Source organism: Mesobacillus sp. MER 48 (assembly GCF_023714225.1).
Classification (GTDB): domain Bacteria; phylum Bacillota; class Bacilli; order Bacillales; family Cytobacillaceae; genus Mesobacillus; species Mesobacillus oceanisediminis_A.
Genome location: NZ_JAMAUR010000005.1, coordinates 1 through 115,343, shown reverse-complemented (window position 1 = coordinate 115,343; position 115,343 = coordinate 1). Strand labels below are relative to the sequence as shown.

Sequence of the window (115,343 nt, the reverse complement as noted above, 5' to 3'; positions counted from 1 at the left end):
TACTCTCTTATCTATATAAATCGTTAAATTTCTTTTGTGCTCTTAGACGTTTAATGAAATTTTCAAGTGCATCGTTGATATTTTTAAAATCTTTCCTAGAAACCGAATTTGCTCTCTCATCTGTTGTAAAAACTAGCCACTTCCCGTTATTTTCACTTATCACAATTTCACCTGGCTTCGTATCGTGATCATCGAACCAGTTATACCCATTCAATTTTTCTTGGTTAATAATTTGCATTGCTTGTTCTCTATTCACCATTTCCACCTACCTGATTTTTATCAACATTCCAATATCCTTTAACATTTCAACAAGTAGCCAGAAGTACCTATCACCATGGCTCGCTCCGACCAAATTTAAAGGAAGCAATATTTTGCTTCCCTTTTATAATACACAGTTATGAATTTATAACACCGAATGCTATACGAGAACCACCCTATGTATCCGCAATCAAAATCTAAAAATAGCTAAATTAGTATAAATTATAAAGATTTTATATACCTAAAACTTCTAAGATTGTACTATACAAATAATTACATGCTTCATCTTCATTGTGAAATTGCTTTAATTGAGACTTAACTCCACGTTCACTATAGTAAACTTCCCAAATATCACCTTCTTTATTTAAACAAAAAGTTTCATTAGGTAGCCCGCCATTCAAGTTGTATAAGTCCTTGGGAACATTCGCACTAATTAAGGATTGCTGCAATTCTTCTTTTTTCATTTTACCTACCTATCCTTCCAATAAAATATATGTTCCTTTTGGGTAACGTATAATATCTCCTCTGTGTAAACCTAAATGTTGATTTCCTGAATCTCTTCAAAAACTTGTACCATTTCTTTTGGAACCCATTTCCCGTAATAATATTTATCTGTTCTTTCCGCCCCTAAGTCTTTGGCTATATCTACATTTGAGGTACCAACAAAATATTCATTGCCATTTTCATTCGATATGTTAACAATATTTCCGTTTAACTTCCCCTTACTGGTTACCCTATAACATTTTGTTAATTCACTCGGGTTAACAACTTTACTATATACGCCACTATTGAAGTAATCGATAAACCCTAAACCCTTGTTTTTCTGGGGAAGTTGGATTCTCAGTTACTATAATTAAATTATCATCCATATCTTCTGAGAGTTCATATTCTTTACCATTGTAGATGCAATAGTTACCGTTTCTGATCATTTTATCCACCTTTTTAATTATGATTAATATCTACGAACTACTTGCCAGCAAATTAGCTAATAATTAGACGGAGGGAAGGTTCAACCAGTACACAACTTATATGCAAAAAGAACACAAGGAATCTCTCCCCATGCTCCTCTATTAGTCACCTAATTACTTTTTAATCCTCATAACAAAAAGTTTTCCGGACACCTGTGTAATTAGTAATTTTGAAACAGTTTATGAAGACTATCTTTAATTGTATCTAAATCTTCGTTTGCTTTAATTCTTTCCTCATAATCATCTTTCCAAATAAAATAATCGGATAATCCTACGTGGGGCTGGTTGATATTTATATAATTTCTTTCTAAATCCTTGTATAATTCGCTCAAATCCCCTCCATAAGTACCACCTTCAAATTCTCCAATAATCCTTAATCCCACTTCTAATTGATTAACAATATTCTGGGCTTCTCTATCATTCTCATTTTTTAAAATTAATTTTAATTGCAAATGTAATTCTTTTGTCTGTTGTATCATATCCATTCTTTTACCTTCTTTCAGCTTTACTTTATTGGAGTTGAAGAAATAACTTCTACTCCCTTAATCCTCCAAGGTTGTGATATGAAAATTTGATTTCCACCACCTAAATATATACACCTTGATAGCCTGCAGGTCCTTCAAAAATTAGAGCCGTACTAGAAGAATAAACACTACCCTGGATGAACGGAAAGAGATTGTGCTATCTAGCCTTGGGAATGGAACACTAAATTCTACTCCCTATACCATTTGGCAAAATTGTTCAGGCATCGGTCCTGAGCTACACTATAAAAAAAACAAACCATGAAGAGTTCAAGGTTTGTTAAGGGTATTTAGGGTTTAATACAAGTTCAGGTTAGAACTGAGTCCAAGATTTCTGATTTTTTATTTAAGCGATTTTAGATACTTTTCTACAAACTTCCGACCTGAGTTACTTTTCGGCGAAAGGCCAAGATGCCTATATTTCCAAATTGTTTTTCTTTCGTGTGAATCTGCATTTGATAAGTCATCATAATTATAGTCAATTTTAAAATTGCCTTCATTGTCCAAAAATAAAGTGAGATTCGTCCAAGGCTCTTGATCGTTTTCCTTAAACTCATTCCACAGACTTTGAATGTGGTTAACTAGCATATTCCAGTTTTCAGAGTAATCGACTTCACTCATTGTAAATAACTCTGGGATATCATGGCTGTATACTGGTTTTTCATTATTTTCTGGATAATAATAAAAGTAAGCAGTTTGAGAACCCTCAACAATTTCGCCGTACAGGTATACCTTGGACCATTTCTCTGGAATAGTTTCTACTATTACCTCTGCTATTCTTTGATAATATTTGCCTAACTTTTCTTCATTCATTTAACTTTCCTCCTCGCGCGTTATCGAATCTCCTGATTTCCCAATCATCATCGCCAATTTTGTACTTAATACTAAAACTTACTGGGCGTTGAGAATCTCCCACATAGTTAGGAGTAATTTTGACTTTTACTTCATCGCCTTCTTTAATGGCATTGGCCCATGTGTTTTCAAGCTTTTTCCATTCACCTTTATTTAAATTCCCATTCATGGGAACGAGGTTATCTAAATCACCTGACCCCTTAAAAATACTCGCAATTAGATGACCACCATCATCATCTGGTAATCTATCTTCTCGTCCTACAACTTTCTGGGCATAATAATTTCTTTTACCCTCACCTAAATTAAGAGTACCCTCTGCACTAGTTATGCGTCCTTGACTATCTGTTCTATAATTGTATCCTTCTTTACTTGTGTACTCAATATCTGGCTTTAGTACCTTTTTACGCCCTTCCCTAGTGTAATGCTCTCCATAATTAACTTTACTAGAAGATTTAGGCGTAATTATGTTATTAGTTTTCTCTTTAATGTCAAACTTGCCACCTATTTTCCCAGAAGTCTCCGGCTTTACAAGCCTAACTCCCCCAGCTTCCTCCACAACCTTAGCACCTTTAGCCATCTTAACAGCCTTGTCGACGCCTTTTGTTCCGATGATCGCTAGGGCGACTTCTCCTATGGCACGGCCAAACCACTGCGATCGACTTTTGGCATCGCCGTTTATGACGTCATTCTTCCAGGAGTCTGATATCGATTTCCAGACGCTTTTGGCGGTCTCCACAGGGTGGCTTACGGCATAAACGATGCCCTTCGCGGTCTCAATGGGATGGGTGATGGCGTTCCAAATACCTTCAAAGGTTGAAAAAACAGCATCAGCTACCCCTTTACGAAATCCTGATACAACATCATTAGCCGTTCCAAACATGTCTTTCATTTTGTCCCAGACCGACTTCTTTTCGGGTTCCTTGAATCGATCCGCTTTCTTATCGGCTTTCACATACAAATCCACGGATACATCAACGAATTGATGCATTTCTTTCAGTTTCTTTTCAGCCTCTCGAACCTTTGCGGCTGCTTCATTTAAATTCCTGCCTATGCTCCTTCGGGAGACTATCCTGCCATCCACCTGATGCCTGACGGAAGATATCTGGTTTCCAACACGATCAACCCGGGAGGATAGATGGACTAAATCCTTGTTGGCCGCCTTCACCTGATTTACTTTTATATTAATCCTTGACACTCGGTAACCTCCTAATCAAACATCGTCCGGAATTCTTCCAACGATTCACGAAAATAAAATGGCCTGGTGTCTTCCACAATGGAGCTGGCCAGCGGGATAGCATCATCTAGAATCAATACTTCAACCTGCTGTTCTGCCCGTTGATTTATAGCGTCGAAAACTTCTTGAGTCAGACCTTCTTCCAAGTCATCTACATCCAATGCCACTAGAGGGAAAGGACGTCCCACAGCCGATGGGATATATATATTGACCAGATAAGCTTTTTTTACAGATGGAAACTTCTGTAGGCAAGAACGGAACCTTTCAATCACAACTTCGGGGAGCTCCACTATTTGTTCAGTCAGAATCCTTTCCTTCTCTTCGTCACTTAACTGTTCGAAAAAATAGTGCAGAATTCTGCCGTCCTTCATCGTTTCAAGTTCTTCACAGATAATTTTCTTACTCAAACCGGTAAAAGGATTCAACACCCACGGGATTTCTGTCCCCGTCATTTCCAAAAGTAGCTCTGCCGGGATTTTCACATATGGATACTCTGAATGGATGATTGCATTGAACTTTTCCCAGCTCGTAAAAACTGGCAAAACCAGCTCCCCATCCTCTTCGATGTACTTTAAGTTCAGCGTCTCATCATCCGCAACCGACCCAATAACGACCAGTTCAAGTTCAACCAACGCTTTATAAAATTGAAAACGCCTTGAAGGCTCCTCAATAGCCCCAGACAGCAAATCATCAAAAGACTCAATCACATGATTATTCATAATCACTCCTGAAAATTAGACATAACCAATATATAATTCCACAAATATCCAATTATCCCTCTTGAAATAATATGGGTCTAAAGACTTAAAAATAAAATAAAAAAAGCTTGCTTTCTCCATTAGAGTTAGCAAGCAATGACTACTCCCACTTAAACTAGGGTCTCTCGTTAATATCTTAAAATGGTTGTAACTCCAAACTCTGTCACTAATGTCCGATGAGCAAGCTCTTCTACCCAATTCTTTTCTTTAAGCTTGAAGCTGCCGTACCCATTCTCATATGTACGACTACCAATATTTATGGATATATGTTGAGGGTTATCCATCATCTTTCGAATCGAGTCCTGATACCAATTTTGAACTGGAATATGGTATAACTCGATAACATCTCCTACCTCCATAAAATGCTCTATATATCTCCAAAAGTTTTTACTCCCCAAGCCTGTTGCCTCATAGAGATATGGCATTGTGAAGAACGGCTGCATGATTTCAATCCAATAAGGTTCAAGATCATTCACAAAAAAACTCACTCCTCGTTCAAAAAAGAATCCATTACTTTCTTCCATCTCCCTAGGTATACTAAACGGCTTTGATGAGGCTAGAAACTGAATTTCGGTCATAGAATCACTTCCTAATATGGATGTAGTTTTATTTATCTGTATTAAACAACAAAACTATCTCTAGGTCTATGTATCTTTTTTATTCAGTTGATTGGTGTGGATATGCAGCTAACCAATTCCGTAGCACAGCGTTCCGTTTCAAGAAATGACCCCAGGGTGAATCAACAAACCTGCATATCGTACAGCTCCTCAAAATATCGCTCCTGGAACTTCCTATTCAAAATCCCGGTAAAATAAGCAATTGGGTTCTTCACTCCCACCTTCGACTTCAGCCTCCGGACGAGCTGCTTGAAGGAATCCAGGGACAGTGATAACAGGAGATCTGCTTCTTGTTCATAGTTGTTGCGGTAGGCAGCGATCTTGCTCATCCTCCAGAATTCTTCGATTGATTTTGCGGCTGGGTAAAAGTATTTTACAAGATTGACGAAATCGCTCGGAACCCGGTCACTGACAAAAAGATAGTCTTCCGGTGCTTGTTCAGCAACGGGTTTTACATCCTGGATTTCGGATAATTGTTCTTCAGCAGCCATTTCTTCACGTTTATTATTCTTTTTTATGTTAGTTTCAGAAGGAATGATAGTTTTATATTGGTGGCTCAATTGGTCGCCATCAGGTAGTTCATTCATCGGGAAACGATTGAACACATACAGATTGCTAGACTGTGAGCCGTTCTTGCGTGCAGTTTCATATACAGTGAAAATACCAATTTCACTAGCTTTCAAGATCATCCTTTTAAAAGTAGAACGGGAAATCCCCATCTCCCCATACTCCTCATAAATCGCCTTCAGCACCGTCCCAATCTTGGTATTCGCCACCCCAGGAACCTTCGCAGCAAAACGAGCCAGCCGCTTCAAACCAATCAACTCACCCTTACTGAAAAAACGCTTCTTATCCGCCATCCACATCTCAAAATGATTATTAAACTCCTTCAACGAACCAAACTGTGAACACTCCACAAAACTCTCAATAACCGCCGATTTAATTGTCATGCTAATGCACCACCCTTTCACCCTTTATATATGGATGAATGGGTTGAAAGGACAGGGTGACGAGCGATTGATTGTGGTGGTTTTGTGAATATGAACAAAAGTTATTTGGGGAATGTTAGCTAGTTTTGAGCAAAAAAAATACGATAAGCAGCGTGGCTGCTTATCGTTCTCTTTGGATTTCTGACGATTTATACTTTATAAGTATACTTATTATTGACTCATAATTGCCACGACTAGTTTAACCTTGGCTTATTTTGCAACCCAACATTTTATATTGAATAACCGACTATTTGCCGTCGAATATTTGCCAGTGGAATTTGTTTTTCATAAATATCATAATAGTCGTAAAGTGTGGAAGCATATCATAACCTATAAGAAAATATTCCAAAATAATTTAGACTTATTTCCTTTAGTTAATACACCTTGTTACTTGAACTATTTTCTTTAAATACTGCTCAGTCAGCTTAACTTCTGTTAATCCTTCAAGATAGATAATGTATTTTAAGATAGAGGATTGGCCACAGTTCTCTGTTATTTTCTTATAGAAATCGATAACATCTTTTTTGTACCTTTCATGGATAAGTGCTTTTTCTGCATACATTCCTAATTGAATTAACTTAAGCGTTATGTTTTCAAAGGTTAGACTATTACAAATCTCAATTCCATCATCTAAGTATTTTAAGCCTAACTTTTGTTTTCCTCGCCTTGCAGAATATGAGCCCATAAACCAAAATATAAACTGGATTGGATGAGGAGACTCTTGACTTTTTTGAAGGCTCTCAACTGTAACGTGGGCATTGTTTAATGCCTGAAACATATTATCTGCTAATTTCTCCTGCCCATCTTCCTTTGAAAATGCCATTATCTTTATATAGTAAAGATATTTAAAAATCACCTTCGTAATATCCTGTGCCTTCAAATAATCAAATAACTCGCCGAAATTCTCCCCATTAAACTCTAAATGACATGACTTAAATAAGCACTGTAAAGCATTCGCAAACTGTTTCCCTTCACAATATGCCATCGTTTTATAAGTGTACTGCCTATCAATATCTTTATCTAGAGTAAAGTGAGATAATGCTCGGTCAAAGTCTTTAATCGCTAGTGCTAAGTAGTCTGGATCCTCGTGAATAAGCATTGTATACCCCTGTCCTCGAGTTCCATAGTTCTTTCCTAAATATTCATACTTAGCCTCCGCCAATGCTTCATCCTCATCTAACAAACTAATCATTTCCATAGTTTCCTCTAGAACATCAATACCCTTTGTTAGGCTGTCAATGGATCCAAAGACGTTAAGCATATTCTTTTCATGTATTCCTCTGCGAATTTTATACATATTAAAGTATTTTAGCTTAACCATTATGTCTTTAATATGCTGCAGCTGCTCTTGAGCTAGTTTGTCCTGAATGTCACCATCCACACTACCCTCATGGGTATAAATCGTATATAGATATAAAATTATATCTAACTTAAATTCAGAACTACTAATACAATACTTATCTAGTAACAGAAATAATTCATCTTGCATCATTTTTAATACAGGTTTCACATATTCATATTTTCTATCAATTTTAATTAACGTATCAAATTTAGTAGAAATACCTGATAATTGAATTCCCCGACTATGATCATCTAGCTGTTCAAGTCGCTTTAAGACAACATCCAAGTAATATTCTCTATTTTGTAATTCTTTATTATTGTAAATTTCATAGAGTGCATCTGTAATATTTCCTTCTCCAAGCAATTTGTGCAATTCCTTTTCCACCGAGTTTTCAAAAAAGGAAAATATATATTCTTGCTTATACATACTTTTTATTACTTCCCGATCACTATCGGTGAATTTGGAAGACGTTCTCGTTAAATACGTATTGCACACTCCATCTGCTAGCATAAGTCTTGAGCTTGTACGAGCATCATCAAACTTAATTGTATACTTCCATTTACTAGTGAGGGATTTTCTAGCCAATGCAACAATTACTCGTTCACGAAGTCTTTTTTCATATTGTTCAGGAGAAATAATGCCATATCCACTATTTGTATTTTTTCTCGTAGCAACCATAATCGAAAGCTCAAAGCGACGATAAACAGCTGCGAGCTGTAAAAGAAGCTGAATTATCCCTTCTGCTAGAACGTTTAAGTACGTCGTATCACTATCAATTATTTGGACTCTCTCTTGATTTTGAAAAACTACAAAGCTACCATTTTTCTCTTGAATACCTTTTAATATATTTAATGTATAATCGGCAGGTTCATCAGTAAAATGTACATACGGTTTCCCCAGCATTTTTCTAGCAATCCCTTCATCAATAATCCCCACAGGAATTAACACTCCACCAACAAGGGAGGGGTTTAATCTTGTGTTGACATCGCTAACAAAGTCACCACTCTCATCCAGCCATAGTTCTAAGCGCAAATGTTATACCTCCCTTAAAACATAAATGGATCTGCCTCTTCTTCATCATAATGAACATTGTTACAGACAGGACATTTCACATACCAAGGATACTCATCATGTTCTTCCTTATGGTAATTAACAATGTGCTTTACTAACTTATGTCCACTTTCCTTACAGTGATTACGAACCCAGAATTCGCTACAGTCGTTACAAGTAATGTAGTATTTATAATTGTTTGGAGAAATTTCTCTTCGTTCTATAAACGTATTCGTGCTACCACAGTCCCAACAAATCGATGGCGTCATATGCTCTATAAAATGATACTCTAACAGCATTTTGACAAAGGTTTTTAAGTTTTCGGTCTCTCCAGGAATACAGGAAAATCCTCCATACATATGTCTTGGATTTCGATTAAAATGTGTATGGATTGGTGCTGGTTGATAAAACGCAAATTGATCATCACTAAACGGATTCGAATAAGGATCGAACACATCATGAAGACTTGAATCTGCGATATCATCATGAAAGCCCCCGAAAAAATCATACTTATAGTTTGTATCTGTATGAATCAAAAACGCTGCACTTGATGGTTGCCCTTTTCTTCGATATTGATTTAAATACTTTCCAATTGCAACATCGTTAATATCATAGTAGAAGCTATCTAGTTGATTCTGTTCTTCATAATTTCTATATTTCGCATCGAGGTAAAACCACTTAGAATAAACCTTTGTTTCTTGATCCTCTTTAGAGTGTTTCGCATACAGTTTCACTTCAAAAGCATAATCTGGCTTTAACCCACTTATCTTTCGGTTATAATGAACATCCATCACTATTTTCTCAATGTGTATTGGAGCACTATGCTGCTCTGCAATATCATTGCTCAACCTAAAGTGATTCCCATTATGCTGAAGCGAAAAAGTGCAACCTTCAAGACTCCAAGATGCATTGTCCTTGACTAGAATATCAATAGCTTCCTTAATTGAATATCCACCTGTAAAAGTCCAGCCAGTATTTTTCAGATGCAACAATAGATGAATAAGTATCCAATATTCATAAAGCTCATCTGTCTTTTTCACCACAATATCCTCTTCATTAAAGTCAGATGTAAATTCGTATCTTTTATCTAAGCTTCGTAAGTTTTCCCATATTCTTGAGTAGTAACGATCATTAATATATACCTGTGTTAGCCGCCAAGAAAGCTTTCTTGGAGTGACACCCTTTAAAAACGGCAGTTTTCTAAAATATTTAATCTTATTACTAATTCGTGTAATTTGTTCTTGTAGTTGATTATCTTCTTGTATTACGGATTGATGGTTGTTCTTTTTTTTCCTTAATGTATCTATTTGTTTTAGAGTTTCTGACGTTAAACCTAAAGACCCATTATAAGAAAATAGAGAAACCAATTCCTCTAGCTTTCCTTTAAAGTCAGCGGATGTCATATCATTAATCCGCTTAAGCTCTACTATTTTCAAGGGATAATCATAAGTATTGTTAAATCTTCCTCCTTCTGTCGGCCTTTCTTTTAAAGGATCACTATCAGTACTATTATTCTTCTCCACAACAGCATGTATCTCTAATAAGCCTAACGTTGTATTTTCACTAAGAAAATGGTGAAGAAGTAGATGTTGCCGATAATCACCCGAGGTTAAATGTATCTCTGCTCTGCGCCCCTTTATCGCGATTCGATTATTGGGATTATCCACGAAATAGTAATGTCCTCTATTATAATCTAAGCCCCAGAATCTATGGTCCCTGTCAAAAAATTCGGTCTTATAAGAGGCAACTAATTTGTCATGAAAAAAAGTCATACTCTTATCAATTTGAAAGCTCTTTTTATCAACGTAGATGGTTATCTCTACTGTATTTTGCTTTGAAACAGAGCTATGTTCATATGCTGTATTCAGGATATCACGGCAAAAGCCCTCTTTGTTGTATTGAAAATATCGAATAAACTCCTCAAGTTCATCTAGGTCCTTTTTCTTATATTGTTTGAGAAGCTTTGTTATTTGTTTATCAATCTCTCTTTTTCTACTAGTTAATTTATTCTTAAAATGAACATCAGACTCTTCCACATATTTGTTCAACTTCGTAAGTGTATACAGAATCATTTGATTTTCATAAATATCAGTGCTCTCTGTCGCATGAGAGGTTACATATTTATTAGCCCCTTTATTTAACAGAAGATTCATCACCGTTCTGCCATTAAACTTCTTAATGTTTCTGAGTGGTTTTTTGACATACGAATCTTCTAACTTTACTTTTGGCTGAGCATTGATTTCCTTCATTGGCTTCGTAATGTTGTCTAAAGCTTCTTCAATCTCGTTTAAGGCATGATGCCATGTTGTTTGAATTGATTGCTTTGCTGTATTTTGTGCCATGATAAGTTCTCTACGAATTGCTAATATGTCATCGACCATTTCTTTGAAATTCTCTAGAGATAACGATGATGGTAACACACTAATTTTATAAGGTGAATCATTTATTGGATTAGAAAGACCTTCTCTATATACATTCAGATAAAAATTCCCTGTGCTGACAGAGCCAAAAACTGCATCCTTTAATTTATTACTATACTTCCATCTGCCTTTATCCTTTTTTAAATTGGGCTCATCGAAAAAGATATTATAAGTCGGATCATATTTGAGGGTTTTTTCTCTTTCATCCTTTTTAGGATAATACTGAATTCGGAAATCTGTTGGCTTCTCGTCTTCGCCCATATCCACGACGGAAAAAACAAGAACATAAAACCCTTTGTTGTCATTCCCTCGAAAATGACTTTCTGTCACAAAGGTTTTATGACGGTTCTCTAAACCAACGATTAAGGAAGAAAAATCTTCTGGATTAGGAAGAAACTGTACCTCACTATAAGAAAACCTACCTCTTTGCCTCTCAATCTCTTCTTGGTCAAGAACGAATCTTGCCATTTTTGCTACAAGCTTCATAGACTACCTCCAATAAGTTAAGGTAGTGGTAGTTTCGTCACTTATTTTCATCTTTTCTAGTATGTGCTTAGAGATATCTGAATCGTCACTCGTATTCTTTGACAGCTCTTCCAGTAGCTTGATCACATCCACCTCATAGGAATCGACATTCACCTTAGGTAGAATTAGACACGCATTCATAATATCAAATAATTGGATGGGGGAAACTAACTCTAAACCTAGTATCTGGCTCACTGTTCTTTCAAAACGATTCGTAAGCTCTATTCCATAGTTTGATAGATTATTTTTCGTGCGCTGAATACGAACCTTCTCTCTATCTTCCCACTTACCAGATACAGGCTTTATATCATAAGGAGAAAGAGAAATAAAAGTATTGTACTCACTTTTATTCTTTTGCAATTTAGACTGTGCTGCATCCATTTTCTCCGAGTCAAACGAATTCACTTTAATGAAAAAGCTTCGGTCTACCACCTTTGGGCTCAAATCCTTCGTCGTTTCATCCTTGTTAATCGTTCCAATAAAACGAATATTGTTTGGTATCTCTATGATGTCTGGATAGCTTTCAAGTAGCCTAAACTGTCTTTTCATCGTAAAATAATTTTTTAATGAAGGGTCACTCGCCTTTGCAAAATATTCATCAAACTCTATATCCTTTACTTCTTTTTGGAAATACCCATATCTTGCCTGTAGCTCTTCTTCTATTTCACTTTTAATATTCGAGCTATAGAGCTGAATTTTGCGATCTGTTTGCAGCTTACTTAAAAACTCCGCAAAATAATATTCAATATGTGCAATATTCATTTCATCTAAGCAAATAAAGAACAGCTTACCCTCATTCTTTTTAGCTTCTAAAATCGCATCTAAAAAAGGAGTAGATACGTATGTCTTTTCAATCGGATTGTAAAAGCCAAGCAGATCACTCTTATCTACCCAATTCGGTTGAACAGGGATAAGTCGAAGCTCTGCATTAGTTGCCTTTGCAAATCCTTCTACTAAACTAGTTTTTCCTGTACCAGGGCTTCCTGCCAGAACAACAAGTTGTTCCGTACAAATGCCAATATAAAACTGAAGCAGAGTATTTAAATCATAATAAAGAGGTTTTTCTTTATCCGAAAGCAAAAACTTCTGCATATACGTAAGTAGTTCATATCTATCCGAAAAGGCCTTGCCTACCTGCTGCTGTAGAGCTTCCTGTTCACCAGGTTCTTTCGATAAAAATTGATAGAAGTTAAGCTGCTCTTTCAACTTCTCCAACTTTTTAATCTCACTTTCAATATATTGTGTTTTTTCCGTTTTATAATCCTCAAGCTCTATTTCCAGTTTCTTTTTTCCCCTTGTGTACTGTGATTTTAAGGCCTTTAAATTCTTTTTCTCCTCCTCTATTTCATCAAGTTTTAGCTTCTTTGATTGCTCCAACTCTATTTCCAGGTCCTTTTGATTCTTTTTATGTAACACCATTAATTGCCTTAGCTTCTTCTCTTCCTCTGCTGTCTCTTTCTTTTTTCTGTTCAATTCTTCGGCTATTTCTTCAAACCTTTTCTCAATATCCTTACTCATATAGTGGATATTTTTTTCTCTATCATAGGAAAAATCGGTAAATAAAAATGAATCCTCCGCAGGAATATCTAATGCGGCATAGTATTGCTCAACCTCTTTCGCCTTTGTAATAGAACCTCTTTTTATCACAATTGGGTCTTTTCCATCTGCAATAGGTCCCGAAACAACCTGAAGACTAAAAAACACCACATCGTTTTGTTTTATATTCTTCCTATGTAACTCCCTAGCTACTGGAGCAGTACCAATTACCTTCGATAAGAATTGTTTATACTCAAATGGATTCTCCATTCTCTTTAGTTCATTATTTTCATCCAAGCTAACAGGGGAATTAATGATACAAAAGCCTTCGTTCAGAAGACCGACCTTCCCCTGTAAACGTAGTTCGTCATTTCCTACAAGTGTTTTCCAAAACTGATCTCTTTCTGGAAGGGACTCAAATTTTGTTAAATAATCTGAAAAAAGTATATACTCCATATGGACACTCCCCTACTATGTAATCTTCTGTACATAAGAACCAAAAAAATGGCTAATTTTGTATACCTTTTATTTTACAGGTCCATTGACTGAATCTCTTTAAAAAGTTAAATCTTTTATTATTAATATAAAGCTATTTTTCAACTGAAATTAAACAGAAGCGAAACCACTTCAGAATCGCCTCCTTGGGTTTTATTTAAACAAATCTAGTAAGTTCTTTAAATTACCTTTTTCATAAATTTGAATGAGTAAGCTACCAACCGCTGACTCACTATTATCTTTTTCCTGAATAACCCAACATTAATTGAGAAACAAAGGGACGGTTCCGGCGTTTCATAACAATTTACTAAAACAGAAGAACCGTCCCACGTTTCTTTGTTTGTCCATTCCAGCAGGAACCAGAACAGAATCACCGATCTCAATCCTATCTTTAACACCGAGGTATTAATAACTTTTGAATCCTGCATCAAAGATACCTATTACTGAGTTTTCGATAGTTGATTTATCGCTCTATGGAAACAAGTCCACCATCTTGAGGAACATCATCTTTAGTAATTATCATCAACGATTCTTTTGCAATGTGGCCTTTCAACTTCGACAGCCGCTTCGACTGATTCAGAGTTATATCATCAAACAGATTCCGAACAAGGCGACCATTTGAAAAGTCATCATTTTTTTCGTTTAATTTCGTTTGCAACCAATTGCGAACCTTTTCAATTGCTTGCTCATCGGCAATATAGTCATTTTGATTGCAAGTGTAAAGGAATATTCGGACTAGCTCATCTAGTGAATAATCATTAAATGAAATAAAAGTATTGAATCTCGATTTTAATCCTGGGTTGGAATCAAAAAACTGCTCCATCAAATTTGGATATCCAGCTACAATTACAACGAGATCATTTCGATAATCTTCTAAAGCTTTTGTTAACTCAGTAAGACTTTCTCTCCCATAACTATCGCTATGATCATTCTCAGTTAGACTATACGCTTCATCAATAAATAGGACTCCACCTTTCGCACGACTAATTAACCTTTTTACCTTGATGGCCGTTTGTCCTTGGTACTCAGCAATTAAATCAGTCCTACTTGCTTCAATAAAGTGTCCTTTACTTAGTAAACCAATCGCTTTATACATCCTCCCAACAATACGAGCCACCGTCGTTTTAGCTGTTCCAGGATTACCCAGAAATGCCATATGTATCGTTTTGTTAGACTTCTTCAATCCATTTTTCACTCGTAATTGTTGGATTTGATTAAAGTCGATCAAGTCACGGACTTGTTGCTTTACATTTTCCAGACCAACCAGTTCGTCTAGTTGGTTGAGTAGTGCATCTAGCGACACATTTGAAGACTCTTTTAAGTCTTGGATAAGACCTTCAACCTTTGAGGCTCCTAGATATTTATATAATGTTTCAATAACTTTTTCTTGCTTTTGTTCCATACTGGGTAAAGATTGGTTCTTCGTTAGGATACCTAGGTTTTTAATGAACTCTAAAGCAGCTTTATCTATTTGTTCATCCGTTATTTCTTGAGCTAATTTTTCCAATTCAGATGCTTGTCCTGAAGCAACGTCTAACTGCTTCGATTCTTTCATCAGCTGGCGTTTGTAATGCTCTGAAATCATCATAGCACCCCGCTTAGTATTAAAAGCACTAAAACACATGTTAACGTAATACTAGCAAATGAAAAAACTCTAGTAGTTTTCAACCCTTTTGATAAGTTTACTGTCAACTGATTAAGCTCTGTAATTTCATCTTTTGCCTTTGACAATTCAGCTTCAAAATACGAAGACATTCTTTCTGCTTGTTGCTCATTTCCAACGTTGAGTTCCTTTATAGCATTTTCAAGATCTGTCTTATTTTTACTGACTTCGTTAGTTGTTAAATCGAGTTTTGCATCAATCTCTGAATGGTTTCGAAGGATTTTTTCAGATAAAGTCTGGATATCGTCATGTAATAATTGTTTTAAATCACCGAATTGCTCTCCCTGTTTAGCAACTTCTTTATTTAGAGTGTCAATATCAGTCTTGTTTTCTGTATTAATTGTTTCGATTTTAGATATATTATTATTTTGATGTGATATCAGTTGATTTACTGTTTGAAATTGCTTAAGTTGGTTTTCGTTTAGTTGATTCAGATGGTTTTGAAAATCTAACTGCGAAGATAACAATGATTTTGTTTCAACAGTCAAATCAGCTACTGTCTGATCTTGTGCTTCAATCTTTGCTTCAATTGCAGTAACATTCTCTTGCATGGTTGAATAGATAGAAAAAATTGTATCCATTCTTTCTGCTTGTTGCTCAATTCCAACGTTGAGTTCCTTTATAGCATTTTCAAGATTTGTCTTGTTTTTACTGATTTCGTTAGTTGTTAAATCGAGTTTTGCATCAATCTCTGAATGGTTTCGAACGATTTTTTCAGATAGAGTCTGAATATCGTCCTGTAATAATTGTTTTAAATCAGTGAATTCCCCTCCCTGTTTAGCAACTTCTTTATTTAGAGTTTCGATATCAGTCTTATTTTCTGTATTAATTGTTTCGATTTTAGATATATTATTATTTTGATGTGATACCAGTTGATTTACTGTTTGAAATTGCTTAAGCTGGTTTTCGTTTAGTTGATTCAGATGATCTTGAAAATCTGACTGCGAAGATAACAATGATTTTGTTTCAACAGTCAAATCAGCTACTGTCTGATTTTGGGCTTCAATCTTTGCTTCAATTGCGGTAACATTCTCTTGCATGGTTGAATAGATAGCAAAAATTGTATCCACGTCTGTTAAGTGTTCTATTCTCTCAATCTTTTCTTTAAAGCTTTGCAGTACCTGAATTACCTTTTTCTGTTGATTGATCATTTGTTCGATTTCGTTTTGATTAACCTCAACGCCTTCTATTCCCTTTAATGCTTTTGCATTAGCTTCTTCAGCTGCTTTCAATGAGACTAAGATTCCCTGAATGTACTCTTTATCTAATGCAGAAAACGTATCGTAAATGGTATTAAACTCTTGAATGGTTTTAACCAGAACTTTATTTTGCTCAATCATTTTATCTTGAATACTTTCAGTAAGCCTGTTTAAGTCACTACCCGTCACATCATAATTAAACCATCCAAATAAGCCTCCCGTAACTGGTACACTAGGTAATTCTGCTTCTTTAGGCAGTTTCTCACTGAATGCTTTTAACTCATTTTTCTTTCTATTGAAATCCTCACCTCTGGTAGACACTATGATTGTCTGGTCATTAGTTAAGGATTCCTCTTTCGTCATTATCTCTGTCATTTTTCATCACCTCTAAAGTAAGCCTTCTAAATCTTTTTGCATTTGAAGTAATTCACTCTGATTTTTAGTAATAGTGTTCTTGTTTTTAGAACCACTAGCATGATTATCATCAAATATCTTATTAAGAGATTGTTGCATTATGTCCTTCGCCAAGGCATGATTCTCTGAGATTTCGTTCATAACATTTTCTTTCAATGCTACTACACGTTTTTCAGCTGCAAAACGTTGTACTTGTTGAAGATTCATAATCCCATTTTTCTTATCGATAATTTGTTGGTCTTTTTCTTCTTTTATCTTTTTGGCGATAAACTTATCGATAAGGTTTAACACGATGGCACCAACTAATCCAGATACTAAACTTGATAAAAATAAGCCAATCAAATTAGCAAGACTTCCTATTAGAGGGATTTCAATTTTCATTCCAGGAACGGTTAGTAAAAATTTCTCGAAAACTTCACCTAAAAAGAGCGCACTACCTCCCACTAATCCCACAGTTATGATTTTTCCGACTTGCGCTACCTTTATTGAGAACGGTTTGTCCTTATTCTTCTTGTCACGAAGATAATTAACTGCATCAATAAGAGAAGATATCCCTTGTTTAATGACACTTGCCAGTTTCTTAAATACACTTACAATAGGTCCGAAGATTTCAGATATAATGGTACCAATTAATGTTGATGCTCCCGTTTTAACAAAGCTGAGAATTTTGGAGAAAAACGATTTAATCGATTCACGCATCTCAGATAAGAATCCATTAAATGACTTAGATCCAGCCTTAAAGAAACGGATTAAGCCGTTCATAATTTCTTTCAACAACGTAAAGAGTGCTGAAACAGCCATTGCTTTTAAGGCATCTTTTCCTGCTTTTTTGCCTACTTCTTTTGTTGCATTCACTGCAATATCTTTATTAATTGCTTTTCTTGCTTCTTTATCAGTTTGCAACATACGATCTTCATCAGCAGCAAGCTTATCGTTCATTCGTTTATTATTTCTTTCTTTTTGTAATCGTTTATCAACATCTGACATGTTTGATTCGTCAATTTTTTTATTTGCTCTTTCGTTTTGTTTTCTAAGGTCCATTTCTCTAGCTGCGCGTTTTTCTTTATCTACATAATCCTTGTTGCTTTTTGCACCTTTGCTTTTATTTAAAGATTCGTTAGTCGCCTTTAGATTTTCTTCTTTGTTTGCAAGGTCTGCTACACCTAAGTTTGCTTGCTTTCTTCTCTGATTTTCATATAACTCTTTTCTTGATACTACATGGTCTAAATTAGCTTTTTCATTACGCTTTAAGTTTTTCCCTGTGTATTCATCTTTTAAAGTCCCGGCTTTTTGTTGTTCCGTCATTGTGCTATGGGCATCTTGGTATTGTTTATCTTTCAGTACCGAACCAGCAATATCCTTATATTGCTCAGGATGCTCTCGATCATATTTTTGAATTAATGTCTCATTCGTCATGTCGAGTCCAATTTGATTCCCAAATTGTTTCCATACTTCATCCAAGACTACTTTTCCTAAAGAATCAGGATCAGAAATGCTTGCTCTATCTTTTTCCAGTAGTTCTAAATCAGAAAAGCTTTCTTCCAACTGTTTTGATAAGAGACCTTCCATTTCTTCAAAATCAAAATCAGTTTCAATATTATCAATTTCAATATATTGATTTGCATTCTTATTAGCCATAGGGTAAACAGTCCTTCCAAATAAGTTCAGTAAAAATTTCGGTAATAATACCTCAGTATCTTTCTGCCTAGCATGTTTCTTTGGGTGCACTATGGAGCACGGGGACGTATCTTATGCTTCTAAAAATCCACAAGAAGGAGCATATCACGTCCCCATGTTCCTTCATGCTATTCGTTTTACAAATCAAAGCATAAATGAATCGGAGGTCATTTCCTTTAAGTGAGAATAAACTATGACTAAATACTTGACCGTCCCAAAAGAACACTCCTTGAAAATTTATAGATAACTCGTAAGTTATTGGTTCTTCAATTAAGCACTTATTATTTTGTGGATTAATAGAAAAGATTTTGTTCGTCATGAGTAAAGACCTTTTTTTAACTAAATTCCAAACGTAGAATCCTTCAGTATTATATATCGGCATTAATTGGTAAAAAATTAGGACGGATTGATAGTCACACATGGTTGGTTAAGTTGTTTGATTTCCCAAACGCTAGCTTGCACATCCTCCTTTTCCACTGGAAAGTATTCTTACCGATCAATTTCTGTAAAGTACACTAACAAATCGTTTAAGATATCACGTTTAATTAAAAAAGCATGCCGACTAATCGACATGCAAATAACTTGCTTCAATTTCCATATTTCAAGAATGACCTATTACAATCTCATTTTTAACCGCTCTTTCCTGAACCACTTTGGAATGCCTCATCCTTTATTATTTTAAACTCGGATCCCAGTGTAAACACCCATCTTCTATTCTGTCAATTATACCAACCATCACCATCCCCTATATAATTCGAATATCCAGGATAGACTTACTATCACTCTTGTTTCTTCCTCAACTCATCCAAACCAATCCAGAAAACCCATCCGTTTTGCGAGAGACCCGAACAAAGTTCAGCAGGTGTACTTGGACTGTTGAATTCTACATCATCAATTAATTTAGCAGTCGTTTCATCAATCTTAACAGCTTTTCCTGCCTCGATAAGTTGTGTATATCTCTTCATGGAACGAGTATAGAAATTCCCTCCATCAGACCAATCCTTTGTACGCTCAAGGGGGGCCTTGATTTCAGAATTCGCTAGAAGAATAAACTTTCCATCTGTTAATGAAATACTCGCTTTAAATGGAGATTTAGCATGGAATACATCCCTATTCAATTGCATATTCGGTTTTTCAGGCACTGATGGTTTAAATGAGATACCCATAGCTTCTAATAAAAATTGTATCTGAACAGCAAAAGAATTCAGTGTTGATTGGTTGAAAACATTAACATTAGGTGCGACTGTTCTCATATCACGGTTTTCCAAGTTATACTGTGTCTTCGCAAATGCCTGGATAAAAAAATACTCTAGATAGTCAATGCTTAATTTATCAAAGCTGTTGTTGTCAGTTACAAACAAGATGCCATATTGCCAGAAATCCTTTTCTCTTAAATGCGACTTAATACGGGTAATACCATTAACCGACTGACCAATATAAACACTTGACTCTTCAGATTCTGAGAAAAGAAAATAAACCGCGTGGTTGTTTGCATACTCAAGTGTTTCAACCTTATTTAACTGGCTCTTCGTAAAATAGAACCCACGAATCTGACTAGTTGGATCTTGAAATATCTTTAACGAAGCAGCACTATCTGTATCCGGAAAATATAACATCAATGTTCTGTCGTTCATAAAATCCACTCCATAGAATTTTAATCATACTCACCTGTATAAAACCAGACTTGAAGACAGGGTCTCACTATATTTAAATTCTAACATTCTTTTTGTTTTGAGAATATCGTTAACGACTCTACAAAAGGAGATAAGGGATTTGAAGAATATTGAGTTATAACTTGGACAAACCTACCTGGAATTCAGGTTTAGACAATGGAGGAGATTTCCCCCTTTTCAACCAACCTTCAGATCAAAAAGCTCCTCAAAATAACGCTCCTGAAACTTCTTATTCAAAATCCCGGTAAAGTAAGCAATCGGATTCTTCACTTTCACCTTCGACTTCAGCTTCCGGACGAGCTGCTTGAAGGAGTCAAGGGAAACAGACAACAGGAGATCTGCATCTTGTTCATAGTTATTCCGGTAGGCAGCGACCTTACTCATCCGCCAGAATTCTTCGATTGACTTTGCGGCTGGGAAAAAGTATTTTACAAAATTGACGAAATCACTTGGAACTCGGTCACTGACAAAAAGATGCTCTTCAGGTGCTTGTTCAGCAACGGGTTCTAACTCACTGATTTCGTATGATTGTTCTTCAGCAGCCTTTTCTGCACGTTTATTATTCTCTTTAATGTTAGTTTTAAAAGGAATGATAGTTTTATATTGGTGGCTCAATTGATCGCCATCCGGTAGTTCATTCATCGGGAAACGATTGAAGACATACAGGTTGCTAGACTGTGAGCCGTTCTTGCGCGCCGTTTCATATACAGTGAAAATACCAATCTCACTAGCCTTCAGGATCATCCTTTTAAAAGTAGAACGGGAAATCCCCATCTCCCCATACTCCTCATAAATCGCCTTAAGAACCGTGCCAATCTTAGCATTCGCCACCCCAGGAACCTTCGCAGCAAAACGAGCCAGCCGCTTCAACCCAATCAACTCACCCTTACTGAAAAAACGCTTCTTATCCGCCATCCACATTTCAAAATGATTGTTAAACTCCTTCAACGAACCAAACTGTGAATACTCCGCAAAACTCTCAATAACCGCCGATTTAATTGTCATGCTAATGCACCACCCTTTCACCCTTTATATATTGATGAATGGGTGGAAAGGACAGGGTGGTGAGCGGAGGATTGTGGCGGTTTTGTGAACAGTTAGATAGAAGACTTTAGAGCAAAAAAAATACGATAAGCAGCTTAAACTGCGTATCGTTGTCTTTGGGTTTCAACCATTTAAGCTTATAGGCTTGTAGGAATTTCCGGGACATGAGAAACGTTCTTTTTCCTTCATATTGTATATATCAATTTTTATTATTTGAGACCCAACGCATGTCCCGTATTTCCCTCTCAATCAGAAAGACAGCATCTCCAAATAAAATTAAAACAGCATCAATTCCCTAACCGCAAAATTTCTTTTAAAAACAAACAAAATGGTACTTAACAGCGTACCACTTCATGCATCTAAAGATGATAGCTTTGCCTTATAGTTAATAGGAATGGGTGTAAGCTATGGCAGAGAAACAGGTGAATATCAATATAAAAAAACTGCTAAATGAGTATGGCATCTCATTACGAGAGTTATCCCGATTAGCAGACATTCGTCATGCTACACTAAGCGAACTGGCTAACAATAAAAGGAAAAGCATTCACTTTGATCACATCAAACGAATAAGCGAAGCACTTAACATCACAGACATCCGCAAAATCATAGAGATTGAAACCATAGAGGATGAGAAGGAATAAAAGGTGATGATATGAAAATAGACTACTACCTCTCCTGGGATGTGACCCAATTTAAAAATGAATACGGCGATGAAATAGAAATGGAAATAATCCAATATCCAAACGAATATCTAGTCACCGTAAATATTTGCGACGAACAACCACCATACAGAGACATCACCTCCACAGGCACGCACCCAAGAAGCAAAAAGCATGCAGCCAAAAAGGCAATGATCCTACTTTACAAACAAGCATACCCTGAACTATTTAACCGCTAAAAGAACTAAGCAGACAAAATAACATCCTTATCTTAAAATACTCAAATTCCAGAATGTGATATGAAAACCTTCTTAATGTCCCCTAAGAACACACAGACACGGTTCCGGCGGTTCATAAATTGTTAAAATATGCAGTTTACTGAAACTGAAGAACCGTCCCCACGTTACATTCGCTTCAACTCAATCAACTCACCCTTACTGAAAAACGCTTCTTTTCCACCATCCACATTTCAAAAAGATTGTTAAACTCCTTCAGCGAACCAAACTGTGAATACTCCGCAAAACTCTCAACAACCGCCGATGTAATTGTCATACTAATGCACCACCCTTTCGCCCTTTATATATGGATGGGAGGGCGGAAAGGACAGGGTGCCATGGGAAGGTTTATGGAGGCTTTGTGAACGGTTAGATGGGAGATTTTTTGAGGAGAATTTATTGGATTGGACAAAAAAATACGATAAACAGTGTGAACTGCTTATCGTTTTATTGTTCTTAGATTCATTTTATTTACTTTCCTTCATCAACAACTTCGCCTCTTTTAAGTCAATTTTCGCTCTATGTCCGTGTTTTTGAAGTAAATGCAATAGATTATTACCATTCAGCAACGTTAAAGGCTTATCTTTAGCAAAGCTATATGCATCAGGTCCATAATCAGCCGTAGATACCAGTATTCCTTTAGTTGCGCCTTCGTTCATAACTGTTCCATATAAATCACGCACTGCTGAGACACCTACTACATTTGTATATCTTTTCGCCTGGATGACAATTTTTCCACCTCTTATAGGATCCGGGTCAAATGCCACTGCATCTACTCCACCATCTTTGCTTGCTCTAGTGATTTTTACTTCCCCACCAGAGTTATTAAATTCTTTCTCAAATAATTCCCTTATAAGGTGCTCAAAATCTTGCCAATCCATTGCAGCCAGATTTGTTTCTTCATCTACATCTCCTGTTACACTATAGGAGTTTACAAAACGACCATCTTCTCGATTTATCTTTAATATAGGAGCAATTGGTGTAAGACTGAATAACTTGCTACTACCAATACCTTTCAGGTTTTTAAAACAAGATTTTGAATCTACTGCAGCCAGGTTGATTTCCTCAAATTCTTCTTTATTTGTTTGAATTGATAAAATACATATATCTTCGTTTTTACCTGTTGCCTTGTTAATTGTATTTACCCATCCATTAAATACTATTGAGTCAATCGCATCAATTACATCTGCTTCGAACAACTCATGTATACTCCTTAAAGTAATATCATATAGCAGCTTATCATACATTTTCCTAGCAGCAGCGTCGGTTATAAAAGATTCTTTGAAGACATCTTTTGTCGCGACATACTTAACCTCCTTCAAAGTTGGTAAGTCTGTAATATCAGGAAGGTTATATTCTACGATTAGTGTTCGATTAACCGGATTGTAGTCTACATCAAACTCTTGTGGGAAGTAATCTGGATAAATTGAATTTGACAGTACCATATCACAGTAATCGATCACCGCTTCACTTTCTCCTGTCATATACTGCTTTTTTTTCTTTTCGATTTCATCGTTTCTTTCTTTTTGTTCTCGTTCGAACGTTTCCTTTCTCTCTTCCCATTTCTTTAGTTTTTCTTCAAAATCGCTTACTCCCTTTTCATACTGCTCAGTTAATTCATCTGTTTTCTTTCTCCATTCGCTCAAAGCTTCTTCATATAACTTATTACTTTCATTAATTTTCTTCTGTTTACTAGAAGATAAGATACGATCCATTAAACCAAACTTAGGCTCATAACGCTTTTTATCCGGTTCTGAAGGGTACGAAGGTTTCTTGGGACTTTTAGGCTTTGAATCCATAAACTCAGAATTATCCTTTAAGGAATCCCAATCGATTTTATCATCCACTCCTAATGTAGACAGTAATATATTGTCGATTAACTCCAGCTGGCTAAGGGCTTCTAATGTTTGTTGTTCTGCAAGTGCAATCTTTTGTGCCTTCTCGTATGCCATTTTTTCACGTTCTAACTTTTTCTTCTCAGCTTCTTGTTTCTTTTTCCACATTTCATCCCATGTTTTTTTCTGTAACTGCGCTTTCTGTTCGACAACATATAAATTATTACCCTTGATAACTCGATACTTATGTAAACCCTTATGTCTTATCTCTACAGAATACAAAAGAATCCCTCCTGTTAAATAATAATTATTTTATGAGTCATTATCCTTATGTATTAGTATATAATATTCCAATTGCAATTTTCGACATTTTTTGGGTATTTCTGTAACTGATTTTCCATCCTATTACACTATATCCGCCAATTGACCAAAGTGTATTTTAATATTTCCAAGTAATAATTAATTGTAATATTATCTTCACTGTCGCTCTTGTGTCCTATTCTTCATCATACCTACACCTAAAAGCTTGTTGTAACTTTATTCCAGAGGGGGTATAATTAATGGAAGATATTTCAATTTATTGATAAGATGGAGTTGATAGTATGGATTTTATTTCGATAGATTTTGAGATTGCGAATAATAGTTTGAACAGTGCCTGTTCGATGGGTCTCATCTTTGTTCAAGGCAATAAGATAATTGATGAAAAGTATTATCTATTACATCCACCTACAATGGACTTTGATCCTGAGATGAGTGCTGTGCATGGGATTGAGCCTAAACATGTCTTTTCAGCACCAAAATTCAATACTATTTGGGAGGAATTCAACCATCATTTCAAGGATACTTTTCTCGTCGCACATAATGCGCAATTTGATATGAGCGTCCTATACGCATGCCTAAAAGAATATTCATTAGAAGTCCCCAATTTCAGCTATGTTTGCAGTATCCCTGTAAGTACTAAGGCAACTCCCGGTCTAAAAATTGGGAATTCATTAAAAGACAGAGCAGGGCATTTTGGCATACAACTTCCTGAGCACCATAATGCATTGGCAGATGCTCGTGCTTGTGCTGAACTTGTCATCAAAAGTGTCGAGAGTAAGAACTACACATCTTTAAAATCATATTTAACAAAGCACAAAAGCATTCCAGTGAGAGAATTCTCTGAACTCAAACCACAAACACATCTCTTCAAAAGAAAATCCTTCATTAGAGTTAAGCCATCCGAGATACCATCTACCGTAGACCACTTCAACGAGGAACATCCTTTTTACAATAAAAACTTTGTCTTTACTGGTGACCTCCAGGCTATTGACAGAAAATCCGCCATGCAAAGGGTTGTGAACCTAGGCGGGATAATAAAATTCGGGGTTTCAAGTAAAACTGATTACGTTATTGCTGGGCAGCAAGACAAATCTTTGGTTGGTGAAAAAGGATTAAGTACAAAAGAAGTAAAGGCTTATAGCCTTATAGAGCAAGGAATAGAGATAAAAGTACTTAATGAAAACGAATTTACAAATTTACTTAATGTACGAACTGAGGTGTAATCATGAGAGAAGCACTCCATGTTATAGACAAAGAAGTCATCACACTCCCACATTCAACAGATGAAGATAGGGTTAACAACTTAAAGAAACTAGCCCAGAAAAACCTTTTTGTATGTCCCTATTGTCAGGCTAAGTTAATTGTGAAGGCTGGGGATGAGCGAGGGCTTTATTTTTCACACCTTCATTCTGAAGCATGTGAGCCATCTAAAAAAGTCGATCAAGCGGAGAGAAAATACAAAAGACAAATTGAGAGAGAAACCAAAAACCATACTGTAATAGTCAACATACTACATGATGAATTATCTACGCAGGCCAAAATAAGATCAAACATAAGTGTCGAATATGGATACAAAGCAAATTTTGACTTAAAAGAGTTTCCGGATATTTGGGTTAAAATTGGAGCTAAAGAATTTGCTTTCTCTGTTATTACAAATGTCTCCTCTTCTTCTGATAGTAAACTTTCTAATCAAATCATAAAAAGACACCAATATTTTAAGGAACAAGGAATGGAACCAATCTGGTTCATAGAAAAGAAAGAGCAATCAGTTGAATTGGAGAAGAACGCCATTGTTCTTTGGGATGCAGAATTAGCAATCTCTTCAAAAACTGAAGAAGATCACCTGTGGGATAAGTTACTAGTGCAAGTCATTAAGGAACGAGAATTTTTTACCTATTTCAATTACCCTTTTTACAATGATAGTGTAGAAATTGATGTAAGAAGTTTGTATTATATCTATTCCAATGATGACAAGATCGTTGTTAAAGTTCAGCGATTTTTAAAAGACCGGACCGATAAGCCATATCGAGCATTTCTTCTAAATAGCGGATATGAGATTCCTTTTTCGGAAGCACTGATTATTAAAGACGGATTCCTATTAAGCAACTCCATTTCAGAGGATGAACATCGTAAAAACTTCCTTAATAAATACCAAATATTAAAGGAATCATTTTTGGCCGAACAAAGGCGACAGGAAGAAGAGAGGCAACAAGAGAAAGAAAAGAAAAGACAATTACTGCAACAGTTATTAGACCAAAAACAGCACATATCTTCAAACAAGATTGAAGAAAATTTATCATATGCTGATCTTAAATCCCTATTGCGTGAGAGAATTCACTTAAAGCAACGAGAACAGATGGAGCTTTGGAATTATTTTATGCCCAAAATAGGCTTAAACAACTCAGCATTTGTATGGAAGTTAGTCGTAGAACATGGGTGTACAACATTTGATGAATTAAGAATTGTACTTAAAAACCATTTGCGTCAAAGTTAAAAGGAAGGCTCATTTCAAGAGCCTTCCTAATTTTTGTATTCTCCATTATCCTCCGCAACCCTTGGCATCTCCCTAAAAAACTCATTCTCCTCATAACTCTGCTGAATATCCCTAACTCTCTCCATCAAATAACCCTCTAACTCCTTATCTGTACAATAAACAAAGCATCCCTTCTGTCCACGAGTCATCAAAGTACGATAAGTATTTCGGATAATTTCATCAGCAAGCTGCTTAGCTTCTTTAGGTTTCTCCTTGAGCATTTTCTTTAAGCCTTTCAAGGAGTTATCAGTTTTAGCGCGTTTAGTATAATCGGTGATTACTTCTCCATCCCTATATACCAGATCGTCTCCAATAACGACACCAACATAATCAAACTCAAGTCCCTGGCAGGTGTGTATACAGCCGATTTCGTTTACTGAGCTTTCGTCAATTGCCCATGTTGCGGAGTTATCGAGATTCCAGCTCATGCTAAATTTGTGTTCTGGCAGCTCAATATCATGAAAATTTGTGTTGGACTTACCTTCCTTGATCCAGTTCCAACAGTAGCCAGCCACCATACGGGACTTGTTATTCTTCTTATTCAGCTTTTCGATTTCCTGGTGCATTTCGTTCGGGTCCTTATAGATACGGAAATCATAATTTGTTCCGATGTAATTCGAGTTAGCTGTCTCCCGAATCTGCAGCACATCGTCAATCCAGCTCAGATAACCATCCGATCCATTGCAGCGAAACTGCGATTCCAGCTTTACCGTTGACACCTCTGCTCCGAGTTCACCAGCAAACTTCTTAATCATACCTATACTTCCGATATCCTTCAGAGTCACCCGTTGTCGCTCATCGATAAAAAAGACTGCCAGTTTTGACGCATTGATAAGTTCCTTGACCTGATTTTCACCTAGGTTGCTGAAAAGACCGGACTTCTCATTCAGGCGATGGGCTTCGTCAACAACTAGTACATCGAATTCATTAGCCGGCACATTGATATAGCTGCCTGATCCAACAAATAAGTTATCGATATGGCCTTTACGGAAATTCTTCTTCAGCTTTGTCGCATAGATGTTTCTCGGCGCCGCATTTTTAGTGACATATTGAGCAACTAAACTTCGATTCGTGGCTTCTACCAATAAGTTGATCGCCAATACAGACTTCCCAGTACCCGGGCCACCTTCAACCACTAATACCTGCTTAGTGTTTGTCCGTACTGCTTCACTTGCCAGTTGCAACGCCGTCTCATAAACTACTTTCTGGTCATCAATCATAACAAACTCCCTATTACCCTGGAGCATGCTATTCAGAGAATCCTGCAACGATTTGGATGGCCGGATTCTGCCTTTATCGATCGTATATAAAATCTCTTTATTATCACCGTGCTTGATATACCTTTTTATAAAATCGCGAAGCTTACCAGAATCCCCTTTTACAAAAACCGGAGCTTCTTCGATATAGTAATCATATACTGGATCAGTCAGCGGATCCTGCTCACCCTGATTTATGTAATTATGAAGGTATGCACACGGATAAAGTTGAATTTCCTCTTTTTGCGCATTCTCATTATAATCCTTGATTAATGCTGCATATGACCAAGCCTGGTAAGAGGGATGAGTAGTCTCACGCACTCCCCTGTTGATGACCGTTTTAACAATCGCCTCTTTGCCCTCAATCTTTTCAACCGTTTCCCACTGCTTCAACTCAACAATTACAATCGATTGCTTGGCATCCTGATCCGAGCCGGAGATCAGGAAATCCACACGCTTCGAGGTATGAGGAATCTTAAACTCAATCGCAACTCCAGCATCCTTAGGAATCTCGCTATCACTCAACACCCTATACATATACTGCATCGAGTTGTCCCAAGTCCGAACCTCCCGCTCATTAATCCGGCCAATCTTACTGTTATAATTGCTGACAATATTATTCACCAGCTCATCATCAAAAACATCCTTCAAAAACTCATCCTTCGTTGCCTCATATACGATCAATTACCCTCACCCCTTCTGCACGGGATACTTAAGCGCATTCTTCTTCATCTTCTCCAAAACTTCCTCTTCCAGATCAATATCCAACTTATCCGCCAACTGAACAAGATAAATCAAAATATCAGCCATTTCCTCTTTAATATTCTGTTTCGAATCCTTGACTGCTTCTTCACTGGTTTTCCATTGGAAGTTTTCTAGGAGTTCGCTTGCTTCAAGGGATATGGATATTGCAAGGTCTTTCTCATTGTGGTATGGCTTCCAGTTGCGTTCGTCGCGGAAGTTTAGGATTGTTTGGCGGATTTTATACAATTATTCTCACTCCAGTGATTTACATATTTTATCCATATATCTACTTTAAGTCTAGCATATCTTAAATAGTAGAATTTATTTTGTGACTTTGACTGAAAAATCCATGTAAACATTTGAGATAATTTAGTAGAGTTTCTGTATTTTTTATCCAAATCAATTTAATATTGTATATTAAGATGGTAAAATTTTATTATCAGATATTATTGTTTTACGGGGTGAAAAAATGCCGAATACACAACAATCAAATAAAGTAATTAATACAAATGCATCTTCATCCGCATTTGGTTGGGATTTCCAAACTAATGCAGCGATATTTTTCGCACTTAAAAATATAAAGGAGTTATTATCATTTAAAGTTGAAGGCGATATAGAGGATATCGAACTCTATCTAAAAGGAAACAAAAACATTTACATTCAAGCAAAATCTCAAGAAAACCCAATACCGGGTACTAATACTCTCAATAAATTAACAGACGGCTTAAAGACATTAATTAATGCTTCAAATCAGGGGCATTATAATCAATTAATTTATATATCAAATATTCAAAATCCTCTAAAAGATAAAAGTTTAGATTATTATTGGAGAAGTGATTATTCAATATACAATTATGAAGAATTACCAATCAAGGCACAGGGTATTATAAATAAATATATTGAAACAGCTGCCAATAAATATAATCTTAATTTGTCAAATTTAAATCTATCATCTCTAAGAATAGGAACTTTTTTTTTCTTCGGGGAAAATTTAGACACTCGATATAAAGTTATCAATAGTGCTGTTAAAGAGTTTGTTGCGAGCGCACAAGCTCCAGAAGGTAAAGCAAATGATTTATTAGATTATTGGCAGAAGATTATTTTTCAAAATTCAACAAACAAATATGTGAAGTTAAGCAAAGAAGATTTTATATGGCCTTTGGTAGTCCTTGAATCCTCTGTTTCTTTTGATGGGGCGTTTTTCGATGATTATGATTTGGGTCAGGTTGATGAAATAAAACGAAAGTATAGTCTATTTATCGAAAAAAAATCTGAGCAGTTTGAATTCGTAACAAGAGTCATTAGCCATTACAACGATTTTGTTAAAAATAATCATCAATTAAAAAGAAAAGAGTCGATTCAAAGATTTATAGATAGTCAATGGGTTTCCTATTCTTCAGATATAATTAATGATTTAATTGATGACGAAATTAAAGAAGGGCTAATCCGGTTGATAATTTTCCAAATCCTTACGAAAAGATTCAGTATTGATAATGTAAAAAGGGCGGCAGGTTTATGAGGATAAATTTTTTAATCGTTGATTACGAAGGGGTTTCCAAAAAGTATAATTTCGAATCTAACTTCAATCTTATTTATAGTAAGAAAAACAGTGTAGGAAAATCAACTTTACTTCGTTTCCTCTTCTATTCGTTAGGATATAATATCCCTAGCACTAGAAAAATGAAATTTAATAACAGTGTTGTCACGTGTAATTTTGAAAACCATATAGGAACATTACAAATATGTAGATCTGATAATATTGTAAACCTAGATATCAACGCTAAAGATCGTTATACTTTTATCTTACCTAATGAGGAAATTCAATTACAAAGTCTTATTTGGGGTACCACCAACACTTCAATTCTAAAAAATATCCTTGGAGCAATTTATTTAGATCAAGACAAAGGCTGGACCTTACTAAACCGAGGAACAGTTATTGGAGGCATTCGCTTTAGTATAGAAGAGCTAATAGAAGGCTTATCTGATAGAGATGTATCAACACTACGGGAAAAACAACAAGCGATAGAATTTGAATTAAAAAGATACCGCCAACTACAAAGTACAATAGAATATAAAGAACACTTACTATCGAAAGTCAACAATATAGCATTCCCGGATTTAACCTCACAGATAGAGAATCAGATTCAGTTACTCACTTTTGAGAAGAATGAATTAGAAGCAAACTTAAAGTCGATTAGCCAAATAAAAAAAGACAATAATACTTTTATTGATTTTATTGAGAAAATGAAAATTTCAGTAACAAACCCTGAAACAGGAATTTCCATTCCTGTTACAAAGGAAACAATTATACATTTTAACGATAACGAATTATATATCGATACCCGTTATAATATGTTGAAGATACAACTTGCAAATATAAACCAGGATATAGCGAAACTTAACCACCAACTTACAGAAATAGAACATCTTGTTGATGTACAATCTGAAATTGAAAAATTTGATAGCCATATCGCAAACCTACACATTGATAAAGAGCGTATTACAAGGATTGTGGATAAACTAGTCAATGAAAATAAAGAGATTAAGAAAGATATTAACAACCAAATCACTTTTAATAATATTGTTGTTAATAATTTGCATAGCTCTATTATGAAATATGCTAAAAGATTAGGAGTAGAAAATGTTATTAACCCAAAGGAAAATTATATTTTTACTTCGGATCTTAAATCTTTAAGTGGTGCAGTTTTACACAAAATAGTTTTTGCTTTTAAAATGGCATACATTTTAGAGATTCAAAAAGTACTTGGAATTTATTTACCAATTGTATTGGATTCACCTAGTGGTCGCGAATTAGATCAAAAAAATATCCAAGAAACAATGAATATTTTAAAGGAAGACTTTGCTTCAAACCAAATTATACTTGCTTCAATATATAAATATAAAAATTTAAACCCCTTAAAGACTATAAAGATTACTGATTATTTACTTGAAGAGAATAAATAAAAAAAATACTCTTTAATGAGTATTTTTTTATTTTCATATTCATCCTTCAAAGGAATGAATTTTTCAATTTAAAACTTATGACCAAAAGTTATTGATAAACAAAATAACCTTTCAAAGGGCTAATTAAGACTTTCTAATCTCTTAATTATTTTATTAATTTTGTCCAGTAACTTTGTCGACTCTCTATACCAATTATCTTCTTTATTTTCAGGTAACCATAAAATTAAAAATGATCTATATCCTGCTAAATAATGTATTATATCAGTTTTAGTTTCAAAAGGTTTAATTCTAGATGAAAAAATCTCCCCATTTAATTTACTTAATAATTCAGTTGCTGTTTTGGGGATTCCTCCCTTTTCGTAATTATAAATAAACCTATTAATTTCTTTCCTTTTTGATCTAGAAATTCTAACATTGTTTCCTACAACAAATCCATTTAAAGATATGAAATTAATACCTCTTTTAATTTTTTTTCTATTTAAAACAAAACCCGAACCTTTTAGTATATTGATCAACATCTTGATAAAGGATCCTTTATGTAGATTTTCACGGTTTGCAGAAAATAACATATCATCTGCATATCTAGTATAAATTATTCCCAATTTATCACAGTAGTTCCTGATCCTTAAGTCAATTCTTCTAAAAACTAAGTTTGAGATAACTGGAGATGTCACTCCACCTTGAGGTAAACAACCGTTAAAAGTAACTAATCCTACTATTGCACTTATGATACTATTTTTTTCTTCTTCATTATTAATCGTAATATATTCATCGATAGTCTTACGGACTTTTTCTTCAGAAATAGAATTAAAAAAATCCGCAATATCAAGTCTAAGATAATATCGAGTTTTATTACGATCTTTTATATTATGAGGGAGTAAAAAATCCTTATATGAATTGTTTTTTACGAAACCGCAAACATTATTTGGAAGAGGGATGTTATTTAAAAAGTTCTCAGCTAAGCGTTTCTGTAGAAGATATAAATCGCTGTTTTTTTTTAATGATTTTATTTCCCTTTGCTTTCCTTTACGATAAATCATCATTTCAGTATAAGCTTGAGATTTTGTATCTAAAGTAGACTCTATAATTCCTAGATTATCAATTCCCAAAACTACCTTTTCAAAGAACTTTTTCTTATAGATATATATATTAAATCACACCTTACAATCAATAGAGTGAGTACCTTCTGAAAGCCTCGCGTCGCGAACCTTTAAACCTATATAGGCGGATAAACATTAGATTGCTTAAGCATTAGTATCATTTAATCCTTGGCTTTTGGGTGGAAAATTACTTTGTCAGAGTAAATTTCACCAAATATCAACAAGGAACCAGTTTATTGACTGATATTACTACTCACTCTATTAATATTTTTTCCAATGATTCAATTATATCGTATATTTCTGGAAAATGAAAAGCGAAATTTTCTCTAACCTCAGGAGAGTAAATGTCACTAAAAGATAACTCTAAATGTTTTAAAAAGTAATGATTTATTAGCTCGGTAACCCAACCATCTGTTTTCCCGGTTTTATTTGATTTTATTACCTCATATATCTCTTTTACCTCGTGATCTTCTATTTCTGTGACTAAATCCTGTTTAATCTCTTCCAAAGTGTCAAATTTACCATTAAATAACAACCTTAATACGGTTGCTCTATACATTGGTAATTCTTTAAATAAATAGAGCTTATCCAGTCCATCAATGTTTTTATAAGTTTTTAGCCATTCATAAATTATATTGCTATTATTTATGTTAATTACCGCTCCTTCAATAGTTGTTGCACATGGGTAGACATTGTATTCTAAGCAATACTGCTTTATTAAGTTAACAAAATCATGAAATAAATTATCATTAATGAAATTCCAGTTCTCATCAGGAATAAACTTACATTTTTTCGAAATACCGTTAATTCTTTTTCGAACTTGTAATGTTTTTATTCTTTTTCTACCATAAAATAAAACCTCTCGTTCTTTTATTTCTTCATTTTTCAAAGGATTAAAATTATCCCCACTAAAGGTAAAGTGATTATTGTTATATTTAACAATCTTATCTAAATCTAACGCCAATAGGTATGGGATTGCAGTATTCCTTCTTTTGGGATGTACAATGTTTAATCCGACATTATTTGAATTAAATGCAAATACTTCCACTTCCCTTAACACTGGAAATACTTCTAGTAATAATGGGTGGGTAAAAAGTTCTAATTCAGTCGGACCTTCGACGAAAAATATTCCTCTTGAAAAATAAAAACTAGCTTCTTTTTCGGTTACAATATTTGTTTCTCTTTTATCTGTAAATGATCTCATTTTTCGTACATTTGTATATCCATTACTAAGAGAAATATGAAATAATGAGCCCGTGTTATTATTTATAATTTTTTTTACCATTCTAGAGGAATGTGTAGCTATAATCGTTCTTACAACCCCCGACTTATTAATAATTGTAGTTATTAAATCATCTACTAACCTAGGGTGAAGCCCTATTTCTGGTTCATCAACAATTATAATTGGTTCTTTTAGTTTTGTATTTGATAGTTTTTCAATCAAATTAAATAGGATTTTTAAATAGTTATTTGAATTCATACCATCAGAGAAATAATCTAAGTTTTTATCTTTATAACTAAATTGTTTCCCGCTCATTTGTAATTGATAAATATGGGAAAAGCGGCTTGTCATATTAAATTTATTTACTTTTATATCACTATCTTTCAATTCCTTAGATAGGTAATCTAAATTTTTCTTATACCGGTTCCCATATATTTTTTCAAAAAGTTCACTCAATAAATCATTACTTAATATATCATCCTTCTCTTTTAATTTACCCATGTCACCAATAATTTCCCAAAGATGCTCCCAATCTACTAAATTTATCTGGCGGGCTTGTACTACATAAATAGGATATATATTTTTTAGTATTTCTCTAAAATCATAAGAATGGCTCCAAACTATTCGGTTTTTTTTATTTTGTTTCAATGTAATAGTAACTTTATTGCTTATATCCAAATATTTTTTTACATCAAAAAGTAATTTTTTAAAGAAATTATTTACTGCCTCACTCCTTAAATACCCATTCTCTGCAATTCTCATTAACTTTGATAAGTTATAGGTAATTGATATCTCAAGAAAATTATTATAGGGATTGTTTTTATCAAATAAATTTTCATCAAGATTACTATCAGTTAAATTGGAATAAAAATAGTCTAAACATTTAATAATGTTAGTCTTGCCAGTCCCATTCTCTCCTATTAGACAATTTATTTCTGTCAGTTCAAGTGATACATTTTTTAACGACTTACAGTTTCTAATTACAATCTTTTCAATAGCCAACTGTACACCCACTTTATAATTTTAGAATAATCATTAAAGTAATATTAACATATTTTCCCTTATCGGAATCGATATGCGTGTACCTAATTAATTAATATCAAGTGATATTCATTTATACAACTCTCCACTGGAGATACAGGGATACTTATAGTGTCCCATTCAGAAAACTAAATAATAGGTTCCTAGAGGCTTTACGGTTTCTTTTAAAGGGGTATTAGTTGACTGGCATTTACAATCTATTGAATATAGGATGTGACACGCGCTTGCCCTATGTCCCACCAACCCTACAAAAAAATCTCCTCCCCTTCATTCATTTCCTCCGCCATCCTAAAAACCCCCTTCGCCACAGCCAAATCAAAATGAGCAGCTCCAACCGATTTAAAAATAGTAATATCCTCAACTCCACGCTCCACCGGATTCACATGAAGTTCAGCCAACGTCCCAGAAAGCTTCTCAAATGACCATTTCCCAAGCTTCACTGCATCAATGAATTCTCCGGCTTCTGTTTTAAATCCGTCATAATCATCTGCATAAATCAATGCTGCTTTTTCAATCACACCTAACGGGATTTCACGCATTTCAGGTAAGTAGCTGCCTACACCGATGATATGCGTTCCTGCTTTTACATAACCTGCATCAAATACTTCTCCTGTTGACCGGGTCGCGCAGCAAATGACGTCGGACTGGGCGACGGCTTCGTTCCGGTCAACACCGGTATGTATCTTAGCGGTAATACCCGCCTCTTTGAGCTTTTCGCTGAATGTGTATGTCTTATCGATGGAACGATTGATTAAATAGATGTCTTGGATTGGCAGCACGTTCACGATTCCTAGTACTTGCTCGAACGCCATTCCTCCTGTACCGATGACGGTCAGCACTTGGCTGTCGGGCCTGGCAAGATGGCGGGCTGAAATGGCACTTAATGCGCCGGTTCTCAATCGTGTCAGATAGGAAGCGGACAGTAGGCTGATATGTCTTCCTGTTTCAAGTTCTGTGAGTAATATGGCTCCTTGTGTGGTCGGAAGATTAGCTGAGCTGTTTTCCGGAAAAATCGAGACAATTTTGGTTGCTGCCATTGATGTTCCATCTGAACTTGGCATATAGAGAACGGATCCGTTGCGTTCCGGGACATTCAGTACCGTCCGATGAGGATTTTCAACACGTCCTTCATGAATGGCCACTAACATGGCTTCGACATCTCGAATGGCATCTTCGATTTTATATATGGATTGGATTAGTTGTTCGTTCAGTATAAGCATATAGAATCTCTCCTTTTATCAGAAAAGCGTAAGCGCCTTGGTCAGCCCCGACAAGCGCTGGAGGGCCGACCGGTGAAGTCGTTCTTTGACTTCATTGGGCGGACCGAAGCGACTCGAGGGGCTAGGCGCTGGAGCTGGACATTTCTCGAAGTGAAATTTATACTTTCTTATCTCTTGAAAAAACTCGGCCAAATTATTTGGCCGAGCTAATTTTACCAGTAAGCACAGTTGGTTCGACGCGGCTTTTCACTGCCCAGATGGCAATCAGTGATACCAGAGCAGTAAACATGATGTAGAGTGCAACTGGGACGTAGGAATTATCGAATGATGCGAGCAGCGCTGTGGCAACGAGCGGCGCTGTACCGCCAGCGACTGCGGCCCCGATTTGATAACCTAGTGAGACCCCGGTATAGCGAACCTTGGCATCAAAGATTTCCGAGAACATGGTTCCAAGTACTGCCGTAATCGGAGCCCAAATGATCCCCAGGCCGATAATCGTCGCCAAAACCAGCATGAGTACACTGCCTTGATGAATCATCCAGAAATACGGGAAAGCAAAAGCCATCATCGCCAATGTACCGGCGATATACATTTTCTTACGGCCAACGCGGTCTGACAGACTACCCATGATTGGAATAAGGATCGTCGTAATGACGGTTGAAATCATGACCGAACCTAACACAGCGGAACGGCTGAATCCTAGAGTGCTTGTCGCATAGGAAACAATGAACGTACTGAAAATATAGAATGGAGCTGTCTCCACCACTTTCGCACCGATTGTGATCAGTACTTCTTTCCAGTAATAGCGAAGTGTATCGACGATTGGCAGCTTTGGAATCTCGCCTTTTTGCTGAACTTCCTTGAATTCTGGTGTCTCATCGATTCCTTTTCGGATCCATAAACCAAAGACCACGAGCAATGCACTGAAGATGAATGGCACGCGCCAGCCCCATGACATGAATTGCTGCTCGGGCAATAAGCTCATGAGCCAAAGAGCGAGTGTCCCCATCACCATTCCGATCGTCACACCCATTTGCGGAATCGAACCGAAGAATCCTCTGCGTTCTGCAGGAGCATACTCAGTTGCAAGCAACAGCGCTCCTCCCCATTCCCCGCCGATTCCAAGCCCCTGGATCAGACGAAGTGTAATCAAAATGATAGGTGCAGCTACACCAATTGCTTGATATGTTGGCAAAATACCCATTGCGAATGTCGCAGCGCCCATCAAGCTCAGTGTTAAAACGAGTGTCTTTTTCCGGCCGATACGATCCCCAATATGACTAAAAATGATTCCTCCAAATGGCCGGATGAAAAACGAAAGTGCGAACGATGCATACGCTAAAAGCAAGCCTACTGTTGGATCCTCGTTGACAAAGAATAATTGGTTAAATACAAGTGCGGCCATTGTTCCATATAGAAAATAATCAAACCACTCAATGGAACTGCCAACAAGGCTGGCAATCAATACACGATAAGTCGTCTTCTTATCCAATTGCATTTTCCCTTCCCCCTTTTTTAAAATTGAAGTGGTACTTCAATTAGATTTTAGATAATGGTTAATTTTCTGTCAACTTTGTTCAGATTGACACAATCCATATATAAGGGAAAAATAGGAATTAGGAAGGTGAGATTTTATGATCGGTGTACGACTGAAAGAAATCCGGAAAGAGAAAAAGATGACTTTGAAGGAACTTGCCGAAGGGGCAGGTGTATCTATAAGCTTTTTATCACAAGTTGAACGCGGAAAGTCCAGCGTCACACTGGAGTCCCTTCGTAAAATATCCGAAGTGCTTGGCGTCAATCCAAGTACCTTTTTTCCAAGTAACAATGAGCAGGAGAGTGAACCCTCATTTCATTATCAGGACCTGACACAGCAAGTCCCAAACCCTGACTTTCATCCTATACTCGTCACACTCCCAGCAAACCAGAGTGACGGACAACCATTCGCACACAGCGGACATGAATTTGTTTATGTAATAGAAGGTACTTTGACTTTGCAGATAGGTACAAAGATGATCGAACTCCAACAAGGAGAATCCTGGTTCTTTTCAGCGAGTGAAACGCATTACTGGTATAACCATACCGATCAGACGATTCGGTTTTTAGTTGTCTCTTCCAAGTAAGATTTGGTGGTCCTCCCGCCCTATGTGGAAAGCATATAAAAACTTTTGGGACATGGACCGACCTCCCATGTCCCCGAGTTCCAATTATACCGTTGCCTCAGACTCGCTCTCACTCATATTGATCACTTGCTCAAGCAGCACGATGTCCTCCATGATGTACTCCTTAAGCAGTTCGTCCTCACATTTTTGATAATCCTCTTTCAGCCGCTGAAGTTCCTTTTTTAATAATGCCATTTCGATGTGGTTCATCTGTAAAATCCCTTTCGTAGTAAGGTAGATGTCGTATGTGCTGCAACAAAGGAGCTTCGGTATGCTTTTACTGTGTTAAAAAGGCTGATTCCGCATTGATTGTATAAAAAATTCCCATGCGCATTTGGGATGTCTTCAAGGCTCTTTTCTTGATGCTCTCTACACTCCTATTTGTGGAAACAGCAAAGTTTACGAAAAGAGCTTTTAAAAGAGAAAAAGCCGAAAAAAACAGGGTCTTACCTGCTCTTTTCGGCTTAAGTCTGGCACAATGTGTCCAGTACATCACTGCCTATGCTTTATTTGGTTTTAGAATTAAAGTAATGACACTTTTATCAAGTTCAAAATCCCAGTCAACAAAGACATCCTGGATTTTCGAATCAAGTATTTCAGAAAACTGGGTGCTGCCAGTCAGCATTCCGCCTTCAAGCTGTCTTTTCGCAACGCTTAATGTCTCATCGAATCCAAGGGAAACCAACTGTTTTTCAATTGGCACTAATATTCCCTCCCGGATGACAATCAATGACCGGGGGCTGAGCATGTAAGAGTATACACGATCAGGCGCTTTTTCTGCTTGCTCGCTTATAAGGATGATTTCCTTGTGGATCTCATCTCTTCCTTTATAATCAGCTCTATCATCTTCACCCTCATCCGGATTGTCCGGACTGATGGCCACAAAAACTCCTGAAAGATTTTGGAGGTTCCAACCATAATAGATATGCTGTACTTCCATATCCGTTAATGCTTTAATTTGTCCGCGTATTTCGGGGTCCAGTGATTTCATAAGATATTCTCTTGTGGTCAGGACGGTAAGTTCTTGTCCCTGTTCCAGAAGTGCCTGTTCCATTGGAGAAATAAAGCCGCTTATATATACCAATACATACGGCTGGGATATGGTAACATGGATGACTTCTGGCCCTTTGCCAAATTTATCACGCAGCAGCTTGCCAAAATTATTCGCCAATTTTGTTTGCTGTGCTTTTTTATCCATTTCATAACTCATCCTTTTAAGAAAGAAGCATCATATCCTCTTTCCTGATTTGATTTTATCATCATTCTAAATAAGAAGAAATAGTCCAGTATGCTTTTTCCCAGTTTTCCCCCAATTTAAAAATCAAAACATGAATTAAATCAAAGGGATTCAACACATTGATGTAGAAAGAATAGGTAAGGAAAAATAAATGACACTGTATGTTATAATATAATGAAGGATTTCTTGTCTTATACTATTCTTACATTTCGTCAAAACAATAAATGAATTCAGGATACTAGGCTTGAATTTGAAAAGGATGACGAGAATGGATTTGAAGAAGGAAGAAAAAGCGCTGGGGAGTTACATAGGAAGAATTTTAAGAGAACATTTTGGCAAAGGGCCTGGTTCTGTATTCGCTACTATCTCCCATCCCTATATCACTGTGTATATAAAAGACTTTTTGTCTCCGATGGAACATAAATTAATGCTAAATGGACAAAGCAAATATGTCGAGAATATCAGGGACATGGTAATGGAAACACTCTCTGAAAAAATTAAAGCCTTTATGAGGAACGACCTGGGCTTGGATTTAAGTGAGTTCCATTATGATTGGAATCTTGACAGCCACTCAGGTATGTTCATTGGAGTCACAGTAAATGAACCCGAAGACACTGACTGCTCCTATAAAAACCAGGAAGATGTCCATGATGAAGTCATAAAGGTGAGTATAAAAGCAGAGAAGGCTCCAGGTGAAGTCTACTCATGCATGCTGAATCCACGAACAATAGTCATTGTCCGAAAAAAAATCTTGGTCGCTATTGAAAAAGAAATGATCAACATAGGCTTTTCCGAGGCTCTCACCCTTGCTAAACGAAACCTTGAGAAAAGACTTCTCTATGAGCATACAGACTCGCTCCAGAGCTACCTCGACGCAAAATTGGAAAACGCTTTCGTATCATGGAATTTTGATTTGGATAAAAGCTTGATGGTTTTTATTATAAAGCCGAATAAATGAAGGCCGTAATTATCTGGGCGATAGAACCAGACATAAGCCAAAAGAAGGTGAACCCACCTTCTTTTGGCTTTTTTCTTTTTTAGGGGATCTATTTTACAACATCTGAAGGGTGGGGAAAAGAATGATAGGGGAATTCCAGGATATGCCTCAAAAAGCATTGGTTCAGATCCAATGTGAAAGCGACATCATCACAGCTCGAAAAACCGGAAGAATTTTTTCAAATCACCTTCATTTTAATTCTATTAATCAAGCAAGAATCATTACCACAGTATCAGAACTTGCAAGAAACATATATAGATATGCCGGCACAGGACAAATGAGCTTTGAGCCGATTGAAGAAGCAATTAAAACAGGGTTAAAAATCACAGCCATTGACCAGGGACCTGGTATCATAGACATAAGCAATGCCCTGAAACACGGATATTCTTCATCAGGCGGTCTTGGAGCTGGCCTGCCTGGCGTAAAAAACATGATGGATGATTTTTATATTGAATCTTCACCAGGCAATGGGACGAGGGTGACTGTCGTTAAGTGGCAATAAAAATCATAAATTGGGACATGAGAACTCTGCCCATGTCCCTGATGAGAACGGTTCTAATGAGACGCCAGAACCGTCCCCATGTCTCATACAGGGAAAAAGGCACGGTGAGCAACTATTGCCCCCCTGCCTTTTCATGTGTCATTCTGTTCGTTTGGGTAAATAGCGATCTTGACCTCTCGCAGTTTCAGAATCCCTCGAATTTCACAATCTCCCTATGCTGTGATTATTGGCCAGATTCTTCTTCAGTTTCAGTTTCTTCTTGTTGGTTTTCTTCAGTTTCCGGATCCTCTGAATCTTCATTGCTGCAGCCTGTAGCTACTAAAGCTACCATCATTGCCGCCATTAAGGTCATAAGCCATTTTTTAAAATTCATCATTTTAATTTGCCTCCTTAAAAGATAGATTAGATCCTGCATTCCTATCATACTGCTTTTTATTTTTAAAAATGGCTATTTAACTGAATATTAACAACACTTAACTGATTCTTCACCATTACTATATATTCTTAACTATTAACAAAAACTTTGACCTTATCCCATTCAGAAACTCTTTATGGACATACCTTGAATGAGTAGGTCCTCTGGGCGTTTTTACGGGACAAGAGCACCCCCCATCCCTGAAGGAAAAAAGGAAGCGCAAAGCTCACTATTCGAAACCTTACGATAATGGTAAGATGATGCTACACTGAACTATTTTTATGAAATGAGGTATAGCCTTGCTTGTATTCGAGACAGAACGTTTGAACATCCGCTGGCTAGAAGTCAGTGATCAAGAGTTTATTTTTAAATTACTGAATGAACCAGGATGGCTAAAATATATTATTGGAGATAAAGGCATTCGGTCGCTTGAGGATGCAAAGAGTTATATTTTGACGGGGCCAAGAAAGATGTACGAACAATTTGGGTTCGGGCTTTTTATGGTTGAACTGAAAGAGAGCAAGCTGCCGATTGGTTTATGCGGCCTGATTAAACGGGATGGACTGGAGGATGTCGATATTGGATATGCCTTTCTTGCCGAACAACAATCAAAAGGTTATGCTTTTGAATCCGCAAAAAGAACATTGGAATATGCACGGAAACTAGGCTTGGATCGGATCGTTGCCATTACAACCAAAGACAATGCTTCCTCCTCAAAACTCCTTGAAAAGCTTGGTATGAGTTTTGAAGGTTACGTGACTCTGCCTCAAAGTGATGAAGAGTTAAAACTCTATGCTATGAATACAGCAAAATAATAGATTTAGGGTAAATGCATTGAGCTATTTACCAAACAGAAGAGCTATTTTTGGAGAATAGTCATTTAAAAAGTTAAACGCCTGGTCTTATCAACCAGGCATTTTTTTCAGATGATCATTTTATTTGTTTATATGAACGAACTTCCCCTCCAAAGCCTCAATATACCTCTTAGCGGAATCTTGAACTGACTGATGGGCATCTTCCTTAATGACACGATGAAATGCATTATATAGTCTGTCAAAATTGAGAACGCTGACTTTAGCTGCCATATCTTGGACCTTGTTAGCTGGCAATGGTATAAGGTTTGGATAACTATACATGAAACTTACCCATTGTCGATCGGCCACTATTTGAATAATATCACCAGTAAGAAGGACCCCTTGCTTGTTCATGTCATTTTCCCAGTGTAAAACACTTCCCCCATGAAAATGACCACCCAAACGATGCAATGTTACACCCGTATCAAGCTCAAGGGAATCACCAGACCAGAATATGATTCTGTCACTCGGCCTAGTGACCCACTGGCGATCAGCTTCGTGGATATAAATGCTTGCTCCGAATCGTTCAGCCCATTCAACCTGTGTCGAATAATAATGAGGATGGGATAATGCGATTGCATCGATCCCCCCTAGAGAATGTAATTCTTTTTCTGTTTTTTCGTCCAGGTAGGTGATGCAATCCCATAACAAGTTGAACCCTTCATTGCGAACTAAATAGGCTGTCTGCCCAATCGCAAACGAAGGAGTAGTGGTAACGCTGTACAGTCCTTCCTCTTCTTGGACAATGGTATTTTCATATTTCCCTGAATCCACAAGCTGTTGAAGCGTCGTCCATGACTGTCCATCCGGATGGATGTACTGTCTTTCGTCCGTGCAGATCAAGCAGGTTTCAGGAGCATGAGCAGAATTGGCATATTGGACACCGCACGTATTACATATATATTGGTTCATTTTGAACACCATCCTATGAGTTTTCTTATCTTTATTATAAGAAAAGCATTAAGCGAACACTTCGTATGAATGGTGTAAGCTAACTACAACTTTTGGATGAGGTTTTTATTTTTCTATATCGAAGAAGCATAGGGACGTACCTTTTCCCCCACAACTGATCTAGGTATGTCTCCTTGCACCCCATTAGGTCCCCCTTTCCATCCTTGTGGCCCAATCATAAAAGGTTTTTACAGGTATTTAGCGAATTCTTAATCTAATGGAAAGGAGATGGAAAAAGTTATGGTTAAAGACAGTAAAGCTACAGAAGTGAAGCGCTATACAATACAGCAGTTTTATGGATCAGAATCGATTACGGGTAATTCGATTTCATCTGATGGTGGGAAGGTTTTGTTTTCAGGAGACAAAACTGGGATTTATAACGCGTATTGTGTGTCGGTTGAAGACTGTGTGAGGACACAGCTGACGCATTCTGAGGATAATGCAGTTCTTGTCGCGGGTTACTTTCCTGATGATGACCGCTTTTTGTTTTTAAGCGATAAAGGCGGAAATGAAATCTTACATATTTATGTGAAAAATGAGAATGGAGAAGAATTTGACCTCACTCCAGGGGAGCAAGAGCGTGCGGAATTTTACGGCTGGAGTCAGGACGGAACAAGCTTTTTCTATGGGTCCAATAAGCGGAATCCTAGTTACATGGACGTCTATGAAATGGATATTGCCACTTTTGAACCTACTTGTATTTTTATGAATGATGAAGGATATGAATTTGGGTCCATCTCTCTGAATAAGCGATTTATTTCCTTAGGAAAAGTGAACAATGCCAATGATTCCAATGTTTATATTTTTGACCGGCAAACGGAGAAGCTTATGCATGCCACACCGCATGAAGGGGATATCCAGAACATCCCTCAAGCATTCTGCAGGAATTCCGAAAACCTTTATTTCCTTGCTGATGAAAATGAAGAATTCCTATATCTGAAAAAGTATCATATTACTACAGGTGTAACAGAGGATGTTGTGAAGGAAAATTGGGATATCATGTTCACGCGCTTCTCCAAACAGAATACCTATATGGTTTATGGGGTTAATCAGGATGCCAGCACTGTCGTGAAGGTCCTCCATATGGGCACTGGAGATTATCTGGACCTGCCACAACTTCCGGAAGGGCAAATTTCGGACTTGAAATTCTCGGCGGATGAAAGTCTGATAACCTTCTTGTTTAATGGCCCGAATTCACCTACTAACTTATATAGCTACGAGCTTGGAACATCTCAATTAAAACAGCTCACCGCTACCCTTAACCCGGAGATCAGCCAGGCAGACTTGGCGGACGCGGAAGTGATTCGCTACCCTTCTTTTGATGGATTGGAGATTCCGGCCATTTATTACCGGCCAAACGTGAAAGCAGGCGAAAAGGCTCCGGCACTTGTCTTTGTCCATGGCGGTCCCGGCGGGCAGTCAAGAACGGATTACAATCCGCTTTTCCAATACCTGGCCAATAACGGCTATGCTGTTTTGGCAGTAAATAACCGCGGCAGTTCGGGGTACGGCAAAACCTTCTTTAGCGGTGCTGACCTGAAGCACGGGGAAATTGACCTTGAGGATTGCATCCAGGCCAAGAAGTTTTTGCAGGGGCAGGCTGATATTGATGGAGAAAAGATCGGCATCATTGGCGGAAGCTATGGCGGCTATATGGTTCTTGCCGCCCTGGCATTCAGACCTGATGAGTTCAATGTCGGAGTGGATATCTTTGGAGTCTCGAACTGGGAACGTACGCTGAAAAGCATTCCTGCCTGGTGGGAAAGCTTCCGGGATGCCCTTTACAAAAAAATCGGAAACCCGTATACGCAGACAGAATACATCCGGAGCATCTCTCCATTGTTCCATGCTGACAAAATCAACAAGCCGATGATTGTTTTACAGGGAGCAAATGACCCGCGTGTCCTGAAGGTCGAGTCCGACGAAATCGTGGCCGCATTAGAAAAGAACAATGTACCGGTGGACTATATCGTCTTCCCTGATGAGGGACACGGGTTTCTGAAAAAAGAAAACAGGATAAAAGGATACCAGGCCGTACTGGATTTCTTGGAACAATATTTAAAACGATAATACTAAAAAGAATCGTCTGGAGTTTCTTCCAGGCGATTTTTATCTTTTGCTCCCTGAAAAAAAGCACGGGGTACGTCCCCGTGCTTCGTGCATCCACTATACTTTTATTCTCCTCCATTTGAAGAAGCTGCGACTGCTGCACCTGAAATCGCTGCGATCGAAGCTGCTTGCTGAGCCTGGATCAATGTCTCTATTGTCGTAGAAAGATTGGTCTGAAGCAAGGATGAATGGTCAATTTTGTCGCTGATGACGAAATTAACGGCCATCATAAAATTGATGTCTTTCTTCCACTTGAATAGCTTCTCATCGTTCAGTTGCTCCCATATTGCTTTTATCTCCAAAAGATTATCGTTCCCTTTTTCAATTAAGGTGAGCAGTGCAATCTGCGGGTAGAACATGGATTTGGGTTTGATTCCTTCTTTTTTCATTCTGTCATAGATTTCAGTGGACAGCGCAACTATGTCATCTGCATGGCTATTTTCATTCAGAGATAGTATATGGCTCATGCTTTGCAGATCATTTCCTTTTCGGAAACCGTTTTGCGAAAGCTTGCTGTACAAGTCTTCAATATGGAAAATCAACTCATCCGTCTGGCGGTCGTTTAGAGCCAGCATGACAGCAAGCGGATAATCGCTGTGTCCAGTCAAAAACAAATGCTCTTCCCTCATTTTCTTGTAGACCACTCTTGCGCGTTCAGAGAGAGACTTAAGGTCTTCAGCATTTGCTGTGACCAGCAGCATGGCGGCAATGTAGGTGAAATTATTTTTGCTGAATCCGGCTGAAACCAATGCATTGTACGCAGCAATTAAGGCAGGGTAATGATTTTTGGGACTGTCAAACTTTGTGTCAAGCATGGCAGCAAAGGTAAAACGAGACTCAGAACGCAAAGGCGAAAACAACCCCGATTCTCTTTTTATATAATCTGCAAGCTCCGTAAATCGATCAATATCAAAGGACCGGTTGTTGGAAATATACAATGAAGCAACCATCATCAAAACCGATTGATCATTAACCTTCCAGCGGTATCTTTCTCTAAGCTGGGAATAAATTTGGATATAATCCTGAATACTCCTGTTTGCTTTTTCCATAATAACCTCCATTGATCAGTCATACCTTACATACGATTTAAAATGGAAAAAGTTTTCTATTTTTATAGCTAAGTGACTCCATTTTACAGAATCCAACTTATAATCACCCTCCAAGACAGAGAAGAAACTGGGTAAAAAACACTATGCCATCAGTTCTTCTATAGGATTTCTGTAATCCTAAACTTCCTAAAAATTACAAACATTGTCTAATCCTATGATAAAATATATTGGAAAATATTAACTCATGGGGAGAGTTGGACAATGTACAATGCAGGCATACTAGGAATCGGAGCAAACATTCCGGAAACAGTCATAACAAATGAAGTAATTGCCAAACGCTTTGGTATTACGGAAGAAGAGATTTACAGAAAGACAGGTATTTTGGAAAGACGCTATGAATCTACCGATGCTTCGCTTACGGACATGTGTGAAGTTGCGGGCATACAGGCTATCAAAGATGCTGGACTTGATCCAATGGACATCGACATGGTCATTATTGGAACGAACACTCATGACACCCATATCACGGCTGCATTGGTGCAAGACAGAATTGGAGCTGTACAATGTGCCGGCCTCGACCTGCACTCTGGATGTTCCAGCTTTATTACCGCTTTGGCAACAGGGGCCCAGTTTGTCCAGACCGGTTTATACAAAAACGTGCTGGTCATTGCCGTGGATAAATGCTCTTCCCTCTTGAATCCCATGGACAAGAAAACTGCGCTTCTGTTTTCCGACGGTGCTGCGGCTGTTGTTGTAGGGCAAGTTGGAGAAAACAAAGGGATCCTGGGAATCAATATGCAGATGGACGGAAGCGGAGGAAAGTACCTTCACCTCGACGAGAACAAGAATATCAAGATGGACGGAAGGGCCGTTTTCGAATTCGCTGTCAACAAGTTCCCGGAGGCAGTTCATAAAGTATTGGATGTTTCGGGGCTGAATCTGGCGGATGTCGATTTCATCGTTCCGCACCAATCAAACCTGCGTATTATCGAAAAAGGAATCGAGACACTCGGATATCCAATGGAAAAGGTCCATACCAAAACCATCCAATATTACGGGAATTCTTCAGCACCAACAGTAGCCATCGGCCTTTACGAGGAAGTGAAGCAAGGGAAAATCAAGGATGGAGATTTAGTTGTTCTAGTCGGGTATGGCGCAGGCCTCGGCTGGGGAGCCATCACCCTTCGCTGGGGGAAGTGATTGCTTAAACTAAAGTCTTCGGATGACAGGGACTGGGGAGTCAGCGGGCATCCTCTGATTTTAATCAAACGTTTGATTAAAAGAAGTATAAAGCTAAACAGAGACAGTACCCCTGTCCCAGAGATTATTCAATTAACAGTAAAAACCTCCATGAATATCCAATTGACTCTGGAAGTGATGCATGAAAATTAAAAAAATGGTAGCATTGTTACAAATACCCAATTTGAAAGGTGACCATATATTATCAAACTATAAAGATATAATCTCAACACAGGAAGAATTTGAAGAGTTTCGTTCTTCGATCGGAAATCCAAGCCTGAGGGCAGCAAATAAAGTGATTTCTATTATTGACGATCATTGTAAGAACTTCATTTCAAAGTCTCCCTTTTTATCTATGTCCACTTCTAACGCCGACGGCCATTGTGATGTTTCACCACGCGGAGATTTTCCCGGATTTGTAGCAGTTCTTGATGAAAAGCATCTTTTTATCCCCGAACGTCCTGGAAATCGCAGACTGGATTCAGCTCATAACATTATTACGAATCCTCATATCGGGCTGCTCTTTCTCATACCTGGACTGGGTGAAACTTTAAGAATCAATGGGAAAGCCTATATCTCCCGTGATTCTGACCTTCTCGAAAAAACAGCCGTCAATGGAAAGACTCCTTTGTTTGGTATTTTAGTAGAAGTCGAAGAATGTTACGCTCATTGTGCTAAAGCATTTATAAGATCAAACTTATGGCAGCCGGAATCATGGTTACAGACAGATGCCCTTCCATCTGTCCCAAACATGCTAGTTGCGCACTCAAAGCTGCCAAACACAACCGCTGAACAAGTTGCAAAGGAATTAAATGAAGGATATACAACCAGGCTTTATTGATCATAGAGACTAGTAGACGTCTCACTCAAAACCGAAATAGTTATGAAAACCCCTGAGCTAACAGATTAAAGAGGATAGCATAATGTCTATCCTCCTTCTTCGGCACAATTCATTTCATTTCCTTATTACCATCATCATTTTCCAGGGGCGAATTGGAAAAGGAAGATTCACTTTACCAGAGCGCATGGCAACCCCCTGTTTTCTCCAGTTCATGTGTCCCATTCTTGTACATATCTCTATGACCGTCTGGCTCTGTTGTTCCCTCCATAACATCTACTCATATCCAATTTGTGGTATCCTGAAAACAGTGCAAAGGGGGAGTTACGATTAAAAGAATCACTTTAATAATAAGTCTATTACTATTTCTTTTCGCTTTATTTTTCCTCTTCGATCATTCCGTGAAAATTGTTCCAGTTACCGAATTTACTAGTGACCCTAATCTCCATCTTGAAATAACAAAAATGCGCGAACAAAAAGAGGATGGCCGAAATTTGATTGATGTATATAAAGAGCTTCCTTTGATTGATGTACATAGTCACGACGTCCATTTAGTTGATCGCAATGAGAAAAGAATACAGGATTACGGTTCATACATGAATGTTTGGGAAACTTATGGAATTGACCAGACCGTATTATTCGGTGATATATCGGAACCATCTGCTGTCCAATCTGATCGTTTGACCTGGAAGTATTATAAAAAATACACCGATTATATCATTCCTTCTTTTGCGGGAATCCCTCTAAAAAAAGATGAAAACGGGGTTGAACTTGTAAAGGAAAAATTAGAGCAGGGTTACTTGAACATAGGGGAAATTATGGCCTCTTCTACTTATTCGCCATTTGCAAATGTAAAATGGAAGGCTAAACACCCATACGATGGTGCCTTGCCGGAAATTTATCATCTTGCCGGAGAATATAAAGTACCTATTTTACTGCATATCGATCCTCCAAATGGTGTACCCATCAATTCCCTTAAAACAGCGTTAAAGAACCACCCAAAAACAATCTTTATCTTCGCACACGGGAATGTATATAATTCTCCTGGAAATTTAGATTCACTTTTAAAACAATATGATAATCTTTATATTGATTTTTACGCAGGGTTTTCACGTTATCATAAAGGCAGCGAACAAGACCTAGAAGATTTTGTACCTTTGATTGAAAAATACCCCGATCGCTTCTTATTGGGCTCAGATTCCGGGTACGATATTGGATTAGAAAATTCTTATCTAGCGATGTATGAATTAATTGATCTGTTATCTCCAGAAACAGCGACAATGGTTGCATCAGAAAACTACAGGAAATTAATAGAAGAACAGCCGCCAACAGATTATCAGATTAAAGAAATTAAAGATCTAACCAAGAATCTGAACATTAAAGATAAAAGTTATTTTCTAAATAAGCGGCAGGCAAATGAACTCATTTTTTCCTTAGAAAAGAACAAGTAGCAACAATGCGACACTGGGACGGAAATATTCAAAAAAAACTAATTAATTTTGGCCGTGTCCATATTGTGCAAGACGAAAAAAGAAGCAAGGGGCACGTCCCCTCGCTTCTCGGGTGGTAATCCTGTTTTTTTAACCTACTTCAAAATAGCTAAAATCGTCTCCTTAAAACTGTCATAAACATCTGACCAAAGAGCTGATTCCTCTGTATACCTTTTTCTTAAAGAACCAAAGGCTTCTTTTTGTTTCTCCGCAAAGGAGGGATTATCTTTTGGCGGTAGTGCCGCACGAACTTCATCAACGATTTGCTGAGCTTTTGGTGCACGAGGTCCCCACTTTCCAAGCAATTGTCCTTGATTGTCAAAGATTAAAATCATTGGAATTGCCCGTCCGCCGTTTGTTAAGTGACGATCAATCAAATCTGTATCTGCATCACGCAATGCGACGCGCATTTCAATATCTGCAGCTTCAGCTAATTTGCGGATAACGGGATTAATCATCATCGCATCTCCACACCAATCCTCGGTAATCGTAAGGAAATGGAGTTGATGTTTTTTTAACTCTTCAGCCAATCCATCTGCTGGGAGTTGAAATTGTTCATAAACAGCAAAGCTTTCCTCTTTTAACATGCTCATTTCATCCATATAAGTTTGAATCGATTTTCCCTCTTCGAAATACTGTTGTTCTGTTTTCATTTAAATTCCTCCATTATTTTTATGTAAAAATCGTCTGGTAATATACCTCAGGCATACTGATGGCAATCCTTGCTTCGACGTGATCAATGATGTTACTTTTCTCTAGTCAAAGCATTAGCCCTATTTTTATAACGTTTTTCTAAATGAATAGCACCATTTGTCATAATGTAATTTCTCTTCGTAAAAACGGTGGGCTTTGTCTCGCTGAATTCCTGACTCTAATGCTACATATTCAGCTCCATTTTCCTTTGCCCAGTTATGTATATAACTTAATAATTTCTCTCCAAATCCGAATGAGCGGTAAGCAGGATCCGTTACCAGATCATAGATAAAAACATGGCGTTTATTATAGAAGTTAACTCTCCAGCTCAAACCAGCTAAGGATACAATCTGATTATCTTTATATAAAGCATACAAAGAATACCCATCTTTCCTCATTTCTTCGAGTAACTCCAGGTATGTCTTTTGAGTCAGCTCAGTACGTAACTGATTCATAATTGGAAAAGCTTCTATCCATTGATCTTTATTCGTTAATTCTTGTATTGTTTCTCCCGAATTCACATTTACACCCCTAAAAAGATTTAATTGAATTTCATTTAAACTCATGAATCCTTCCTGGATCCACGATCCTCGGAAGTCGAACTTAAAAATAAAACCCTCAAGGTTCGATGGACTCGTATGATTCAAATAAAGTCCTAAATAACTATCTTACTACTGTTAAAACTGTATGTTCAATCTTACTGCTGTCCTCCAACTTTTGTAACTGAGGAACAACAAATTCGGGTACTATTTTGTACTTATGGAGTTCATCAATCTCAATCCATCTATGAACATATCCTTCTTCCATTCCTTTGAACTCATTTTCATAGTAAACTAATTTATGATCTTCCGGAATTTTCACAAGATAATGCATACCTAACTCCTGAATCTTTTTATTCTCTGCCTCTAAAAAATATTCCACTACCCAACAGAGTTTAATATGGCCTACTTTTAAGTTTAACTCTCCCATTAACTCTCTCTTTAGTGTCTCTTCAGTTGATTCAAAATGCTCAACTCTTCCTCCTGGTAAGAACCAATTATCACTGTTAACCGGCCTTTGAAATAAGACCTTTCCATTTTGTTTGATAATGGCAGCAGATCTTAAGTGAAAGCTTCTATCATTATCTATTGAGAATTTGATCATCATTTTGGTTCCACCCTCACTTTTAACAATAAAACGACCCTTAAAATTATTATTCGCCACCCGAAATGATTACCCCTTCTTTCTGTTCCTACAAAGCAAAAATGTCACCAATGATTGGCGACACTTTGTTCTATGACATTCTCTCTTAAGGGATATAAATCAACTCTGCAATTTCCTTCAGAATTCCTGTCAAGCCTTATTCATTATTCATGAAGTTTTGTCTCTCCAGATACTTCAGCACAGTTTGTGAAAATTCTTGATGCGATTCCTTCGTATACTTGGCTATCGTATAAATCTGTGCTAGGTTCTTTAATCCCAATTCTTCTGTCATTTCTTTAAGTCTTGGAACGGCCATGTAGCGGTTCCATCCTTTTTCGTTACGATCTTTATAGATTTCTTGAATATCCTCATCCGAATAATCGCGATACTGATCGTAGTGAACAAGTCCATGCATTGGCAGGCGATCACGCGGAGCAGGGTTTTCTGCTGGATACCCTAATGAATAGCCCACGACGGGGACGACATTTGGCGGTAAGTTCAGCAGTTCACCAATTTGATCACAATTCGCAAGCGTAGAGCCCATATAGCAAATGCCCAATCCCTCATTTTCAGCTGCTAAAGCACAGTTCTGTGCTGCCAAAGCTGCATCAATGGCCCCAATCATAAAGCTCATGTAGTTATCAAAATGTACAGGTGCGTCGTTAAGTCCAAGCCATTTCCTCATCCTATTAAAATCAGCACAAAATGTTAAAAGGATCGGCGCATCAACTACCATCGATTGCTCCATATGCGCATGGTATAGCTTTTTCTTGAGTTCCTTGTCCTTCGTGACGATGATTGAGTACGTTTGCATATTACCGCTTGATGAGGCACGAATACCCGCCTCTAAAATTCGGTCTAACACCTCTTGGCTGATTTCCCGATCTTCATACTCTCGAATCGACCGGTGCCCGTGGATTACCTCATTCAATTCCAAAACACATCACTCCTTTCGTTGCTATTTTTCTAGTTCCACTAAATATTCCTTCAATCGCCCTTTTGTTTCAGAGGAAAGCGGCGTCGATTTTCTAGTGTCGTCATCCATTTGCACAATGACGGTTTCTGCCACGGCAGCAAGCTTTCCATTTTGATAGATTCCTTGGAATAAAGAAAATGAACTGTTGCCAACTCTTGTAATGGCACTTCCGATTTCCACCGTTCCAGGCCACCGTATTTCTGAAAGTAAATCCAGCTTCTGGCTCGCTATGACAAACGAGGCCTTTTCAGCATGCAGCGGCTCCTTTGCATAGAGAAGCTCCGTTCTTCCCGTTTCCAGGAAGGTTGAAAACAATGCGTTATTTACATGTCCCTGTCGATCCGTATCTGCATACCTGATCTTGTCAAATGCCTTTAGTGGGAAATCTTCATATTTGGGTCTCGTCTGCAATACCATCATTCCTCCTGCCACTAGCTTTTAGAGTCATATACTAGATAAACTCTTCAACACCTTTAGCAATAAATCCTTCTTCATCATACCTTTACTACATTTCTTGCCCCAAAACACTGAGGGACACAGGGCAGGTTCTCGCATCTCACGCGGGAACCGAAGTATTTTTGTTTAAGGCCATATAGCCAAGAAAAAAAGAAGTAGCTCATTTCAGACTGTACGCGAGACAATATTGCTAGATTCCTAGATTCTTAGATTCTTAGAATTTACAGGACACTAGAACCGTCCCCCTTGCCGTCTCACTTAGCCACTGTAAATTTTATTTTTCAATGAACCTATATTTAAGTTTCAACAAACCATTTTTTAGGTAAAAGTATCTAAAACTTTAATCACAGGAGGAGTCTTATTTGGCGAAAGAGGAAATAGTCATTTATCAAGGAAAAGAATATACTATTGTGCATCAGTATGAATCTGGCTATGTGGAAATCAGAAAGCTAAAAAGCAGAAGTATTGAACTGGTACACGAGTCGGAATTACAATCGCGCAACTAATTCGGATTTCTAGAAAAATGGTGATTTCACAAAAATAAGACGCAGAAACCGCCCCATGTCTCCTTTTGTAGGTAAAAGATACCCTTATGAGGCCTCGAACACTTGCCAAAGGGTATCTTTATAGGTGAAAGGGGACCTTATGAAGCCTCAACACCGTGCATAAGGGTATCTTTATGAGCGAAAGGTGCCCTTATGAAGCCGCAACACCATGCATAAGGGTCTCTTTATGGCTGAAAGATGACCTTATGAAGCCTCAACACTGTGCATAAGGTCATCTTTATGGGTGAAAGGGGACCTTATGCAGCCGTAACACCGTGCATAAGGGTATCTTTATGGGCGAAAGATGACCTTATGTGACCTCGAGACCGTGCATAAGGGTATCTTTATGGGTGAAAGGTACCCTTATGAAGCCTCAACACCGTGCATAAGGGTCTCTTTATGAGCGAAAGGTGCCCTTATGAAGCCTCAACACCATGCATAAGGGTCTCTTTATGGCTGAAAGATGACCTTATGAAGCCTCAAAACTGTGCATAAGGGTATCTCTATGGGCAAATGATGCCCTTATGAAGCCGCAACACCGTACATAAGGGTATCTTTTACGCGAAAGGCGCCCTTATGAGACTTTGAATCCCCGGAACCGTTCTCTTATCACATAGTTAATCAACAAAAAAACCAGCAGAATCCCCCGCTGGTTTCAACTAATCATTTTGTTTTATAAAACCTGTCCCTTACCCTTTTTAAACGGGCATGATACCTCAGGATATCAAGCCTGGCTTTTTCAGCCTCCGGTGCAATCGGCCGCAATTTCTCAATTTCCCAGTAGTCTACAATCACATCAAGTACCTGATCAAAATACTCCAGCGGACCGTAATTGGCTTCCTTGGCAATGATGGACATCCGGTCTTCAAAGTCAGGCATGACGGCACCTGGCATTTTGAAATTCATGATGACATTCCCCAGGTAGTAGCAGTAATTAGGCTCCAATTGCAGATGATATTTTATGACATCACGGTAAAAGGCGTAATGCAAGGTCTCGTCCTTTGCCAGGCGCCGCAGCAGGCTGGACAAATCCCGATCGTGCGGCCCCGCTACCTTTGCCACATTATTATAAAAGACCATGGTGGCCAGCTCCTGCAGAGAGGTATAAACCATCGTCTCAAATGGCGTATGGAAGTCAGGGTTCCAGCCATTTTCAACGGTTTGCTTGTGCAACTGGTGAAGCCTGTCCGGATTGACATTCCGCGTGATTAATAGATAGGTTTCCAGCAGGTTTGAATGCTGATCCTCTTCAGCTGTCCAGGTATGGACGAAATCCTTGATGACCGTTAATGATCCTTTGAAGGTCTGGTCCAGATAAGAGGTGAACCATGGCAGATTCACTTCCGTTAAGAGTGCTGTTTCAACGGCCGTAATTACGGATGCAGGCAGGGTCACCTGGCTTTCGTCCCAAGGAACACGCCTGAAATCCTGAGCCTTATCCCATGGCAGGAATTCGTGATAGCCCCAGTCTATCTTCTCCGCCCTCTTCTTATGTTCTTCATATAATTCTCTGACCTTTGGTTCAAGTCTGAAATCTAAATGGTTAGTTAGCAAAGTACACCCTCCATGACGAATAAAGTTTGTTTAATAAACCGAAATCCAATCCTGAAAACTTTTTACAACTAACTTATAGGACCTGTTACTAATTTAACTATACCATATTAACACTATAGAAAACTAAGATTTGTATTCTTCTATATAACTTCGGGACTTTTATCCTCTGTTGCTAATGGAGGTTTCAGGTCCGCTACCGAAAAGAGATTAAACGACTGCATTGTGTTATGTGGGATTTGCCATTTATGATGTATATATGGAACTCATCACATATGAAGTCATTTCAATTTCTGTATTCTTCTTGGTCGTAACCAGGATAGAAACATTAAGGGGAGAAAAAATATGATTAATTATAACAATCGTACTTTTGTATCAATTGATAATACTGCTAACGGGGAAGTGTCTTCAAAAACAACCTTTAGATATAAGCAAGAAGGGAATATTATCTCAGCAACGTACAGTGGAGGAGAAATTGTCAAAGGCTTACTAATTGGTATTGTTAAAGAAGATGGATGTTTAGCGTTCAGGTATAACCACATTAATAGAAGTAATGAAATTAGAGGAGGAGAATGTGTATCAACTCCTGAAATCCTGTCTAACGGTCGAATCAGGCTGTTTGAGAAATGGAAATGGCTAGATGCAGAACAAACTGAGGGAAATTCAATTATTGAGGAAGTTGTAATTTAAATTCATTAAATAGCGAGAGGTCATTTTCAGTCTTTCGGATTTTAGTTACCCAACAAAAAAACCCCTTGATATCGTTAAAATCAAAGGGCTTACCCACCTTAATTATGTGCCTTTTCTAGAGCCAGTTTTATCCCAAAACCTATCAGTATTGCACCTGTGATTCTTTCAATAATATTTTGTGTTTTAGGTTTTTTCATAAAAGCGCTAATTTGATTGATTAAGAAGACATAAAGCACAAACCAAACCGCAGTCAATACAGTATAAGTGATGCCCATCATAAGGAACGGAATAAAGGTATTACTTCCAGGTTCCACGAACTGAGGCAAAAAGGTTAAGAAAAAGACAGCCACTTTGGGATTTAGAATATTGGTAAGGAAACCTTGTTTAAAACAGGATGCGTTTTCAGGGTGGGTTTTAGTGATCACTTCAGCGGTGGCTGCCTCCTCTTTTTTTCTCAAAGACCATAAGGTTCTGACACCAAGATAAATTAAGTAAACTGCACCTGCGAATTTGAAGATAGAAAATAATAACGCTGATTTTACAATGATTGCCGAAAGGCCTAATACAGCAGCAGAAGTGTGGATCATAAGGGCGCAACAAGTGCCTAAAACTGTTTTAAATCCTCCGATTCTCCCAATGGCAACTGTATTTTTTGTCGCAATGGCAGTATCGGGACCAGGTAAAATAATGAGAAAAATACACATGAGGACAAACAGATAAAAGTTTTCCATATAACTCCCCCCTTTTGGTTAACGATAATATGTAATTCTTACACTGTATTATATATAAACCGTATTATTAAATGAATATAAATCTTTTGAAAGTTCAGATGGTTTTACCCGGGAAGGATCAGCATCTTATGTATCGACATCCTTCAGGCCTGGTTTGTTGAAGGAGAATTCCTTTTTTAAGCGAATTAGAATTTCAAATAGTCCTAACACGCATACTGGGTTTAAAAATATCAGGAATAGAAGAGGTGTAAGATATGAAGATAAAAAGAATCGATCATGTAAGTATAAATGTGAATAATCTTTCAGAGGCTAAAGCGTTTTTTATTGATTTAGGACTTGAAGTGCAGGCGGAATGGGAAATGGCCGGAGAACAGTTGGACAGAATAGTTGGGCTAAATGATGTTAAAACGACATGTGTAGGACTTGGGATGCCAGATGGTCAGGCATGGATAGAGTTAGTCAAATTTCATACACCATCCGATGAAAAAGGGATTCAGCAACCTTCTGCTAATACGCTAGGTATCCAACATATTTGCTTCTCTGTTGAAGATATTGAAGCCATTGTTGCCAAATTGAAAAATAGGGGCACTGAAATCTTTAGTGAGATCCAGCAATATGAAGAAAGTTATAAGCTATGCTACGTTCGGGGTCCAGAGGGAATTATTTTAGAATTAGCGGAGAAAATTGGATAAATCTTTTAAAAAGTTTCTCCTCAACTAGCGGGTTTACCAAACCCTTTAGATTCTATGCAATATAACAGCCGGCAAAAAAACAGCATGCTAAATCCTATGCGATTTAACATGCTATTCCGGTTGTTATTTCTTTTATCATAATCCCTAATAAGGACTAGCAGCTGTAAAAGTAAACGGTACATTTGCTCCCGAATATAATCCGACATACACATAGCGTGTGCCGCCCGGGATGACCCCTGTTTCGTCAGCTCCAGATGTGGCCACACTTCCAATTAGCTCAAAGTTTTTATTATAGAAATAGACATCATAGTCATATGACCCGTCATTGCTTCCTTTTAGTGTGAAGTTATGGATGCCATCCCCATATTGCTCTGGAAGGGTCACAACATATCCATCTGCCCCCTGGGATGCCGGCTCTGGGTTTTGCGTTGTCACGAACTCATTCTCTGTAACGGCGAGAGTCGCTGGTACACCTGCCAGACTTCCGATTCCTGTTCCTGCATTCCCTGCCTGAACCGTGCCTTCGGCTGCAAACGGTGCTTCTGGTTCTAGTTTAAGCGGTTCAATCTTTGATTTCTGCTCAGAGAAGGCTTGCACTTCAGCCACTTGAACGAAGCCTTTTGCATTGTCCTGCGCATCATGTGCGACAAATTTAAGGTATTTTGCCTCTACTGGCTGAGGGAGATCGATTCCCTGGTAGTGAAGGTCCGCTACCGTTGGTCTTGGCTTCCCGGCTTCAAACTTACCTTTCCAGACGGTTGTGAAGTTTTCACCGTCAATTGACGTCTGCAGGCTGAAGTTTTTCAATGTGGCAAATCGTGAACCTGAGATATCCTTCATGGCACTCACTTGAACATGAGAAATTTCCACTGGCTCATCTCCCGCAAGGTCAACGATGAAGTCCGCGCCCAGGAACCCATTTTCTTGCGTATTTGAGGCAAACACACTGGCTTCCGTGTCGTCAATCGCAAACTTAACCGGGTTGCTGTCCGATGATCCGGATACATTGGAAATCGATGCCCCGTTAAAGGATGAGGCGACGTTTGGCCCAATTGTGAACGTTAATCGGTTCTTTTCCCCTGCCTTGATGGCTACATCACGGATGGTCCTGGATCCGAAGCCTTGTGCCTGAATCGTAATATCGTAGGTTCCTTCTGTTATATATGCCCCAAAGTCACCCTTTTGCCCGGATACCGCAATTGGGCTTGTTCTTGCCTCGAATTCACCGATGATGATTCGTGCATCCTTGATCGGTTTATTCGTAGCAGCGTTAACGACCTTACCAATTAACTGTCCATTTCGCTGTCCATCTGGATGGTTGAAGCCAGGAACTGGATCCGTATCATCACCGCCCTTGGATAATGCATTGGCCCCTAAGCCCCGTTGTGCGAATGCGGTCCATAGAGCTTCATAGTGCTTTCCATCATAGCGTTCAAAATCTGCTGCGATGATGGCGGTTCTCATGTCTTCCATTGATGGGTCAGGAACGGAGATTGGCATCGCATCCATGACAAGATGCTCGATGACTGATTCTGCTTCTGTTTTCCCTAGTCTATCAATCAATGTATCTCTTACATGCCATAAAATAGATGCCCAAATATCGCCGTCTGAGTGAACCTCTGGTCCGCCGACATCATAGCCAACATCCCCATAATTGTATGGAGCCTCATCAAGTGCATAACTGCGGATGCCTCGTTCTGCATTCCCTGTCACATATGCTCCAACAATTGGCTTTTCCTGCAATCCTTTTTTCACTAGATAGTGCATTCCAAAGAAGTCGCCCCAGCCTTCGCCCATCGAACCTGACTGATGGCTGCCGAGTGCTTCCCCGCCGGCAACGAAACGATTCGTCAACGCATGGGCATATTCATGATAAATGATTCCGGCATCAAAATCGCCATCTGCATATTGTCCTTCGAATGAACCTGGTATCGGTTCCCAAAGGAACATTCCGCTCCATGCCGGAATTCCATCCGGCAGCGTCAGCATGTAGGCATTATCCCGGCCCGTATATGTTGGCTCCCCGCCTGACAGCGCTCCTGCCTGAACAAGGCCCAAGACTGCATCGCCATCTACTCCGCCTTTTCCGTAGTTGGAAAGCTGCAGGTTGCCAGCTGCTTCTGTCCATCCCAGGTTGTAGAAATAGTCGTGGAACAGATTATGATGGTAAAACAAGTTCGTCGCTGCACTGTTTAAGTCCTCGGCATAGGATGGAGGTGTCGTTTGCCCGTTTGTCTTTTGCCAGGCGTTTTTAAATATGAAGCTAAAATCGCCGTCTAATGCAAGTGGACGGACAGCTTGATCTGCCGGAACTAAAAAGTTGCTCCAATTCGCATACGAGTTGGCGTTGTTTCCGAATGTCGTCAATCCCAGGCTTGTGCCCGGAATCAGCCATCCTTTTGGGGACGCCTTTGGATCTCCTTTAAATGACTTTGCAACCTGTGTTCCGCCAGCTGTTGCACCAGGATAGTTCTCAAAAATCAGCCCCTCTGTTTCTAGTAGATAATCAACGAGGGAACGCTGATATAAAAGTTTGCCGTTCGCGGCATCGATCACCATCTCAAAGCCTTCATTCAGCTCCTTGATGAAAAGCACCCGAAACGCTGGCCGGACACCATCCTCCGTTATAAAGGTTGCCTTCTTCACACGCTGCTCAGCCGGCAGTACCTCTCCTCCATCAAAAACGGCCCAGCCGTTTTCCGTACGCAACAGCTTTGAAACAAAACTTACGCCTGGCAACTTCAAATCCACAGCTTTCTTTAACGCATCTGCTTCTGAAAGCTGGAAGTCTGCAATCAGGCCTGTTTTACGGCTTAGATTCCCTGCTGCGGAAAGGATTTGACCATCTTTATTGACGGCGATGATCACACGTCCTCCGTACATTGACTCAATGCCATCAAATGTTTGCTGGAGGGTTACGGGACGCAGCCCAGTTCCTGGCATTTCGAAATTTTTGCTTACCACAAAGGAGTCAATGTCCGAGGGCTGAAGACCATATAGCGCCGCATTTTCCTTTAACCAGTTGCGTGCAATCGTCTCAGCGCTCTCATTAGAAGGAGCTGTTAAATATCCCTTTTCTTTAATAACGGTTGATGGAGTGCCAAACAGGTTGTTCCACTTAATCTTCGTTCCGGAACCGATTGATTGAATCAGTTTGTTAGCCGCATCAAGCTGATCCTGGTTCGGCAGAACGCTGTTTACCACATTTCGGACATCATACAGATGGGACTCATGATCCTCTTGGATTCCCTCTGCGGTCACAGGGCCTTTTACCTCATCAGCATGGATACCGCTTGTTAACAAAACCTGGCCAGCCAGCAGTGTCGAACATACAGCCGTCACGAGCTTCCGTTTTTTCATCTATACATAACCCTCCTCGAAAAATCTTGTTTCAAGGAAAGAATACGTGAGTCTCCTCTGTTTTACCTCTCATGCAAGGGCAAAATACATACTATAGGTCATGAAAATACTACTAAGAAACTATGGAGGATAGGACTTGTGGATAGGTCACAGAGACGGTTTCCGCCGGGACACCCGGACGGTTCTCAGTCCCCTATGTCTCACACGCTTCCCAAGCATCTTAATTAGCTGGTAAACTATTCGTAAATCTTTTACGAACGGAAGGAGCAGCACTTTGAAAAAGCACGGGATTATATCACTAGGCGAAGTAATCGTTGATTTGATCGCAACGGATAACTCTAATACAACGTTTCAGCGATTATTAGGGGGAGCCACTGTTAATGTGGCTGTCGGGGTTAGCAGACATGGCATTCCATCGTATTATTTATGCAAATTGGGAAGGGATGAAAGCAGTAAATTTGTTGAGGGCGAATTAACGAAGGAAAAGGTCGATTTTTCTTTTTGTTCTTATGATTCGATTAAAGAAATCTGCTCAGTTTATATCTACTTAAACGAACTGGGGGAACGTTATTTCCACTCGTATGTAAACGAAACGCCTGATGAGTGGATCACTGCAGGGGAGATTGATAACGCCCCTTTTCAAAAAAGTAAGCTATTTTACTTTGGATCTGGCACTCTTTTTCACCCTATTGCCAGAAAAACAACGGAACAGGCTATCCGCTATGCCAGAGAAGAGAATTTGAAAATAGCATTCGATACCAATATCCGGCTGAAGCGATGGGAAAGTGAGAGCCAGTGCAGAGAAACGATTCTTTCCTTTGTTCAAAAAGCCGATATCGTAAAAATGACGGAAGATGAATTGCAATTTTTAACTGAAACAGACACTCTTGAAATTGGGTTAGAACACATTGCAAAATTGGAGATCCCTTTCCTATTTGTCACGAAAGGAAAGGACGGCGCATACGCCATACATAAAGATAGAATCGTACATGTCCCTGGAATTCCGGTAAAAGCGATTGACACAACAGGTGCCGGTGACGCGTTCATGGCTGCCCTTCTATCCCGATTCCATGACAATGGTATCCCTAAAAACGAAGCTGAATTACGGGAATATACTGAGTTTGCCAATAAAGCCGGTGCACTTTCTGCCACTAAGTTGGGGGCTTTATAAAGAGTCTGTTCTCCACTTTACGGTTGGTCTCTGTCTTCTCTATTACAATTTACAAAACAACCAGTACATGCGGAATTATGAGAAGCCGGATGCGTGCCCATTACCGAAAGATATCCTTATGTAAACTCTAAGCCTCATCAAAGGGTATCTTTATTGCCGAAAGGTACCCTTATGTGACCACGAACCCCTCCCAAAGGGTATCTTTACCCCCGAATGATACCCTTATGTGGCCACAAACTCACCTCAAAGGGTACCTTTACCCCCGAATGATACCCTTATGTGATCTCATACCGCTTCCAAAGGGTATCTTTATCCCTGAAAGGTACCCTTATGTGACCTCAAATCCCTCCCAAAGGGTATCTCTATCCCTGAAAGATACCCTTATGTGACCACGAACCCTTCCCAAAGGGTATCTTTACCCCCTAAATACACCCTAATGTGGCCTCAAATCCCCAAAACAAAAGCCCTCCTAATCATTAATGATCAAGGAGAGCCTATTTTTAAACTTAAGCAATCTTTACTTTCAATAACCTCTCCATAGCCATATGCAAGTCCGAGGTTACCGGGATGTCCGAAACATTAACGCCTAAATTAACCATGGTTTGCGCGATCTCTGGGCGAATACCAGAGAGTATTGTATTTATCCCTAACAGTGACAATGCTCTTACTACTTTGAAGATCCTGTCAGCAACCATGGTATCAATAATCGGCACACCCGAGAGGTCAATGATTAAATGTTCCAATGAATATTCACTGCTTTTCATCAGAGCTTTGTTCATCAATTCTTGAGCTCTCTGGGTATCTATATCCCCTATTATAGGGAGTACGCCAATCTTATCTGAAATTTTAATGACTGGAATGGACAATTCCAGCGCAGAGGCTTCTGCTACATTGATTCGAGTGTAGAACATTCGTGTGTAGGATATGCTTAACCAATGTACAGCGCGGTCAACTACGGCATCAAAGTCAGATAATAATTCATAAAAGTCGGCTATTGGCAAATTAAGCTCAATCGCTTCATCCTTGATTATGTGTCCTATAAGGTTTCTATAGTCTCTGACTTCATCGAGAGCAATCTCCAGCGGAAGGTTGTAGTTCACTAACGTATCTACTGCTTCCCGCCCCCATTCCTTTAATACTTCGAATGTAGTTTCTAAATCACTCGCAACAGAAAGTGCATATATGTCAACGATATTCTCACGCCACTCTTGTAGCTGGGAGTCAATTCTGGTTGATGTTTGGTGGGAATTCAGCTGAGTTTTGTGTTTAATGAGCCGTTGTTTCTCTAAAAGAATCTTATCAGATATTTTTTGAAGAAAATCAACTTGTGTTTGTTCGCTCATGGTTTCTCACTCCCTAAAAAGGTATTGTCTATTTAAGGGTAACATATAAGCTGATTAGGATAAATATTTGGTTATTTGTACCAATTGCTTTTTTGCCTCCATTCCATAAAAAAGAAGCACAAAATCGTCCTTGTGCTTCTACAACCCTCTATAAAATTGGCAATGTGATTGTCACGGTTGTACCTTCGTTGAGTTTGCTTTGAATGGTCAGCTGTCCTTTGTGGACTTCGATTAATTTCTTGCAAATCATCCATCCAAGCCCGATTCCTTTTTCATGATTGGCAAAGTGGGGTTCGCCGAGTGTTTTCAGTCTTTCGGGACTGATTCCTTTTCCGTTATCTTTGATATGTATCTTGACGCAGTCACTTTCGGTGACTGCTTCCACTGCTACTTTGGCGAAAGGAAGGTTTTCGATTGAATCCATTGCGTTTTCAATCAAGTTATTCAATATATCGATCATCTGCTGTTCGTTGCCAAGCAGCTTCGTCTCTCGTGTCAATCCCGTTGCATTGAGGCTTAGCCGGGATTCTGTATCCCGATTTTTATAGACAGCTTCCTCCAGCAAATCAACTATTACGACTGGATTAAGCTGTGAATTCCCATTCTTCCCTAGCTGCAAAATTTGCTCAATAAACTTTTCAATATTAAGAATCTCTAATTCCATCAATTGATAATAGTGATCAGGGATCCGATCATTCATCAATTGCAGGAACCCTTTAATACTTGTAAGCGGGTTCCGCACCTCATGGGCGATACCGGCTGCAAGATTTTGCAGCATCAACAGCTTTTTTTGCTTTTGCAATAGCTCTTCTCTTTCTTTTAAATATGTGATGTCCTCTGCAACGCCAGCAATCCTTGTCATGTGGCTGTCAGTATTCCTGACATAAAAGACTCTTTCCTTAATCCAGCGGCGCTCTCCATTTGGAAGTTTAATATTATAAGAGACCATCTTCCCGTTTTCATCGGCACTATCAATATTATCTTGTTCGATTTTATAAGACTCCAAGGGTGACAAATCATGATGTGAGATAGTTTGTGGGGAGATCCCGATTAATTTCTCAAAACCAGGACTGATGTAGGTAAAACACTCTGATGTAATGTCTTTGATCCAGAAAATATCGCTTATATTTTCTGCGAGCTGCCTGAACTTTTCCTCACTTTGAACGAACGATTGGATTGCTTCCCTTCTTAATGAAACATCTCTTGCAAATACTAGTGAGCCTGTTTGATTATTCATAGAGATTTGTGTCGCATGAACCTCCAAAAATAGGATCGTACCATCAAGGCAAATGAACTTTTCTTCCAAAACGCCAATATTTCTATTTACATGAAGCTGAGCAATCCGCTGTTTGACTATTCCATGATATTCATGGTGAATGAAGTCATAAATAGATTTGCCAATAAAATCATAGGCTGAATCTCCTTTCAGCAATTTCACGCCTGCGGGATTCATGTATTCCACTTTTTCATTCTGCTGGACAAAAATCATTTCAGGAGAGTGCTCAATCAGCTTCTGATAAAGATCCTGGCTTGCCTTCAGATCCTTTTTAAGGGTGTTCTCGGCCGTGATATCCCTTGCAACCCCAAGAATGGAGAGAATGGTACCGTCATCATTTCTAATAGGAGAAACAGAAACGTGAAAGTCGACTGACTTGCCATTGATCTCCATCTCGCATTCATAAATATAGGAAGAACCATTAAAAGCAGCATCCATGGCAGCTTTGTGCTTGGAGTCAGGTGTAAATCTCACTACATCTTCTACTCGTTTCCCGATAATTCTATTTCCTTCCGGATGATGACGATCCATCCACTTCCCATACAAACCAGTATAGATATGATCTGTATTGACTGTGAAAATCAGCTCATCCATGGCTTGAATCAATGTATCGAATCGGTGTTCAGCCTCTCTATAATGAGGTTCGTCCATTAAAGTGGCCGTCATATCTGAAATGGTGATGATTGAATATTTCCAATCTCCCTGAGTATCACAAACGACACTCTTGCTTAATTCAAACAACCTGATGGTCTCTTCATTGTGGATCCTGCATTGAAACAAATGAGTTTCACAAAGCTCCTGATCAAATAAAAATTGATCCATCATACCGTCTTCATCTTCTGAAAGAATCTGTAAAAATGGACTTAATGTGTTTTTTCCGATTAGCATACTTGGCTTTATATGAAGCTTTTCACTTAAACTCTTATTTAGAAACATAATTTCCTGTTGGGAATTAATAATCAAAATCCCTGTCGAAACACCATCCAAAAGAGAATAGTCCGTCAGTTCCATTACTGTTTTTACATCATTCATCGTATATCACTCCCTCTGCTTTTCTATTAAAAAGCGCTCCTGCCCAAATCGTAGCAACGGGAGTTAGATTATTTGTGATGACTCATCGTAAAATTTTATGTAAATGTTTAGGGGATGAAACTGAATGTAATTATAATGGTTGTCTATTATACCAACCATTGCCCCTATCATAACACACTAAGTATAGAACGAAAGCTTAATCACAATAATTATTGGAATCTTGCGAAAAACTTACGAAAACTCATCATTTCTACTTTCCATCGCCTAAAAACCACTGGATTTGTCCTCATAATGCCATAAATTCATTAAGAATTATTCCCTTCCAAAAATAGAAAAATTAACCTTACAAAACCTTAACATTCAATTTACAATCTGTCGGTATACTAAATTTAATAGGTCGATAGTATCATAATTGGAGGTAATGATTTTGAAGTTTACCACAAGGCTTTCATCTTTCACCCTGGGCACGCGTCTTCTATTCTTATTCCTCTCCCTGCTGATGGTTTCGGTCATCACCGTGGGTGTCAGTTCCTATGTGAAAGCAAGGGATATGGCTATTGAGACGGTCGAGCACCGCCTTGGAAGAGAAGCGCAATTAATCGGCTACATAGCCGAGAATTTGAAGTTTGTGTATGTAAGTGACGAAGAATATTTCAAGCAACAGCTTGAGGCCAATGTCCGCTTACAGCAGAAAACTCTTAAGGATGATGGAATGGTTTCAGATTTCTTTTATATTCGAGAAGGAAAAGCTGCTCCTTTCAACGCGAGCAAAAAGTCAGCATTTACCTTTTCTGATAACCAGATTCAATCCATCCAAAAATCCAGGAACGGAGTGATCCACTCTGAATTCAATGGAGACGACTACACGATTGCTTTTAATGAAATGAAAGAAATCAACGGAATTTATGTGATCGTGATTCCGACCAGTACATATATGGGGCCCGTTAACGAAATGGCCTATTTTACGATCATCGTCATCATAACAAGTCTATTAGCAGCGACAATCATGATCAGTCTGTTTGTCAAAAAACTGACGAAGCCTTTGAACGAACTTCGGAATACGATGAAAAAAGTCCGTGATGGCCATCTGCAAAGCGCTCCCGTCATACGGACCTCAATCCCGGAAATCAACTCTTTGCAAAAAAGCTACAACAGCATGATTGAGCAGATGATGAAAATGGTTACGGAACTGTCTGCAACGACAAAAGAGTTAAGCAATACCGGCAATTCGCTGATGGATTCTTCCCAAAGCTCGCTGGCAAGCAGTCAGCAGCTCGTCGCAGCCATCCATCTTGTCAAAACGGGAGCAGAACAAACCGCAGCCAGCTCAGAGACAAGCGTTCGAAGCTTTACGGATATGAAGGATATGATTGAAGCAATGGTAACGAATATGGACAGTGTGTTGAGCAGTTCGGCCACAATGAATGCTTCCGCGGCCAGCGGCGAAAAAAACTTGAGGGAGTTAATCACAATGATTCACTCTTTTGAAACAGACTTCAAACAATTAGCCAGCACAGTCCGCCAGGTAAAAGAATACTCGCATTCGATCACGAAACTTGTTGGGATGGTAAAGGCGATTGCTGATCAGACAAGACTGCTCGCGCTCAATGCCTCGATTGAAGCAGCCCGGGCTGGGGAAGCTGGAAAAGGCTTTGCTGTTGTTGCCAATGAAGTCGGCAGTCTTGCCGAACAATCCGCAAAAACGGCTGAGGAAATTACCCAGGCCATCGGAAAAATGGAGAAGATTACGGTAGGTGCCACCACAGAATTTGATGAGATTCACACGAAAATCAATACAAATTTATCGATGGCAAGCAGCTCACAAACTTCCTTCGACGAACTGATGAACGGGATATCCGCCGTGAGCAGCAGGATTCATTCTATGCAAAATGATCTAAAAGACCTTGAGAACACCCTTCCGCAACTAGCTGAAGGAGCCGACCGCTTCCTTTCCGTCTCTCAGGAAACCCTGGCAAGCGTAGAAGAAATGCTAGTAGCAAGCGAGGGCCAGGTCGACCAGATGGAAGCGACTGATCAAATCGGCATGAAGCTGAATAGCCTGGCCAAGTCATTATCTGAAATCACCAATCAGTTCAGCCTTGAAGGCAAAGCCTGATCCATTGAGATCGGGTTTTTCTTTTAATAAATAACTGAATCTTCTTAAAAAATTCTTAATAATTCACCTGCATCTTCTTAATATCCTTCCTATACTCTATTGGTAATCGTTCCTATTAATCTAAAGGAGGATTCACCAATGAAAAGCAATCTTTCTGCAGAAGAACAAGAGAAATTAACAGACTTAAAGTTACAATTAATGAATGCCCTCGACCAAGATGAACGGCACTCCATTTTGAAAGAAATTGAACAATTGCTCAACAAAGCGAAATATCGGCATAGATTCGTGAAGACCCTTGAGAGAAACTGGGATCATTCCCAGGTCTCATTCGGAAACCAAAATCGTTAAGAGCCCGCGACAAATTTTAGAGGATAGCGAAATGGCTATCCTCCTTCTTCTATATGTTTTATGAAAGAGACTTTTCAAGTTCTCTAAGTTTTCGTTATGTCAGCCTTAACCATCCAATCTTTACGGATATTGAATGTCTAGAGCGGCCTCATCAGCCTTTGTCTCTTTTCGAACGTTGCGATTTCTGTGACACCTTTTCCCATCAGCATGCTTTTGATTTGATCCGAGTAAATGCCAAGATCGTTCGGAAAATGTGAATCGGATGACATCGTGAACTTTACGTCTTCTGTGACCAATACATCCAAAAACCGGGGGCTAGGGCACATTTCCTTGACCGGGTATCGATAATACAAGCCAGGGTTGATTTCAGTCGCAACATCATTTTCAACCAAGACCCTCGCCACTTCTTTATACATTCCCAATAAGGATTCTTCGTCTGGACGATGATTGAATACTTTCATATTGTCAAGATGGGCAATAAAGTCGAACATCTTGCTTTGTGCTGCCTTTTTCACCGTTTCAAAATGTTCCTTATATAGCTGAACTAGATCATATTCCTGGAATGTATCCTGAAGCTCGGGGTTATCAAATCCCCACCCTTGATGAAAGTGAACAGATCCAATAATATAGTCAAAATCATACCCGCTTAAAAGTGACTGCAGCTCTGCTTCTCCGCCGACAAAATAGTCTGCTTCGATTCCGAGTTTCAGTTGTACTCCCTTTGCTGCCCATGCTTCTTTCTGGGAATTGATGAAACTGACAAACTCATCGAGGCTTCTGACCATCACCTGGTCAAGCCATTTGGCCTGTTTGCTGCCTGCTTCACTTGATGATACATCCATGAACTTTCTGAAGTAGGCTTCTGTTTCCTTGAATCGGTACAAATGATCCACAATCCCTACTTCTTTTATTCCTTTATTTAAAGCTTCCTGCAGGTAAAGGTCCAGCCACCATTGGGAGTATTCCCCTTCAGCTAACCGTCTGCTTATTCTCACCATACTTTCATTCAGCCATTGTTTTGAATGCCACATTTCTCCATTTGGTTCAAAATGCTCCATTGCCTTTAAAGTCTTGTCCACAAAAGAAAGGGAGTACGGACCTTCTTCAAGATGGATATGATAGTCTACTTTCATGATTCCCATCCTTTCTCCATGATGGATCCACGTTGATCCATTCATATCGATTCTGATGCCAGTCATCCGGCTTTTCTTGATCGCAAATAATTTTGGTCAGGTTGGTAATCGGTCCTATTTCAAACAGGGATTTTTTATTCAGTTTTGAGGAATCTGTCAGGAGGATGGCTTCGCGGCTGCACTTCATCATTACCTCTGATACGAGTGATTCCTCGATATCAAAGTCATATACAGCCTCCTTAGTCAGTCCGCCGCAGGATATGAAGCTTTTATTCAAATTAAATCTTCTTAAAAATTCAACTGTGTACGTTCCTTTGACGGATAGCTGGTAAGGATTCGTGACACCCGGAAGCATGATGACCTCCGCAGTGATCCTTCCTTCCTCAATCGCCAGATTAAATCGATTGGCTGCACTCAAAGAGTTCGTCACAATTGTCAGTCCATGCACATCTTCCAGCATATCTGCTATATGCACAGTAGTCGTGCCTACATCCACACCAATTGTATCGCCATCTTGAATCAACCCTGCTGCATATCTGGCAATTTGCTTCTTTTCTTCAAGGTGAAGGGACAGCTTTTTGGCATAGACCATCTCTTTTTCCACTGAACTAAAAGCTACGGCCCCGCCGTGTACCCGGCTGACCTTTTCATTCATTTCCAGTTCGGCTAAATCCCTGCGGATCGTTTCCGGCGTCACTTCAAGGCAACTCGCTAATTCTGTCACCCACACTTTTTCCTGCTTTTGCAATTGTTCTAAAATGAAGTAATGGCGCTGATTTTTATTCATTTCACTGCCCTCTATCAATCTATATTTCTGCTATCCCTCAATCGCGACAATGTGATCCTGATGGATATACAATTCTGTCTCCTGATCCAGTTCTCTCTTATCCAGGTCACGATTCAGCAGATCAACTGTCAGCTTCACTGAACCAGTATTGTAATAGCATCGAATGGTACTTCCCAATGTAATCGCATGTTCCAGCTTCCCTTGAAAACGGATGGCCTTTTCGCCCATCATCGGTTCGAGACTGATCGTTTCACTGCGGATCGCATATTTGTTGTTTCCAAGTTTCGGAGAAAAAGTGGAATCCAATTGTTTCAACTCGCCAGCTGATAAAATATTGTAATTTCCGATGAAGGTTGCGACAAAGTTAGTTTTCGGCTTGGCATACAGTTCCGAAGGGCTTTCCTGCTGAACGATCTTCCCTTCACTCATGACGAAAATCCTGTCTGATAAAATCATCGCTTCTTCCTGGTCATGTGTCACAAAAATCATCGTGATTCCGAGTTTCTTCTGCAGCGCTCGAATATCCATCTGCAGCTGCTTCCTGATTTTTGCATCCAGGGCACTTAAAGGCTCATCTAATAATAACACTTTTGGTTCGGTCACAAGGGAACGGGCTAACGAAATCCGCTGCTGCTGTCCGCCTGATAGCTGCTCAGGATAATAATCGGCCTTATCCTCCAAATTCACTAATTGCAAGGCAGCCAATACTTTTTCCTTAATGACTGACTTCGCCAGCTTTTTAACCGATAGGCCAAACGCGATATTCTCATAGACTGTCATATTAGGGAAAAGCGCATACGATTGAAACACCATCCCTACATTCCGATCCTTTGGCGCCCGATCACTGATTTCTTCTCCGTCCAGATATACTTCTCCTTCCTGGAACGTTTCCAAACCAGCTATAACACGAAGCAGGGTGGACTTTCCGCATCCACTTGGACCAAGTAATGTAATCAATTCACCTTTTTCAATCGTAAGAGAGATATCTTTCAAGACTTTGTTTTCACCATAGCTAAGAGATAAATGATCGATTGCGATAAAGTTCATATTCTCTGCCTCTTTTCTTTTTTGACTCCGATTTTTAAAATGGACACAGATTTTAATGGTTCTGCAAGCGATATTCTGTCGGCTCTTTTGCCAGGAACTTGTTTGCGGTTTGAATTCTTCCGGCCTCTTCTATCCGGAGAGGTTAAATACGTAATCACCAGGCTGATCAGGATCAACAGGATAAAATAAGCGACCATCACGGAACTTGCCAGGTGGCCATTCTCATTCATCCTTCTAAGCATATAAATCCGGATTGTTTCATAACGGCCGCCAATCAATAGATTCGTAAGGACAAACTCTCCAAAAAAGCTTGAGAAGATCAATAAAGTTGTAATCAGCAAGCCCAGCCGGATATTTGGCAGGATGATCCTGATAAAGGATGTAAATCGATTGGCTCCCAGAATTTCGGCGGCTTCGATTAATTTTTTCGTTTGGATGCTCTCAAGACTATTGCGGACACCCTGGTACATGAAGGGCAAGGAGCCAATAAACAAAGCGCCTACCAGAACCAAATACATCGGGATCACGGAACCGGAATACATCCTGAGCAGCCCCGTAGCTAAAATGACCCCAGGTATGGCATATGGCATCAGGACCAGGCCTTTCATGAATTGATCCACCTTTGGGAAGTACGTATACACCAGGAATACGGTCGGCACCATCACAACTAGTACCACTGCCAATGTCGTGAACGTTAAGGTAAAGGACCGTACGACAGCTGAAATGAAATTTGGATCCTCGATCAGCTGGATAAACCATTTAAAGGTGAAATCATTCGGCAGCATCGTGTTGGACCACTTTGTCGATGTTGCATAAAAGAAAGTAGAGACAAACGGAAAAAGCATATACAATCCAAAAAGGGCGAGGATCAGGTAACTGGTGTAATGTGTTTTCTTTGTCTTCATGCCAGATCCCTCCTGACTTTCTTCAGAAGTATTTGTGACAGGGCCAGAATCGCCATCATGATGACGGCAAACAGTACAGCCAGCGTACTGCCAATCACAGGCCGCGCATAAATATCACCTGATACAAGTGCAGCAATCCGGATGGTGACCAGGTTGATATTGCTGCCGGTCAAGGCATAAGCCGTTTCATACGTGCCCATCCCATTGGCAAACATAATGACGAAGGTTCCCGCAATACTTGGCATAATACTAGGCAGTCCAACCTTTCGCCAGTAAGTCCCGCTTGAAGCTCCCAGCATGAAAGCAGCTTCCTTCCACTCTCTTTTGATTTTTTTCAGTGAAGGATAAATAAAGAGAATCCCGAGAGGAATTTGGAAATACAGGTACGTGAGCGCCAACCCCTGCCATGAATAGAGCTTGAATCCGTTGATCAGCGGGAGGTTCGCATCTTTAAGAAATAGAGTGAACACCCCTGAATTTCCAAGAAGGATGATAAAGGCGAATGCCAGTGGAACACCGGCAAAATTTGCTGCTACATTGATATACACAGTCAGTTTATCCTGGACCTTTTCCGGCAGATTCGTCATCGCATAAGAGACAATAATCGCCAATACAAGCCCGGCAACAGCAGAGAACAGAGAAATCAATCCGCTGTTCAAAAAGGACTGTGAATAAAAGGAATTGGTCAAGACTTCTATATAATTGTCTAGCGTAAAGCCTCCTGTGGATTCGCTCGTAAAACTTGATGTAATCATGAGCGCCATGGGAATCACTAAAAACATCACAGTCATGAGAAAGAACGGGACCAATAGCAGTATCGTTTTACGCGATTGTTTCCTTTTCAACTGAATCCTCCTCGCTTTCCAATACACCCCAGTCTAGTTCCTGCATCTTATGCCCTTTTTCAATCCCAAGCATGTTGCAGACAAGCGGAGCTAATTGAAGCTGTTCGACCACTTTTGAACCAATATGCGGTCTGATACAATCCGAAAATAGGAATAACGGAACCTCACGATGTTCAGGCATAGTGCCGCCGTGATTTCCGAAGTCATCCATTCCGTGATCAGAAGTGACCAGGATTTGATAACCCATTTCCATCCAGATTGGCAGATAGACTCCTAATATCGTATCGATTCGATTGACCGCCTGACGGTATTGAATGGAATTCCCAGTATGCTTGTGTCCTTCATCATCAATATTCATCGAATGCACATACATGAAATCAGGCTCGCAGGTGGAAATGATATGATGAGCATCCTGAAAAAGGTGTGAATCTGGATACGTATCATCCGAATAAAAGATCCCATGCTGGATATTCCGGCTTTCGTCATGCTGGATCCGGTCCTCGAGCATCGAGTACGGCGCCCGATTGTACAGCTCACTTACCCAGTGGTAAGCAGCCGCGCCAGTCTTCATCCCCGCCTCTCTTGCCAGGGAAAAAATGCTTTGCTCTTTCGACCTTTGGACAGAATAATTGGTAGAAATCCCATTTTCATGTGTGGGAACACCTGTCAGCAATACTTCATATAATGGCCTCGAATTACTGGGCGTTTCAGATTGCACCTTAAAACGGCTGGCCAGTTTCTTTTCAACGAAATGATTTAAAAATCCTAATTGCTGGATGGCAGTGTCGTAACGACAGCCATCCAACGTAATCATGATTACTTTATTATTTGGCATTGACTAACACCTCTTGTTGCCATAACTGAGGTAATTCCATGGCAGTTTGATCCCATGCACTGTAGTCTTTTACTGGCTCGGCATTCTCATATGCCTTATCCGGCAGAAGCTTTGCCTGAACTTCTTCCGGCAGCTCCACATCACGGATCGGACGAGCATACCCTTTTGCCAGGTTGGTTTGGCCTTCATCCGATAAAATGTATTCTCTCGCTAACTTCGCTGCATTCGGATGCGGAGCATTTTTGTTAATCACTGTTGTATACCCGCTCACTACTGAACCATCTGTTGGAATCGTCACTTCAAAACGCTCCGGATCGATTTGGTCTCGATAGTTCAATCCATTAAAGTCCCATACGATCGCAACATCGATTTCGCCTTTTTCTAAATTTGCCACACTGACATCAGCGGAGGTCAAGCGGCCCTCTTTTGCAATTCCCTTAAAATAATCAACGCCCGGTTTGATGTTTGTTTCATCCCCGCCATTCGCAAGTGCTGCAGCCAATACCCCAAATTGCGCCTGGGTTGCTTTTGTCACGTCCCCAGTGGAAATGCTATAGTCTCCATTCGCAAGTTCTTTCCACGAAGTTGGTGCTTTATCAACATTTTGCTTATCCGTAATGAAAGCAATCGTCCCTGTATAACTTAACATCCAGTCGCCGTTATCATCCTTCGCCCATTCAGGGACATCATCCCAATAGGAAGTTTTGTACGGCATTGTTAGTCCTTTCTTTTCTGCCAGCGGTCCAAAGTTAATGCCTACATCCCCAATATCTGCTGTGCCATTCTTTCCCTCTGATTCGAATTTCGCCAACTCTTCCGCACTTGACATGTCCGTATCAGATTGAGTAATTCCGTATTCAGCTTCAATTTGGTCCCAAGTGTCAATCCAGTTCGCCCAAGTATCCGGCATCCCGACACTTGCGATCTCCCCTTCTGTTTTCGCTTTTTCAATGATCGTATCAACAGAATCTTTTTCATTCACATTCGACGCAGCACTTTTATCATCACTATTTCCACAACCTGCTAACGCTAAAGAAATCATTCCTATTCCAACTGCTGCCTTAAATTTTGTCAATTTCATGATAACCTCTCCCTGTCTTTGTTTTTTTCATTCAATCGATCTTCGACACCAAACAACTCCGGCGCCCCTATGTTTGAAAATCTTCGGACATTCATAACGCACCTTAGTGGAAACGAATACTGATTGCCCCCTTACGTCAGAAGTTGAAAATGAAATTCTTTTCTCGTAATCAAACATGTTTTTTTGCTTTTTGTTTGTTTCATGTCTGTTTACACCTATAAATCTATCAACCAAATATAAAGCAGACATTTATCGTTCATTAACATTATGTAAAAGATTATTAAGGTTGATTAACAATCTTTCCTATCAGCCCTGGATGCGATGCACTGCTCCATCCACCTTTTTCAAGAAATATGACATGTTGTCACATTGACATATGACACTGTGTCATATATTATTTAACTATAATATGACACAGTGTCACATCCCTAAACTGAGGTGATTACCATCCCTAAGCAAACGTTTTTTAATTTGCCAGAGCCTAAAAGGAAAAAGCTTATTGAATCAGCAGAAACCGAGTTCACCAGGGCTCCCCTTTTCGAAGCGTCCATCGCGAATATTGTGAAAGAAGCGGGAATATCGAGGGGCAGCTTTTATCAATATTTCGAGGATAAAGACGATTTATATTTCTATTTATTAGAGGATAAATTGAAAATGGCCAAAATCTATTTCAGCGCATTATTGGAAAAACATCAGGGTGACTTAATCGAGGCACTGATTGAACTCCAGAATTACTTCTTGCTTGCCTTATCAGATGAAGAAGAGAAGCAATTTTTAAAAAATGCCCTGCTCTACACCACAAATAGAGTCGAAAGCTCTTTTACAAGTATCTGGGATGCTTATCTGGAAAAAGAGGAATATAAGAAGATCGGGAAACTGATTGATCGAAAACTTTTGAATATCCATGCAGAAAAAGAGCTGCTGCATATCTTCAAAGTCGTCTCTGCGTTGGCCTTTAACAACTTAATTGAAAAAACGGTAAAGGGCTTATCGGATGAAGAGGCAATTGAATCGTTCAAACTTAGCATGAGTTTGCTGAAACACGGAATCTACCATTCGGAGGTGCACGATAAATGACTGTAACGATTTATGGATTAGGATGCAGATCAACGAAGAAAGCAAGAAAGTGGATGATCAATAACAAAATCCCTTTCGTCGAAAGGAATATGATGGAGGAGCCTTTAACGGTTCGTGAACTTCAGGAACTGCTGCGGATGACAACGGATGGCACGGATGACATTATCTCTAAGAGATCCCTTCCATACAAGACCCTTAATATCGATTTTGACAAACTTTCCTTAATTGAGTTACTGGAGATTGTCCATCAACATCCACGGTTATTAAAAAGCCCGCTGATCGTGGATAACAAGAAGCTTCAAGTTGGGTATAACGAGGAGGAAATCCGCCAGTTCCTTCCGAGGAAGGTTCGTAAATTCCAGTGGCTGCAATGGAAAATGGAACATTTATACCCTCTCGAGGGATAGCAGGAAACTGAATTTCAAACTTCAAGGAGCAGTGTACAAATGGAGGAATTGACTCAGCAGTATACCATCAATCCTAAAAAATTGCGGAACGACCTAAAAAGGTTTTCGTTACTCTATAAATTCGCATTGGATGAAATCAATACCAAAATCAATATTTTAAAAGAAGAATTCATCCACATTCATGATTACAATCCAATCGAACATTGCAATTCAAGAATTAAATCACCCGAGAGCATCATGAAAAAACTGCAAAGGAAGAACCTTGAGTTTTCAATTGGATCGATCAGGGAGAATATCAAAGACATAGCCGGAATCCGGATCATCTGTCCCTTCATTACGGATGTTTATAAAATAAGCCAGATGATTGAAAAACAACAGGACATAGAGCTGGTTGAACGAAAGGATTATATCAAAAATCCAAAACCAAACGGTTATCAGAGTCTCCATCTCATTATTAAAATTCCGGTTTTCATGTCTGACCGAGTCGAAATGGTCTTTGTCGAATTGCAGATCCGTACCATCGCCATGGATTTCTGGGCCAGTCTCGAGCATAAAATTTACTATAAGTATGATAAGGAGATTCCGGAAAGGATTAAAAAGGATCTTAAGGACGCAGCCCTTTCTGCTGCTGAACTGGATTTGAAAATGGAGAGGATCAATAATGAAGTCGCCCATTTAAAAGGGCAGGATGATGCAACTGAAGACCTTCTTCTTTTACAAAAGAACAATGTCCGATCCTTCCTTAATGGGTTTTTGGTGGAGGTACCTAAAGACTTAAAAAGGTAGGTCGTCTCAACTCTCGCGAAGCAATGGATAATCCTTTGCTTCTTTTTGCCCTTCAGTCCGTGGGACGCACCGTCAGCTATCCCTCCCTAAAAACAGAAGCATAAGTTTCATCCCTTTGCTTTAAGATATAAGAGAATTAGCTTTTCTGTTGGGATCCTTAAATTCCCAGGGTTCATCATTTGACTTCACGGTTATTTCATACTATATTAGTTGACGTATCAATAATTGAGCTATCAATTAATCAAAGGCGGCGGTTGCAGATGGAGAACGGCAGCATGGAAAATGAACTCATCATCCAAAGGTTGTCCGAGATAAACAAAAAAGCCATGGCGAAGTTTGAGCGCTGTGCTGGCATCAGTCCATCACGGCTTGAGATTCTCCGGGTAATTTATGAATCGGAGGTAATCACTCAGAGGGCACTTCAGAAAAAAGTCAATATTGATCATGCGGCGGTGACCAGGCATCTGAAACAGCTTGAAGATGACGGGATGGTAATCCGCAGGAAAAATTCTGAAGATCAGCGGTTTACCTATGTCCAGCTGTCTGAAGAGGGAAAACGGAGAGTGAGCGCGTACTGCGAAGAAAAGAGACGGTTCATTTCCAGCTTCCTGAAAGGTTTTACAAACGAAGAAACTGAAACTCTTCTCCAAATGCTTACACGCCTCCAAAAGAATATAGAAGAGATTTAACCTTACACCAAGACGAACAGAAGGAGAGTACAACATGACCACACTTACACAGAACGACTTCAAAGAAATCATCACAGGACGCCGCTCCATCAGGAACTATGATCCTGACGTGAAAATCAGCAAGGAAGAAATGGCGCAAATCCTTGAGGAAGCAACTCTGGCTCCATCCTCCGTGAACCTGCAGCCATGGCGTTTCGTCGTGATTGATTCGAAGGAAGGAAAAGAAACCCTTGCACCTTTAGCAAAATTCAACCAGAGACAAGTCGAAACATCAGCGGCCATGATCGCAGTGTTTGTAGACATGAACAGTGAAGAATACCTGGAAACGATCTATAATACTGCAGTGGAAAAAGGGTTCATGCCAGCTGAAGTCAGAGACCAACAGGTTCCCGCAATCGCAGGACTTGTGGAAACCATGACAACCGAGCAAAAGAAAGAAATGTTCCTCATCGATGCTGGACTCGTTTCCATGCAATTGATGCTCGCAGCTCGCGCACACGGCTATGATACAAACCCAATTGGCGGATACGAAAAAGACCAAATCGCAGAAGCCTTTGACCTGGACAAGGATCGTTTTTACCCTGTCATGCTCATCTCCATCGGGAAAGCCGCTGACCAGGGGTACCAATCAGTCCGCTTGCCTGTAGATGTCATCGCACAGTGGAAATAATAGAAAAAGGAGAAATGAACAATGATTATCATTCATGCCGGTTTTCAAGTAAAAGCAGACGTAGAACAGGAATTTCTAAAAGAAATAAAGCCATTAATCGAAGCATCAAGAGCCGAGCAAGGCAATGTTTCCTATGACCTTTTAAAAGACACCGAAGAAGCCGGTGCCTACACAATGGTTGAATTATGGAAAGACATGGAGGCCGTCAAGCATCATAACCAGGCAGAGCATTTTACCACCTTCATGGCCAAAGCACCACAATTCATGGCCGCTCCAACAGAAGTAAAGCTATTTAATGCCGAGCCGATTTCAAAATAGAAAGCAAAGGGACATTTCCTTCCAGCCAAGTAATGGGTTTTCTTTTGAAGTGCAAATTTGAAAAAAGCATTATGAAATAGCAGGCCAAACCGCTTAATAAAAAAGGAGCTAGATCTAAAAAATCTTAGCTCCTTTCATTTGTATTCTTTGTTCAAGTAAAGCATCCTATAGTATAGGTGCATTATTTTTGATTTAATTGATTTTTAAAACTTAACTTAATAAGTTTTATAACAAATTAAAATAGCCCAATTTCTTAGTAAGAAATTGGGCTTTTACTGTTAATATGAAAAATTTCTATTCTATATTTTCTATTTACCTATATGAATCATGAATTGGATTGAACAAGTCTTCTATTGCATTTCTAACAACTGAAAAGTGTTCCACATTGTAATGACCATGAAGAATTTTATTATGATGATTAATAATTTGTTCTGCACTTAAATCACCACTAGCCGTGGTTGAATGTCCATCACCTACTAATGTAACATCCATCCCGCTAATCGTGGCTGTTCTGACTGCACTGTCTATACAGTGCTCAGTTTTACACCCCATTATAACGACATGCTCAATCTTTTGAGATTTTAGGTAATTCAGTAGTCCTGTTCCATGAAAAGAATTCGTTGCAGCTTTATCAAAAATCCTTGTATTCGCAGGAATATTAATTTCTTCATGAACCTGAAATCCTTTATCTTTCCCTTGAGCAACATCTAAATCTCTTACAAAGACAACTGGAACACCGAATGTTTTTGCTTTTTCAATTACTGAATTGATATTACTTATAAGTTGTTCTTTATTAAATACAGCACTTTCTTTCTGATTTCCATCAATTAACTCTTGTTGGGCATCAATAATTAATAATGTTTGATTCAAGTGATTTTCCCCTTTCAATTATAGGGAAACGCATTATTAAATTTATTTAGACGTATTCCCCTTAGTATTATTTATCCCAATATATTTTTTCTTTGGCATAATATCTACCTCCTAAATGAAAATTTTCGACTGAATTTTCAGACATTAAAATTTTAACACAAAAATAATAATTTATATAGTACCGTTAGTGAAAAAGAAGAAACAAGTTTCAACTAATAATTAGCTTGAGTTCTTGCTTAAAAGATCCTTGGTTACCTCTCGTGCCTAAAATACTTGTCGTAATTCAATCTGACCTTCCCCTTGTCCTTGCGGGTCGGGCATCCGCATGGCCCACTCGATGGCTTCTTCCCTCGTATTCACATCAATCAAAATGAACCCGGCAATCAATTCCTTTGTTTCCGGAAATGGGCCGTCCGTAACCACCGGATTTCCACCTGTTTTCGGGAAATAAATGCGAATCCCATTTGTACTTGGATGAAGCCCTTTAGCCATAACCCGCACACCTGCCTTATCTAATTCCTCATTGTACTTATCCATGGCTTCCATGAGCTCTGGGCTCGGGAGATTTCCGCCTTCTGAATTCTTCGAGGCTTTGACAATCAACATAAACAGCATAAAAAATTCCTCCTTAAGGTTGAATTTGAGTCGTGTCTAACTCATATCTTACTGAGGAGCCCTATTTTTATCAAAGCTCAAAAACAACAATCTACAGGAATGCTAAACTGCCTGTTTAGCTTATTTAATGTTTTATTTTGCTGGCGGAACCCTTTTCAATATAAATTTGTGATAAAGTTATTTAAAGGCTCATATGTCTATTTCAATGGGGTGCACATGTGGAAAGTACGCATTTAATGGAAGTTAATGAAATTCAAAACCTTACTAAGGGCCATGTTTTATATTTCTATGAGAATCAGGATCAGTATATTTTAAATGCGGCCGAATTTATCACTTCCGGTTTGGAACTGAATGAATATTGTATCATTGTAGAAAATGATCGAAATACATTGTTGATTAAAAAAAGACTCACGTTATTAGTGAATGAATGCCAATTAGAAAAAGTGGTGTTTGTCAATAATTATGACTTCTATTATGCCACGGGAGACTTTAGAGTTAATTCTGTTTTCGATTATCTTCCCGACTTAACTGGAGGTAATTCAGAACTTGATTTAGTCGCCCGAAGCTGGGCCCATGTAGAATGGCGGGATGAGCGGGAAGTAAGTAAAAAATTATTGGATTCTGAAAATGAAGCTGATAAAATTGTGACCGAAACAAATCTTCTTTCTGTTTGTGCCTACGATTCAAAAAGGGTTAGTAAGGAATTTAAGGAAGGGCTTCTACCTTGCCACAACTTTCTTGTAAAAGAGAAGGTATGAAGCAACAGGATAACATATTATTACAGATTTATTTTTTCCGAATATGTCCTGTATACGAAATCAAGCTCACTTTGAATAAAATGGTTGGTATTATAGCATATAAAATAACAGTGTGATGATGACCATTCTCATGCTGCTAATCAGTGTGCTAAATACAGTGTTAATTCTTATGAAAAAACGTCATAAACCTTGATATATCAATTAAAAGGCATGCAAAATCATATGGATTCAGCATGCCTTTTGTTTTGATTTTTTACGTTTTGCACTCCAATAGAGAACCCATTATCCTGCAAAGTAACATTATCTCTTTTGAAATGCAAAATAGGAAAAAGCATAGCAAATAACAACAAGTTTCATATATGAATTAGCAAACCAAAGCGCATCCTATTTAGCAATAAAGAAGGAACTAGATATGAAAAATTCTAGTTCTTTTCTTTTACTTCTTTATTAAAGTAAAGCACCCTTTAGTTTAAGTACATTTGTTCACAAACTTAGTTTTTTTAATCACTAACTCCAGTGACATTAGAGGGTATATTGATATCTTTTTTGTGATAAAATCCATATATAGGAAGGGGTGGGATTTTGAAGAAGATAATGTTTCTAATTTCATTTGTTTTCTTATTAGTTGGTTGTAGCGATAAGGAAACGAGCATTGAAAAAAATGCAAAACCAACAAACAGTTCCGTAAGTGTTTCAAATGATCAGGAGAAGGAAGAGCTTGAAAAATTGTTAGAACAAAGACCAAACGTAACCTCTGACCAACTAAGAACCACTATAAATCAGACATTAAAAATATTTGATAGAATGCTTAAAAAAGATTATGAATATCTTGAATCTGTTGCTGATGACTCTGTTACCATAGACAAAGAAAATGACTCTTTTAAATTTAATGAGATTGAGCAGAAATTTATTCATAATCTAGATTATGGCCTTCTTGAATTTCGTGGAATACATTTAGAGGATGATTTAATCACAGTTAATTTCGCTCAGAACAGCATTGAGTATGAATTTTATTACGTATTGAAAAACGATGAAATATTCCTGAATTCGTTTTTAACTAATTAATACCTTGGCAAATAAAGTACTTAAAAATTTCTTAGAGCAATAAGCTCTGAGTTTTTTTATGGTTAGCTATGTTAAAGGATAATGTTGATTTTTTATATAAAGAAAGGGAACTCCATAATTGTAATGGAGTCCCCTGTTTTAACTAGAGTCATCTATTATGGAATTTAAAATTATTAAAATTCAATATAAAAAGGTCGTGTGTCTTCATTCAAACAGTATTCAATTCTTTGTCTAAAGTTCATAAAAGTTACCATTTCTAAAGCTTGCTCAATAGGATAGAACCCAACTTCCAAACTTTCTGGTGTAGTAGTTAATTTGCCTCCAACTGGCTTAGCTAAAAACAACGTATTGCATATTGAACGGTTTACATTTTGAAATATTCCACAAAATTTTAGTATCTCAACATCAATACCTGTTTCCTCTTTAGTTTCCCTTATTGCCGCATTTTTTAAAGATTCACCTTCTTCTACTTGTCCACCTGGCATTTCCCAACCTCTTCTAGGTCCCTTAATTAACAGTATTTCTTTATGTTCATTGATTACAATAGTCGCTGCTGAAACTATATGTTTTGGCGGTGAGTAAATGTTTTGTGTGCTTTGTACCAATTGACTTCCCCATTTCCTTTAAAATTTAATCATTTGGAAAATTTTGATAATCCAAGTTTATCATAGGTCGCATTTGTTGGGAACAGGCAGCTTTCAATAATCATTTTGCTAACCGTTGTATCGTCATTACGGTGTCTGATTTGGTCTAAAAATTGAAACCAGCTCAAATAATGGTCGAGGTACTTTGTTGCCACCCCATTCTATGATAACTATTCAGGTTTTGTATATGATAAACTCCTCGTACCCGTTCTTTACCATATGATTTAAATCTGTAATGCTCAAGTCGTTTTTCTTTTGCATAGGGCATAAATACCCGCCAAGCATCATAACTGCTTCGTTTGTTCAATTAGGAATTCAGCAAAAAGGTGAGTTAATCCTCCCGGATCAACTCACCCAATTGTTTAATAGCCGTTATGCTTTCTCTCTTTTGAAAAGCTAAATAATGCTATTACCAAGCAAATCATACTAAACGCCCAAATAACCCCAGAAATACCTATCTGGAGTGAAATCTCTTCTGAAGCCATCGGATGATTATAGTCGAAGGCAATACCCTTTAATACAAAATATGCTGCAACAGAAATTAATAGCAAATGGAATAATGTCCAGATATATCCAGTACGTTGATTTTTATTTTCCATCCAAAGGAACACAGTGGCTAAAATTGCAATCCCCATCACAATAGACACCCCACCAATTAACAAACCCATTACTTCCTGTTCTAATGGCATACAATTACACCTCCATATTAAATTTCTTCTTCAACAATCCTGCATCGTTAGCACAAAAGAAAAACTGACTACTACAATGACAGTTGGCATTCAACTTTTGTACCGTTCTTTTAATAAGAAATCTAAAATAAACGTTTGTTCAATTGCCCCATACCCCCCCAATAAACTTCCATATCTGATACCTCTAAGTTACTTATTTCATCTTCACCACCTAAGAACAAAGGCAGCTTGTACCCAACACAATTGCTACGATCTAAGGACATGCTATTCTCCTTTTTCCAATCATTAAAGAAATCAATAGCTAAAGCTGCATCTGGATATTCAACCAATTCCTCTTCGTGAAAAGTTAGAAAAGTTGAAGGAATTTCAAGTGCTTCCCCAGTACCAGGCTCAAGCATCAATATCATCGGTTCGCCTTCACTCATTCTTGTAAAATCTAATGCAAAGTGTCTCCCTAGCCAATCATAAGAAAAGCAGAAAATCTTATTTGTATAGACTGGAAATGCTTCATATATAATGTGATTCCATTTATCTAGTTCACTTGCTTTATGTACTCTATACAAACCATCTTTAAAGGTTTGACCCTGAAACTCCTTCATAAATGTCACTGCACCAGACGACTGTTCCAATATAGCTAGGTGGTTACCGTGTAGCTCTGTTTCATAATCTTTGTATTTCACATCAAATGTTTTGCAAAATCTATCGAACATTTAAAGCCTCCAAAAGAGATATAATTCCTTTTATTGTATTATTTCTTGTTCTGCTAAAATGCCACATTAACTTTAGTAACAACTAATTATCATTTTATGAAAAATAAGAGTTAATCGTTCTGTGTGTCGCTTCTAGAACGATAGTATTTATTAATCATACTATTAGCGATAGATACAGCATCATCCTTAGATAATTGATTTTTTGCTTTAGTTAATGAACCCTTTTCAAACGTTACCAATCCTACACGGTATAATAGCTTACTATCCTTATCAGGATCTCTCCAAGTAATAGCTATTTCCTCTATATTGTTGAGGTAAAAAGCCTTGATACCATGATCCAACAATAACTCTTTACCAGGAATAGAAGTACCATCATGATACCAAACCGTACTTGTAACCCTTTTATTATTTCCAGTGTATAGAATCATTATTGCAGGAATCATTCCTGTTGGGTCATTATCGTAATCTAACTTTACATCCTCTACTTTAAAAGGGATTTCTTCTAGCGATGGAGCAACAATCTTATCATGAAGTTTTGTAGGTATTCTATTATATGTGGATTCCAATTGCGGATAATCATCTAGCAGTTTCTCAAACGACGATGCATATAGATTTATGTCTTCCTTATCCTCTGACTCATTTGTTGAATTTGAACAACTGACTAAGAAAATTATCAATACAAGATTGCAAATGAAAAGTTTAAATAGTCTGTTCATAATTCCCTCCAAAACTATACCTGATAAGACAGCTAACTGGATGCTTTTTTAAACACAAATTTGGGATACCTTCTTCCATATAATGCTTCGTTTGTTTCAATAAGGAATTCAACAAAAAAGTGCGGTAATCCTTCCTGGATCATCGCACCCTATAGTTTAAGTAAAAATCTTCACAAAATAAATTTTTGATGTGTATTCTTTTAGGTCTGATTAGCTACTTTTTCTAATTTTGAAATTGCTTTCAATACTGCATCTCTATTTTTTGTAGATTTTATCCAAAAAGGTAGTCTGCTTTCAACACTTAAATAATAAGTTCCATTTTCTCTTATTTCAGCTTCAACGTAATTTTTTATATACTCTAGATGTTCCAGGTTATATGCCCATAAAGTATGACCACAACAGGCTATTTGTAAATATAAAGGATAGCCAAAATACCAATCATATGCCCCTCCAATATTTATATAGCCCTCATTCCATTTACTACCGTAAGAAATTATGGATTGGTTAAAGCAGTTATTTTTTGGTGCAAATTCTTTAGTCATTCCACAGTGTAAACAAAGAAACCTTTTTGTAATTCCCGTTCTATAAGGGGAATGTTCTCCCAACGAGATAACCTTTGCTTTACTTTTACAATTGGGACAAGATACAAGAAATTCATAACCGAAACTTTCTAACAATCGGTGCTGATTTTTAAATTGCTTTTTCATTTAATATGACCACACCTTAGCTAAGATAAATAAATTATTCTTTAAAATTAACGTCAATTCCTTCTTTCATTAACCTGCAACTTTAGTTGAAGAACCTTAATATACCAGTAATGTAACTAAATTATCATTCACTTTAGCTCCACAAGGAAAGTTTCCCGATTCATATACTATTAATAGCTCTTTAAAAAAGTTGACTTCATTCTCCCTTATGCTAAATGAACTTTCCATAATTGCATTTACAATATCCCATTTTACACAATCAATAAAAACTTGATCTAGGTTGTTCTGTTCCTTTATGATCCCTATTTTTGGAACTATCTCTTTTTCGATAAATCCCTTTGCTTCTTTAACCATACTATTCCAATTAATGTATTGCGGACGATATTTTCTATGTAATAAGCTGGTTAGTTCATTTTGATATTCAAGTGTAATCCTTTCCCATTCAGGCTTTAGATAGGACTCTCTGGCTTCCTCCCAAGACTCAACGTATTTGACAGGGAAATTAATATTAGTTTTAACTTCAAACCCACTATTGGAGAACCAATCTATATTAGAAATTCGTAATAAAAAATCTTTATTAAGATTCATAGAACACCCTTTTACTTCTAATTTTTTGTTTAATTCATGAGGTTTCTTATTTAACTATCCTGCATCGTTTGTTTAATAAGGAATTCGACAAAAAAGGGCGAAAATCCTTTTGGATCATCGCACCCGTTAGTTCAATAGTGCACCATTTCGGAGACTAATATTGTATAAATGAATCTAATCCCTACTGTTTTAAATCAACTTGTGTATCTTCTACATAGGGAGAGTGGAAAATTACTTTCTCGTCGTCTATCCATTCAGCCTCATCTACTCCCAGCACTTCTAAGTCGTCAGCGGTAATTCGCCTCGTCTGAATACTATGTTCTTTCACCTTTTTCATCAGACCAGGAATTGATGTATAAAGATAAAAGTTATAAAAGTGATTGGTTTCTCCTAAGGTGGCATTTCTATGTCCTATCATTACCTTTACGTTACCTGTTGGGGAGTCAATGGTATGATAGGAGTTGTTAGTTACCGAAAACAATCCTAAAAATAGGAATGCTGTAATCGTGACGATAATAGTTAATACTCGGTCTATCTTGTGAGCAAAAGCAAAAACATAAAATGCAACTAAAGTAAGCAGGATGGGCAACTTATTATTAGTGGATTTTACAAAGGAAAAATAAAAATTATTGATAGACATTATAATAACAATCAAATCAAAAACTAAAACGGAAATTAAGAATACCATCGTGCCATCTAAATTGGGTAATCTCTTGGTTTTATTCGTTGTCATTCACCTCTTTTTCTTCCCCTATATCAATTACTCCAGATGAAATTTTTTCCTTTTATTAACATTTAATGTTAATATACTAATACATAGAAAAAGTAGATATAAGTTTAGTTTTTTGCAACAATCATTCTTCAACAAACCTGCCCCTTTACTTTAATAAGAAGTTTCAAAAAATACGCGTTAATCCAGGATCAACGCTCCCATTAACACAACAGTATTTAGACAAGTTTGTACATTAAGATATCATCTACATATTCATTGGTATCCATCTTGAATTCTTTAATCTTTCTTCCTTCCTCGACAAACCCCATACCCTTATATAAAGCTATTGCTCTTTCATTTGTTGAGAATACACCTAAAGAAACTTTTTCAATAAATGGATTTTGTTCCGCCCAATCCAACATATCTTTCATCAATAACTTACCAATCCCCATGCTTCGATAATCTTTCTTTATCATCATTCCAATTGAACCAGTATGAGAAAGCCTTATTCTGTTTGGTGACATAAGCACTATCCAGCCTACTATCTCATTTGAAATTTCTGCAACCAACATGGTTTCTTTGTCGTTTTGCAAAATCATCCCTATCCATTCTCTTTGTTGTTCTAAGGTCTTATTAAATTCCTCAGAAAGAGTTATTAAATAATCGCCTTCCGATACTACTTCTTTTTGTATATATAAAATCGCTAAAGCATCTTCTAACTTCGCTCTTCGGATAACAATGTCTTCTTTCTTAGCCAACTTCTCCACTCCTTAACTGTCGCTTAATATAGAAAAGTTCTACTTTTTAATATTAAATCCTTCTTCAACATTACTGCGCCGTTTGTTTAATAATAACTCTATAACATTACACAATACAGTGCTTGAATACCTTCTAGCAAAACTACATCGTTATAATTCGTTAATATAATTTCTAATAAACTTCAACAAAAAGTCCCGCAAGAACATATATTCGTGTATTATTTATTTATGACTATCAAGGGAGGGTCTCTTTTTGAATTCAATTGACCTAATTATTTTAAACTTCAATGAAGTTAGAAGAAGAAGCATTAAGGTGTGGTCATCAATACCTGAAGAAAAACTAAAATGGAAGCCTGATGATGAAGCCATGAATTGCATAGAAATGATCAGGCATGTTTTGGAAAGCGAACATTATTATCACCTAGCTATCATTAATAGAGGGAGCCTTTCAGAGTTTACTTCTCCTTTCGAAAACAGGCCTTTCACTACAGTAAGCGCGGAATTGGAGTTTGCAAAACCATATCGTAATAAGTTCTTCGACACAATCAAGTCATTTTCTGAGGAAGATTTAACAAATATAAAGATAGACCGCTCTGATTCAGGATACATAAGAGACTTGGGGGATATGCTCCTCCGTATTGCCTACCACGAATCAATTCACACTGGTCAGCTATTGGATTATTTAAGAACTGCAGGGGTTCCAAGGATACGAGTTTGGGATTAAATTATAATACAGGTGCTTTCACTATAGTGAAGTACCTTTTATTTTGTGTTAGTTCTTCAGAGACTAAAAAGTGAGATAGTATTCAAGAGCTCTTCTTCAACTCCCTGCATCGTTTGTATTTAAAGTAGGGTTCATCATTTTCGACTGCATATTGGGGGGATTTTGCCCCAAATTGTTTCTTTGAGTTTATCTATAATTTGAACTTGGTTTTCATTATCAGAATAAAATGTGCCTTTGAATCAGGGAACTTGTTTATACACCATTTTTTTCTCCACATATATTGATATTGCAAGTAATTCAATAAATGAAAGGAGGATAATGATAATGTGTGAATACTGTGATTCTAATGAGGGTCATCAAAAGAGGACAAGTTCAAGCCGCAGCAGATGTGATAAATGTGCTTGTAATATACTAAACAGGTTAGAGCGAGGAACAGAAGTAGATGTATTTTTATCAGGTGGTAAAGTATTAGAAGATGTAATCTTCTTGAGAATTAATAATAGAACTTGCTGTGCAACGTTTAAAGACGAAGAAAAAGAGCCAGGTACCACTCTTTTTGTCGACTGCCGTGACATAGTTGCTCTTCGTATAGAGTAACTTTAGCCGAAATTAAAGCCTGTTTGGGATATCCAAATAGGCTTTAAAATTAAAATAATATTTTTTATAGTCGGATCCTCCCTAATAATAAAGATTTTAATAATAATATCTTCATTCTTATTGAACAATCCTGCTCCGTTCCATAAGGAATTCATAAAAAAGACGTTAATCCTTCCTGGATCAACGCACGAGTTAGGTGAAGAAGGTCATTTCAATAGGTTCTACCGGAAACACCTTTTTCCGTTACTTATGTTCGTAATCTAATACTTCCACCTTAAAGCCGTGACTACATCCAATTTTAGGACTATCACAAGATGGCGATACTCTTACTTTAACCAAGTCTTCTGTATACTCAAATGGTTTATTGTTACTTTCAGGAACTTGAATTCTTAAGGAAATATCATAAGAATGATTATTGTTATAAACAATATTAACAATCCTCTGTTGCTGCCACCCAAAACCAGAAGCCTCTTTTCCTCCATACTCTTTAACTACCCTTTTATCAATGGCTGGAAATATAATATCTCGAATGATATCTTCCGGTGTAACATACCAATCTTCTGCATACGGTTTAATTTCCTTTGGCTCTGGGGGTTTAGCATTAACCAAGTTATTTGTGATAAACATTAATAAAATTGTAAAGAGAACAATTATTTTCTTCACGATGCTCACTCCCATAAATTTTTACAGTTAGATTTCGCATCTTCAATTAATATTATCCACAACAACCAACCCGCATCTTCAAGCCTAACTGTTTAACTAATCTCCCTCAATAAAAGAAGTTAAAACGCCCGATTTCTCTGGTTTTCACAGTATTCCACTAGTAGCCATTTCAGGCTGCAATGTCGTCATTATGGTTGGATTTATCTTACGAGGATAAATTTGGACTTCGAAAGCAAAAAGACTTTTTTGATTTCCGAAATCCATTTAAGAAAATGCTCAATTCCCTCTTTAGTATTTTCAAATTGACATGGGGATCCAAACTCTATTCCCCTGAAATCCTGGGCACGTGCCACATGCTTGAATTTTGCAATATCGACTCCTATAATAAGAGTCTGAGAAGTTATTTGAGCAATCTTCTTATTCTGGTTATAATTCATTTTAAAGCCTCCTGGTATTTGAGATATTTGTCCTTTTTGCTGGCCAGCGTCAGGACTCTCTCATTCTACCAAGAGGTTTTTTTGTTCAAACTCCATTTTCTTTCATTACAGGAATGCTTCACCGTTAGATCAAATATGAATTTATAATGTGGAGGACTAGAAAGATAAATCGATAAATTCTAGTTCCATTTCTGCTTCTGCTTTCGAAGGATAAACGGTAATTTTATCATAGGGTTTCAAGTTGTCTTGCCATGATTCTATATAACTTAGAAAATCCTCACCGTTTTCAGAAATGATCAAGCACTCTAAATGCCTGTTGATGTAACAAATTGGTGCGTCACTTTCCAAATCACATTGTTGACCAACAGTTCCGATAAATCCACCTTTACTATCTTTTGCCATAATATCTATATATGGAACCGTATAAAATTCCAAATGTGGAACATCATCGTCAAAGATAAATTGAATATCATAATCGTTAGCCAATTTTTGATACTCGTCGTTTTTATGATAAACACTCATAGGATAAATTGTTGTGCCTGCTGGTATAACCTCAGTATCTTTTAAATTTACATTTATGGCTCCAGTTAATTCTGATCTATCTAAATAAACCTTTCGCATCTCAACCTCCGTTTAATCTTATTTATAATAAATGCTCATTACTTTTTGAATCCAACAAAAAAGGGTGTGAATCCTGCTCGATTAACCCCCTGGTTGCTTGTTGGTAATATTTTTATCGTTCCACATAATACAGTGTGGAACGACATCAGGATACATCATTTAAATTGTTAGGAGCTTTATAAAATAAACAAAGGGAATCCTTCTAGGAACCCCTTTGTTAACAATCTGTACAATTTGTAAATAATAAAAAGCTCGGCCTAATAGCCACACCTACCAAAAATTAATTGTGATTCAGGTAAAACTTCTTTATTCTTTTCTTGCACAACCCTTTAAGTTGGTTTGGTTAAAAAAGCTGATGCAAAATTACGGGCAGCTTTAAGTTGTAAGTTTATATCCTCTTGAGTGGGCGGAGCCTCGAAAAAGGGATACCATACAACTTCTTTAAATGGATTAGTAAAATGCACATACACCTTTAGTAAATTCATGTTCGTTAGGAGGGAGACTGATGGAAATAATTCAACCAAATATATCGCTGTTGGTCAGGAAGTAAATGTATAGTCACTGCATTTAAATTCTTAGGAATTGAATTCCAAAGTGCTCGTGATGCGTAAGTTAATATATCGTTTTCATTTAATGAGCGCATAAATATCCTCTTTCAGAAATTCAAGGTAAAAGGCGGCTAGTTCATCTGGACCAACAATACTCTTTACTTTAATAAGAGCTATATGAAAAGTAGATGTTCACAACTATTAATCCCATTACCGATAAACTATACAAAGACCAAGCAATTCTTCTGTTGCCTCTAGGAACTTCTTTGTTTTTTAAGACCCGCAATAACTTATAAGTCAAATATACAAACACTAAAATTGAGACTAAAAGCAGTTCATTCATTCTCTTCACTCCTATTTAACAATCCTGTTTCGATCATCCAAAAGAAATTCACTCAAATATGATATCTTTTTTAATCAAACCACCTACTAGAAAGAAATTCAGCTAAGTTTACTTATGCTTCACCCATTCCACTGAGCAAAAGAAGGTATCCTATTGTAATCAGTGCAATAATATTAAGTATTGTTAATAACCATTTACCAATACCCTTTTTACCTTTCATCCCAAGAATGGCTCCTAATAATGGAAATAAGAGCATTGAGTTTATTGCTATTTTACCTGATGAACCGAAAGATACTCCATTTATCATCAAAGAAAATAAAATAATGAATACTCCTTAACAGATAGTTGAAAGAACATTGTATTTTTTCAATTTAACCCCTCCTTATTTTTTTGATATTAAAACAAGCGTTTTATATACCTTTTGCACTTTCTTCTTTATCAATGAACCTGCTATTGCAGCAAAAATATCCCTAATTAAAGACAGCAGTGCAGCCATTATAATTCCTCCAAACAAGCCAGTTATTTCTTACATATTTCTACGGATTTTATCACTTGAATATTTCACCTTTCTTAAGCTATCCTGCTTCGTTAGTCGAATAAGAAATCGCTGAAGGCTTCCATTCAGGCTTCTTGTGTTATGAAAATTTATTTTTCTCCATCTGTTCACTATCGCATCCAGTAGCAATACGTTACTCGGATCCTAAGTTAAGTGAAATAGGTACATTCAGTAGACTAAAATCCAAAAAGGAATCACTTGCAATTCAACTTCAATATTCTTAAACATAATGTATGATTGTTTGTTAATAAACAGATATACAAATAAAATGTTTATTATTAATTGACTGCATTTAAACTTTAATATAAAATGTTTACAAATACACAAACGAAATTATCATATGTTTGTTTTTATCAGGAAAAAGATAGGAAGTGTTTCTAACAATGGAAATATCAAATGTTTTTTGGAGTGCCTCTTTGGAAGAATTGAAAAGTGGATATATTCAAGACAGTGGTTTTATTACTTGTCTTTTATGTGGAGAGAGAGTAGAAAAAGGGATTGTTTATCCTTACGAAAATCGACTTTACGAAGCCGAAAGGTATATGCGTATTCATATTGAGAGTACCCACCTTTCCGTATTTGATTATTTACTTGCCATGGACAAGAAGCTCACGGGCCTTACTGAACATCAAAAGAAACTATTATCTCTTTTTTATCAGGGGAAAAATGATAAAGAAATTCAAAAAGAACTTGGCATTGGAAGCGCCTCTACTATTCGTCATCATCGTTTTGCATTAAAAGAAAAGGAACGTCAGGCAAAGACTTTTTTAGCAATGATGGAATTACTGAAAGAAAAAGATGAACATGCACCAGCTTTCGTACCCGTGCATAAAACAGCCACAATGGTAGATGAAAGATATAACATTACTCAAGAGGAACAGGAGCTATTGATTCATAAATACTTCTCTAAAGGAGTATTGACTAAGTTTCCCAATAAAGAAAAACAAAGACTCGTGGTCCTGAGGGAAATTTCGAAACATTTAAAAACGGATTACCATTATGATGAAAAAGAATTAAATCAGATTTTAAAAGAGTTATATGAGGATTATGTTTTAGTAAGAAGATATTTAGTGGATTACGGATTTTTACAACGCACATCTGACGGGAGCAGTTATTGGTTAAAAAAATAAATGGATAACAGTAGGTGAAAAAACATGGATCGCAAAAAAGAGTTGAAACAACAATACAAGGAAACATCTGTTGAAGCAGGCGTTTATCAGATAAAAAATACGATTAACAATAAAATACTGGTTGGAAGCACCAAAAACTTTAAAACTCTAAACGGAATAAAGTTCATGCTCGAAACGAATGGATATACAACTAACAAAGAACTGCAAAAGGAATGGAACCAGTACGGAAAAGTCGCTTTCAGGATTGACATACTCGAAAAAATGGAAAAGAAGGATGACCCATATTTTAACGAAAAAGAGGCACTACTCGCCCTTGAAGAAAAATGGCTAGAAAAGTTACAACCATTTGGAGAACGTGGTTATAACTAAAAATAGTCTAAAGAAGGAGACAGAACTGTGGAACAAAGAAGACATTCAGTAACACCTCAAGATAGAATGAATTATATATTAGGTCTTTATTCTGCAGATCAACAAATTAATGCAGTTCTTTATTTTCCTTTAGGTATATCAAAGGAAAACCTCGAACAATCAGTAAGGATAACGCTACAATTGCAGCCAGTTTTGAACAGCTGTTTTGTCGAAAATGATACTCCTTACTGGAAGGAACATTCACCTGATACCAATTCTCCTATTTGCCTTTATGCAGAAGGAAATGATCAAGAAATTGAAATGATGGCAATCGATTATATTCAGGAATCTGGAAATCGAATTCAGGGGCCCATGGTTCAAACGAAATTATTACGAGGCACTACAATAGAAATCTTAGTTGTGAAATTGTCCCATCTATGTTCAGATGGTGCAGGAGTCAAAGAATATATCAATTTGCTGGGAACTATTTATACCCAACTTTCCTCGGGCCAATCTAAAGAACAAATTATCAAGGAATATAGTGAGGGGAAAGAGAGTTTTCGTGATCAATCACTTATATTCAAGTATACTGGCATAACAGACATAAAAAGTGCTTATCGCCCTAGCCAAGAACAACAGGCATCATTATGGTCCTTTCCATCACAGCCGAACAAAAATGCGTACCCACAAATGTCCATACGGCGGATAAGCCATGAGCAAACTCTGCGTCTAATCCAATGGACAAAAGCACAACAGGCTACCTTGAATGATGTAATCATGGCTGCTTATTTCCGAGCTTTATCACGTTTCGCTATGTATGCAGAACCTCGCACTGCAGAAAAAATGATCGGAATAACAATCGATTTACGTCGATATCTTCCTAATCATACAACTGGGGCTATTTGCAACCTATCCGGTATGGAAATGCCCATGATTAATATGGAAGATGAGGAAACATTTAATCAGACTCTCATTCGAGTCAAACAATCCATGGATAAAATAAAGACTCAAAATCCAGGTCTTTCTTCAGCTGCAGGAATGGAACTTCTGGCAGGAATGAATCTATCTGCCGTGAAGGAAATGTACAAGCAGCAATACGAACAGGCAATACAAATGGAGATGGCATTGCCGTTACTAACAAATTTCGGTGTGATCGCAGAGGAACCTATCCGGTTTGGTGAAATTCAAGCAGAAGATGGGTATATGACATCACCCATTATGTATGCACCATTCTTCACAATGGGGGCTAGTGCGTATAACGGAAGACTCACATTGACGATTGGTTATCATACACCTGGTACTTCAAAAGAACAAGTAGAGTATTTTCTAAATCATGTGGTTAATGAACTCCTATAATTGTTCACAGAACAGCTATCTTAACAGCTGTTTAGTCGATTCCTTAATATAAGGTATCGACTTTTTGTATTTAAAGCACGTTAAGCGTGACCGTAAAAGTCTTTGTTTGACAAACCTGCTCTTTAACACAATAGGAGCTGCCGCATCGACAACTCCTTGTTCCACAAACGCATCCCGGTTGTTTAACAATTTAGCTTCACTTACTTTCATTAATATTGGAGATATTTATAGAAAACTCCTCAAAACTCAATTGCCCTAAAGCAAGTTTCGTGCTTTGGACAAATATACGTTCATTTTTAGTTAGTTCACGTTTTGCTGCCTTTTCAATCCACTCATGCTCTATGTCTAAAACATCTAAAACATGCTTTTGTTTTGAAAAAGCTTCATAGTATCTTAATCCAAATTTCCTCTGGGACATAGCATCAATATGTATGCCATCTGGATTTGCAGTTAAGCCTTTTGATGTTGCAAAATAGCAATCTTTTTCAGTGTGAGCAACTTTAGATAAAATCTTGTTTATTTGTTTATATTCTACAGCGCTTTTTCCAAATCCAACTTCTCCAAGGTAATGTCCCAACTCACCGATAATAATCGGGATATCTGGTGCATTCAATTCTTTTCTCAAGTGTTTCATTAATGAAAGCAATTTATCTTCATACATCTTATAACGTTCTCCGTAACTGTCACTTTCTCCTTGATGCCACAGAATTCCTATTAGTTCACTTGATTCCATCGCAAATTTCGCTTCAGAAATCGCATGTCTTGTTAATAGTCCATCAATTGCCCAATCATCAATAGAGCTTCCTCCCTCGGCACATGGTATGACCCCAATGGACTCACCCGGATGATCCTCTGTCCAAGCCTGAGCAAAAGATGCTGCCGGTCCAACACCAGATATGTGACGATCAAAATTAAGCGGCTCCGCCATCATTTGCCATCTGCCGTTTCGCAACATATATATGTGCTCATTATAAATCGGAGATACCTCCTCAATAAATCCTCTGCCTGCCATATTTGATTGTCCAATTAATAATATAGATTTCATAAAAAAACCTTCTTTCTTTTTTTACTAAGGGCCAATTAGATTGAAACAGTTAGAATCCAACAAAAAGGCATCCTCCCTGAATCATCTCACCTTTTAGTTGAGATGCTTTCTTTGTGTTAGTTTCATTCATATCATTTAAACTTTTTTGAATATATAAATTCTGTAATCGGAACTGTAACAAAAGTAAGACCTACCACTATAACCAGTGGATAATTGTCAATTTCATTGAAACTGCCTGTTCCTTCAGAAATAAATAGTATTAAACCAGATAAAACCATAAGAACATAATAACCTATTTTGGCACTTTGGGTTTCAATATGTCTATCTAATTCATCCTTCTCGCCACCACCTTCATGATCACCCCAATTCAGCCAATTAAGAAAATAGCTTAAAGCTAAAAAACTAAAGAATATACCAGCTGAATCCGCAGTTCCAAAACTAACCCATTTGTATAAAGTCGTTCCTCCAATTGTTAGAAAAACAACAAAGACTAAGATAGCAATAATACCTTTGGTTTTATTCATGACTTCCCCCCCCATTCTTAGAGATAAATAAATCTTCCATTGCAACTCCTAAAGTCCTTGCGATATCAAATGCTAACTGCAAACTCGGATCATATTTGTCATTCTCGATAGCGTTAATCGTTTGCCTACTTACATTACATAACTCCGCTAATTTCCCCTGTGAAAGACTATTTTTTTCTCTGTACTCCTTAATTCTATTTTCCAATTCATCTGCCTCCACATTTATTAGGTGTAAAAAACCTTTTACACCCATATAATAAAATAAGGCAATGGGTGTGTCAAATATGTTTGACACACCCATTGCCTTGAACATCTATATTCTACGTCTTTCTTGTACTCTTCTGGATCGTTAGTTCACTAAGGGGTTCAATAAAAAAGTGAATAATCCTTCCAGGGTCACCGCACAGATTAGTTAAAGAAAAGCGAATAGATTTTCTCTTAGATTACTAAGAAACAGTAAGTAACTACTCCCATTACTCCCAATGACATTAGTCCAACACTTTTCTTAACACTTTTTTCCCAAAATGCAATACATCCAGAAAACCAACCGAAAAACACCATAAATGCACCAATATGTTCAAGTGATTTAATTGTTGCAATATTACCAGAATGGAATAATAGCACACCTATACAACTAAAACCTCCAATAAGGAGAAAAGAAGGACTTTTCATTTCATTTTTAAATTCCTGCTGTTCTTCTTTATCAGTCTTTATATAGGTATTTATAATATAGAAAATGGGAATAGCCCATATTAAAATAATAAATAAAACCTTAATCATACCCATATGCCCACCTCTTATTACCTTAACCTGCTTCAATAGCTTAAAAAAAGACACTAATCCTTCCTAATCAACTCAATATTTACTCTTCGCAAAGTTTTAGTTTCCCCTTTTGAAAACCTTATTTCGTTCTATAACTGTACATCCGTTATTCTGGAATGTTTTAAGCATTGGAAGGTTGTTGTGACCAGTGCGGCCAATATAATGGGTGGCCATAAAGTCATTTTTTAATATTTCTAATGCTTGTTGATGAAGAAGTTTGCTTTTCCCCTTCCCTCTTTCGCTTGGAATGATTCCAAAATAAAATAGCCTACCTTCTTCTGAAGTCCCGGGTTCTATATGGGGCATTATTACTCCGATTGGATTTCCATTATCATAAGCAACAATACAAGATTTCTTATAGTTCGGGCCTAATTCCAACTCTACACTTCGCATCTGTTCGTCAACATTTAGCGAAGAAGGTGAATTTAATGATCCTTTCATAGATTCCTCCCAAACCCTTTTAAACTCTGCTAACGAAAGTACGTTTAAATCCTTTAGTAAGAACCCGTTTTCAACCTTAGATGAATCATCTAACAACTTGTGAACAGTAACATTTTCATCATGTAACTTAAATCCATTTTCTATTAAAGTAAAGTCTACTTCTGTGTTAAATTTACTATTAACGAGTATATTCACATTTTTACAGTTCTTTATAAATGACTGTCCCATCAGATATGTTATAAGTTCAATTAGCTCTTGATTCGCCAGACTTTTTGTATCTTCAATAGTTACAAAGTTTTCTCCTTTTACAATTTTTATTCTTTCCAATAAATTAGAATTACTTTGTGATTTCTTTACCTCCATCATTTCAGCCCCTTAAAGCACAAATTATAAAGGCATGGGACCACAGATGATCCGCAGTCCCACTCTATCATTCATTATTCAAATTCGATTATATTCCTAACAAACAAGTGCTTACTTTTAAAAACAATTAAACTGACCACTGCAAGCAATATTCCTGAGATCATAAACACGATTCTTATTCCCAGTAAATCTGCTAACAGTCCCATAACAAGAGAACCAATGCCAAAGATACCAGTACCGATAGCTCCAAACGATGTATAAACCGTTGATAAATGTTCTTTTGTAACGCTGGTTTGTATCACTGTTTGTTGAGGTATGCCTTTAATTTGACCAAAAAGCCCTACAAAGAGCGATAAAAGGAGTGCAGCAATTGGTATGCTGTTTATACTAAATAGTAATGTTACTAAGGAGCTTAGGATTGAACCTATAAATATAAATGTCCCCAATTTCTTTTCAATGATTGAAGAATAGTTAATACAATAAACACTTCCTAAGATCAATCCCAAAAAGTAGGCGCCATTGATAAATCCCCACCACTGTCCACCAACCTCTAAAGCATCGTTAACGAACACAAGGAGTATGGCTGCTATCCAAACCGTTCCTGCGATTGTCTCAAAGAAGTCTAGCCAAGCAATCTTTCTTAATACTGGAGTGTTAGATAAAGTTACCCATCCCTCTGTAATCTGTTCAAATTTCCCTTTAGCCTCTATTCTATTATCAGCTGCACTTTCTAAAAGACTGAGCAAGATGCTTGCTACTATAAACAAACCTCCTGCTAACCAGACCAGCTGCTGTGAGCTCATAATAATTAAGAATAAACTCCCTATGAACCACATCACTGCTTGTATGAACTGTGTAACAGTTTCTGCAAGTCCATTGGCTTTAATTAATTGACTAGGATTAACATAGTATGGAATTAATGTCTGTCGTATTGGATTTGCACATCCATCTAGTAAAGCAATCAATCCTATGATTAAGAAAATCAAATAATAATTTGATGCTGTAACTCCAACTAACATAAACCCCAGAATAAAAAGCAGAATAGTCTTACCGATTTGCGATCCAGCCATTAACCATTTAAGATTTACTTTCCCCACCAAAAGAGGTGTTAACAGACTAGATATAAACATAGAAGAAGTAATTGTAAATGGTACAAATGAAGATGCGGTTGCCGAGCCTGTTAATACAAAAATCGTACTAATAATACTGACCATATATAATACATCGCCAATATTAGCGAGCGATTGACCCAACAGTAAAAAAGAAAAGTTTTTATTTAATTTCATTTTATGTCCCCCAATTTCTGAAATGAATATTGTCTTAAATAGGGGAATTTTAAATTGGATTGTTCATTATTATTTACACCTTTCATATATCTGATAAATCTGGGGGACTAGATTTATCACAAGATTTGTTTGTATCATCATAAAATGTTTATATGAACTTCAGGCATAATTTAAGACTCTTCACACCCATAATGAATTAACCTGTTCGTTCAACAATAGCGCTTCCTGTTTTTGTTGTGCGCTCTATATAGGAACTATTCATTTAATATCGAACTCCGAAGCCTGGACCTGAAATTATAAATCCTATGTACAATAAGAGGAGTGTAATAATTGTTAGCCTGTTAATCTGTACTTTTCCATATCCATTTCCACACCACAAATAAATTGGGTTTGTTAATTTCTTTACAGCAAGTCTAAATTTCTATAAAACTGGCAAGAATACCTTCTAGCATCCTAATAATGGGTGGAATTTGTTTGTTACTATCATCTGCATGGAAATCCCATGAATTCTTTAGTTACTCATTTCAACCAAGCCTGCTGAACCTTCCCTATGTCCATTAAAAAGAGGATAGACTTAATGTCTATCCCCCATTCTTTAAAAATCCAAGGCGGCAACCTTCTTACGCCTTACGGATTTTCACTTTATCTTCATTGTCTTTGCGGATTTTTTCCACTAGCTGGGTGATCTTTTCATCTTTCTTTTGAGCTAGAACTTGCTGCTCAAGCTGTGGTTTGATTTTATCAAGTTCTTCCGGCTTTTGCTTTTGGCCTTCAGCTTGCTGCTTGTATTGATCATACATTGCCTGGATTTCTTCATCGGAGGCTTCTACCTTGCCGATCTTGCTGTCCAGATATTGTGTGACAGTCATTTGCTTTTTCAGTTGGGCCTTAAGTTCTTTCTCGCTCAATTTGTTCTTTTTCAATGCTTCTTCATACTGTTTTTCATCTTCGAAGTTGGTTTTGATCTTTTCCAATTCTGCATCGATTTCTTTCTGTTCAACGGAGACGCCGTCCTTCTCAGCTGTCTGGAGAAGCAGCTCAGCATTGATCATTTGATCCAGAACAGACTTTTCCAGTTGTTCCTTCATCTTGCTATCCATCTGGTCTGCCGGCATGCCTTGCTGTTCATAAGTTGCCTTCATGGCATCCAGTTCTTTCTTATATTCTTTTTTTGAAATATCTTTTCCATCTACTGTTGCAACTATATCTTCTTTATTTTCTTTTTCAGCATTCCCTTTCGAGCTATCTTTGCTGCATGCGCCAAGCACAAGGACGGCGATGCTCAACAAAAGAACGCCTGAAAAAATTCGCTTCATCATAAACAAACTCCCCTTTCACCCAACATGTCCGTCATACTATCATATTTCTCAAATGAATAGGGGGTTTTAAGAGAATTGTTATCGGATTGTAATATATTAAACTGTCAAAAAGTACCGAAGATCCCCCTATAATAGTTCCTCTACATTTAAGTAAATCCGCTCATCAGGGCTTGTTGCATAGTCATTCAATCTGCTCTTTTGGCGCACAACGATTCTTTCCAACTTGCGATAATCGCCATCCAACTTTATCTATTTATGGTAACATTGGACCAAACGGTTAAATAAAACTGGAGGATGAAATGAAGAATTTAAATCAGATTCTATCAGGTGTGCAAACAGAGATTGATTTTTCAGGAACGGTTTTGGTTGGAACTGGGAATGAGCTCGCATCAGCAAGCTTTGGCTTTTCCAACCGCTCTGATCAGCTTAATAACAACACTGACACGCGTTTTGGCATCGCTTCTGGCTGCAAACTGTACACGGCAATTGCCATCTGCCAGCTTGTCGAGGATGGAAAACTTACCTTCGATACGAGATTGAGAGAGTGTCTTGACGAGGAGTTTCCTGGATTTAGTGAAGAGATTACGATTCACCATTTGCTGACGCATACATCTGGAATCCCTGACTACTTTGATGAGGACATCATGGATGTTTTCGAGGAACTCTGGGTGTCGAGACCAATGTACCACATCAGGCACCTCAGCGATTTTTTACCGATGTTCCAAAATGAACAAATGAAAGCAGCTCCCGGCGAAGCTTTTCACTACAATAATGCTGGCTATATATTACTAGGGCTGATTGTTGAGCAGGCTTCCAGGATGATATTCACGGATTATGTCGAGGAACATATTTTCAAAAGAGCTGGCATGAATGATTCGGGTTATTTTTCATTTGATCAATTGCCCGCCAATACGGCGACCGGCTATATCGATCTTCCTGACGGAACATGGAAAACCAATATCTATTCCCTGCCGGTAAAAGGCGGCTCAGACGGAGGAGCCTATATCACCGTAAACGACATGGCCGAGCTGTGGAAAGCGTTATTTGGGCAGCTTTTACTCACAAAGGAGACCTTGGAACGACTGCTCACCCCCCACGCGCAAGCCAACGAAACCGGCTATTACGGGTACGGCATCTGGATCAAGAATGAATCCGGGCAAGTAGCTAAATACCATGTGATGGGCTATGACCCAGGAGTCAGCTTCCACTCCGCCTACTACCCGGCCACCCAGGCCATCGCCGTGGTCTGCTCCAATAAATCCGAGGGTGCCTATGACATCATGGAGGCTGTGGAACAGGGGCTCTTAAGCGGTATTTGAATTAGCTAGTTACATAAGTACGTGATTTTAATATATGGTGGTGTTGCAAAATCATTTCAAAATGGAAAATCTATCAAGGCATTATGATCATCATTTTGGTCATTCTCGCTTTCATAGCTGACTTGTTCAAGGACAATTTTTCTACCCATACCGTTCAATACCCGTATTTGCAATTTCTCTTATCAACTTTGTTCCTTGCCGCTGTTTTAGGCATAATTAGCTTAATTTTGTACTTTCAAACGAAGACGAGCCAAACATTCTTAATCCACCCGGCCTGGGATTTAATGAATATCGTGGTATTGGTTATCTTTTTTCTATCAGTCGTCATTTTCATAACCCTGGTCTTGTTTACTCCATTGGCATCCGCAGTAGAACATAGCCGCTGGGTCTTGTATATCATTCTTTACTACTTTCTTTTTTTAGCCAATGTTTTAACCTTATCAATTGTTCATAAAAGTAATAAAAGTTTAGGAAATCACCACAAAATCAGATCATCATTTGTTTGGACATTATTGATCCTCCTGCTGGTAATTTTCTTCCTACCCGGATTGTAAGCGAAATATAAAGAGGATAGCTTAGTGGGCTATCCTCTTTTCTATACTCATATTGTCAGAGCCTTCGCTTGTTCAGAGGCATTCCCTATCAAAAGACTTAAGCAAAGATTTTCTCTACATCAACGTTGAATTCTTTCAAGAACGCCGACCTTATGATGCCTTGATTTTTAGCAACGTCATGCAGTTTGAATGTATCCTTTTCATCCAACACATACACCTGAATGGTGTCAAGGAGCGGATGCACGATCCAATATTCCTTTACACCAAACTGCATGTAAAGGTTCAGTTTGAAAACCAGGTCATGCGATTGATTCGAAGGACTAATAATCTCAATGATCAGTGAAGGAACTCCTACATAGCTATTTTCCCGGAATCCTTTTTTGTCACAAATAATAGAAAGGTCAGGGAAGACAATCCTGGTCCCTTCCATATGATCACTCTTTAGCTCTACATCAAAGGGCGCTTGGAACACCTCACATTCTGAGCCATCAAGCAGCTGGAACAACTGAGCATGTAAACGTCCTGAAATTCTTTGATTTCACCAAGGAACACAATGAGACATAGTGACGGTTCTGTAGTCCCATAAGTTTTATTCCCTCCCCTAGAGGCTAAAAGTGGTTATGCACCTAATCGTAGTGGAATAGTATGAACAAAATACTAAAAATGAAAGCTGGGATGAGGATGGGACGGTTTTTCTTGAATCTGATTGCCACGTTACTCGTGGTCGCGGTCAATGCGCTTGCGAATATCCTGCCACTCAATGGGCAGACGACCGGGGAAATATCAAATAGACTGGATGTGTTGTTTACTCCGGCCGGATATGTTTTTGGTATCTGGGGATTGATTTATGTTTTATTGTTTATTTGGACAATCAGGCAGTTTCCTGCTTCACGAAGGAATTTGCCAGTCTACCAAAAATCTACTCCGCTTTATGTGCTAAGCTCCATTCTCAATATCGCCTGGATACTATTATGGCATTACGAGTTTTTTCTTCTGACAGTATTTGTGATGATTGGTTTGCTGCTGACTCTTATCAAGCTTTATCAACTTATAAAAAATGAAGAACATTCTTTTTGGGATCTGCTCCCTTTTTCTGTCTATCTTGGCTGGATCAGCGTCGCTACCATCGCGAATATCAGCTATTATTTGAAATATATTGACTGGAATGGCTTTGGTCTATCCGATGTTGCCTGGACACTGATCATGGTCGTGATCGCCACACTACTGGCTGTTTATTTTCAATATAAAAATAAGGATCGTATCTATCCCCTGGTATTCATCTGGGCCTTTATTGGAATCCGTGTTAAAAATGCGGCAGCACATCCGACAGTAAGCACCGCTTCTTATGTCTTATCCGCAGTCATCCTAGTAACCATTTTATTCGGACTGTTTAGGAAGCATTGACTTTAATAGAAAGACTAAGATCTTTTCAGCAGTTTTACGGTTGTGAAAACAAAGGGGGAATTACAAATGATCTCATTAAAAGATGTGAAGGAAGCGCGGGAACGAATTAGCGACATCGTTCATGTAACACCTATCCTAAAATCAGACCAACTATCGATGGCATGCGGCAACCAGATTTTTTTCAAATCAGAGCACTTGCAAAAGACTGGCTCATTCAAGATCCGCGGCGCGAGCAATAAAGTGAAACAAGCTGTCGAGAATGGCGCAAAGTATGTAACCGCAGCCTCCTCGGGCAATCACGGCCAGGCAGTTTCCTATGTGGCGAATAAATATGGAGTGCCTGCTACCATTGTCGTTCCTGAGGATATCAGCCAATGTAAAATGAACGCCATCCAAACCTACAATGGCAAAATTGAAATGTGCGGCACCACATCTGCGGAGAGGCTGCCAAGGGCAAAGGAAATCGCTGATCAAGAAAATGGCGTATTCATCCCTCCATATGACGATCCGTATATTATGGCTGGTCAGGGAACGGTTGGATTGGAGGTTCTCGAACAGATACAAGATGTCGATGCAGTGATTGTTCCGATCGGCGGTGGCGGTCTTCTTTCGGGGATACTTACTGCCATAAAAGAGACCAACCCAAAGATCAAAGTGATTGGTGTAGAACCTGAGATTGCGAATGATACTTATCTTTCACTTAAAAACAAGGAAATCACCGCGATCCCAGCTACCTCAACGATCGCTGATGGCTTGAGGAGCAGCCAGCCTGGAGACCTGACCTTCCCTGTCCTGATGAAATACCTCGATGACCTTGTCCTGGTCAGTGAAGAAGAAATCCGCCATGCATTTAGCTTCGTTTTGGAACGAATGAAACAGCTGATCGAACCTTCAAGCGCAACAACAGTCGCAGCTGCCATGCATAACAAACTGCCTTTTAAGGATAAAAAAGTGGTGACCGTCATTTCAGGCGGGAATGTGGATTTGGGGAAGATCTCTGGATTGATCAGCTAAAGAAAAGGAAATGGGGACGGTTCTCCCGTCCCCAAGGTTATATTTTATTCTTCTGTCGGGACACCAGAACCGTCCCCGTGTCCCATCCTTTTCTACTCTTACCTCTCGTGTCCCAGGTACCACTGCGCCGCAGCTTCGACTTCCTCACGGGTCAACTGATGGCCTCTATTCTCCCAATGGAGTTTCACATCAGCACCAGCTTTCTCAAGCAGGGATTTAAGTTGTTCAGATTCCATCGGTGAGCAGATTGGATCATTCGTTCCTGCCGCAATGAATACCGGAGTTCCTGTCAGGTCAGGCAGTTCAATGCCTCTCCTCGGCACCATTGGATGGTGGAGGATGGCCCCCTTCAAGGCATTTTGATAGTGGAACAGCAGGCTTGCCGCGATATTCGCTCCGTTTGAATAGCCGACTGCAATCACATTGTTACGGTCAAAGCCGTATTTTTCAGCCGCTTCATCAAGGAATTCATTCAATTCCTTCGTCCGGAAAATGAGATCCTCTTCGTCAAACACGCCTTCTGCCAGTCTCTTGAAAAACCTTGGCATTCCATTTTCCAATACGTTCCCGCGGACACTTAAGACAGAAGCTTCCTCATCAATCATTCCAGCTAGAGGCAGCAGGTCCAATTCATTGCCTCCTGTGCCGTGAAGCATTAATAATGTTGGTTTTGTTGATACCTTACCCTTGTTGAATATATGTTTCATTGTTTATCTCCCTCCAAAACACGTGCCTCCACCTGCGGAAGCTTGTGCTCTAATTCTTCCCTCTTTGACTCGAGCCATGACGGCAGCATCAGTTTTTTTCCGAGTGCGTTCGCTGGCTCATCTACCCCAAAGCCCGGTGCATCCGTTGCGATTTCAAAAAGAATGCCCCCGCCCTCGTGAAAATACAGGGCTTTAAAATAGTTACGGTCGAGAATTTCTGTTGGATAAAATCCCTTCTCCACTAGAAGTTCTCTCCACCTTTGATGGTCTTCTTCATCTCTCGCTCTCCAGGCAATATGATGGACCGTTCCTGCTCCCATCAATCCGCGTACCGAAGGAGTGAGCTTGATGTCAATCGTGTTGCCAATCTCCGTTTTAAACCTGAGGAAGCTTTCTTCCTGGCCAACTGGCTCTAGTCCGAGAATATCTTCAAGTACCTCTGCCGTTTTATGAGGCTGGGCTGAAATCAATGTCGCTCCGCCAAACCCTTTGATCGCAACATCAGATGTAACTCCTCCATAGCTCCAGGGATTAATGGCTCCCTCATTCCTTTCAACCAGTTCGATTTCAAGACCGTCAGGATCCTGGAATTGCAAATAGGTTTCGCCATAACGGACATTCTGAATGAACCTGACTCCAAATCGTTTCAACCGATCCTTCCAAAAAGACAGGGATCCGGCGGGTATGACATAGCTGGTCACTCCAACCTGTCCAGTGCCAATTCGCCCTTTCATCTGGTTTTCCCATGGAAAGAAGGTGATGACTGTTCCAGGATCCCCGGCTTCGTTGCCAAAATAAAGATGATACACTTCAGGCCTGTCAAAGTTGATCGTCTTTTTCACAAGCCTAAGCCCTAATACACCTGCGTAAAAATCAATATTCCGCTGCGCATCGTTGACCATGGCCGTAATATGGTGGATACCTGTTGTCTTTTGCATTTCCTTTTCACCCTTTCTCCGATCGGATACTACTTGGGCCTTTCGATTTCAAAAATTTCTCCGACTTTCGCGTAATTATTCCCTGCCAGCCTGCTCACAGCCGCCAGCCCCTCCGGATTGATCCTTCCATGATTGTAGATGCTATCCTCTATATGGAACTGTACTACTTTCCCGATGATGAAATCGCAGCCCGACACATTTCCGCCCCCTAATTCCAACGCCTGCTCCAGCACGCATTCCATCCTGACTTTTGCTTCCTTCACCCCTGGCACTGAAACTTTCACACTTTTAACCGGAGTTAACTGAGCCAGCTCGACTTCACTTTCGTCAGGAGCAAGGCTGGCGGCTGTTTGGTTTATTTTTTCAACATTCTGTTCATCAACGATATGAACGACAAATTCCCCGGATTCAAGAATGTTCCTCGCCGTATCCTTCTGCTTTCCTCCTGACCGCTGGATGGATAGCGAAATCATCGGCGGATTGGACGATACGATATTGAAGTAGCTGAACGGCGCACCGTTCAAGACTCCATCCTCGGAAGCTGTTGTGACGAAGGCGATTGGCCTGGGAATGATGCTGCCAATCAGAAACTTGTAATTCTCTCTCTCGGAAAGCTGGTCTGGGTCAACCGGAAGCATCGCCATCAATCCAGCTCTCTCACTTCGATCGGAATGAGCCTTCTCTCCAGCTGCCCGCGATACTGTTCATATTGTTCTGGCAGCATTAATTTCTCACCCATCGTTTCCTGTGATTCATCGTGAGCAAATCCTGGTGGATCCGTCGCAATTTCAAACAGGATTTCACCATGCTCTCTAAAATAAATCGCATTGAAGTAGTTTCTGTCCCTTACAGGTGTTACACCATAGCCATTGTCTGCCACGTATTGCTGCCAATCCAGCTGGTCTGCGTCATCGACAGCCCTCCAGGCAATATGATGCACGGTTCCTACACCCATCTCCCCGCGGCCAATCGGTGTCAATTTAAGGTCGATGACATTCCCGATGTCTGCAGAAGATCGGAAGCGAATGAAGTCTCCTTCTTTTCCGACAACCTCGAGTCCCATCACTTTTTCCAGCAGATCTGCTGTTTTTTCCGGCTGGGTCGATAACAGTGTCGCTCCGCCAAATCCTTTGATGGCGACATCAGGCGTTACCTCACCGAAGCTCCACTCATTGATTTCCCCTTCTTCTCGTTCCACAATCTCCAGGTGGAGACCATGAGGGTCATCAAATTCTAAATATTGTTCGCCGAACCGCTCCATGATTGTATATGGTACATTAAATTTTTCAAGGCGGTTTTTCCAAAAATCGATAGATCCTTTCGGAACCACATAGGAAGTCACTCCTACCTGTCCGTCGCCAATGACTCCCTGGCGAGCGCCTGCCCATGGAAAGAAGGTGATGATGGTTCCCGGCTTGCCGCCTTCATTTCCAAAATAAAGATGATATGTCTCTGGATCGTCGAAATTGACGGTTTTCTTTACCATTCGCAGTCCTAATACACCACTGTAAAAATCAACGTTTTCCTGCGGATGGCCGACTATTGCGGTAATATGGTGAATGCCCATTGTTTTTTTGGTCATTATTAACACTCCCATTAATAATCTAATATAATTTAGAATAAAATAGCATCTACAGCGTATCGGCCAGGGCCAATCAGTGCTAATCCAATCGTTACAGCAATCAATGTCAAGTTATACTCATAGCCATTTGAAGTGGACCACAAACCATTTGCGCCATGCACTTTTAAAATAGCCATCAGCATGGTACCAGCTATCAGCAAAGCTGCGAGTGGTGTCAAAAGCCCTGCTGCCAATAATATTCCCCCGACAAGCTCAGCTAACCCTGCGAAAAGTGCCATCGTCACACCAGGCTTCATACCGATTGATTCAAACCAGCCGCCCGTTCCTTTTAATCCATAGCCCCCAAACCAGCCAAACAGCTTTTGCGCACCATGTCCAATAAATAAAATGCCAATTACCAATCGTATGATTAACAAACCTAAATCCATCATTTATATAATCCTCCTGAATTTTTATCTCGAATCCGAGATATATAGTGATAAAAATGTATTTAAAGGCCTTTTGCCCGATAACCGATTCGTTTTAATAAACTGATTGTCTGATTGACTTCCTCGGCATCCAAATCTGCAAAAATCCTGCTCATTTCCATTTCATGCTGAGGAAAAATAGTATCCATCAGCTCTTTTCCTTCATTCGTTAAAACCCCATAAGTGACGCGGCGATCTTCGGGACAGGCCCGCCGTCTCACATAATTTTTCTCCACAAGCTTATCAATGACATAAGTTATGCTGCCGCTAGAAATCAGAACCTTTTTTCCAATGATTTGAATGGGCTGCTCCCCCCTGTGATAAAGCAGCTCCATCACAGAAAATTCCGTAGGGTTCAATCCATACTGTGCTGCGTCTTTTCGAATCACATCGTGAATAGCCTGCGCGGCACGAATAATCACTGTTACAGCTTTTAACTCTTCTCTTGGCTTTTCCATTTTTCCAACTCCTTTACATTATGCTGGATTCACATGTAATCCAGCATAATGGCCAAAGGTTTTAAGCTGCAGGGTTTACTTCTAATTCAACTTTGATTTTGATGTCTTTTCCCACCAAGACGCCGCCTGTCTCAAGTGCTGCATTCCATGTCAGACCAAATTCTTCACGGTTGATTTTTGTTTCTGCTTCAAAGCCGTACACTTCAACGCCCCATGGGTTTGTGCCTTTGCCGCCAAATTCCACATCGAATGTGACTGGTTTCGTTACATCCTTGATTGTCAAGTCACCCGTTACTTTGTAGTCATCGCCGTCTCTTGTAATGCTTGTAGATTTGAAATCAATGGTTGGATACTTCTCAACATCAAAGAAGTCAGCTGACTTCAAGTGATTTTCGCGGTCTTCATTACGAGTGTCAATGCTAGCTACATCAATTTTGAATGCAATTGAAGCAGTTGTTAAATCTGTAAGATCCGCTGCCTCAACATCTGCAATATAAGAATCGAAATGACCCTTCACCTTTGATACCATCATGTGTTTCACTTCAAATCCAATTGCTGAGTGTGCCTGATCGACTGTCCATTTTGCCATATTAAAATTCCTCCTAATATTGTTTTTATCTCGAATTCGAGATATTGTTTTAAAAAAAATACCTTGAATTAATTTATTTTTAATTCGAGATAAATTTATCATATATTCCACAAGGATGTCAATAGATAATTTTCATTCTTTTTCTCCTAAATCAAAACGGAACTCAAACGAGGATTCGAGTTCCGTTTCTTGTTTTATTTTTCAAAGTGAACTTCTTAAATTAAAGAGTCTTTAAAAAGCAGATGTCCAGCCGCCATCGACGGTAATCACGGTTCCATTAACAAAGCTGGAGTCATCAGATGCAAGGAACAGTGCTGCCTGCGCAATTTCTTCTGGCTTCCCGGCGCGTGGCGATAATGAGTGGGTCAAGCCTGCACGTGACATGCCAAACTCATTAATGCCCTTCATGCTTGATCCGATGTTGGTTTCGACCGCTCCCGGTGCAATCGCATTGCAGCGGATCCCTTTTTGCGCATACATGAAGCCAGTGTTCTTTGTCAGCCCGATCACGGCATGCTTGGATGCACCATAAGCTGCACCAGCATGGGCACCGCTAAATCCGCCGGTGGAGGCTATATTAATGATGATACCTTTTTCTTTTTCAAGGAAAAGCGGTATCGCCTTACGCATCGCGCGCATCACGCCCTTTGTATTCACATCAAAAATCTGGTCCCATCTCTCGTCCGTGATATCACCAACAGGCTCAAAGCCATCCATAATCCCCGCGTTATTCACCAAAATATCCAGTGTTCCATACTCACTTACAGCAGTATCGATCATATTCTCAACATCCGCAAGATCCGCCACGTTCACTTTTAGCGCTTTTGCAGTCCCGCCGTTCGCAGCAATCCCTTTCGCAACATCCTCAGCACCATCAAAATTATAGTCAGCCAGTAAAACCTTCGCACCCTCCTGGGCATATAATTCCGCAATCTCCTTTCCCATCCCCGACGCAGCACCCGTCACTACAGCCACTTTGCCTTCTAATTTCATCACGATTCCCTCCAGTCTATTATTTTCCTTCAACTCTATTTTAAGCTTCTGTTTGGTACTTCTGCTAATTTTATGTGAATAATTAGTTAATTTGGTTTGGACAAAGCGAGCAGCTTTGGCCTCGGTTATCTCTTAACCTGCCCTTACTTCAAATAAGTATTATTTTGACTGGTTTTCATCAACTAACCCTAAACCTGTCAAAAAACCGGCAACAATCCTGACTCTTCCTCTCTATAGGAATTAGCACACGATAGTTTCAATTTTCTGTAAGTTTGTTCTTATTCTGATAAACTTGGTTAAAAGAGGGGGATGATTAAAATGGAATTACAAGTCTGGCAGCCGGTCACATGCCTGGTGAAGGGCAACATTATTGGGGCAACCTTTCAATATTTTGATACAGAAGATCGGGGCGGTCTTAAAATTGTCCTGACGGATATCAAAGGAACTATGGTGGAAGTGATTTATGATAAGCATTCACCAATTGTGGGCGACTGTGTCTGGACGTTTCGTTACGCAAATGAGATAGCAAGGTCTGACCTGAACAAGTTCATTGACCGCGCCGATCACTCCAAACTTACTGACCCGGCCGCGCATCATTTTTATAAAGCCTTACAATCAGACTATATCGCATGGTATGATCAGCTGGGCTGGCTCGGCAGTGATGAGGCACCACACGTTGAGCATCATATTTATATGTATAATGATGGAGTTTTCGAAGTCATCAGCGATTATGAGCCGAGGTTTATCGTAAAAAAACAGGGTGACGGTTCCTGAAAAATAGGAACCGTCACCCTGTCTGATTTATCTCACCAATCCATCCCCGACCATGACGTACTTTCTCGTCGTCAAAGCGGACAGTCCCATTGGTCCTCTTGCATGGAGCTTCTGTGTGGAAATTCCGATTTCTGCTCCAAACCCCAATGCTCCCCCGTCGGTAAAACGGGTGGAAGCATTATGATACAGTGCTGCAGCATCAACAAGCTGCAGGAACTTCCTGGCGTTGTCTTCGTTTTCGGTAATGATTGCTTCTGAGTGCTTCGTACCGTACTGATCGATATGCACGATGGCTTCATCGATGTTATCGACGACTTTAACGGCCATATCGAGGCTCAAATATTCATCGGTCCAGTCGGTTTCCGTTGCCGGGATTACGTTCGGCAGTGCGGCTGCTGCTTTTTCATCTCCATGCACAGTGATTCCGTTATCCTGGAATGCTGCAGCAAGCTTCTCCTTGTTATTCTCAAGCCATCCCTGATGGACGATAAGTGTTTCCGCAGCGTTGCATACAGCCGGCCTATCTGTTTTGGCATTGATCATGATGTTCAGCGCTTTTTCAGTGTCCGCTTCTTCGTCCACATACAGGTGACAGTTGCCAACTCCTGTTTCGAGCACAGGCACAGTCGCGTTTTCGACGACTGCCTTGATCAGTGCTCCGCCTCCGCGCGGGATCAATACGTCGATATGCTCTTTCATCGTGAACAGCTGCTGGGTTGCTTCGCGGTCTGCTGTTCCGATGAACTGGATGGCGTCTTTTGGCACCTTTGTGTTTTCCAGAGCCTTGTGCAGGATGTCGACTATGGCTTTGTTCGATGACAATGCAGAAGATCCGCCTTTTAAAATGATTGCGTTGCCTGATTTGAGTGCCAGACCTGCTGCATCGACAGTCACGTTCGGTCGTGCTTCATAAATCATCCCGATGACACCTAGCGGTACGCTGATTTCTTTTACATTGAGCCCGTTTTCGAGCGTCCAGTCTGATAGGACGTCCCCGACTGGATCATCATGCTCCGCTACCTGGCGCAGCCCTTCCGCAAAGTCCACGACCCGCTCGCGAGTAAGTTCGAGCCGATCCATGAATGCATCCGCAAAGCCTTTTTCCCTTCCGTTCTGCAGATCCTTTTCGTTCTCTGCTAAAATGGCTTCATAATTTTTCTCCAGTGCAGCAGCGAGGACCAGCAGTGCTTCATTTTTTTCCTCAGTGGAAAGGATGCTCAGCTGTTTCGCTGCCTTTTTCGCTGCAATGGCCTGATCTTCTACTGTCATAGTTTTGGTCATGGTCAATGTCATCAAAACGCCTCCTGTAAAGTTTTAGACTGATACCGGTAATGCAAAATCAAGTGAACAGACAAAGGTGCCCTGTTCGATCGCTTCTTTTCGCTCACATTCTTCTTCAATCAGTGTTTCTTCCAATTTCACGCTGGAATAATTGATTCGTCCAAGGCCGATCTCTTCTCCGTCTACATCCATTACTCTGACGACGGCCCCCTCACCGAACTTCCCTTTTACCTGAAGGATGTCGGATGGGAGGATATTTTTCCGGTCTTCAATGATCGCCGCACTTGATTCTGGGCGGATGATTACTTCCCCCTCAGGCCCGGAATGGAAAGCGATCCATTGCTGATTGTTATCGAGGTTGAAGCCCTCCGGATCCTGGTTGAAATATGTCCCCTTTGCACTTCCAGTCACCGCCTTCATCAAAATGTTTTCGCTGTCGGCCTTTCCTAAAAATGAATCAATTCCCGATGCCATCGCAATTTTTACAGCGGAGATTTTCGATTTCATTCCCCCAGTACCAACAGCGCTTCCAGAACCGCCTGCTGCCGCTTCGATTTCGGGAGTGATTCCGCGCACCTTATCAAGCAGCTTAGCCTCTGGGTTCGAATTCGGATTCGCATCATACAACCCATCGATGTCGGAAAGGATGACCAACTGATCTGCCTCTATCAGCGCCGCGACCTTCGCCGATAATGTGTCATTGTCGCCGAAACGAAGACGGTCAACCGTAACCGTATCATTTTCGTTGATAATCGGGATGATCCCTCTCTCCAACAGCACGTTCAACGTATTTTTCATATTGTTGTATCGATTCTCATTCGCGAAGTCGCTTCTCGTGATCAAAATCTGGGAAGCCACATACCCATGAGATAAAAAGAGTTCTGAGTAAGATTCCATCAACAAGCCCTGGCCAATCGAAGCTGCTGCCTGTTTTTCCGGCAATGAAGTCGGCCGCTCGATGCATCCAAGCTTGCGGTAGCCTGCTGCCACAGCGCCTGATGAAACCACCGCCGTTTCATACCCCGCATCCTTCAAGGCAACAATCTGGTTCGCCAGGTTTTCCAGCTTCCTGCGGCTGATTTCCCCGTGCATACTCGTTAGTGAACTGCTGCCAATCTTAATTACAACTCTTTTTATCTTCCTGTCTTGCTCTAACATCCAATACCTCCTTGTAAATCTGCCTGAGCACCTCATTCAAAAAGTGTTCGTAAACCGTTCTTTTTTTACCAACGTTATCTATGGTAACATCCTCAGAATGACATTCAAGGGATGTGGAGCCATTCGCAAGCATAAGGCCGAGATAGTGAATGGAAGCGGTAACATCCCAAAGAAATACTGGGTTAAATCTGGATGAGCCAGACTCACGACTGCTGAGGGAAGAATATGAAGAAATATCGGAAGTTTCGTAGGCTTACAAAATGATATCCTTTTAAAACCACTTGAATTAACAATGAAGAACGCCTACTTTTGTAAAATGCTTTCCTAAGAGCAACAGGGTCTATTTCGACTTAGTAAATCATATTGTGATTTAACTGAATATCCTGTGGGTCATCAAATTACGGTACATTTTTACCGAGAAAATCAAAAATCACTTAACGTTGACGTTAAGCGACTTTCATCATTGAGCATGTTTAGCTAAAGAACCCTTTACTTTAAGTACATTGTTTCACAAAGTTAGGACAAATAATGTTATTTAATACACTTTATCATTGAACTACTAATTAAACTTCTTGTATGAATTTTATTTACAATAAAAAATTTTTCCACTCTAATAAATGTCCAAACCTTTCTATTTTAATCGCATTTAATAATAACAAGAAAGGTGGTGGACAAGATGAACAGTAAGGATAATTTTATAAATGGAGCACATAAACTAGTAGGTGAAGATGTTGAAGTTATTACAACAGAAGGCACCTATAGAGGTACCCTTTTATCTGTTGGAAGTGATTCTCTTGTTTTAGAAACACGCATTAGAGGTCGTTTAGTACGATTACTTATTCGATTAGCTCTAATTGTTGCTCTTTTTAGGTTATTTTTCTAAAATAACCTTCTAAACTAGGATTCGCAACTAAAAGTTATAAGAATAGGTACCACCCTTTGCCAGGAGAAATTCTGGCTTTTTCATTTTGCAATAACGGCCTAGAAACGCATTACACAAATGACAATTTTCTTATTCCACATTACTGCCCCTTTCGTATTATAAGGTCATCCAGAAAAGAAAATATTTCTGGTTGACCTTTTTCTATATGGTCTTATTATAACGGTAGCCGGGGTAAAACGTAACTGCTCGTGGGACCTAGATCCCGTCAGCTAAACAG

General features: G+C 38.7%; 116 protein-coding genes and 2 pseudogenes. 39 read left to right on the top strand and 79 right to left on the bottom strand.

From position 1 onward, the window contains the following. Window positions 1-7: 7 nt before the first annotated feature. The 16 genes from M3593_RS17255 to M3593_RS17180 form a co-directional block, all read right to left on the bottom strand. The gene (locus tag M3593_RS17255; protein WP_251543530.1) at window positions 8-259 is read right to left on the bottom strand and encodes an Imm59 family immunity protein; all 252 of its coding nucleotides are present in this window, start codon (window positions 257-259) and stop codon (window positions 8-10) included. Window positions 260-491: 232 nt separating this feature from the next. Continuing rightward, on the bottom strand, window positions 492-722 hold the full coding sequence (locus tag M3593_RS17250) for a hypothetical protein (RefSeq protein WP_251543532.1): 231 nt from the start codon (window positions 720-722) through the stop codon (window positions 492-494). A gap of 665 nt (window positions 723-1,387) precedes the next feature. After that, on the bottom strand, window positions 1,388-1,711 hold the full coding sequence (locus M3593_RS17245; protein WP_251543534.1) for a hypothetical protein: 324 nt from the start codon (window positions 1,709-1,711) through the stop codon (window positions 1,388-1,390). Window positions 1,712-2,089: 378 nt separating this feature from the next. After that, on the bottom strand, window positions 2,090-2,560 hold the full coding sequence (locus M3593_RS17240) for an antitoxin YezG family protein (protein ID WP_251543536.1): 471 nt from the start codon (window positions 2,558-2,560) through the stop codon (window positions 2,090-2,092). After that, complete coding sequence (locus M3593_RS24295; protein ID WP_251543538.1) at window positions 2,553-3,794, bottom strand: DNA/RNA non-specific endonuclease; 1,242 nt, start codon at window positions 3,792-3,794, stop codon at window positions 2,553-2,555. Before M3593_RS24295 ends, M3593_RS17240 begins: the two co-directional genes overlap by 8 nt. Before the next feature lie 11 nt (window positions 3,795-3,805). Next, window positions 3,806-4,552: an enhanced serine sensitivity protein SseB C-terminal domain-containing protein gene (locus tag M3593_RS17230; RefSeq protein ID WP_251543540.1), complete on the bottom strand. Its 747-nt coding sequence runs from the start codon at window positions 4,550-4,552 to the stop codon at window positions 3,806-3,808. Window positions 4,553-4,719: 167 nt separating this feature from the next. Further along, complete coding sequence (locus M3593_RS17225) at window positions 4,720-5,169, bottom strand: hypothetical protein (protein ID WP_251543542.1); 450 nt, start codon at window positions 5,167-5,169, stop codon at window positions 4,720-4,722. Window positions 5,170-5,330: 161 nt separating this feature from the next. Then, the gene (locus tag M3593_RS17220; RefSeq protein WP_251543544.1) at window positions 5,331-6,158 is read right to left on the bottom strand and encodes a histone-like transcription factor family protein; all 828 of its coding nucleotides are present in this window, start codon (window positions 6,156-6,158) and stop codon (window positions 5,331-5,333) included. Between the two features lie 409 nt (window positions 6,159-6,567). Continuing rightward, the gene (locus M3593_RS17215) at window positions 6,568-8,571 is read right to left on the bottom strand and encodes a hypothetical protein (protein WP_251543546.1); all 2,004 of its coding nucleotides are present in this window, start codon (window positions 8,569-8,571) and stop codon (window positions 6,568-6,570) included. A 14-nt stretch (window positions 8,572-8,585) separates the two neighbouring features. After that, window positions 8,586-11,495, bottom strand: coding sequence for a hypothetical protein (locus M3593_RS17210; RefSeq protein ID WP_251543548.1), 2,910 nt, complete (start codon window positions 11,493-11,495; stop codon window positions 8,586-8,588). A 3-nt stretch (window positions 11,496-11,498) separates the two neighbouring features. Further along, a complete protein-coding gene (locus M3593_RS17205; RefSeq protein WP_251543550.1) occupies window positions 11,499-13,526 on the bottom strand; it encodes an AAA family ATPase in 2,028 nt (675 codons plus the stop codon). Window positions 13,527-14,028: 502 nt separating this feature from the next. Further along, window positions 14,029-15,153 (bottom strand): AAA family ATPase, encoded by a 1,125-nt coding sequence (locus M3593_RS17200; protein ID WP_251543552.1) that lies wholly within the window; start codon window positions 15,151-15,153, stop codon window positions 14,029-14,031. Continuing rightward, window positions 15,150-16,802, bottom strand: a complete 1,653-nt coding sequence (locus M3593_RS17195; RefSeq protein ID WP_251543554.1) for a hypothetical protein — start codon at window positions 16,800-16,802, stop codon at window positions 15,150-15,152. Before M3593_RS17195 ends, M3593_RS17200 begins: the two co-directional genes overlap by 4 nt. Before the next feature lie 12 nt (window positions 16,803-16,814). Beyond that, a complete protein-coding gene (locus M3593_RS17190; protein ID WP_251543556.1) occupies window positions 16,815-18,479 on the bottom strand; it encodes an AI-2E family transporter in 1,665 nt (554 codons plus the stop codon). An 818-nt stretch (window positions 18,480-19,297) separates the two neighbouring features. Continuing rightward, window positions 19,298-20,152: a GIY-YIG nuclease family protein gene (locus M3593_RS17185; RefSeq protein ID WP_251543558.1), complete on the bottom strand. Its 855-nt coding sequence runs from the start codon at window positions 20,150-20,152 to the stop codon at window positions 19,298-19,300. A gap of 216 nt (window positions 20,153-20,368) precedes the next feature. Next, window positions 20,369-21,196, bottom strand: coding sequence for a hypothetical protein (locus M3593_RS17180; protein WP_251543560.1), 828 nt, complete (start codon window positions 21,194-21,196; stop codon window positions 20,369-20,371). Window positions 21,197-21,642: 446 nt separating this feature from the next. Here M3593_RS17180 and M3593_RS17175 point away from each other — a divergent pair, with 446 nt between their 5' ends. Together M3593_RS17175 and M3593_RS17170 are read left to right on the top strand one after the other, a co-directional pair. Further along, a complete protein-coding gene (locus M3593_RS17175) occupies window positions 21,643-21,876 on the top strand; it encodes a helix-turn-helix domain-containing protein (protein WP_251543562.1) in 234 nt (77 codons plus the stop codon). Between the two features lie 11 nt (window positions 21,877-21,887). Further along, window positions 21,888-22,133, top strand: coding sequence for a hypothetical protein (locus M3593_RS17170; protein ID WP_251543563.1), 246 nt, complete (start codon window positions 21,888-21,890; stop codon window positions 22,131-22,133). Window positions 22,134-22,317: 184 nt separating this feature from the next. On the opposite strand, the gene M3593_RS24080 is transcribed toward M3593_RS17170, so the two are convergent. Both M3593_RS24080 and M3593_RS17165 read right to left on the bottom strand, forming a co-directional pair. Then, window positions 22,318-22,446, bottom strand: coding sequence for a hypothetical protein (locus M3593_RS24080; RefSeq protein WP_285848065.1), 129 nt, complete (start codon window positions 22,444-22,446; stop codon window positions 22,318-22,320). 190 nt (window positions 22,447-22,636) lie between these two features. Then, window positions 22,637-24,286, bottom strand: a complete 1,650-nt coding sequence (locus tag M3593_RS17165) for a restriction endonuclease (RefSeq protein ID WP_251543565.1) — start codon at window positions 24,284-24,286, stop codon at window positions 22,637-22,639. Window positions 24,287-24,606: 320 nt separating this feature from the next. On the opposite strand from M3593_RS17165, the gene M3593_RS17160 reads away from it, so the two are divergent. Together M3593_RS17160 and M3593_RS17155 are read left to right on the top strand one after the other, a co-directional pair. Further along, entirely contained in the window at window positions 24,607-25,548 is a 942-nt protein-coding gene (locus tag M3593_RS17160; RefSeq protein ID WP_251543567.1) for an exonuclease domain-containing protein, read from the top strand. A gap of 2 nt (window positions 25,549-25,550) precedes the next feature. Next, on the top strand, window positions 25,551-26,819 hold the full coding sequence (locus tag M3593_RS17155) for a competence protein CoiA family protein (RefSeq protein WP_251543569.1): 1,269 nt from the start codon (window positions 25,551-25,553) through the stop codon (window positions 26,817-26,819). Window positions 26,820-26,845: 26 nt separating this feature from the next. On the opposite strand, the gene M3593_RS17150 is transcribed toward M3593_RS17155, so the two are convergent. Both M3593_RS17150 and M3593_RS17145 read right to left on the bottom strand, forming a co-directional pair. Continuing rightward, the gene (locus M3593_RS17150; RefSeq protein WP_251543571.1) at window positions 26,846-28,798 is read right to left on the bottom strand and encodes a DUF2075 domain-containing protein; all 1,953 of its coding nucleotides are present in this window, start codon (window positions 28,796-28,798) and stop codon (window positions 26,846-26,848) included. A gap of 6 nt (window positions 28,799-28,804) precedes the next feature. Further along, window positions 28,805-29,104 carry a nucleotide pyrophosphohydrolase gene (locus tag M3593_RS17145; protein WP_251543573.1) on the bottom strand — a complete coding sequence of 100 codons (300 nt, stop codon included), beginning with the start codon at window positions 29,102-29,104 and terminating at the stop codon, window positions 28,805-28,807. Window positions 29,105-29,327: 223 nt separating this feature from the next. Here M3593_RS17145 and M3593_RS17140 point away from each other — a divergent pair, with 223 nt between their 5' ends. After that, window positions 29,328-30,377 carry a hypothetical protein gene (locus M3593_RS17140; protein WP_251543575.1) on the top strand — a complete coding sequence of 350 codons (1,050 nt, stop codon included), beginning with the start codon at window positions 29,328-29,330 and terminating at the stop codon, window positions 30,375-30,377. Further along, complete coding sequence (locus tag M3593_RS17135; RefSeq protein ID WP_251543577.1) at window positions 30,374-31,822, top strand: hypothetical protein; 1,449 nt, start codon at window positions 30,374-30,376, stop codon at window positions 31,820-31,822. The genes M3593_RS17140 and M3593_RS17135 overlap by 4 nt, the downstream gene beginning before the upstream one ends. 119 nt (window positions 31,823-31,941) lie before the next feature. Here M3593_RS17135 and M3593_RS17130 read toward each other — a convergent pair whose 3' ends face one another. From M3593_RS17130 to M3593_RS17115, 4 genes are all read right to left on the bottom strand, one after another. Next, window positions 31,942-32,931 carry a reverse transcriptase family protein gene (locus tag M3593_RS17130; RefSeq protein WP_251543579.1) on the bottom strand — a complete coding sequence of 330 codons (990 nt, stop codon included), beginning with the start codon at window positions 32,929-32,931 and terminating at the stop codon, window positions 31,942-31,944. Window positions 32,932-33,175: 244 nt separating this feature from the next. After that, window positions 33,176-35,146 (bottom strand): retron Eco8 family effector endonuclease, encoded by a 1,971-nt coding sequence (locus M3593_RS17125; protein ID WP_251543581.1) that lies wholly within the window; start codon window positions 35,144-35,146, stop codon window positions 33,176-33,178. A 284-nt stretch (window positions 35,147-35,430) separates the two neighbouring features. Continuing rightward, window positions 35,431-36,405: an ornithine cyclodeaminase family protein gene (locus tag M3593_RS17120; RefSeq protein ID WP_251543582.1), complete on the bottom strand. Its 975-nt coding sequence runs from the start codon at window positions 36,403-36,405 to the stop codon at window positions 35,431-35,433. A 193-nt stretch (window positions 36,406-36,598) separates the two neighbouring features. Then, window positions 36,599-37,897 carry an MFS transporter gene (locus tag M3593_RS17115; protein ID WP_251543738.1) on the bottom strand — a complete coding sequence of 433 codons (1,299 nt, stop codon included), beginning with the start codon at window positions 37,895-37,897 and terminating at the stop codon, window positions 36,599-36,601. A gap of 142 nt (window positions 37,898-38,039) precedes the next feature. On the opposite strand from M3593_RS17115, the gene M3593_RS17110 reads away from it, so the two are divergent. Continuing rightward, complete coding sequence (locus tag M3593_RS17110) at window positions 38,040-38,528, top strand: helix-turn-helix domain-containing protein (protein ID WP_251543584.1); 489 nt, start codon at window positions 38,040-38,042, stop codon at window positions 38,526-38,528. A gap of 84 nt (window positions 38,529-38,612) precedes the next feature. On the opposite strand, the gene M3593_RS17105 is transcribed toward M3593_RS17110, so the two are convergent. Both M3593_RS17105 and M3593_RS17100 read right to left on the bottom strand, forming a co-directional pair. Further along, window positions 38,613-38,777: a hypothetical protein gene (locus M3593_RS17105; protein WP_251543586.1), complete on the bottom strand. Its 165-nt coding sequence runs from the start codon at window positions 38,775-38,777 to the stop codon at window positions 38,613-38,615. A gap of 289 nt (window positions 38,778-39,066) precedes the next feature. After that, window positions 39,067-39,765, bottom strand: a complete 699-nt coding sequence (locus M3593_RS17100) for a Na-translocating system protein MpsC family protein (protein ID WP_251543588.1) — start codon at window positions 39,763-39,765, stop codon at window positions 39,067-39,069. A 307-nt stretch (window positions 39,766-40,072) separates the two neighbouring features. Here M3593_RS17100 and M3593_RS17095 point away from each other — a divergent pair, with 307 nt between their 5' ends. Together M3593_RS17095 and M3593_RS17090 are read left to right on the top strand one after the other, a co-directional pair. Beyond that, window positions 40,073-40,762, top strand: a complete 690-nt coding sequence (locus tag M3593_RS17095) for a Na-translocating system protein MpsC family protein (protein ID WP_251543589.1) — start codon at window positions 40,073-40,075, stop codon at window positions 40,760-40,762. A 121-nt stretch (window positions 40,763-40,883) separates the two neighbouring features. Then, on the top strand, window positions 40,884-41,303 hold the full coding sequence (locus M3593_RS17090; RefSeq protein WP_285848066.1) for an anti-sigma regulatory factor: 420 nt from the start codon (window positions 40,884-40,886) through the stop codon (window positions 41,301-41,303). Between the two features lie 223 nt (window positions 41,304-41,526). On the opposite strand, the gene M3593_RS17085 is transcribed toward M3593_RS17090, so the two are convergent. Then, complete coding sequence (locus M3593_RS17085) at window positions 41,527-41,679, bottom strand: hypothetical protein (protein WP_251543591.1); 153 nt, start codon at window positions 41,677-41,679, stop codon at window positions 41,527-41,529. A 338-nt stretch (window positions 41,680-42,017) separates the two neighbouring features. Here M3593_RS17085 and M3593_RS17080 point away from each other — a divergent pair, with 338 nt between their 5' ends. Continuing rightward, complete coding sequence (locus M3593_RS17080) at window positions 42,018-42,533, top strand: GNAT family N-acetyltransferase (protein ID WP_251543592.1); 516 nt, start codon at window positions 42,018-42,020, stop codon at window positions 42,531-42,533. A gap of 120 nt (window positions 42,534-42,653) precedes the next feature. On the opposite strand, the gene M3593_RS17075 is transcribed toward M3593_RS17080, so the two are convergent. Beyond that, on the bottom strand, window positions 42,654-43,484 hold the full coding sequence (locus M3593_RS17075) for an MBL fold metallo-hydrolase (protein ID WP_251543594.1): 831 nt from the start codon (window positions 43,482-43,484) through the stop codon (window positions 42,654-42,656). 279 nt (window positions 43,485-43,763) lie between these two features. On the opposite strand from M3593_RS17075, the gene M3593_RS17070 reads away from it, so the two are divergent. Beyond that, a complete protein-coding gene (locus M3593_RS17070; protein WP_251543595.1) occupies window positions 43,764-45,593 on the top strand; it encodes a S9 family peptidase in 1,830 nt (609 codons plus the stop codon). Window positions 45,594-45,697: 104 nt separating this feature from the next. Here the strand turns inward: M3593_RS17070 and M3593_RS17065 are convergent, their stop codons facing one another. After that, window positions 45,698-46,681 carry a DUF4003 family protein gene (locus M3593_RS17065; RefSeq protein ID WP_251543597.1) on the bottom strand — a complete coding sequence of 328 codons (984 nt, stop codon included), beginning with the start codon at window positions 46,679-46,681 and terminating at the stop codon, window positions 45,698-45,700. A 261-nt stretch (window positions 46,682-46,942) separates the two neighbouring features. Between M3593_RS17065 and M3593_RS17060 the strand changes: the two genes are divergently transcribed. The 4 genes from M3593_RS17060 to M3593_RS17045 all read left to right on the top strand — a co-directional run bounded on the left by M3593_RS17060 (window position 46,943) and on the right by M3593_RS17045 (window position 50,209). After that, window positions 46,943-47,881, top strand: a complete 939-nt coding sequence (locus tag M3593_RS17060) for a 3-oxoacyl-ACP synthase III family protein (RefSeq protein WP_251543599.1) — start codon at window positions 46,943-46,945, stop codon at window positions 47,879-47,881. Continuing rightward, window positions 47,882-48,073, top strand: coding sequence for a hypothetical protein (locus M3593_RS17055; protein WP_251543601.1), 192 nt, complete (start codon window positions 47,882-47,884; stop codon window positions 48,071-48,073). Window positions 48,074-48,077: 4 nt separating this feature from the next. Next, window positions 48,078-48,761 (top strand): pyridoxamine 5'-phosphate oxidase family protein, encoded by a 684-nt coding sequence (locus M3593_RS17050; RefSeq protein WP_251543741.1) that lies wholly within the window; start codon window positions 48,078-48,080, stop codon window positions 48,759-48,761. Between the two features lie 491 nt (window positions 48,762-49,252). Further along, window positions 49,253-50,209 carry an amidohydrolase family protein gene (locus M3593_RS17045; protein WP_251543603.1) on the top strand — a complete coding sequence of 319 codons (957 nt, stop codon included), beginning with the start codon at window positions 49,253-49,255 and terminating at the stop codon, window positions 50,207-50,209. A gap of 134 nt (window positions 50,210-50,343) precedes the next feature. Here M3593_RS17045 and M3593_RS17040 read toward each other — a convergent pair whose 3' ends face one another. The 5 genes from M3593_RS17040 to M3593_RS17020 all read right to left on the bottom strand — a co-directional run bounded on the left by M3593_RS17040 (window position 50,344) and on the right by M3593_RS17020 (window position 53,519). Then, window positions 50,344-50,901 carry a thioredoxin family protein gene (locus M3593_RS17040; RefSeq protein WP_251543605.1) on the bottom strand — a complete coding sequence of 186 codons (558 nt, stop codon included), beginning with the start codon at window positions 50,899-50,901 and terminating at the stop codon, window positions 50,344-50,346. A gap of 126 nt (window positions 50,902-51,027) precedes the next feature. Further along, a complete protein-coding gene (locus tag M3593_RS17035; protein WP_251543606.1) occupies window positions 51,028-51,507 on the bottom strand; it encodes a GNAT family N-acetyltransferase in 480 nt (159 codons plus the stop codon). Between the two features lie 97 nt (window positions 51,508-51,604). Next, window positions 51,605-52,087, bottom strand: coding sequence for an NUDIX hydrolase (locus M3593_RS17030; protein WP_251543607.1), 483 nt, complete (start codon window positions 52,085-52,087; stop codon window positions 51,605-51,607). Between the two features lie 193 nt (window positions 52,088-52,280). Then, on the bottom strand, window positions 52,281-53,054 hold the full coding sequence (locus M3593_RS17025; protein WP_251543608.1) for a nitroreductase family protein: 774 nt from the start codon (window positions 53,052-53,054) through the stop codon (window positions 52,281-52,283). Between the two features lie 27 nt (window positions 53,055-53,081). After that, complete coding sequence (locus M3593_RS17020; RefSeq protein WP_251543610.1) at window positions 53,082-53,519, bottom strand: acyl-CoA thioesterase; 438 nt, start codon at window positions 53,517-53,519, stop codon at window positions 53,082-53,084. Window positions 53,520-53,917: 398 nt separating this feature from the next. Here M3593_RS17020 and M3593_RS17015 point away from each other — a divergent pair, with 398 nt between their 5' ends. Next, window positions 53,918-54,061, top strand: coding sequence for a hypothetical protein (locus M3593_RS17015; RefSeq protein ID WP_251543611.1), 144 nt, complete (start codon window positions 53,918-53,920; stop codon window positions 54,059-54,061). Window positions 54,062-54,763: 702 nt separating this feature from the next. On the opposite strand, the gene M3593_RS17010 is transcribed toward M3593_RS17015, so the two are convergent. Further along, window positions 54,764-55,654 carry an acyl-ACP desaturase gene (locus tag M3593_RS17010; protein WP_144475495.1) on the bottom strand — a complete coding sequence of 297 codons (891 nt, stop codon included), beginning with the start codon at window positions 55,652-55,654 and terminating at the stop codon, window positions 54,764-54,766. A 342-nt stretch (window positions 55,655-55,996) separates the two neighbouring features. Between M3593_RS17010 and M3593_RS17005 the strand changes: the two genes are divergently transcribed. Further along, window positions 55,997-56,341, top strand: a complete 345-nt coding sequence (locus M3593_RS17005) for an avidin-fold protein (RefSeq protein WP_251543612.1) — start codon at window positions 55,997-55,999, stop codon at window positions 56,339-56,341. A gap of 98 nt (window positions 56,342-56,439) precedes the next feature. Here M3593_RS17005 and M3593_RS17000 read toward each other — a convergent pair whose 3' ends face one another. Next, entirely contained in the window at window positions 56,440-57,072 is a 633-nt protein-coding gene (locus M3593_RS17000) for a LysE family translocator (protein ID WP_251543613.1), read from the bottom strand. Between the two features lie 254 nt (window positions 57,073-57,326). Here M3593_RS17000 and M3593_RS16995 point away from each other — a divergent pair, with 254 nt between their 5' ends. Further along, window positions 57,327-57,764, top strand: a complete 438-nt coding sequence (locus M3593_RS16995; RefSeq protein WP_251543614.1) for a VOC family protein — start codon at window positions 57,327-57,329, stop codon at window positions 57,762-57,764. Between the two features lie 144 nt (window positions 57,765-57,908). Here the strand turns inward: M3593_RS16995 and M3593_RS16990 are convergent, their stop codons facing one another. Continuing rightward, window positions 57,909-61,124 (bottom strand): M36 family metallopeptidase, encoded by a 3,216-nt coding sequence (locus M3593_RS16990; RefSeq protein ID WP_251543616.1) that lies wholly within the window; start codon window positions 61,122-61,124, stop codon window positions 57,909-57,911. 274 nt (window positions 61,125-61,398) lie between these two features. Here M3593_RS16990 and M3593_RS16985 point away from each other — a divergent pair, with 274 nt between their 5' ends. Continuing rightward, complete coding sequence (locus tag M3593_RS16985) at window positions 61,399-62,295, top strand: carbohydrate kinase family protein (protein ID WP_251543618.1); 897 nt, start codon at window positions 61,399-61,401, stop codon at window positions 62,293-62,295. Window positions 62,296-62,801: 506 nt separating this feature from the next. Here the strand turns inward: M3593_RS16985 and M3593_RS16980 are convergent. Both M3593_RS16980 and M3593_RS16975 read right to left on the bottom strand, forming a co-directional pair. Further along, window positions 62,802-63,638 (bottom strand): STAS domain-containing protein, encoded by an 837-nt coding sequence (locus M3593_RS16980; RefSeq protein WP_144475500.1) that lies wholly within the window; start codon window positions 63,636-63,638, stop codon window positions 62,802-62,804. Between the two features lie 148 nt (window positions 63,639-63,786). Continuing rightward, on the bottom strand, window positions 63,787-65,946 hold the full coding sequence (locus M3593_RS16975; protein ID WP_251543620.1) for a PAS domain-containing sensor histidine kinase: 2,160 nt from the start codon (window positions 65,944-65,946) through the stop codon (window positions 63,787-63,789). A gap of 421 nt (window positions 65,947-66,367) precedes the next feature. Here M3593_RS16975 and M3593_RS16970 point away from each other — a divergent pair, with 421 nt between their 5' ends. Both M3593_RS16970 and M3593_RS16965 read left to right on the top strand, forming a co-directional pair. Next, window positions 66,368-68,062, top strand: a complete 1,695-nt coding sequence (locus M3593_RS16970; RefSeq protein ID WP_483308924.1) for a methyl-accepting chemotaxis protein — start codon at window positions 66,368-66,370, stop codon at window positions 68,060-68,062. A gap of 138 nt (window positions 68,063-68,200) precedes the next feature. Then, window positions 68,201-68,410: a hypothetical protein gene (locus M3593_RS16965; protein ID WP_144475503.1), complete on the top strand. Its 210-nt coding sequence runs from the start codon at window positions 68,201-68,203 to the stop codon at window positions 68,408-68,410. 137 nt (window positions 68,411-68,547) lie between these two features. Here M3593_RS16965 and M3593_RS16960 read toward each other — a convergent pair whose 3' ends face one another. From M3593_RS16960 to M3593_RS16930, 7 genes are read right to left on the bottom strand one after another with little or no spacing between them, the layout of a single operon-like run. Then, the gene (locus tag M3593_RS16960) at window positions 68,548-69,543 is read right to left on the bottom strand and encodes a histidinol phosphate phosphatase domain-containing protein (protein WP_251543624.1); all 996 of its coding nucleotides are present in this window, start codon (window positions 69,541-69,543) and stop codon (window positions 68,548-68,550) included. Continuing rightward, window positions 69,515-70,330 (bottom strand): DeoR/GlpR family DNA-binding transcription regulator, encoded by an 816-nt coding sequence (locus M3593_RS16955; RefSeq protein ID WP_251543625.1) that lies wholly within the window; start codon window positions 70,328-70,330, stop codon window positions 69,515-69,517. The genes M3593_RS16960 and M3593_RS16955 overlap by 29 nt, the downstream gene beginning before the upstream one ends. Before the next feature lie 30 nt (window positions 70,331-70,360). Further along, window positions 70,361-71,377: an ABC transporter ATP-binding protein gene (locus M3593_RS16950; protein ID WP_353056106.1), complete on the bottom strand. Its 1,017-nt coding sequence runs from the start codon at window positions 71,375-71,377 to the stop codon at window positions 70,361-70,363. After that, window positions 71,374-72,282, bottom strand: coding sequence for an ABC transporter permease (locus M3593_RS16945; RefSeq protein ID WP_251543627.1), 909 nt, complete (start codon window positions 72,280-72,282; stop codon window positions 71,374-71,376). The genes M3593_RS16950 and M3593_RS16945 overlap by 4 nt, the downstream gene beginning before the upstream one ends. Then, complete coding sequence (locus M3593_RS16940; protein ID WP_251543629.1) at window positions 72,279-73,127, bottom strand: ABC transporter permease; 849 nt, start codon at window positions 73,125-73,127, stop codon at window positions 72,279-72,281. Before M3593_RS16940 ends, M3593_RS16945 begins: the two co-directional genes overlap by 4 nt. Next, complete coding sequence (locus M3593_RS16935; RefSeq protein ID WP_144475508.1) at window positions 73,105-73,962, bottom strand: alkaline phosphatase family protein; 858 nt, start codon at window positions 73,960-73,962, stop codon at window positions 73,105-73,107. The genes M3593_RS16940 and M3593_RS16935 overlap by 23 nt, the downstream gene beginning before the upstream one ends. Further along, on the bottom strand, window positions 73,952-75,043 hold the full coding sequence (locus M3593_RS16930; RefSeq protein ID WP_251543631.1) for an ABC transporter substrate-binding protein: 1,092 nt from the start codon (window positions 75,041-75,043) through the stop codon (window positions 73,952-73,954). The genes M3593_RS16935 and M3593_RS16930 overlap by 11 nt, the downstream gene beginning before the upstream one ends. Before the next feature lie 471 nt (window positions 75,044-75,514). Here M3593_RS16930 and M3593_RS16925 point away from each other — a divergent pair, with 471 nt between their 5' ends. The 6 genes from M3593_RS16925 (at window position 75,515) to M3593_RS16900 (ending at window position 78,990) form a co-directional block, all read left to right on the top strand. Further along, complete coding sequence (locus M3593_RS16925; RefSeq protein ID WP_251543632.1) at window positions 75,515-76,120, top strand: TetR/AcrR family transcriptional regulator; 606 nt, start codon at window positions 75,515-75,517, stop codon at window positions 76,118-76,120. Beyond that, the gene (spx, locus tag M3593_RS16920; protein ID WP_144475510.1) at window positions 76,117-76,527 is read left to right on the top strand and encodes a transcriptional regulator Spx; all 411 of its coding nucleotides are present in this window, start codon (window positions 76,117-76,119) and stop codon (window positions 76,525-76,527) included. Before M3593_RS16925 ends, spx begins: the two co-directional genes overlap by 4 nt. Window positions 76,528-76,566: 39 nt before the next feature. Then, window positions 76,567-77,313, top strand: coding sequence for a GTP pyrophosphokinase (locus tag M3593_RS16915; protein WP_251543635.1), 747 nt, complete (start codon window positions 76,567-76,569; stop codon window positions 77,311-77,313). Window positions 77,314-77,573: 260 nt separating this feature from the next. Beyond that, complete coding sequence (locus M3593_RS16910; RefSeq protein ID WP_251543637.1) at window positions 77,574-78,002, top strand: MarR family winged helix-turn-helix transcriptional regulator; 429 nt, start codon at window positions 77,574-77,576, stop codon at window positions 78,000-78,002. Window positions 78,003-78,036: 34 nt separating this feature from the next. Next, on the top strand, window positions 78,037-78,672 hold the full coding sequence (locus M3593_RS16905) for a nitroreductase family protein (RefSeq protein WP_251543638.1): 636 nt from the start codon (window positions 78,037-78,039) through the stop codon (window positions 78,670-78,672). 21 nt (window positions 78,673-78,693) lie between these two features. After that, window positions 78,694-78,990 carry a putative quinol monooxygenase gene (locus M3593_RS16900; protein ID WP_251543641.1) on the top strand — a complete coding sequence of 99 codons (297 nt, stop codon included), beginning with the start codon at window positions 78,694-78,696 and terminating at the stop codon, window positions 78,988-78,990. Between the two features lie 312 nt (window positions 78,991-79,302). Here the strand turns inward: M3593_RS16900 and M3593_RS16895 are convergent, their stop codons facing one another. Together M3593_RS16895 and M3593_RS16890 are read right to left on the bottom strand one after the other, a co-directional pair. Next, on the bottom strand, window positions 79,303-79,860 hold the full coding sequence (locus M3593_RS16895) for a cysteine hydrolase family protein (protein WP_251543642.1): 558 nt from the start codon (window positions 79,858-79,860) through the stop codon (window positions 79,303-79,305). Window positions 79,861-80,124: 264 nt separating this feature from the next. Next, entirely contained in the window at window positions 80,125-80,475 is a 351-nt protein-coding gene (locus M3593_RS16890) for a YciI family protein (RefSeq protein WP_251543644.1), read from the bottom strand. A gap of 218 nt (window positions 80,476-80,693) precedes the next feature. Here M3593_RS16890 and M3593_RS16885 point away from each other — a divergent pair, with 218 nt between their 5' ends. After that, on the top strand, window positions 80,694-81,233 hold the full coding sequence (locus M3593_RS16885) for an MEDS domain-containing protein (RefSeq protein ID WP_251543646.1): 540 nt from the start codon (window positions 80,694-80,696) through the stop codon (window positions 81,231-81,233). Window positions 81,234-81,815: 582 nt separating this feature from the next. Next, window positions 81,816-82,298 (top strand): hypothetical protein, encoded by a 483-nt coding sequence (locus M3593_RS16880; protein ID WP_251543648.1) that lies wholly within the window; start codon window positions 81,816-81,818, stop codon window positions 82,296-82,298. 173 nt (window positions 82,299-82,471) lie between these two features. Here M3593_RS16880 and M3593_RS16875 read toward each other — a convergent pair whose 3' ends face one another. The 9 genes and pseudogenes from M3593_RS16875 to M3593_RS16835 form a co-directional block, all read right to left on the bottom strand. Further along, window positions 82,472-82,903: an NUDIX hydrolase gene (locus M3593_RS16875; protein ID WP_251543650.1), complete on the bottom strand. Its 432-nt coding sequence runs from the start codon at window positions 82,901-82,903 to the stop codon at window positions 82,472-82,474. A 29-nt stretch (window positions 82,904-82,932) separates the two neighbouring features. Beyond that, a pseudogene (locus M3593_RS16870) lies at window positions 82,933-83,228 on the bottom strand (IS1595 family transposase); the annotation flags it as partial. Between the two features lie 76 nt (window positions 83,229-83,304). Next, entirely contained in the window at window positions 83,305-83,631 is a 327-nt protein-coding gene (locus tag M3593_RS16865) for a hypothetical protein (RefSeq protein WP_251543652.1), read from the bottom strand. Between the two features lie 122 nt (window positions 83,632-83,753). After that, on the bottom strand, window positions 83,754-84,341 hold the full coding sequence (locus M3593_RS16860; RefSeq protein WP_251543653.1) for a T6SS immunity protein Tdi1 domain-containing protein: 588 nt from the start codon (window positions 84,339-84,341) through the stop codon (window positions 83,754-83,756). Between the two features lie 110 nt (window positions 84,342-84,451). Beyond that, window positions 84,452-85,057, bottom strand: coding sequence for a hypothetical protein (locus tag M3593_RS16855; protein WP_251543655.1), 606 nt, complete (start codon window positions 85,055-85,057; stop codon window positions 84,452-84,454). Between the two features lie 200 nt (window positions 85,058-85,257). Further along, window positions 85,258-85,764, bottom strand: coding sequence for a hypothetical protein (locus tag M3593_RS16850; protein WP_251543657.1), 507 nt, complete (start codon window positions 85,762-85,764; stop codon window positions 85,258-85,260). 96 nt (window positions 85,765-85,860) lie between these two features. Beyond that, complete coding sequence (locus M3593_RS16845) at window positions 85,861-86,352, bottom strand: hypothetical protein (protein ID WP_251543659.1); 492 nt, start codon at window positions 86,350-86,352, stop codon at window positions 85,861-85,863. A gap of 181 nt (window positions 86,353-86,533) precedes the next feature. After that, window positions 86,534-87,085 carry a hypothetical protein gene (locus M3593_RS16840; protein WP_251543661.1) on the bottom strand — a complete coding sequence of 184 codons (552 nt, stop codon included), beginning with the start codon at window positions 87,083-87,085 and terminating at the stop codon, window positions 86,534-86,536. A 215-nt stretch (window positions 87,086-87,300) separates the two neighbouring features. After that, window positions 87,301-87,822 (bottom strand): GNAT family N-acetyltransferase, encoded by a 522-nt coding sequence (locus M3593_RS16835; protein ID WP_251543663.1) that lies wholly within the window; start codon window positions 87,820-87,822, stop codon window positions 87,301-87,303. Between the two features lie 253 nt (window positions 87,823-88,075). Here M3593_RS16835 and M3593_RS16830 point away from each other — a divergent pair, with 253 nt between their 5' ends. Together M3593_RS16830 and M3593_RS16825 are read left to right on the top strand one after the other, a co-directional pair. Then, on the top strand, window positions 88,076-88,546 hold the full coding sequence (locus tag M3593_RS16830) for a DinB family protein (RefSeq protein WP_251543665.1): 471 nt from the start codon (window positions 88,076-88,078) through the stop codon (window positions 88,544-88,546). A 408-nt stretch (window positions 88,547-88,954) separates the two neighbouring features. Beyond that, window positions 88,955-89,143 (top strand): penicillin-binding protein, encoded by a 189-nt coding sequence (locus M3593_RS16825; RefSeq protein ID WP_395883904.1) that lies wholly within the window; start codon window positions 88,955-88,957, stop codon window positions 89,141-89,143. A 243-nt stretch (window positions 89,144-89,386) separates the two neighbouring features. Here the strand turns inward: M3593_RS16825 and M3593_RS16820 are convergent, their stop codons facing one another. From M3593_RS16820 to M3593_RS24375, 4 genes and pseudogenes are all read right to left on the bottom strand, one after another. Beyond that, entirely contained in the window at window positions 89,387-89,806 is a 420-nt protein-coding gene (locus M3593_RS16820) for a hypothetical protein (protein ID WP_251543667.1), read from the bottom strand. A gap of 248 nt (window positions 89,807-90,054) precedes the next feature. Beyond that, window positions 90,055-90,243 (bottom strand): annotated as a pseudogene (locus tag M3593_RS16815) (IS110 family transposase); the annotation flags it as partial. Window positions 90,244-90,399: 156 nt separating this feature from the next. Beyond that, the gene (locus M3593_RS16810; RefSeq protein WP_251543669.1) at window positions 90,400-90,864 is read right to left on the bottom strand and encodes a hypothetical protein; all 465 of its coding nucleotides are present in this window, start codon (window positions 90,862-90,864) and stop codon (window positions 90,400-90,402) included. A 490-nt stretch (window positions 90,865-91,354) separates the two neighbouring features. Beyond that, window positions 91,355-91,507: a MafI2 family immunity protein gene (locus M3593_RS24375; protein ID WP_483308925.1), complete on the bottom strand. Its 153-nt coding sequence runs from the start codon at window positions 91,505-91,507 to the stop codon at window positions 91,355-91,357. A gap of 1,187 nt (window positions 91,508-92,694) precedes the next feature. Here M3593_RS24375 and M3593_RS16805 point away from each other — a divergent pair. The 3 genes from M3593_RS16805 to M3593_RS16795 are packed head-to-tail and all read left to right on the top strand — an operon-like array spanning window position 92,695 to window position 95,145. Further along, window positions 92,695-93,441, top strand: coding sequence for a DUF2087 domain-containing protein (locus tag M3593_RS16805; protein ID WP_251543671.1), 747 nt, complete (start codon window positions 92,695-92,697; stop codon window positions 93,439-93,441). Window positions 93,442-93,465: 24 nt separating this feature from the next. Then, window positions 93,466-93,810 carry a GIY-YIG nuclease family protein gene (locus M3593_RS16800; RefSeq protein WP_251543673.1) on the top strand — a complete coding sequence of 115 codons (345 nt, stop codon included), beginning with the start codon at window positions 93,466-93,468 and terminating at the stop codon, window positions 93,808-93,810. Between the two features lie 27 nt (window positions 93,811-93,837). After that, window positions 93,838-95,145, top strand: coding sequence for a condensation domain-containing protein (locus M3593_RS16795; RefSeq protein ID WP_251543675.1), 1,308 nt, complete (start codon window positions 93,838-93,840; stop codon window positions 95,143-95,145). Window positions 95,146-95,341: 196 nt separating this feature from the next. On the opposite strand, the gene M3593_RS16790 is transcribed toward M3593_RS16795, so the two are convergent. The 7 genes from M3593_RS16790 to M3593_RS16760 all read right to left on the bottom strand — a co-directional run bounded on the left by M3593_RS16790 (window position 95,342) and on the right by M3593_RS16760 (window position 100,945). Next, window positions 95,342-96,190, bottom strand: a complete 849-nt coding sequence (locus M3593_RS16790; RefSeq protein ID WP_251543677.1) for a sialate O-acetylesterase — start codon at window positions 96,188-96,190, stop codon at window positions 95,342-95,344. Window positions 96,191-96,321: 131 nt separating this feature from the next. Beyond that, a complete protein-coding gene (locus tag M3593_RS16785) occupies window positions 96,322-96,714 on the bottom strand; it encodes a DUF2178 domain-containing protein (RefSeq protein ID WP_251543679.1) in 393 nt (130 codons plus the stop codon). After that, window positions 96,707-96,919, bottom strand: a complete 213-nt coding sequence (locus M3593_RS16780) for a helix-turn-helix transcriptional regulator (protein WP_251543681.1) — start codon at window positions 96,917-96,919, stop codon at window positions 96,707-96,709. Before M3593_RS16780 ends, M3593_RS16785 begins: the two co-directional genes overlap by 8 nt. A 233-nt stretch (window positions 96,920-97,152) precedes the next feature. Further along, window positions 97,153-97,500, bottom strand: coding sequence for a hypothetical protein (locus tag M3593_RS16775; protein WP_251543683.1), 348 nt, complete (start codon window positions 97,498-97,500; stop codon window positions 97,153-97,155). A 93-nt stretch (window positions 97,501-97,593) separates the two neighbouring features. Continuing rightward, window positions 97,594-98,343, bottom strand: coding sequence for a GNAT family N-acetyltransferase (locus M3593_RS16770; protein WP_251543685.1), 750 nt, complete (start codon window positions 98,341-98,343; stop codon window positions 97,594-97,596). A 71-nt stretch (window positions 98,344-98,414) separates the two neighbouring features. Continuing rightward, a complete protein-coding gene (locus M3593_RS16765) occupies window positions 98,415-99,626 on the bottom strand; it encodes an MFS transporter (protein ID WP_251543686.1) in 1,212 nt (403 codons plus the stop codon). Window positions 99,627-100,246: 620 nt separating this feature from the next. Next, window positions 100,247-100,945 (bottom strand): SurA N-terminal domain-containing protein, encoded by a 699-nt coding sequence (locus M3593_RS16760; protein ID WP_251543688.1) that lies wholly within the window; start codon window positions 100,943-100,945, stop codon window positions 100,247-100,249. Between the two features lie 299 nt (window positions 100,946-101,244). Between M3593_RS16760 and M3593_RS16755 the strand changes: the two genes are divergently transcribed. Next, window positions 101,245-102,264, top strand: a complete 1,020-nt coding sequence (locus M3593_RS16755) for a serine hydrolase domain-containing protein (RefSeq protein WP_251543690.1) — start codon at window positions 101,245-101,247, stop codon at window positions 102,262-102,264. 651 nt (window positions 102,265-102,915) lie between these two features. Here M3593_RS16755 and M3593_RS16750 read toward each other — a convergent pair. Then, window positions 102,916-103,323 (bottom strand): Uma2 family endonuclease, encoded by a 408-nt coding sequence (locus M3593_RS16750; protein WP_483308926.1) that lies wholly within the window; start codon window positions 103,321-103,323, stop codon window positions 102,916-102,918. A gap of 176 nt (window positions 103,324-103,499) precedes the next feature. Here M3593_RS16750 and M3593_RS16745 point away from each other — a divergent pair, with 176 nt between their 5' ends. Then, complete coding sequence (locus M3593_RS16745) at window positions 103,500-104,222, top strand: TspO/MBR family protein (protein WP_251543743.1); 723 nt, start codon at window positions 103,500-103,502, stop codon at window positions 104,220-104,222. Window positions 104,223-104,288: 66 nt separating this feature from the next. Next, window positions 104,289-105,236, top strand: a complete 948-nt coding sequence (locus tag M3593_RS16740; RefSeq protein WP_251543694.1) for a threonine ammonia-lyase — start codon at window positions 104,289-104,291, stop codon at window positions 105,234-105,236. A gap of 98 nt (window positions 105,237-105,334) precedes the next feature. Here the strand turns inward: M3593_RS16740 and M3593_RS16735 are convergent, their stop codons facing one another. The 8 genes from M3593_RS16735 to M3593_RS16700 form a co-directional block, all read right to left on the bottom strand. Then, window positions 105,335-105,943, bottom strand: coding sequence for an alpha/beta hydrolase (locus M3593_RS16735; RefSeq protein WP_251543696.1), 609 nt, complete (start codon window positions 105,941-105,943; stop codon window positions 105,335-105,337). After that, window positions 105,940-106,881 (bottom strand): ring-cleaving dioxygenase, encoded by a 942-nt coding sequence (locus tag M3593_RS16730; RefSeq protein ID WP_251543698.1) that lies wholly within the window; start codon window positions 106,879-106,881, stop codon window positions 105,940-105,942. Before M3593_RS16730 ends, M3593_RS16735 begins: the two co-directional genes overlap by 4 nt. 29 nt (window positions 106,882-106,910) lie before the next feature. Beyond that, window positions 106,911-107,519, bottom strand: a complete 609-nt coding sequence (locus M3593_RS16725; protein ID WP_251543745.1) for a flavin reductase family protein — start codon at window positions 107,517-107,519, stop codon at window positions 106,911-106,913. Between the two features lie 5 nt (window positions 107,520-107,524). After that, window positions 107,525-108,463 (bottom strand): ring-cleaving dioxygenase, encoded by a 939-nt coding sequence (locus M3593_RS16720; RefSeq protein ID WP_251543700.1) that lies wholly within the window; start codon window positions 108,461-108,463, stop codon window positions 107,525-107,527. Between the two features lie 32 nt (window positions 108,464-108,495). Next, window positions 108,496-108,894, bottom strand: a complete 399-nt coding sequence (locus M3593_RS16715; protein WP_251543702.1) for a DoxX family protein — start codon at window positions 108,892-108,894, stop codon at window positions 108,496-108,498. A gap of 59 nt (window positions 108,895-108,953) precedes the next feature. Beyond that, on the bottom strand, window positions 108,954-109,388 hold the full coding sequence (locus tag M3593_RS16710; protein ID WP_251543704.1) for a MarR family winged helix-turn-helix transcriptional regulator: 435 nt from the start codon (window positions 109,386-109,388) through the stop codon (window positions 108,954-108,956). 61 nt (window positions 109,389-109,449) lie between these two features. Continuing rightward, complete coding sequence (locus M3593_RS16705) at window positions 109,450-109,977, bottom strand: YceI family protein (RefSeq protein WP_251543705.1); 528 nt, start codon at window positions 109,975-109,977, stop codon at window positions 109,450-109,452. A 231-nt stretch (window positions 109,978-110,208) separates the two neighbouring features. Continuing rightward, window positions 110,209-110,970 (bottom strand): SDR family oxidoreductase, encoded by a 762-nt coding sequence (locus tag M3593_RS16700; protein ID WP_251543746.1) that lies wholly within the window; start codon window positions 110,968-110,970, stop codon window positions 110,209-110,211. A gap of 318 nt (window positions 110,971-111,288) precedes the next feature. Here M3593_RS16700 and M3593_RS16695 point away from each other — a divergent pair, with 318 nt between their 5' ends. Continuing rightward, complete coding sequence (locus tag M3593_RS16695) at window positions 111,289-111,744, top strand: hypothetical protein (RefSeq protein WP_251543707.1); 456 nt, start codon at window positions 111,289-111,291, stop codon at window positions 111,742-111,744. A gap of 27 nt (window positions 111,745-111,771) precedes the next feature. Here the strand turns inward: M3593_RS16695 and M3593_RS16690 are convergent, their stop codons facing one another. Beyond that, window positions 111,772-113,040, bottom strand: coding sequence for a glutamate-5-semialdehyde dehydrogenase (locus M3593_RS16690; RefSeq protein ID WP_285848069.1), 1,269 nt, complete (start codon window positions 113,038-113,040; stop codon window positions 111,772-111,774). Between the two features lie 18 nt (window positions 113,041-113,058). Beyond that, a complete protein-coding gene (proB, locus tag M3593_RS16685; RefSeq protein ID WP_251543711.1) occupies window positions 113,059-114,183 on the bottom strand; it encodes a glutamate 5-kinase in 1,125 nt (374 codons plus the stop codon). 676 nt (window positions 114,184-114,859) lie between these two features. On the opposite strand from proB, the gene M3593_RS16680 reads away from it, so the two are divergent. Beyond that, a complete protein-coding gene (locus tag M3593_RS16680) occupies window positions 114,860-115,066 on the top strand; it encodes a DUF2642 domain-containing protein (protein ID WP_144480097.1) in 207 nt (68 codons plus the stop codon). The last annotated feature ends 277 nt before the right edge of the window (window positions 115,067-115,343 follow it).

Excerpts from the sequence above, each read along its gene's own strand:
- M3593_RS16945 (WP_251543627.1), bottom strand. The coding sequence starts at position 72,282 with ATGAAGACAAAGAAAACACATTACACCAGTTACCTGATCCTCGCCCTT.
- M3593_RS17000 (WP_251543613.1), bottom strand. The coding sequence starts at position 57,072 with ATGGAAAACTTTTATCTGTTTGTCCTCATGTGTATTTTTCTCATTATT.
- M3593_RS17060 (WP_251543599.1), top strand. The coding sequence starts at position 46,943 with ATGTACAATGCAGGCATACTAGGAATCGGAGCAAACATTCCGGAAACA.
- M3593_RS17090 (WP_285848066.1), top strand. The coding sequence starts at position 40,884 with ATGATAGGGGAATTCCAGGATATGCCTCAAAAAGCATTGGTTCAGATC.
- M3593_RS16915 (WP_251543635.1), top strand. The coding sequence starts at position 76,567 with ATGGAGGAATTGACTCAGCAGTATACCATCAATCCTAAAAAATTGCGG.
- M3593_RS17250 (WP_251543532.1), bottom strand. The coding sequence starts at position 722 with ATGAAAAAAGAAGAATTGCAGCAATCCTTAATTAGTGCGAATGTTCCC.
- M3593_RS16890 (WP_251543644.1), bottom strand. The coding sequence starts at position 80,475 with ATGCTGTTTATGTTGATTGTCAAAGCCTCGAAGAATTCAGAAGGCGGA.
- M3593_RS17185 (WP_251543558.1), bottom strand. The coding sequence starts at position 20,152 with ATGAACGACAGAACATTGATGTTATATTTTCCGGATACAGATAGTGCT.
- M3593_RS17065 (WP_251543597.1), bottom strand. The coding sequence starts at position 46,681 with ATGGAAAAAGCAAACAGGAGTATTCAGGATTATATCCAAATTTATTCC.
- M3593_RS17255 (WP_251543530.1), bottom strand. The coding sequence starts at position 259 with ATGGTGAATAGAGAACAAGCAATGCAAATTATTAACCAAGAAAAATTG.
- M3593_RS17070 (WP_251543595.1), top strand. The coding sequence starts at position 43,764 with ATGGTTAAAGACAGTAAAGCTACAGAAGTGAAGCGCTATACAATACAG.
- M3593_RS16860 (WP_251543653.1), bottom strand. The coding sequence starts at position 84,341 with ATGTTCGATAGATTTTGCAAAACATTTGATGTGAAATACAAAGATTAT.
- M3593_RS16785 (WP_251543679.1), bottom strand. The coding sequence starts at position 96,714 with ATGAATAAAACCAAAGGTATTATTGCTATCTTAGTCTTTGTTGTTTTT.
- spx (WP_144475510.1), top strand. The coding sequence starts at position 76,117 with ATGACTGTAACGATTTATGGATTAGGATGCAGATCAACGAAGAAAGCA.
- M3593_RS16805 (WP_251543671.1), top strand. The coding sequence starts at position 92,695 with ATGGAAATATCAAATGTTTTTTGGAGTGCCTCTTTGGAAGAATTGAAA.
- M3593_RS17100 (WP_251543588.1), bottom strand. The coding sequence starts at position 39,765 with ATGGATAAAAAAGCACAGCAAACAAAATTGGCGAATAATTTTGGCAAG.
- M3593_RS16855 (WP_251543655.1), bottom strand. The coding sequence starts at position 85,057 with ATGAACAGACTATTTAAACTTTTCATTTGCAATCTTGTATTGATAATT.
- M3593_RS16990 (WP_251543616.1), bottom strand. The coding sequence starts at position 61,124 with ATGAAAAAACGGAAGCTCGTGACGGCTGTATGTTCGACACTGCTGGCT.
- M3593_RS16810 (WP_251543669.1), bottom strand. The coding sequence starts at position 90,864 with ATGCGAAAGGTTTATTTAGATAGATCAGAATTAACTGGAGCCATAAAT.
- M3593_RS16845 (WP_251543659.1), bottom strand. The coding sequence starts at position 86,352 with ATGAATCTTAATAAAGATTTTTTATTACGAATTTCTAATATAGATTGG.
- M3593_RS17180 (WP_251543560.1), bottom strand. The coding sequence starts at position 21,196 with ATGACAATTAAATCGGCGGTTATTGAGAGTTTTGCGGAGTATTCACAG.
- M3593_RS17155 (WP_251543569.1), top strand. The coding sequence starts at position 25,551 with ATGAGAGAAGCACTCCATGTTATAGACAAAGAAGTCATCACACTCCCA.
- M3593_RS16910 (WP_251543637.1), top strand. The coding sequence starts at position 77,574 with ATGGAGAACGGCAGCATGGAAAATGAACTCATCATCCAAAGGTTGTCC.
- M3593_RS17035 (WP_251543606.1), bottom strand. The coding sequence starts at position 51,507 with ATGAGTTTAAATGAAATTCAATTAAATCTTTTTAGGGGTGTAAATGTG.
- M3593_RS17160 (WP_251543567.1), top strand. The coding sequence starts at position 24,607 with ATGGATTTTATTTCGATAGATTTTGAGATTGCGAATAATAGTTTGAAC.
- M3593_RS17030 (WP_251543607.1), bottom strand. The coding sequence starts at position 52,087 with ATGATGATCAAATTCTCAATAGATAATGATAGAAGCTTTCACTTAAGA.
- M3593_RS17210 (WP_251543548.1), bottom strand. The coding sequence starts at position 11,495 with ATGAAGCTTGTAGCAAAAATGGCAAGATTCGTTCTTGACCAAGAAGAG.
- M3593_RS16765 (WP_251543686.1), bottom strand. The coding sequence starts at position 99,626 with ATGAAATTAAATAAAAACTTTTCTTTTTTACTGTTGGGTCAATCGCTC.
- M3593_RS17245 (WP_251543534.1), bottom strand. The coding sequence starts at position 1,711 with ATGGATATGATACAACAGACAAAAGAATTACATTTGCAATTAAAATTA.
- M3593_RS16965 (WP_144475503.1), top strand. The coding sequence starts at position 68,201 with ATGAAAAGCAATCTTTCTGCAGAAGAACAAGAGAAATTAACAGACTTA.
- M3593_RS16905 (WP_251543638.1), top strand. The coding sequence starts at position 78,037 with ATGACCACACTTACACAGAACGACTTCAAAGAAATCATCACAGGACGC.
- M3593_RS17095 (WP_251543589.1), top strand. The coding sequence starts at position 40,073 with ATGGATTTGAAGAAGGAAGAAAAAGCGCTGGGGAGTTACATAGGAAGA.
- M3593_RS17195 (WP_251543554.1), bottom strand. The coding sequence starts at position 16,802 with ATGACAGAGATAATGACGAAAGAGGAATCCTTAACTAATGACCAGACA.
- M3593_RS16800 (WP_251543673.1), top strand. The coding sequence starts at position 93,466 with ATGGATCGCAAAAAAGAGTTGAAACAACAATACAAGGAAACATCTGTT.
- M3593_RS16755 (WP_251543690.1), top strand. The coding sequence starts at position 101,245 with ATGAAGAATTTAAATCAGATTCTATCAGGTGTGCAAACAGAGATTGAT.
- M3593_RS16775 (WP_251543683.1), bottom strand. The coding sequence starts at position 97,500 with ATGGGTATGATTAAGGTTTTATTTATTATTTTAATATGGGCTATTCCC.
- M3593_RS16710 (WP_251543704.1), bottom strand. The coding sequence starts at position 109,388 with ATGGAAAAGCCAAGAGAAGAGTTAAAAGCTGTAACAGTGATTATTCGT.
- M3593_RS16930 (WP_251543631.1), bottom strand. The coding sequence starts at position 75,043 with ATGAAATTGACAAAATTTAAGGCAGCAGTTGGAATAGGAATGATTTCT.
- M3593_RS17220 (WP_251543544.1), bottom strand. The coding sequence starts at position 6,158 with ATGACAATTAAATCGGCGGTTATTGAGAGTTTTGTGGAGTGTTCACAG.
- M3593_RS17175 (WP_251543562.1), top strand. The coding sequence starts at position 21,643 with ATGGCAGAGAAACAGGTGAATATCAATATAAAAAAACTGCTAAATGAG.
- M3593_RS17085 (WP_251543591.1), bottom strand. The coding sequence starts at position 41,679 with ATGATGAATTTTAAAAAATGGCTTATGACCTTAATGGCGGCAATGATG.
- M3593_RS17240 (WP_251543536.1), bottom strand. The coding sequence starts at position 2,560 with ATGAATGAAGAAAAGTTAGGCAAATATTATCAAAGAATAGCAGAGGTA.
- M3593_RS17230 (WP_251543540.1), bottom strand. The coding sequence starts at position 4,552 with ATGAATAATCATGTGATTGAGTCTTTTGATGATTTGCTGTCTGGGGCT.
- M3593_RS17050 (WP_251543741.1), top strand. The coding sequence starts at position 48,078 with ATGGTAGCATTGTTACAAATACCCAATTTGAAAGGTGACCATATATTA.
- M3593_RS17225 (WP_251543542.1), bottom strand. The coding sequence starts at position 5,169 with ATGACCGAAATTCAGTTTCTAGCCTCATCAAAGCCGTTTAGTATACCT.
- M3593_RS16950 (WP_353056106.1), bottom strand. The coding sequence starts at position 71,377 with ATGAACTTTATCGCAATCGATCATTTATCTCTTAGCTATGGTGAAAAC.
- M3593_RS16700 (WP_251543746.1), bottom strand. The coding sequence starts at position 110,970 with ATGAAATTAGAAGGCAAAGTGGCTGTAGTGACGGGTGCTGCGTCGGGG.
- M3593_RS16740 (WP_251543694.1), top strand. The coding sequence starts at position 104,289 with ATGATCTCATTAAAAGATGTGAAGGAAGCGCGGGAACGAATTAGCGAC.
- M3593_RS17190 (WP_251543556.1), bottom strand. The coding sequence starts at position 18,479 with ATGGCTAATAAGAATGCAAATCAATATATTGAAATTGATAATATTGAA.
- M3593_RS16900 (WP_251543641.1), top strand. The coding sequence starts at position 78,694 with ATGATTATCATTCATGCCGGTTTTCAAGTAAAAGCAGACGTAGAACAG.
- M3593_RS17205 (WP_251543550.1), bottom strand. The coding sequence starts at position 13,526 with ATGGAGTATATACTTTTTTCAGATTATTTAACAAAATTTGAGTCCCTT.
- M3593_RS16745 (WP_251543743.1), top strand. The coding sequence starts at position 103,500 with ATGGGACGGTTTTTCTTGAATCTGATTGCCACGTTACTCGTGGTCGCG.
- M3593_RS17140 (WP_251543575.1), top strand. The coding sequence starts at position 29,328 with ATGCCGAATACACAACAATCAAATAAAGTAATTAATACAAATGCATCT.
- M3593_RS17105 (WP_251543586.1), bottom strand. The coding sequence starts at position 38,777 with ATGAACCACATCGAAATGGCATTATTAAAAAAGGAACTTCAGCGGCTG.
- M3593_RS16935 (WP_144475508.1), bottom strand. The coding sequence starts at position 73,962 with ATGCCAAATAATAAAGTAATCATGATTACGTTGGATGGCTGTCGTTAC.
- M3593_RS16730 (WP_251543698.1), bottom strand. The coding sequence starts at position 106,881 with ATGCAAAAGACAACAGGTATCCACCATATTACGGCCATGGTCAACGAT.
- M3593_RS16955 (WP_251543625.1), bottom strand. The coding sequence starts at position 70,330 with ATGAATAAAAATCAGCGCCATTACTTCATTTTAGAACAATTGCAAAAG.
- M3593_RS16960 (WP_251543624.1), bottom strand. The coding sequence starts at position 69,543 with ATGAAAGTAGACTATCATATCCATCTTGAAGAAGGTCCGTACTCCCTT.
- M3593_RS16695 (WP_251543707.1), top strand. The coding sequence starts at position 111,289 with ATGGAATTACAAGTCTGGCAGCCGGTCACATGCCTGGTGAAGGGCAAC.
- M3593_RS16995 (WP_251543614.1), top strand. The coding sequence starts at position 57,327 with ATGAAGATAAAAAGAATCGATCATGTAAGTATAAATGTGAATAATCTT.
- M3593_RS16705 (WP_251543705.1), bottom strand. The coding sequence starts at position 109,977 with ATGGCAAAATGGACAGTCGATCAGGCACACTCAGCAATTGGATTTGAA.
- M3593_RS17135 (WP_251543577.1), top strand. The coding sequence starts at position 30,374 with ATGAGGATAAATTTTTTAATCGTTGATTACGAAGGGGTTTCCAAAAAG.
- M3593_RS16840 (WP_251543661.1), bottom strand. The coding sequence starts at position 87,085 with ATGACAACGAATAAAACCAAGAGATTACCCAATTTAGATGGCACGATG.
- proB (WP_251543711.1), bottom strand. The coding sequence starts at position 114,183 with ATGTTAGAGCAAGACAGGAAGATAAAAAGAGTTGTAATTAAGATTGGC.
- M3593_RS16725 (WP_251543745.1), bottom strand. The coding sequence starts at position 107,519 with ATGCTTCCGGTTGACCCAGACCAGCTTTCCGAGAGAGAGAATTACAAG.
- M3593_RS16980 (WP_144475500.1), bottom strand. The coding sequence starts at position 63,638 with ATGAGCGAACAAACACAAGTTGATTTTCTTCAAAAAATATCTGATAAG.
- M3593_RS17005 (WP_251543612.1), top strand. The coding sequence starts at position 55,997 with ATGATTAATTATAACAATCGTACTTTTGTATCAATTGATAATACTGCT.
- M3593_RS16760 (WP_251543688.1), bottom strand. The coding sequence starts at position 100,945 with ATGATGAAGCGAATTTTTTCAGGCGTTCTTTTGTTGAGCATCGCCGTC.
- M3593_RS17020 (WP_251543610.1), bottom strand. The coding sequence starts at position 53,519 with ATGATGGTATTGCAGACGAGACCCAAATATGAAGATTTCCCACTAAAG.
- M3593_RS16790 (WP_251543677.1), bottom strand. The coding sequence starts at position 96,190 with ATGAAATCTATATTATTAATTGGACAATCAAATATGGCAGGCAGAGGA.
- M3593_RS16680 (WP_144480097.1), top strand. The coding sequence starts at position 114,860 with ATGAACAGTAAGGATAATTTTATAAATGGAGCACATAAACTAGTAGGT.
- M3593_RS16735 (WP_251543696.1), bottom strand. The coding sequence starts at position 105,943 with ATGAAACATATATTCAACAAGGGTAAGGTATCAACAAAACCAACATTA.
- M3593_RS24375 (WP_483308925.1), bottom strand. The coding sequence starts at position 91,507 with ATGCGCTCATTAAATGAAAACGATATATTAACTTACGCATCACGAGCA.
- M3593_RS16865 (WP_251543652.1), bottom strand. The coding sequence starts at position 83,631 with ATGCCATTAGAACAGGAAGTAATGGGTTTGTTAATTGGTGGGGTGTCT.
- M3593_RS16970 (WP_483308924.1), top strand. The coding sequence starts at position 66,368 with ATGATTTTGAAGTTTACCACAAGGCTTTCATCTTTCACCCTGGGCACG.
- M3593_RS16720 (WP_251543700.1), bottom strand. The coding sequence starts at position 108,463 with ATGACCAAAAAAACAATGGGCATTCACCATATTACCGCAATAGTCGGC.
- M3593_RS17170 (WP_251543563.1), top strand. The coding sequence starts at position 21,888 with ATGAAAATAGACTACTACCTCTCCTGGGATGTGACCCAATTTAAAAAT.
- M3593_RS16975 (WP_251543620.1), bottom strand. The coding sequence starts at position 65,946 with ATGAATGATGTAAAAACAGTAATGGAACTGACGGACTATTCTCTTTTG.
- M3593_RS16770 (WP_251543685.1), bottom strand. The coding sequence starts at position 98,343 with ATGATGGAGGTAAAGAAATCACAAAGTAATTCTAATTTATTGGAAAGA.
- M3593_RS17075 (WP_251543594.1), bottom strand. The coding sequence starts at position 43,484 with ATGAACCAATATATATGTAATACGTGCGGTGTCCAATATGCCAATTCT.
- M3593_RS17200 (WP_251543552.1), bottom strand. The coding sequence starts at position 15,153 with ATGATGATTTCAGAGCATTACAAACGCCAGCTGATGAAAGAATCGAAG.
- M3593_RS24080 (WP_285848065.1), bottom strand. The coding sequence starts at position 22,446 with ATGACAATTACATCGGCGGTTGTTGAGAGTTTTGCGGAGTATTCACAG.
- M3593_RS16715 (WP_251543702.1), bottom strand. The coding sequence starts at position 108,894 with ATGATGGATTTAGGTTTGTTAATCATACGATTGGTAATTGGCATTTTA.
- M3593_RS16850 (WP_251543657.1), bottom strand. The coding sequence starts at position 85,764 with ATGAAAAAGCAATTTAAAAATCAGCACCGATTGTTAGAAAGTTTCGGT.
- M3593_RS17120 (WP_251543582.1), bottom strand. The coding sequence starts at position 36,405 with ATGCTTATACTGAACGAACAACTAATCCAATCCATATATAAAATCGAA.
- M3593_RS17040 (WP_251543605.1), bottom strand. The coding sequence starts at position 50,901 with ATGAAAACAGAACAACAGTATTTCGAAGAGGGAAAATCGATTCAAACT.
- M3593_RS17110 (WP_251543584.1), top strand. The coding sequence starts at position 38,040 with ATGATCGGTGTACGACTGAAAGAAATCCGGAAAGAGAAAAAGATGACT.